Genomic DNA, 115,343 nt, shown 5'->3' on the forward strand with positions numbered 1-115,343 from the left:
TAGACAGGGTAACGTGGTAGCTCGTTTTGAGCCAACTGCTGATATGAAGGAAGTAGAGAAGTTCGTTGCATCCCTTATGTAAAATAGGTAAAATATTCTTCGGGAGTATTATGAACGGAGAATATATATGAATTTCGAATTTGTTTTTGATAAGTTGAATAATTATAAAGCCAGTCTTTCAAAGGAATGGCTTTTAACAAATGGCCTTGGAGGTTATGCAGGTAGCACCATTATCGGTGCCCACATGCGAACCCACCAGGGCTATTTGATTGCCAGCCTAAAGCCACCAGTGGACCGCTTCCTTGTTTTTTCTAAGACAAATGAGCGTCTTGTTTGTGGTAGCAGGATTTATGACCTAACCACAGCTCAGCACAAGGGGCCATACACCAGTGAGTTTAATCAGGGCAATATGCATCTTAAGTATTTTAAATATGATGGAACCATCACCTATGCTTACGAGGCAGGTGGAATGCGCCTTACCAAAACTATCTCATTAGTATATGGAAAGAATCAGTGTGTTGTTGATTACACACTAGAAAATAATGGACCTGCGGCAGGTGTGGTTATCACTCCTCTTATGAACTTCAGAGACCATGGTGAGCATATGACTGTTGATGATTTACGATGGGAGCTTCCTGAGGAAGTGTTCCACGAAATCAGAGATGAAAAGACAGGCAACACCGGTTTCTATTACAAGCCAGTTGGCCATTCAGATGTAAGAATATCCTTGATTTCTTCTGGATGCGAAATGGTAAAACGAAACAACATTTACGATGAAAACATGGAGCTTCAGTTTGAGCTTGATAACGAAGCAGATGGTTTGGATTGTCACCTAAAGCCATACGACTTTGTTATGGAAGTAGAATCCGGCGGAGTATCAAAGGCATCCTTTGTATGTACTGTGGATGTTCGCGAAAAAAAAGGAAAAAAGAAAGGCGGTTTTCCAGAGTTTCCTGTAGTGGAAAAGGATACAGCCTTTATCCAGATAGAAAAAGCAAAAAAGCGTGTGGCCGATTTAATCGAACAGGCTGAATTCCCAGAAGATGATGAGCTGGCAGGCATTCTTACTGTAGCAGCCGACCAGTTTATTGTTGATAGAAAATCTACAGGGGAAAAAACAATTATGGCAGGCTATCCTTGGTTTACAGACTGGGGGCGCGATACCATGATTGCCTTCACAGGCCTTTGTCTTGAGACAGGCAGATTTGAGGATGCTAAATCAATCCTCCTCTCCTTCTCAAAATATATCAAAAATGGTCTGGTGCCAAACATGTTCCCTGATGATGGCAAGGATCCACTTTACAACACAGCGGATGCTTCGCTCTGGTATTTCTATGCTGTATACAACTATCTTAAATATGTAGATACTGACGAAGCATGGAAGTTTGTGGAGGATGAAATCTTCCCTAGCCTTCAGGAAATCATGGGAGCTTACAGAAAGGGTACACTCTTCTCCATTGGAATGGATGATGATGCCCTTATGCGAGCAGGCTCTGGCCTTGATCAGGTTACTTGGATGGATGTCAGAATTGGGGATGAAGTGGTTACACCTCGTCACGGAAAACCAGTTGAAATAAACGCACTTTGGTACAACGCCCTTATGACCATGGAAGAAATCTCTCGTGGTATTGCAAGACGTACTCACAACAAACCAGAAAACTATCTTGCCTATGCAGGGGGCTGTTCTCAGCTTGCTATGTGGGTGAAGGAAGCCTTCAATGAGGAATTCTGGTATGAAGAAGGTGGATATCTTTACGATGTAGTTGGCGAGGAAGAAAAAGACGCTACTCTTCGTCCAAACCAGATTTTTGCAATCAGTCTTCCATTCACAATGCTTGATCCTGAAAAAGAAAAATCTATCCTTAGAGTGGTGAAAGACAGACTTTATGTTGGCGTTGGTCTTCGTTCCCTTGATGTAGACGACCCTCAATACAAGGGAATCTATCAGGGAGCTCTTGAAAAACGTGACCATGCATACCATCAGGGTACCGCTTGGGGCTTCCTTCTTGGAGCTTTCATTGAAGCTTACCTGAAAGTAGGCGGCGGAAGCGCTCAGTCAATCGAGGAAGCAAAAGCCTTCTTTGAGCCAATCGAGCAACACCTTGTCAGAAACTGCATCGGTCAGATTTGCGAAATCTTTGATGGCGACAAACCTCACAACGGCCGCGGCTGCTACGCTCAAGCCTGGTCTGTAGGTGAAGTTCTGCGCGCTTACGCATTGTTAAAGAATGAATAATGTATAATATAAGGAACCAGCAAATGCTGGTTCCATTAAAAATATATTTTTGGGGGAGGATTATTTTGAGGGGTAAATCTGTTAGAAAATTATTTAGAAATGTCTTTATTTCAATTTCTGTTTTAGGAGCTATAGCTCTAATATCACCAAATATTACAATTGAAGCTGAGGCTGCTGCCTACACTGTTTCTGATGAGGCAGGTGTGCTTTTGACCTGTAATGGCACTGAGGTGTTTTCAGATGCTGATGCAGCTACTTATGTGACAACACTTCCTGTTAATACACCTGTGCAGGTTACAGGACGAACTAGCAATGGATTCTGGCGAGTAGATATGGGTGGTACACCATATTATATTTCTCAGCTTGCATTATCAACTCAAGCCAATACCACAGCATACAAACTTACATCCTTTGATGTAAAAAGCGCTTTGGCTGTAAATTTACAAAATGGAAAGCCAATATATTCACAAGCTGCAACTGAGAAATGTGAACCAGCCAGCACCACAAAGATTATGACGGCACTACTTACCGTTGAAGCCATAGAAGCAGGTCAGATTTCACTAGACACACCTGTTATGGTATCAGCTACTGCGCTAGCATCTCTTCCATCTGATGCAAGCCACGTGGAGCCAAGACTTCAAGCTGGCGAGGTGTTCAATGTGGATCAGCTTCTTACTGCTGTAATGGTCAGCAGTGACTGCCATGCCTGCAACGTGCTTGCAGAATTAATTGCCGGCTCTGTTCCAAATTTTGTAAGCATGATGAACGCAAAGGCTGCTTCCTTAGGTTGCACCAACACAAACTTTACAAATCCATCTGGCTATCCAGACAAAAACATGTACACCAACGCCTTGAGCCTTTACATTATTACTGCAAATGCAATGAAGCATCCGCTATTTAATCAATACTTCGGAGTAGCCTCTAGCGTTCTACCAGCCACAAATATGTGCCCTACTCCAAGAGCATTGGTAAACACAGACGCCCTTATGACACCAGGAAGTGCATATTACAACCCTGCAGTCACTGGAGGAAAAACCGGAACCGCAAATCGAGCTGGACAGTGCCTAGTGTGTACCGCCAACAAAGATGGAAAAAGTATTCTCACTGTTGTTCTGGGTGGCCGCAATCGTAAAATGTTCGACGGCAACACCGTATCAATGCGGTACTATGAAACCAATCGCCTAATAAACCTAGGATTCTCAAACTAGATAACTAAAAATGGCTCCCAGATTTTTCTGAGAGCCATTTTCGCTTGTAAAAGAATTTAGAACACCTTTAAAGCAATGCTTTGAATTTTTCAAATTCCTCTGCCGGGATTTCTAAAACTTCCATTGCTTTTTCAGCTGTGAGTGATAGATTCTTCATCATCATCCTTATCGCCTCTACTAGGCCTTCCTCACGCATATCTTCTGCAAAAGCTTTTTCATCGAATTCTGTTAGTACCATGCCACATACCTCCGCTTTATGCTTCTCCAAAAACTCCTTTAGAATACCATCTTTTATGCAAGAATCAACTGCCATATCCACAGCTTTTTCAATGTCACAATCCATTGAATATTTTCTGATTCTATTGATCAATTCCATGTACTCTCTTAAAGGCTTGCAGTTTTCCAAAAGCAGATCATTTTTTCCTTTGTTGAGATTGTACACTGTAGTAGTCCACTCATATTCTCCACTCTTATCTTCATTAATAAAAGCATCAGAAAGTTTGAGCTTTTCCACTGAAGGTCTATCTGCCAGACCATTATAGAATACAACATACCTTGGAGTAGGAATCTTCTTTAACCCACTGGAATAGATGTTAATACCATTAGATTTTATGTACTTCTCATACAACATACCAAAATACATCAAACCTCTAACTGGCATATTAGGATTAAATGAGCTTTGCTGTTCCCACACAGATAAAAAACTATCAAACAAAAATGAAACATCATTCTTCATGCTGATATAAATAATATCATCAATAGTTGTAAGTTCTATGTCAGCAGTATTTTCATAGTGACTTCCATTCAGTGCATTATATAGTTGGAGGATATTTCCTTTCATCTCCTCTGTACCAAATAGTAATCTAAATAGTCTATCTTTGTACTCTCTGTTTACTTTCGTCATTTCTATTCTCCTTAATTATAACATGATTTGGGATTTCGGAAAGAAAAAAGACAAAAAACCTTTCCTATTGATTCGTTATAGAAATGAACAAGTATGAATATCTATAGCCAAAATATAATACAATATTATTATAAACCTGTCTAGAAGATTTTTTTCTGACAAAACTATAGATACCGTTTGAAGGCTCTATCTTGACTTAGAGAAGAACAATAAAATAGCGGCCCCTACTAGGTTGTAGGAACCGCCAAGAGTATTTTTTAGTTCTGTCCGTAGTAGGCGTTGGCGCCGTGCTTACGGTTGAAATGTTTGTCGCGGATGCAATCTGGGGCTGGCTGAACCTGTGGGTTTACCTGCTCTGTGAAGAGAGCCATCTTGGCAACCTCTTCGAGGACGACTGCATTGTATACGGCCTGGTCTGCATCCTTGCCCCATGTGAAAGGACCGTGGTTCTTGCAGATAACACCTGGCACGTACTTTGTGTTAATTCCTCTATCTTCGAAGGTTTCAATGATTACTTTTCCTGTGTTAACTTCGTATGCTTCATCGATTTCTTCTGGAGTAAGATTTCTTGTACATGGAATTGTTCCGCAGAAATAGTCTGCATGAGTGGTTCCATAAAGAGGAATGTCGCGGCCTGCCTGTGCCCATGCTACTGCATAAGTAGAATGGGTGTGAACAACGCCACCAATATTCTCATATTTCTTGTAAAGCTCACAGTGTGTAGCTGTATCTGAGCTTGGACGATATTTTCCTTCAACAACTTCACCATCAAGGTTTACAAGTACCATATCCTCTGGCTTTAAATCCTCATACTCCACACCAGATGGCTTGATTGCAAAGATTCCAGAGGCTCTATCAATTCCTGAAACATTGCCCCAAGTGTAAGTAACAAGACCACGCTTAGGAAGCTCCATGTTTGCTTCATAAACCTGCTTTTTTAATTCTTCTAACATTACGTATTCTCCTAAACATAAAAGGCATAAACTGAATGGTCTTGTAGGCATCAAGCTCTTAGGTTTCTCAAGTGAACCATTCTAAGGTGAACGGAGAAACACTAAGGCTTGTAGCCGTAACAAGACCTCTCAACCTATATTTATCTCCAATTTTCTACGGCTGCAGCTTCAGCTTTGAGAGCCTTTTTGTATTCTACGATCCACTCATCGTAACCCTTAACCATCTCTGGGTCTGGTTCCATTGTAGTAGATTCCTGACCTGCGAATACCTTGTCATCAAGATACTGCTGAAGCTTCATTCCCTTGTCATCACGGATACAGAAGTTTGCAAGAACTGCCATACCCCAAGCACCACCTTCACCAGCAGTTGCCATAACAGTAATTGGAGCATTAAGAGCTGCTGCAAGAACTGACTGACCTACACCCTTGGTCTTAAAGAAACCGCCGTGACCTGTGATAGATTTGATGTTGACCTTTTCCTGCTTTAAAAGAATATCGTTACCAATCTTGAGAACACCAAGTGCTCCGTAAAGATTTGAACGCATAAAGTTTGCAAGTGTAAACTTTGCATCTGGCTGACGAACAACCATTGGACGGCCTTCGTTGACACCCACAACAGGCTCGCCACCAAAGTAGTTGTATGAGAGAACTCCACCACAATTTGCATCCTCTGTAAGAGCTTTGCGATAAAGTGTTCCATAAATATCATTCATAGAAATATCTACGCCAAAGGCATCCGCAAATTCCTTGAAGATACCAATCCATGCATTTAAGTCTGATGTACAGTTGTTGCAGTGAACCATTGCAACTGCCTCACCTGTAGGAGTTGTAACCATATCGATTTCCTCGTATGGCTTTGAAAGTGGCTTGTCCATAACAACCATAGAGAAGACAGAAGTTCCGGCTGAAACATTACCAGTACCTACAGACACTGCATTTGTTGCAACCATACCTGTGCCCGCATCACCTTCAGGTGGAGCAAGTGGACAGCCTGGCTCAAGCTCGCCTGTTGGATCAAGAAGCTTTGCGCCCTCTGCTGTAAGTGTACCTGCATCATCACCTGCCACAAGTACTTCTGGAAGTAAGTCTTCCACCTTTGTTGTAATGCCATGAGCTGCTGCAAGCTTGTTGAACTTTTCAAGCATAGCAGTGTCATACTGACAAGTCTTTGAGTCGATTGGGAACATACCTGATGCTTCACCAACACCTGCCACCTTTTTGCCAGTCATCTTGTAATGTACATAGCAAGCAAGTGTCATGAAGTAAGCTACGTTCTTTACATGTGGCTCCTTGTTAAGAATGCACTGATAGTAATGTGAAATACTCCAGCGCTGAGGCATGTTGAAGTTAAGTTCTTTGCTAAGCTCTGCTGCTGCCTCACCTGTGATTGTGTTTCGCCAGGTTCTAAAAGGAACAAGAAGATTGTCATCCTTGTCAAAAGCAAGATAACCGTGCATCATTGCTGAAAAACCGATAGCACCAATCTTTGTAAGCTTTACATCATACTTACCAAAAACGTCTGCCTTAAGCTTTGCATAACAATCCTGAACACCTGCCCATACCTCCTCAAGAGGATATGTCCAAATGCCATTGTCGAGGTGGTTTTCCCACTCATGGTCGCCCTGGGCAAGAACCTTGTTGTCCTCGTCAACCAAAACAGCCTTAATACGTGTTGAACCAAACTCGATACCTAACGCGGTTCGCTTTCCTTCCGCGATAATCTCATTAATATTCATTCGTAAATTCCCCCATTTGTGAATTATAAAACTATAAATAGCCTGTAAGCATCAAGCTCATAGATGTCTTATGTGAAGCTTTCTTCAGCTGAACAGAAGATATCTATGGCTTGTAGCTGTAACAGGCGAGCCATAGACTTGATTATTCACCAAATACAGCGATATAGTCTTTCTGGAATTTCTCGATACCTGCAGTTGTAAGTGGATGATTAATCATTGTCTCGATTACTGCATATGGAACTGTTGCAATGTGAGCACCTGCAAGAGCACAGTCAGTAACGTGAATTGGGTTACGAACTGATGCTGCAATAATCTCTGTGTCATATCCATAAATATCAAAGATCTCAGCGATGTCACGGATAAGGTCGATACCAGCCATATTGATGTCATCAAGTCTGCCAAGGAATGGTGAAACATATGTAGCACCAGCGTTTGCAGCAAGAATAGCCTGGTTAGCTGAGAAGATAAGTGTAACGTTTGTCTTGATGCCTTCAGATGAAAGAACTTTTACAGCCTTAAGACCTTCAGCTGTCATAGGAATCTTTACAATCATGTTTGGATGCATAGCTGCGATTTCGCGGCCTTCCTTGATCATGCCTTCAGCGTCAACAGTTGTTGCCTTAACCTCACCTGAGATAGGGCCATCTACGATAGAAGCGATTTCCTTAAGGATTTCTTCCTGGCTACGTCCACCCTCTTTTGCAATAAGAGAAGGGTTTGTAGTAACACCACAAATTACTCCAAGGTCGTTAGCTTTCTTAATGTCTTCAATTTTTCCTGTGTCAACAAATAACTTCATTTTTTAATTCTCCTTTTCTACCCCGTGTGAATCGCCTCCACTCTTTGATGCCCTCGATGTATTTCTAATTTTTCCAATATCGTTTTCACTATATTCATTGAAAAAACAAGAAATACATTCTCGGGCAATCTAAGCTAAATTGATTCACACTAATTTAAAACTATTATTACAAATACAAGAGATATTTTATTTTTTTACGCTTGTATTCACAATCAATTAAATTACACTTTTATGTCACATATTTTACTTATGGAACATAATGACGTGTTTAACGGTATACGAGGCTTCCAAGGGCAAGGTCGCGTTTGAAGTCGCGAATCTTTGTATCCTTGTCGATATAGACTGCTTCAATACCCATAGCTGCAGCCCAATCTCCCATCTGCTCAGCAGTGAGATCGTAAGTGAAAGCTGTATGATGTGCACCGCCTGCAAGAAGCCATGCCTCTGTGCCTGTGTAGAAGTCAGGCTGTGGTGTCCAGAAGTTGATGGCTGTTGGAAGCTTTGGAAGAGGCTTCTCAACCTTCTTGCAATCAACATCCTGAATGATAAGACGGAAGCGATTTCCTAAATCAATAAGTGAAGTTGCAATACCCTTGCCTTCCTTTGACTGGAATACAAGACGAGCTGGATCCTCACGATTTCCCATTGAAAGTGGCTGACACTTAATCTGGATTGGACCATCTGAAATAGTAGGACAAATCTCAAGCATGTGAGCCTGAATGATTCCTTCTTTACCCTTTACAAGATTGTAGGTATAATCCTCAAGCATTGAAGTTCCCTTTGCATCCTTCATGCCTGTGGTCATAATCTTCATAAGACGAACCATAGCGGCAACCTTCCAGTCACCCTCTGCACCGAAGCCGTAGCCCTTTTCCATAAGTCTTTGAATTGCAAGACCTGGAAGCTGCTGCAATGCACCAAGGTCACCAAAGTGTGTTACGATTGCCTGGTAATTTTTCTCCTCAAGGAATCTTTCAAAACCAAGCTCAATCTGTGCCTGAACAGATACGTGTCTTCTAAATTCCTCTGGTTCTCTGCCTTCAAGACAAATATCGTATTTACCATAATATTCATCTACAAGTGCATTAACATCTGACTGTGATACTGCTGCAACTGCCTCTGCAATTTCGTTTACTGGATAAGCATCTACCTCCCAGCCAAACTTAAGCTGAGCCTCAACCTTGTCGCCTTCTGTAACTGCAACGTTGCGCATATTGTCAGCAATTCTCATTACACGGATGTGACTAGATTCAACAATACCAATTGCTGTACGCATCCAAGATGCAAGTCTTTCCTGAACCTCAGTATCCTGCCAATATCCAACTATTGTCTTTCTCTCAACCCCCATTCTTGAAAGGATGTGGGCATATTCTCTATCACCATGAGCTGCCTGATTCTCATTCATGAAATCCATATCCATTGTCTCGTATGGAATCTCACGATTGTACTGTGTGTGGAGATGGCAAAGTGGCTTTCTAAGTTCCTGATGTCCAAGAATCCATGACTTTGCTGGTGAGAAGGTGTGCATCCAGGTGATTACACCTGCACAAGTTGGATCATTGTTTGCCTCGTTAAAGGTGCGTCTGATTACTTCATTTGTAATCATGGTTGGCTTCCAAACAACTTCAAATGGAAGCTTACCTGACTTGTTTAAGCACTCAACAATTTCCTTTGAGTGAGCTGCTACGTGTGACAAACACTCGTCACCGTAGAGGTCCTGTGATCCTGTACAGAACCAAAACTTGTAGTTAAGCTGTGTTTTCATAAAAAACCTCCCTTTGACTGTAAATTAATCCCTAATAAAAAAATACAACTTGTACATATCGATGCACAAGTTGTATCTTATTTGTTACTATATATTGAATTTAAAGGGATTATTTACGATATACAAGTTCGTTTTAGTGTGTACAAGTATACCTCATCAGTCAGCTGCGCTGACAGCTTCCCCTCAAGGGGAAGCCTCTTGACTAATCCAATTGACTATAGAAACTATCAATGTTTTCTTCTGGAAGCTCTACTGGATCCCATCCGTAATCCTGATACTTTGTAATGCTAAGATTATTTGCAGCAACATAATTTGCAATAATCTGAGCTCGTACCTTTTCTCTGGTGTCAGAGTCACTGTATACCTTCATGAAATCATCGTAATGCTTTCCGAAATATTCTTTTGCTGTTGGTTCAAAGTCATTTCCATCTGCAACAGCATCAAAACCTGTTACTTCATATTCAGCATCAGTACTTTTAAGATGCATAACGCCAGGATGATTTCCACCTGACTGAGTCATGAGAGTGTCGCCCTCCAAGTTGTAGTTATATACCCAGAAATCTCCATAAAACTTAATATCTGATTTGTCGCTATCATCTAAATATACTTCGTGAACGCTAGGGATACAAACCTGCCCCTCAGAATACTGAGAACCAAACTCATCAACAATGTAGCTATATACTACAGTATAGAAATACTCTGGACCTGGATACTCGTATGCTGGTAATGCCTCTGATGAAGCCTCAACTTCTGTTGCATCGGCTTCACTACCACTATCAGTTGTTGCTTCTGTGGTCTCTTCAACTGCTGGCTCCTGAGCTTGAGGTTCCTCAGTCTTTCCACAACCAACAAAACCTGCACAAAGTGTACATATCAACAATCCTGCTAAAACATTTTTTCCTTTCATTAATCGTCTCCTCCAAAAACTAAACAAATGTTGAATACAATTATAGGATATCAGTTGAACTTGCACACTTGTATCACAGATTTTTAAGAAATCTTTATAAAGTACTCTTCCTCTCCACCAGCTCAGGTTTCAAAAGCACGTGGGCGTCCTTTCTTGACAGGCTGCCATTAATAAGTCCAATTAATGTCTCAGCAGCCGCTTTTCCAAGTTCCTCTTGTGGATGTGACACAGTGGTGATGCCGCGACTCTTTGCAAGCAATGAGTTGTCAAATCCAGTAACGGAGATATCGTGGGGTACACTTCTTCCAATATTGGTGAGCCCCTTTATTACATCCGCTGCTATCTCGTCGTTGTAGCAAACCACAGCATGGAATGACACACCGTTTTCTATAAGTCTGAGGATTCCCTCCATTGGTTTTGTACTTCTATCTTTTGTATGGAACCAGGTCACCATATCTGGGTCGTAGGAAATGCCTGCCTCCTGCAAAGCTTTTACATATCCCTTGTGTCTAAGAATTCCTTGGGTATCATCTGCTTTGAAAATACCAGCGATACGCTTGTGACCAAGCTTAATCAAATGCTCAGTGATGAGTCTGCCACCCTCCACATCATCAAGCATTACGTATGGTCTATCCATCATGGCTTCATAACAGCCTTGGATAAAAACATATGGTATTCCCATGGAATCCATCTGATCGTAAAGCACCTGATGCTGACAGCTGATGGCGCTTTGACTTGGCTCAATAATCATGCCATCAATATTTTTTGAAAGAAGCTCCTCCATACACCAAGCCTCTCCTTTTCGGGAGTTGTTGGTGGTCTTAAGCAAGATGCTATAACTATTATCTGAAAGCACCTGATTAATTCCCTGGATGACTCTTGGGAAAATATAGTCAGACATATATGTAGAAACAACAGCGATATTTTTGCTGTTGCCTCTTTTCACCAAAGGCTGCTTCACATAGGTGCCACTTCCATGACGGGAATACAGATACCCCTCATCAATCAGCTTCCCCAGAGCCTTTCGCACGGTCTGGCGGCTAACACCATATTGCTCCGCCAGTTGATTCTCCGAAGGGATCTTTTGGTTCACCTCATATTTACCAGCATTGATAGCCTTCTTTATATCTTTAATTATCAGTTCATTCTTTGAGTTAATCATATCTATATGATAGTAAATATTGGTAAAGGGGTAAACCTTATTATCCTCTTATTTTTGCAATTATTTGCCTTTAATTAGTTAATTATTGATAGGACTGAAACAACTCGTAGCTGTATAATTTACACACTGAGAAGTATTTTTCTATTGAGGAGGATAATAAGAAATGCAAATTTTAAAAGTAACAGATCCAGAGTTTACAAATTACGGAAGAATTATTGAGGGTTATGAAGCTGAAAAGAAGCAGATTATGGAGGCCCTTCGCGACAAGACCCCTATTCCAGAGGGAACAGATTATGTTGCAGAAGAGACGACTCTTCAGAGTTTAGCTGCTGCAGATAAAATTACAAATTCACTTTTTGGTGGTTCGCCAATGCAGTTTGGATGGTGCAACGGCCACAACACAAAGCTCAACTGTCTTGAGTATCATCGCTCTAGCGAAATTAACATGGGTGCTACAGACTTCATCCTTCTTCTTGCAAAGAGAGAAGAAATCGTTGACCACAAGCTTGATTCAAGCAAGGTAAAGGCTTTCTTCTGCCCAGCTGGTACAATGATTGAAGTTTATGCTACAGCTCTTCACTATGCTCCATGTCAGGCTCACAAGGATTCTGGTTTCCAGGTTCTCGTTGGTCTTCCAAAGGGCACAAATGTTGGATGTCCAGATTTCGAGAGAGTTAATCCAGAGGACAAGCTTCTTACAGCTACTAACAAGTGGCTCCTTGCTCACCCTGAATCATCAGAAGCAAAGGGTGGCGCAGTTGTTGGCATCACAGGTGTTAACATCGATATTGCAGATGACCTTAACTAATTAATCCCATATAAAAAACGACCTCGGAGAATATTCTCTCCGAGGTTCTTTTTATTTAAACACAACTTTGTTTCTACCAGTTTCTTTTGCCTCATACAGCGCTTCGTCTATACGTTTGAATACGCTTTCACTGGTGTCATCTGCTCTTATCATGGTAAGGCCCATACTTACAGTGATATGACCTACCACTTCAAATTCCATTTTCTCAACATTTTTTCTGAGAGTTTCACAGAAATCCATAGCTTCTTCCTGAGTGATATTTGGCTTAATGCCAACGAATTCTTCTCCGCCCCATCGGCCAATAATATCATTCTGATTGTAAACATATTTCACAGCTTCACAGCCAGTCTTCAAAACCAAATCACCCACATCATGACCATAGGTATCGTTTACATTTTTGAAGTGATCAATATCAATGATCATTACTGCGATACCATTGTATTGACCAAGTTGCTCGATGAATTTCTTCATGTAATGATCAAGGGCTCTTCGATTATATAGTCCTGTTAATGGGTCAACTGTGGCCTCCGCAAAAAGCTGATCCACAGCTGCTCTTAAATCCCTGGTAGTAGACTCCAGGAAGTTTACAAGGCGTACAGGAAGTGGAACAAAGCCAATCTGATAATTATCCAAATATTCCTTTAAGAACTTTTGATTTGGTGCCCTTCTTACACGATCCTTCTCATCAGGCCTTTCTCCCTCTCTCATTCCAATTACAACACAAGAGGCATTCAAAAATCCTCGCAATCCATCTGCATGAAGGATTTCACCATATCCATGGCCCCAAGTAGCAGTTGGGCAGACGTTCTCATAAAACTCAAACTCGAGCTCCGCAAGGTTATCACCCATAAGCATTCGTCTTGCCATACATACATAAATCAACACTGCCTCAGGAACAAAATCGTCTAAGCGCAATGCACAGGCTGACGCTTCATCCAGCATAATATCCGCAGTGGAATAGCTAAGGCTGACAGAACTACCTACAGGAATTTCTGTTGCAAATGCAAGGGCTCCATCCTCATGATAATCAAGGGCAACTCTGGCAAGTGGATTTCCATTTTCTTTAAGAAAAAGTGGGAAGGAACTAGTATTTTCAAAGAAATAATTGTTCATTCCAACACCTAAGTGTTCCCTGTAAATATCAAAAGCTGGCTTGTTGTCAATCTCGTATACGATTCCAGTATCATTGGAGTTTGTTACCACCAATTCTTTTCCCAAAGGTCTAAAGCCTAAATTGTAATGGTGGCTCAAATGCAAATCCTTACCACAGAAGGCTACAGCTAAAATGGCACGCTCGTAGATTTTGTTTCCTACGAAAATCTTCGACCGATCATCACCCATGGTTGGTGTTCCAGCAAGAGCTCCGAAAACCACAAGACTGCTATCGTACTCGTTTATCTTGTCGATAAATCTTTCTGGGCATAAGGCAAAATCCGATGACATCATAAGAATGCCTTTAATATCGGACATGGTTGCTAAAGCTTTTTTGTACTGGTCACCTGCCTCTAATGGGCTAACGTCGGTACAATCATACACATTTATATTAAAATCACTTTTATCAAAAAACAGAATCGTGCACACTCTATAAGGAATAGAATGTGTCTCTCTTGAAAGAGCTCCGTGGCCGGTCATACCAATAACCTTAAGCTTTGGCAAGGCTGAGGTCAGAAAATCCAAATCCTTCTGAATGGATTCTGTATCACAATCCGGCTCAAATATCTGAAGAATACCTTTTTTATCCGCATTGTATTCCTTCAGATGTCTGATGGACCCAATCATCTCTGTGAAGTTGCAATCGTAATCAACCACAAATCTATATTGTTTCATAGGTTAAATCCTTTGAATTTGCATACTACAGGAAGTTTATCATTTATGATTATCTCAAAAAAATGTTAAATATCTGTTATAGGTTGGTGTTTTTCGGTAGAAATTCATTCTCTGGATTTTTTTGGATTAGAAATTGCCTGTAAAACAAAAAAGAGATGCCCTTTCTTGGACATCTCATTTCTTTTATTATTTCATAGACTTAAACTCAAGCTTTGTATAATCAGCAGGATCAGCCATGCGAGTGTTGTAATCCTCCTCGGATACATTTTCCCACTCCTCATCTGAATAACCAATAAACCAAGGCTGTTTTTCATTCTCGTAACCATCATATTTTGTAGCCCACTGGAGCATCATTTCTGTTGTGTTTGGCTCCAAGCTGTAAACCGACTGAACGCTCTCAAGAGCCCCGCCTGAGGCTTCGTTTACTACAAAGGTGTGATATACATAGTAGCAATCTCTGGCGCTGCCTGAAACCACGTGAGCAGGCTGGCCATTTACCATGGTGTAGATATCATAAATAGCACCGCTGATTTCACTATCACTCATATCGCCCACAACAAGCTCATCGATCCCATTTAAATCAATATCAACATAATCATATCCAACCTTATCTAATCCGCTGTTTTTCACAATAGAAAAGATTTCTGGGCTCATGTCATTTTCTTCATACTTGCTAGCATCCCAATCTTCTTTGGCTGCAGTCTTATATTTATCAAGGATGTCACCGTATAAATCTTCACCCTTGCAACCTGCCTGATATGTGAAGGTACCGCCATCAACACCAGTTATATTCTTCACGATATTCTCAATGACATTGTAGAATTTATCATAGCCCTCTGGAGCCTCAGCCTCGTTTTCGATATCCCACTGTGCCTCTGATGGATAGCCAAGAGAAACCGCATATCCTTTACCGTCAGCAGTGGTAACTTCACCAATCTTTCTGGACATTCCACCGATTTCTGCGTTTGGAAGCTCAATGGTTCTAACGTAGAAAAGCAAGCCTCTGTCGATGGATTCCTTCAACTCCTTGTAATAGAAAGTAACCTGATCATCCTGAATTTCTGCAATATATTGATCAGCAAATTCATCAGGGATGTTTACTGTAAAGATTTTATTGGAAACATTTTTTCCTTCTGACTGTGTTGTTGCGCCAGATTTCTGTGTTATTGTTTCAGTTGCAGTTTCTGGATTTGTAAGATCCTCAAACTTATTTCCGCAGGCTGTCATAGCAAGCATTGAACAAATCAAAGCTAATACCAATGTCTTTTTCATTTCTCTCCTCCAAAATATGTGTGTTATTTTTCTTTACATGGACATAATAACGCCCTACGTGTCACAAAAGTATCACACTACATAAAGTTCAGCATTTCATCTATCCAGCCTTCAGCTGAGGTACCCTCTCCCGTGGCACAGCCATGACCACCAGTTGGATATGTGCCAAGCTTTGCTTCCACACCTGCTGCCTTAAGTGATTCGTATATACGTTTTGCGTTGCTAGGTGGAACCAGGTCATCATCGTCACAAGCCCACACAAAGGTCTTTGGATATTCTGCTGTGACATGTAAATCAATGGACAGCTTGTCTCTCAAGCTATCATGTCCACCGGTGAGGTTTACAAAGCTGTCGTTATGGTGTTCTGAAATACAATTGATTACAGGATAGCTGAGACAAACCTTGTCGGCTTTTGCTGAGAATGAGTGAAAGGTGTCGAAAATTGCTTTGTGGTTTGTTTTCAGGTCGTCTAACAGAGTTGTGTCTATCTCATTAGAATAGCAAGTTTCTGACGCCACAAGATGACCACCTGCTGAGTAACCTATCACAAGAAGGTCATCTACACAGCTATGCTGCTTTCCTAAAAATCTCATTGTCTTGATGGCAAGTGCCAAATCCTTCTGTGGCTCTGGATAACGATTTGGTGCAACTCTATAGTTCAGGATAGCTACGGCATACCCAGCCTTTTTTAGGGCGCTAGCAGTTTGTGTTCCCTCTCCGCCTATAGCCACATTGCAATATGCTCCTCCTGGTACGATAAGTGCCATTTTGTTTCCAGCCTTAAAAGTGTCAGCATATTTGATGAGGCATACTGTATCCTTTGTGCCATCAGCAATCGGAAAATAATCCTTTGGCGTTTCCTCACTCCAAAGCTTCACAAATTCATATGATGGTGACTCAGCAAATTCATGAATCAGATTTGCCGACTCGACCAAACCCTCTGACAAATATGGAATTCCCCAAGGCATGGTAAGCTTGTCGGTAAGTTCTTTCACTGGTACATCTTTTAATTCATCTGGTATAATAGCTACAAATTCCTCAGGAAATAAAAAACTAAGATGTTTTTTTACAAACTCATCTGCTAAAATTTCGGTCAAACTATTCTCTAGTGTAAACATAATATCCCCCTTGATATCTTCATTGGAAATCATTCTAGCAGATATCAAAAGGGGGACGTATGGATAAATTGACTTATATGGGTGTATTTTATTATCTATTGTGCCATAAACAAATAAATGCTATGATTTATCCAATTATTTCCATAATAAGGAGAATTGAAATTATGAAAGCATATTTTGCCGGTGGATGTTTTTGGTGCGTCACACCAATATATAAGATTTACGGAGTTGACGAAGTTGTTTGTGGCTACTCCGGTGGCAACGAAGTCAATCCTACATATGAGGATGTAAAGTCTCAAAAGACAGGACACAGAGAAACTATTGAATTGGAGTATGATCCTAAAAATGTTTCTTATGATAAACTGCTTGATATCTATCTTGCAAATGTAGATCCTTTTGATAGTGAGGGGCAATTCATAGATAAAGGATTCTCTTATACTCTTGCAATCTATTATCAAAATGAAGAAGAACTTACTTTGGCTCAAGAAAAAATAAAGGACCTAGAACAGTCTTCAGGAAAGAAAGCTCAGATTGCACTTGAGCCATTTAAATCATTTTACAAAGCTGAGGAAGAACACCAGGATTACTATTTGAAGAATCCTGAAGCTTTTGAAAAAGAAATGAAAGAAAGTGGAAGGGCCAAATAAGCCCTTCCACAATTTAATTTATTATATAAATACTATTAGGTGCCTACGAAAAGTAGCGTCGTAATTATTTACTTCCCATATTCCAGTTATTAATCAGCTCAACCAGCTGCTCTCCTGCATCAGGAATATCCTCGCAATAGATGCTTGCCCCTGGCACAACTTCTGCATTAGGACATAGCTCCTCAATCTCAGATATCGTATTTCCGTATCCGCTGCTTCCCTGAGTGATGATTAGATATATTGTCTTTCCATCAAAATCATTGTCCTCCAGGAAGGTAGCCACTGGCATCGGAATCGACCCCCACCATAGTGGATAGATAAGGATGATTGAATCGTATTCGGTAACATCTATTGGCTCCACCTCAGGTCTAGCCTGCTTTTTAAGCTCATCGCCAGCCACAACTATTGTGTCACTATAGGATGATGGATACTTTTCGCCTGTAAGAGTGATTGCCTTGGATTCAAAGCCAGTAATATCACAAACCATCTTAGCCAAAAGCTGATTGTTTCCCATCATTTCTCCATCTGACATAAGAAGGGATGCACCAGAAACAGCATCCACATCTGGCTCAAAATTAGTATTTCCAATTCTCGTGAAATAAACTACCAGCGTATTATTTCCCTGCCATTCTACAGTTTCTTCCGGTTGTTTATCTGCATATGAAATCTCCACACTTCTCTTCTGACGATTTATAAATGGAACCCCAAAAATTCCAATTGAAAAAGCTGCTATGCTGGCAATAACGATTCCAACAATGGCAAGTTTCTTTTTCTTAGCATGCCAATATCCATGCATTCCTCCATGGATTACAGAAAGTGTAAGTACAGCTGTGGCAAGATAGCGGTGCAAATCTGCGCTACCCATAAAGTGGAACCAAGTGAACAAGAATCTGGATACACCCATGCTGCTAAGCATGAGAATAATAATTGTTATCACCAGAAGAATAGTAATGACATCAAAAAATCTGCGAGATGCAGGCTTGTTCTTTTTCAAGATTGTCTTGGCCCACCAATTCTTCATGCTAAGATGAATAATAAGACATAGGAAAAATCCTATTCCAAGTAGCTCGTGTATGTTGTTGCCAATGAAAACATACAGCATCTGCACTAACAGAATTACATACATTATAATGTCTACAATCACGCCGATTTTCTTTTTCATATACTCCTCCAACTTATGGTGTCTTCTTCTCCGAACAGTGAAAACAATACATGCACCAATGGCTACTCCAAGCGTGTTTAAAATCAAATCATCAACATCGGTATGTCTTCCAAGACAAAATAGTTGACTCACTTCAATAAACAAAGTAAATCCTAACCCTGCCAAAATAGTCCTTTTAATAGTATCAAGCTGCTTAAAACAAATTGGCCATACAATGCCAACAGGTATAAACATTGCTATATTTCCGATAACATTCAACCTCCAACCATCATAGCGATCTACTAAGAAATATAAAGGTGTGATACTAATCATATCGTGGATATCTTCTCCAAATCCTATCTTTAGTGTAGGTATTTTTCCATTCTTAAGATGGAATCCAAAATATACAAGTCTAACAATAACTGCAATGCACACATAAACTAATAGTAGTCGAATTTCTCTCTTAATTGAAAAACCTTTCATTTTAATCGCGGCTACTATACGTGTAATAATCCATATTAACGTTATAAATATAATCAGCTGTAAGTACGTTATCTCAAACATAGTTCTACTTATCCTTTAAAAAATATTCTTCTCACGAAAGATTACTGATACGTGTGTAACCTTGTTGTCTGGATCAGGGTATTCCTTTTCAAAATGCATACCTATTGATTCTGCAGTTTTATAGGAACCAATATTTGTATATTTGCAATATGAATAGAGTGCTGGATAATCCGTGTTAGTAAATGCCCAGTCTCGTACAGCACTTGCCGCTTCCTTGGCATAACCTTTGCGCTGCAAATCTGCACGTATGTGATAACCAATCTCTGGGAGCATTTCTCCCTCAATATTCTGAAGTGTCAGCCCGCAGTCACCAATCATCTCGCCGGTATCTTTTAAGCATACCGCCCACAAGCCAAAACCATTATCGCGGTAACGGTTCATATTTCTTTCAATCCAATCTCTAACTCTCTTCTCATCAAAATCATATGGATAATGCTGCATGATATCTTTGTCAGCAAGTACTTTGTACAATGCATCAAAATCATCCATATTCATTTCCCGAAGAAACAACCTATCTGTTTCTAATATCATTCTTTGTTCCATTTTCATTTTATATTCACTAAGTAGCATTCTCATTTCTCCAATCCAAATGCTTTTTCTGCTAATGTAACAGTCTGTTCAATGGTCCTGTCTTCATCTCTATAAATCACATTAAAACCAGACTGTTCAAATTCATCATAATCCTCCTGTGAGCAAATTAATTTTAGACCCTGTAGGTAGTTTTCCATCGCCTTTTCAGAATCTGGTTCCTCCATAATCAACTGATATAAAAACTGTTTCTCTGGGTCTGGTCGATCAAAAAATCTGCGCAATGGTATTTCAGGATCAGCAAGCATAACAAGTGTATGATTCAAAGGCGCAATCTTTCTTAAAGTTTCATTGCTAATATTCGTATCTACGAATACTTTTTTCCCTTTCTCACTTATCTCTGGTAGCATTCTAAGCTCCAATATTTCGCATTCTTTTCTCACTCCATCAGACCAATCTTTATATTCCTGTGGTGTTCTTCTGATAAAGTCGTGCCAATCTTCAAGATCCCGTGTATATGTCAGACAAGGGAATTCTTTTGCATCAAGTTCTCCTTCATAATTGTCATGATAGTTTTCTTCGCATGCAATCCCATTGTATTTTTTAGCTAATTCCTTAACCATAGTAGATTTGCCTGCGTATGAAGTCCCTGTAATAAAGTATACATTTTCAAAAAACATATATTTCCTCTCCTGAGGTGTATAGATTACTTCTATTCATTTCATGCATGCAAATTTATTATTGCCTCTAATACTCCTCATCAAATATCTTATAAACTAATCGTCCCAAAAATCCATGTTCTCTTTTTTTATAGCTTGCAAACGCAGTATTACACTCATCACAATAGTAACCTTCGGCTTTTAAAGAAAGAGATACTGGTTTCTCCTCATCAATCGATTTATGTTTATAATTTTTAGGATACCAAATAACGTTAAGAGCTCGCACTGACTCAACAACTCCCGGTCTCATCTCTTTTCCACAATTAGGACAATTCATAATTATTCTTCCTCTCTATTCTTTTTTGTTGATGTCTAACAAAGAACTTTGAAATATCAAACTCCTACAAATCCCTATTCTTACTGTTCTTTTCCCCTATTTATTTTTTTCTTATGGGTGTTCTTGTTGTATTCACTGATATTGTAATTCTTTTTTATTTTTCGCATGCCATCGAAAACAACATGTTCCACTTTCTTTTTTCCCATTAAACTCCTCTTAGCAGCATCTATAGCCTGCTTACAAACCTAATTCAGATTTTGTATTCCTTTTCCAACTTATGATGTCTTAAAACCATAAATGGAAGAGGGAAAATAACTCCTCCCATCATAAATATCATCTCTAATATTTCAAATGGCATAACATATGCTAACCAAAAACCAAGCTCAATACATATTCCATATATGACCCAAATCATGCCATGTTTCCTGTTCCACTGTATTACATCAGATATTTCTTCTTTTTTTGGCGGATCTATGACATTATAAAATCCAACGGGGTTATCTTTTTTCCTCAACTGAAAAACACCAATAATAATCATGATTCCCGCCACAATCGATATAATAATTAAAGCTATAAACATTCCTGCGTTCACTTAATTCACCTCTTTATAATTTCCTTTCCTGGGGTGTATAGATTATCTCTATTCATTTCATGTCTCCAAATTTATTATTTCTTTGGCTTTATTCAATATAGGAAGTTCCCTGTTTGCTATAAGTCTTCCAAGCCTTGTATCCCTACGCTTCCCATATTCTGCAACAGCTTCTTCGTAGGTAAGTTTCAGTGTTGAAAGATGAAAGCTCTCTATCTCATCCTTTGTCATATGTTTATCCCCAAAAGATTTTACCTTACACAGAAAGTAATTGTTCACATTGTGTCTGTGAATCAAATTGTAATAGTCACTTACAACTCCTATCTTGCAGACAATCTCTACATCTGCCCCAAGCTCCTCTTTAAGTTCTCTCTTTATGGCAGAATTCAAATCTTCATCAGCTTCAACTCCGCCACCTGATGTCTCAATCAAGGTCGCTCTTCCAAAATCATCATTACGTTCTACTCGCACAAAATAAAAATACCCCGTATCATCATACACAATAGCCCTGGCTATCCTTCTATCATTATCAGTATATTCCAGTGGCCATTCTGTATCTTGAAGTTCTAACTGTATTTCGTTAATCATTATATATAACCTCTCCATGTATACTATGCATGTGTTACCATTTGCATCATGTATTCTTCGTTGACACTATCTTCGAAAAATTTCCCCTTTACAAAGAAAGTAGTATCCTCCTCGTGAAGTTCGCTTTTTTCAAAGCCACTGACATTTTTTGGTGTAAAACAAAGAACTACTTTTTTAACTTTAGAGCCAAAAGCTGCGATAACATCATCTATAGCTCCATCTCCTATAATGGTATGAAGAATTAATGTATCATCTTCAATTTCTGCAATAGCATAGCTGTCACAATCTGAAATGTAAAATAGATTCTCATTCATAAACTGAGACAGATAAAACATGTATAATCCAGTATTACCTACCATATACAGCTTCGCATTCTGACTTGTTTTATCTAGAATCTCAACAATTCTGTCAAAATCATTGTTATCCTTCAGCGGAACCTGCTCAGCCTTGCAATCACTAGATATTGTCACATCTTTTGTATACTGATATTCCATTGCTTCCTTAAAGCCAAATTTAGGATAAAACTCCAAAACAGAATCATTTGCAAAGAGATATATTCCGTCAACATTTCCTTCGTAGTCTTTCATAATCTCTTCCATCAGCATTCTGGCATATCCTTTTCCTCTGTGGTCTGCATCTGTCATAATTGTACCAAGCTGGATTAGTTTTACTGTCTTACCCTTATAATTCATATTGCAGGCATTGACTGAAACATTCGACACAACCTCACCATCTATTACAACAGAATAAGGTATGTAGTTATCCTTCCAAAAACCATTTTGATACCAATTTTCAAAGTTAAGACCAAATGTCTTTTCCGCCAGTCTATTGAATGAGGCTCTAAGCCTCTCATCATTTCTATAATTTTTTTCTATATAAAAACTCATATTACTTCTCCTTTTTTGTAGTTGGAACCATTTTGGGAGTAATTAGTTCTTTTAGGTGAATGGAACCCATTTGGGAGTAATTGGATTTTTTGGTAAATGGAATCTTTTTGGGAGTAATTGAATCCTTTTTTTGGTAAATGGAGCCCTTTTACGGAATTATTCCATTCATCATCCATTTTTTCCGTAGTCGTAATTGGTAGATTGGGCAATCTCCGACATTTTATTACTCAATAGAAGTATTTTAGAGTATTTATGTCCTCGATTATAACAGAAAAACCCGCTCAGTAGGGCATTTAATCTCTAAAATTCTCTTAAGACTACGGAACAAATAAACATATTCTTTATCTGTTCCGTAATCAACATCAATCTAAGAATTTAGTCTACGGAACAAGTCGCTATATCACTCTATTTTTCCGTAATATCGAGCTCCATACCACGCATCCCATGCATCCCACGTAATTCTTAGAATGTTAGAATAAATAAAAAACAATAATCCCCTACCACATATTCTTTTTAATTAATACTTAAAGGCAGTAACCCCCTCATCAACATTTTCTTATGACTTCTTGTGTGCTACTTAAGGAAAAAGCCCACAAGAACTCTGCTTTGCAGAGCAAAATTTTCTTTCAGAAAATATTGGTCCTTCTCCGGTTCTTGATTTTCTGATGAAAATCAAAAAACTATAATTATTTAGCAGCTACACTCGCCTCATTATCAATAACTTCACCATATACAGTTATCTGAGGTTGCTCCTGCTCAACCTCAGCACCCGCTACAGTAAGATTATTAAGCCAGCGTTCCTTCTTTAGCCAGAAATGGAAAATGGTAATCTTTACAATATCAAGTAGCTTTACGCTTAGATACATTTCAACTGGACCAATATCCGTAAACTTAGCAAGAGCAAAAAGCATAGGGAGCATAACAACTATTGTAAGGCTGGCGTCAGCGTAGGCGCCCATCTTTGTATCACCACCTGCTCTAGCAACAGCCTGCTGGGCATTAATAAGTACCCATGGTGGCATAAAGAATGACATCATAATAACCATGCTTCGAGAAATTGCTATTGCGTTTGAACTTAGCTTACCAAAGACGATAGGTATAATAGCTGTTGTGCCAAAGCCAACAAAAGTCATAGCTATTCCAAAGATAATAGAACCTGATAATAGCCAGGTCTTTTGCTTGCGAGCTTCTTCCAGGTTTCCTTCACCAAGGGTTCTACCAATAATAACGCTTGTAGCTGAGTAGATTCCTCCGAAGGCGATAAAGAAAAGATTTGCAATTGCAAAGCTTGATGCCATACCTGAAACAACATCAGCACCACCACGTCCATTGTAAATAGCAGTTGTAACTGTCTCCGAAAATACCCAAGTCATCTCACAGAAAAGCATTAATGCACCCTTCTTAAGAATCTCTTTAAAGAGTGCCACATCAATTCTGTATTTACTGCTAAAGTAAACTGCAAAGTCAGGGTTCTTTCGCACGTAAACAACAGCAAAGATTACAAACTCAACTGTTCTAGCTATAACTGTCGCGTAGGCTGCCCCCCTTACTCCAAGAGCAGGGAAGCCAAAATGTCCGTAGATAAGCAAGTAGTTAAAGGTTGTGTTGATAAGAGTTGCCACCACAGTTACATAAAGTGGAATTCTTACCTCTCCCATATCTCTTAATGAACTTGCAATACAAACTGAACAGGTAAAAGGGATTCCGATTAATGCCATGATACGAACGTAACTTACAGCTTCATTCAAAATCAAATTAGCCTCAGTATTTCCAATCAACATTAGTGAAAGTACTGGCCTTGGAAATACAACGCATACAAGCAAATATGGAACAAATGCCATAAGTCCAATTAACAGCTTAAACATAAATGCCTGCTGCATTCCTTTTTTATCCTGTGCACCGTAAAACTGTGTAAGGAATATTCCACCGGCCATGCAAATAGTGTTAGTGAAAACCATAAACACAAACATAACCTGTCCAGCTACATTTACCCCAGACATGGAAATATCTCCCAAGCCTGAAACCATAAAGTTATCTATCAGCGAAACCATACTCTGAATTAACTGCTGAAGCATAATTGGCACTGCAATAGCTAGCGCCTTCATGTAAAATTTTCCATTACCTAATATTTTATTTTTCTGTCTCATTTTTTCTAACTCCATAACATTTAAAACCTAATTAAACTCCTATACCTTGCCACCAATAATGATAGATTTCATCCAGGTCGACTAAAACATTATCTCCTTTGTAGCCAGCTTTTCTCTAAATCGCACATCATGTTCCACCAAAAGCATTGTTGGCTGATACTCCTCAATCAGCTTTTCTATCTGCATTCGTGAGAACACATCGATGTAATTTAAAGGCTCATCCCAAATGTATAAATGGGCTGATGTAAGCAGACTCCCAGCTATAAGCACCTTCTTCTTTTGCCCCTCAGAATAGTCCTCTATATTCTTTTCAAACTGAACTCTACTCATATCTAACTGGCTCAGTATGGAAAGAAACAGGCTATAATCCAAGCCATGCATTAGCGCATAATCCTTCAAGCTCCCTTTAAGCCAGGAAGTATCTTGATTGATATATGAGATGACCAGATTAGGCGCCATATTAAGGGTTCCTTCTATCGAAAGATTCGATATATCCCCCTGTCCACCAGCAGCCAAAATCGCCTTTATTAACGTTGATTTGCCACTGCCATTCTCACCACTTAGAAATACTCTCTCTCCTCGGAGCAAATCAAAGGACAAATCCTTAACCACAGGCTCAGCTCCATCGCAGTATCTCAGCGTCAAATCCTTGCAATCGACCAACACCTTCTTGTAATGTTCCATGGACATCACCTTCAAATCGATTGGTTCCTCTATATCCTGAAGCAATCCTTCTTTCTCGGCTATCTCACGGTCCATTCGCTTTTCGTAGGATTTTACCCTGGACTGCATTTTCTTGGTTTTGCCGCCAATGTAGGACCTTGAGGATATGCTTCTATCAGTCTCTTTAATGGGGTCGAATCCTATTTTTGTTGACTCGCTTTTGTCTGCCCATCTAGAAGACCTGTCTGCCGCAGCCTTCAATTTACCAATTTCCTTTAAATGCTTTTCATTTTCATGCTTAGAAAACGCGTCGGCCCGTGATTTATTTTCCCACCAGCTGGAAAAGTTTCCTGCCTGAACCTCTATGGTGGCTCTGTTCAAAACCAGCACATGATCAATGCAGGCATCCAACAAATCTCTGTCATGGGATACCAAGATAAATCCCTTTTTTGATGCCAGGTAATTCTTGATGATTTCTCTGGCCTCCATATCAAGATGATTTGTTGGCTCATCAATCAACAGAAAATCATTTTCCCCAGAAAACAAAACCGCCAGCATGACCTTTGTTCGTTCACCAAAGCTCAAAGTCTTAAAGGGTCTATAAAGTAACTCTGCATCTATAGAAAGCTTTGGCAATTCACACATGACTCTCCAGCTTTCCACAGATGGCTTCCATTTTTCCATCAGCTCATCTGCTGTCTTTTCCAAATCCGAACAGCTTACCTTATATGGAAAATAATCAAAAACAACATTTGTTGAAATACTGCCTTCGTAGTCATATCTTCCTAGAAGTAGATTTAAAAAAGTAGTTTTTCCTTTACCGTTTCTACCTATAAAGCCTAACTTCCAATTGGTATCTATAGAAAAGGAAACATTTTCAAAAATATAATCAAAGCTTCCTTCATATGCAAAGGTTAAATTCGTAACGTTTATTTGTGCCATAAAAACCTCCAAAAAAAATCATCAGCCCCATCAAGGGGAAGACTAAAAAAAGAGCCTGTCTTTGCATACGCAAAAACAGACTCGCTAAATAATCCTATATATTCACCTACTGGCGTGGATAAGGACAACTAAAGCGATAATCTAATTTAAGCGTACACAAATTAGCCTGTTTATCAGGCTCAATAAACCAAAGTTTGTTTTCTAAACTCCAGCTGAACAAGTGCATTTCTTTCAAGCACCCGTAACATAATATGTGATTACTTAAATTAAACTATCTAATTCTCATTTCCTCACCTTCGCACAAACGTGTAATTTCTTTATTTTGGTTCAGTATAAATCTTATAGGTTTAAAATGCAACAGATTTTTTTAACTCTTAACATATCTTTTCTTTAGAAAATCAAAAACCTATGACTTCCAGTTTTTCTGATGAATAGCAAAAATAATACTCAATTGTCCACAAATTTTGTAGCCTGTCACGAAAAGCAGGATTTTGGCAAGAACTACAACACTCTTCTACCCCTTTCCATGCTATAATTCATAACGTTCGCGATTATTTAGCACCAGGAGGTAGAATGATGTTCAAATACTTAGAAACCTTGGAACAGGAAAAACATGTTAATGCATTTCGATTCTTAGATGGAGAGAATTCGTACAACATAACATTTGAAACATACATACGCGATATAAAAGAATGTGCAACAAGACTTGAGAATCTCATGGGCCCATTAGAGGGCAAGCACATTGCTCTTATCGGCGGAAACAGCTATGAATATGTAATTATTGCAATTGCTCTCATGTTCAGCCGTGCTGTTTTTATTCCACTTAACTTCCATGAGTTAGAGGAAAATCTTAAGTTCGCAGTAAAGAATTCAGATGCTGAATATCTTATTGCTGACGATCTTGAAAAATTTAGTTTCTTATCAGAGGTAAAGACCTACAGCTTCGATATCGCTCTCAAGGGTGATGTTGAGCCAAAGGATCTTAAGGACTTCACTAAAGAAGAGGCTAACAACCTTATGATGATTGTTTACACCTCAGGCACAACTAGCCTTTCAAAGGGTGTAATGCTTTCTGTTGGAAACATTTTTGGCGGTGAAAAGATTGCACTTCCAAAGGGATACTCAAACGGTTTTGAGCCATATCCAGGAATGCCAATCTATACAAATTTCCCATTCTATCATATCGGAGGTCTCCTTGCTCTTATCACATGGTCTGAGCACGCTTGTACCTTCTATCAGAGCGTTCATCCGGAGAACATCCTCGATGATCTTGTTGATGAAGAAATCGATTACGCTTGCGTACTTCCTGGCACCTTAAAGCTTTGGCTTAAGGCTATCAGAAGAGGTCATATGGAGCGACTTGGCAAGGTCAAGATTCTTTGTACAGCCGGTGCCCCTGTAAGTGTTGAAGATGTTAAGGAAATCACTTCAAAGGGTATTGCCTTTGGACAGTACTACGGTATGACCGAAACAGGTGGAAATGCCACCTTCAACTTCGATATGGAACATCACATGGCTTCTGTAGGTCGTCCATATGATGATGCTGAGATTAAGATTATCGACGGCGAAATCGGTATCAACTATTGGGGCAACATGATGGGCTACTACAAGAACGAAGAAGCAACTGCTGAAATCTTACGAGATGGTATGATTTTCACAGGTGATCTTGGTTACCTTGATGAGGATGGATATCTTTACATCACAGGTCGTAAGAAGAATCTTATCATCCTTTCCAGTGGTGAAAATATTTGCCCTGAAGAGCTTGAGAAGTATATGTATGCTAACGAAAAAGTAAAAGAATGTATAGCCTACGGAAAAAATGACAGAATCCACGTTTCCGTTTTCAGTGAAAATGATGCTCAAGAAGAAATTAAGTCCTACGTAAAAGAACTAAACAAAAAGCTTCCTCTTTACAAAAGGATTTATGGCGTAGAATTCAGAGAGACAGAGTTCGAAAAAACAGGAACTGGAAAAATCAAAAGAACAGCTATAGCAATCTAATAAAATAGGTTTTACCTTTTGTAGAAGAATAAACGCAAAAAAACCACCTCATAAGAGGTGGTTTTTATAATGCGGATGACAGGACTTGAACCTGCACGTCGGGGACACTAGAACCTAAATCTAGCGCGTCTGCCAATTCCGCCACATCCGCAAAAACAAGGACAAACTGGCATTGATAATTGCCTTCGGCAAGGCCAGTTTTTGAGCATATTATTTTCCTTCACTCTGCTAGGAAAATAATATGCCAATGTCGGCTCATCGACTCGTCTAGTGTATCACATTATCGATGAGTAATGCAAGGAATTATTCTTCTATTTTAGCAATTCCATATACCGTGCAAATTGATTCTCTGGTATTTTCAAAATACTCATTGCTTCCTCTGCAGAAATCCCAAAACTTTCCATCACACTTCTTATATTACATGGACGTTCATTATCTGCCCCTTTCTGAAGCCCCAGCTGAAGTCCCTGCTGTTTACCGCGCTCTTCACCAATACTTTCTCTATAATCCCCGTAAGCCTGTTTGAGTTCCTCATCTGCGTAAATAACATTTGCAATCAAGTCCACCTTACCCTCTTCTCCTAAGAATTCATCCTTGAAGGATAGCACTGATGGCTTGTGTCCTTGTGGTCCTGCATAAATTACATATAACTCAGCTTTTGGAATTTTGATTTTAGCTTCCGAATAAAGTCTAGCCTTTAATTCTGACCTTGCATATATATAGTTTTGATATGTCTTGCCAAGATACATCAGCAGACGAATAAGGATATTTTCACTCCAGGTACTTTGGGCTTCTACCAAGATAACCAATCTGTCATTTACAGTGAACCCTAAGTCATTATAAATATCATTGGTTAACACATTCTCAATGCTAATCAAATCAAGATCTTCTACAGCTGCTTTGCTATCCTCTGGATGCAGCGCTTGATACAGCTGCAAAAGATACTCCTTACTGTCATCACCAAACATATGGGTAAACAAACTATCCTTAACATTTCTCTTTACAATATCCATTTAATCTTCCTTTCAAATTTATAGATTCTTGTAGGGGATTTCCTTATTTCCCCTGCAAAAAGTCATGAATTCAATTAATAACCTGATTTCTGTGTTTCTATTTGTTGACTATTAAACCGTCAAGAGAATTACCTCCTTTCATTTGAATGCACGAAAAAAAGACAGTTCAAAAACTGCCTAATCATAGTCAACAAAAGCCCAGAGACATCTCTGCCTCTGGGCTCATAAATCATTTAAACCGTTTTCTATTTCAATATCGCATTTGCGATATCATGTCTCATATACTTGTTCTCGAAGTCAATCCACTCTGTTGCTTCATAAGCCTTTGCTCTTGCTTCAACCAAATCTTTGCCGAGAGCTGTGATGCCAAGGACACGACCACCGTTTGTGACAATCTCACCCTTATCATTGAAGGCTGTGCCAGCGTGGAAGCAATAGTAATCCTTGTTGTTGAACTTGTCAAAGCCTGTGATAGGGAATCCCTTCTTGTAAGAAACAGGATATCCATCTGATGCAAGGACTACGCATACACATGCTTCATCAGAGAATTTCAAATCTACCTTGTCAAGAGTTCCGTCGATGCAGGCATTGAATACGTCGATGATATCATTCTCAAGACGAGGAAGAACTACCTGAGCCTCTGGGTCGCCGAAACGAGCGTTATACTCAAGTACCTTTGGACCATCCTCTGTAAGCATAAGACCAAAGAAGATAACACCCTTGAACTCTCTGCCCTCTGCCTTCATAGCATCAACAGTAGCCTGGAAGATATTCTTCTGGCAGAACTCCTCAATCTCCTTTGTGAAGAATGGAGATGGTGAGAAGTTACCCATACCACCTGTGTTAAGACCTGTGTCACCATCGCCAGCACGCTTGTGATCCTGGGCAGATGACATAATCTTTACAGTGTTTCCATCTACAAAAGAAAGAACAGAAACCTCGCGGCCTGTCATAAACTCTTCGATAACCATAGTGTTACCAGCATCACCAAACTTCTTGTCTGTCATGATTTCAGCAACACCAGCTACTGCCTGCTCGTGGTTCTCGCAAATAAGAACGCCCTTTCCAAGAGCAAGACCATCAGCCTTGAGAACAATTGGATACTTTGCTGTCTCAAGATACTTGAGGGCTTCCTCTGGATCTGTGAAGTTCTCATAACCTGCTGTTGGAATGTTGTACTTCTTCATTAAGTCCTTAGAGAATGCCTTTGAACCTTCAATGATAGCTGCATTCTTTCTAGGACCGAAGCAACGCAAACCAGCTTCCTCAAACTTATCTACAACACCACCTACAAGTGGGTCATCCATACCGATTACAGTAAGGTCAATTTCCTTTTCCTTTGCAAAAGCTACAAGCTTATCAAACTCCATAGCCTTGATATCTACGCACTCTGCAAGCTGTGAAATGCCCGCATTGCCTGGAGCGCAATATATTTTATCTACCTGAGGGCTTCGAGACACTGCCAAAGCAATTGCGTGCTCGCGGCCGCCACTACCTACAATAAGAACCTTCATAAACAAAATCCTCCACTAATCCGCTTGACTTCTCCAAGTACTTCATGCTCCCGCAAGCCATCTCCCATACCTTCGCATGGGAACCCTCCCGCCGGTGTAGGTCCTTCCCATGCTCAGCATGGGGCCTTCTTGCTCGCGCTTACCAACACTATGAAAGTCAAGCTCATCTAATAATCAACATTATTTAGTATTTTACTCAGTTATTATGACACGCCCATCTATAACACGTACGCATCCACGAGCAATCAAATCGATGGCGCGAGGCATGATAATCCACTCGGCTTGTTCCATGACACGACGCTGAAGAACCTCTGGTGTGTCATCCTGCTGAACTTCAACAGCCTTCTGTAGGATGATTGGACCTGTATCGGTACCTTCATCCACAAAGTGACAGGTTGCACCGGTGACTTTTACACCACGCTCAAGCACTCCCTCGTGAACCTTCAAGCCATAATAGCCTGTGCCACAGAAGCTTGGGATGAGCGATGGGTGGATGTTGATGATTTTATATTCGTATTTACGAATCATTTCTGGTGGGATTACAACAAGGAATCCTGCCAAAACAACTAAATCTACATTATACTCATCAAGCTTAGCAACAAAAGCCTTATTGAATTCATCACGGGATGCAAAATCCTTTGGGCTGATGCAAACACCTTCGATACCGGCCTTAGCAGCACGCTCTAGTGCATATGCGTTTTTATTGTTTGAGATTACAACGGCAATCTCTGTATTGTGAATTGTTCCATTATCAATGGCGTCGATAATTGCCTGAAGATTGGTACCTCCGCCTGATACACATACTGCAATTTTCATATTTACCTCTTTAAACCAAGTCTACACCCTTCTCACCGTCGATAATCTTACCAACTACGTATGGTGTATCACCAGCAGAGCGCATTGCTTCCATTGTCTTATCAACATCAGCTGGATCAACAGCAACAATCATTCCAAGACCCATGTTGTAAGTGTTGTACATCATCTGCTCAGATACATTACCCTTTGCAGCCATAAGCTTGAAGATTGCAGGCACCTCATAAGAATCCTTCTCTACGACAGCACGCTTTCCTTCTGGAAGCATACGTGGAATATTCTCGTAGAAGCCACCTCCTGTAATGTGTGAGCATGCCTTAACCTTAACACCTGCATCCTTTACAGCCTTGAGGGCCTTTACGTAAATACGTGTTGGAGCAATAAGTGCCTCACCAAGAGTGCAACCAAGCTCATCATAATATGTATCAAGACTTTCCTTTGTCATTTCGAAAATCTTACGAACAAGAGAGAAACCGTTTGAATGAACACCTGTAGATGCCATACCGATAAGCACGTCACCATCCTTAAGGTTCTCACCAGTGATGATGTCCTTCTTATCTACAATACCTACAGCAAAACCTGCAAGATCATACTCTTCCTCAGGCATAAGACCTGGGTGCTCTGCTGTCTCGCCACCTACAAGGGCGCAGCCTGACTGCTTACATCCCTCAGCAACACCACTTACGATTGTTGCAATCTTCTCAGGGATGTTCTTGCCGCAAGCAATATAATCAAGGAAGAAAAGTGGCTCGCCACCTGCGCAAGCAACATCGTTTACGCACATAGCAACTGCATCAATACCGATTGTGTCATGCTTGTCCATAAGGAAGGCAAGCTTAACCTTTGTGCCGCAGCCATCTGTACCAGATAAAAGTACTGGCTCATCCATGTTCTTGATAGCGCTAAGATCAAATGCGCCTGAGAAACCGCCAAGGCCACCAAGTACCTCTGGTCTCATAGTGCCCTTAACAAATTTCTTCATGAGCTCCACTGACTCATATCCTGCCTCAATATCTACTCCTGAACTCTTGTAATCCATGTTTCTCTCCTTTTTACAATTACTTTTTGTCCGCTAACACATCCAAGTTTTCATGCTCCCGCAGGCCACCTTCCATATCCAACATGGGCCCTCCCGCCAGCGTGGGCCCCACCCATGTTGATATGGAGCCTTCCTGCTCGCGCTCGCCAAGTTTTCTTTGTGTTAGCTCACATAATAAATATAAATAAAAGGAAGCCCTTGTATTACAAGAGTTTCCTTAAATTACGCTTACAAGAAGGCCTTGTAGCCTTCATTCTGAAGTTTTACATCCTTCGCCTCGACGCTGTTTTTCTGCTCTACGATAAAATCGTGGAGTTTGCCTGCTAAGGCAGAGTCATTCATTGCGAGCATCTTAACTGCGAGGATACCTGCATTGGCTCCTCCGTTTATGGCAACTGTAGCTACAGGTACACCTGTAGGCATCTGAACAATTGAATAGAGTGAATCTACTCCACCAAGGTCGCTGGTCTTCATAGGGATACCGATAACTGGTCCCTCGAAAATAGCTGCACACATTCCTGGAAGGTGAGCTGCCTTTCCTGCGCCAGCAATAATAACCTGAACACCTCTATCCTTTGCAGTCTTTGCATAGTCTACAAAGATATCAGGCTCGCGGTGAGCTGAGATTATACGAATCTCGTAATCCACGCCGAACTTCTCTAAGATTTCAACAGCTTTCGCCATTACAGGCATGTCGCTGTCGCTTCCCATAACTACACTAACTTTTGCCATAACACTACCTCCAAATTCTATAAATCCTACGCAGTTACGCTTACAAGCCTATGATTGAAAATTTTGGTATCGCTTTCGCTATACTCACCAAAATTTCCAACATAGAGCTTGTCTGCTACTGCTCACTTTACTTATTCAAAGACCTTATTGAGTTCTTGAGTACCGTCTACGACGAAGCGACCTTCGCGGATGATCGGAAGTTCTTCGCCTGACGCTGTAGTGACGGTGATGTCACCAAGCTCGTAATAAGGAATTGTTATATCTGTGTGGCAGTTAAAATATGCCTTAGAAATATCTGTCTTACGAAGGAGTGAGCATGAGTTATCACGTGCTATGCACTCCTTTCCATCTGGATTGTACATAGGTACATCCTCTGAGTGAGAATAGCAGGTGTCACCCACTGCAAAGTGAGGACCTGTCTTTTCTGCAATAAGGATTGGGAGCTTGTCGGCGATGCCGAACTTCTGTCCCATAACAAATGCTCTAGTGTTAGTTCCAATGGCAAACTCGCCAATTGGAAGTGTTTCATGTTTGAAAAGAACGTTATCGAAGATGTACTTCTTGTTCTCTTCCTCTGTATCGAAATTGCTGCAGTTGTAAGATACGATTTTGCCATCCTCGAACTTCATCTCAAGGTTCTTGTAGCAAAGCTCGTTTAAGTATACCTGTGTAACGTGAAGCACACCGTTTGTGCCTTCAAGCTCAGGTGAGGTGAACACCTCTCCCACAGGAATGTTAACGTCTGCAACGCAGTTCTCAAAGTTTGTCTGCTTTGAAGGATCATCAAGATGATGAAGCTTTACAGTGATGTCTGTATGGTTGTCGCCACGACCTGTAACATGAACTGTCTCGCCCTGGTCAAGCACATCGATAATGTGCTGCTGAATGTTCTTGTAAAGCTCATAATCCATTGTATTAACAGCAACAGTCTCGTTGAAAATCTCATTGAACTTGTCGCCGATTTCAGGGATTGGATATGCAATGATTGTGAAGCTGCGCTCCTCACCCTTAATATACTGATTTGTAATCTGACCATTCTGGCTCATGAAGTAAACATTGAGCTCGTTCTGCTTGTCAGAGTACTGTGCGTTTGCGTCGAAATTCTTTGGCTCAAAAGGAATATCACCAAAGGTCTCGATAACAGCTGGACCACCAAACACAGCTGCCAACTCCTTGTTCTTTTCGAAGGTATTCTTTGTCACCTCAAGAAGTCTGTCTGCAAGGCCCTTGTCCCAAACGTAGGCTCTGTCATCCTTGTGGTCGTACTCGCACTGCTTGTTTGGCACTGACGAATATAGGTTACGAGCAGAGGTGCCACCGAAACGAACTGTGGCAGCAAGACCTGCCTCGTTGAACATTCTGATTGCCTCGCGAGTCATAAGTTCGAAGCCTGCTGGTGTTTCCACACAAACGGATTCTTTAATAGAAATATCCTTGCCACAAACCTCAAAGCCCTTGATGTAGCCTTCCACATAAGTGCGTGCCATAGCTACCACATCCTCATGAGGCATGCTGCGAAGGTGCTCAGCCATCTTAAGCTCGTTATCACTAATGTACATACCATATCTATAAAGGTAGTTATCTTCTGAAAGGTCTGCCTTCATAATGATATTTGTATAGAAATCATATTCTGGATCAACCATTGAAATAAGGTTCTCGCCATTGAAAATCTGGGCATAGTCGTGATAGAAAGAATAAAGTGCAGAAAGAATATCTTCTCTGCGATATTTATCCTCGCTCTCCACCTGACAAACACCATATACCTGCATGAAAAGCTCGCAGTAAATAGTGAAGATATCAAGGCGTCCTGCAAAGGCAGCTCGAACCATATCTGTCACCTTATAAAAGATTGCTGAAAGAGGTCCACCAAGAAGCTCACCAAGCTCTGCCACTGCATATGTAGGGCAAAGGAAGCTATTCTCATAGGTGCCAGCCTTGTAGATTGCAAAAATTCTATCATGATCTGCCTTGCATTCCTCAAGGGAACGGTTTTCAAGCTCACCTGCTACAGCCTTGTCTAAAATTGGCTGAACAGCCAAAATGAACTGTGCCACCTGATTGAAATAGCTCTGAAGCTTTTCTGGCAAATCCTTATCTTCATTTATTGTAGCGATGCGCTCTGTAACAAGCTCGTAGCGCTCTAGCACATCATCATTTTCTATATAAAATGTCTTGCTCATTTTTATCTCCTGTTAGTTAAGAAGTCCAAGTATAAATGGGATAGCCCAAATAATCAAAACAACAATGCTGATTATCAGACATGCTATCCTGTATTTAAGCTCAGTGTTCGTCTTCATCTGGTTAAGGTTGTAAATGAAGGAACAAAGGGCGATAACAAAGCCAAGCATTCCCAAACCACCGATGAATTTTGGAGTCTCTCCTGACATATAAACAGAAACACCAATTACAACACCATATAAAATTAATGAAAGAATCGACACTCCAGCGGCATATACAGCCTCCATAGGCAGCGCCTTAAGCTGATTACCATAGGAGTTTCGTCTGTGAAAATGAGATCTTCTCATTACTGAACTCCATATTCCTTATAATATGCATCAATGCGGGCCTTCATTTCATCATCGATAACGACCTTACCCTGGCACTGACGATTGTAAAGGTGTTCTACCACCTCGTCCATTGAAACAATTGCGTTTGTTGGGAAACCATAAACCTCTGCAACCTCATCAAGGGCTGTCTTGCTTCTGTCTCCAGAAAGTCCAAACTCCTGACGGTTGAGAGAAACCATAAGACCAACGATTGTAACATCACCCTGGGCGCGAACGATAGGAACTGTCTCCTCCATGCTCTTGCCTGATGTGGTAACGTCTTCAATCATAACGACTCTGTCGCCATCCTGAATTTTATATCCAAGGATGCCGCCCTTATCAGCGCCGTGATCCTTTTCCTCTTTACGATTGCTGCAGTATTTAATCTCCTTGCCATAAAGCTTGTAAAAGGCCTCGCAAGTAATAACTGCAAGAGGGATTCCCTTGTAGGCAGGTCCGAAGAGAACATCAAAATCCTCACCGTATGCATCGTGGATAGCCTTTGCATAATACTCGCCTAAGCGCATAAGCTGGCTACCTGTAACATAAGCTCCTGCATTCATAAAAAAAGGAGACTTCCGCCCTGACTTCAGTGTAAAATCACCGAACTTCAGGACATCAGACTCCACCATAAACTCTATAAATTCTGACTTGTAGCTTTCCATAAACGATTCTCCTTCGTTACAACCAGATTGATTTTCAAAACCTCCCCGATTGTAACATAAGAGTGTTCGCTTTTCAATGATAAAGCACTACTATTTTCTCACTTTAAAATACTTAGCGCCCATAATTCCTAACGCAGCCAGAACAAGAATACATCCTACTAATATCAGGATTACGTTTGAAGAAGCTACTTCAGCATTTGATAGTTCTTCATCTGCTGCTGCAGGTACCTCTTCATCTGTTACTTCAAGCACTTCTTCCTCTTCTGATTCAGGTAACTTATCATCAGCTACTGAAGATTCTTCTAATGTGTCACTATTAGTTTCATTTTCTGTAATTCCTGCTTTCGCAGTACTATCATTACTCTTTGGGTTATTATTTACAGCTTTACTATCACTGCTATTATTTTCCACAGGATTAGTAACTCTTTTATCTGTATTATCTGTATTATCTCTATTATCTCTATTACCTGACAATGGAATGCTCTCATCAGAAATTTGTTTCCCTGTCAAATTACTAGCAGTACCACTACCGGTAACATTTGTATTATCACTACTTGATGAGCCTTCACTTGATGAGCCTTCACTTGATGAGGCTTCACTTGCAGAACTGCTTTGAGCACTTGGTTTGTTAACTGTGCTTTCCTGGTTTCCACTATTACCAGTACCAGAAAGTTTCCATGGCTTAATACTGGTTCTGCCAGCAACATCAAGTTCCCAGCTATCTTTCAAGAAAGCTAATACATTCTGATAATCCTCTTTCTCTGCTGCTCCATTCATTTTTTCTAAAAGAGCATCACTGTGGAAATTCTCCTTAGACATACCATAAAATTCTGTTGTTACCGCACCATCAACCACTGTGCCTACAGCTTTTGTTTCAACAGTCTCTCCGCCGCATACAACACTAGCTTCTTCATTGTAGTAATCATTTGAACCATAAGATATTCCAGTGTTTCTACCTGAAACCTGTCCAAGATCATTTGTATATCGCTCTGATGAAATAGTTACATCAGCAGCATTACTATAAGTAGCAGCCGCCATCATACCTGCAATACCACCTGCTGCAGCCTTATTAAGATTTGCTGAAACTGTAACTGTGCCACTTACTCTGTTATTAATAATTCCACTCCATGCTGTAAGTCCAGTTAATACTCCAGCGTAAACCCACGCTGCCTTAGAATTTGCTACTACGGATGCATCCACCTTACAATTAGCAATAACATTGTCCATATCATATCCGATAAGACCTGCCACATATGCTGCTCCTGAATTTGTAGAAAGATTTACGTATGCATTATCCACATAGACACTGTCAATATATCCATTTGTTCCCTCTGCCTCAGCCGCTGCACTAAGAACACCTGCATAGTATCTCTTATCATCATTGGTCTTGGAATAGATTTTTGCATCTGTGAATCTAACATCCTTAACAATAGCACCTAATAAATATGGGAAAAGACCCGCATATCTATAAGATGAAGGCTGCTCCTCTGAGCCTATTCTCAATCCTGAAATTGTATAACCTCTTCCATCAAATATACCGCTGAATGGATATGGTGTGTTTCCACCAGCTAATGTCCACTCTTTTGTAAGCTTTATGTCCGAACCAAGTGCTACATATGTGCCAGTATAATCCTCATCTTCATTTAAAGACTTATTGAAGTTAATAAGCTGCTCTTCTGAAGCAATGATATATGGATTTTCTTGTGTACCATCTCCAGATGCAAAAATAGTAGGGTCAACCTTTCCATATTCAGTATGGTCATTGTTTTCCATCTTTGTCATAGCAGAAGCATAGGCTTCCTTGTAGGCATTTGAATTCTCATCAGAATCGCCACTGACAACCTCAGTTACAAGCTTTTTATCCTCGTCATAATAAAGCTTTATTACTGTTGTCTTATCCTTGCTTCTTCCGAAAAATACTCCTGAAACTGCCTTAACTTCCTCCTCTTCTTTTTCTATAATTGGCTCCTTATAGATATATGAGGTTGCCTGTCCGTTTGGAAGAATAGTTTTTTGACCTACATTCCACTTTCTAAGTGAGACTTTAGAAGTGTAATCAGCAATATTTACAGGGTACTCATTAAATAAATCATTTAATCTCTTTGCAAATTCCTCAGAATTAATATCTGAGGATGTTACGCCGATAGCGCCACTATTTACCCCTCCAGAAAACTGTTCGTTTTCCTCTGTAGTACCTGGACCTACAAGCCAACCAACAGACTCAACTGGGTTTACATTTTTCCCTTCAATTATCTGGCTTGCATCGCGGTTGTAAAAGTTGTTATAAAGTACAGCAATGCCTGTTGCCCATCCTGCAAGCTCACCAACATACATAGAATAATCTGTTGAATCAATATCAGCATTAGCCACACAGCTAACCATTGTTCCTGCATGAACACCCATAATGCCGCCTAATGCAGCCATACCTTCTGCTTGTCTATCAGCTGCACCAGAAATTTTTCCATTACCAACGCAATTTGCAATTAGCGAACGATTATTGAGACCACCGATACCACCGGCCTCTGCCACACCACCTGTTGCCTGGGCGAAGACATCCGCATTATTAACACAGTTTAAAACGTTTGCTCTATACAGATAACCAACAAGACCACCACCAAAATGGTTTGCAGTTTCATTTGATAGACCGCTGCGACCCCAAATAACACCGTCTACTGTTACACTATCAATCGTTCCAGCTGCATAACCTGCAAGACCTGCAACGTAAAGATTTTCATCGCCTTCTACATAAATGTTTACATCAAGATTTAAATCCTTTACATAGGAATCTCCATCCAATGCTCCGAAGAAAGCATAGTATAGTGAACCATTATCATGATAATGATTATCAGCGTTACCAATTCTTAAACCGCTTACAGTATGACCATTACCATCAAAATTACCACTAAAGGCATACTCACCTTCACCTATTGGTGTCCAATCCCCATCTGTAAGCTCAATATCATTATCAAGTACGATGTATTTATCCTTATATGTGTTATCTTCGCTTAATGACTTTGCAAATGCTCTAAGCTGAGTTTCGCTTGCAATAATATATGGATTATTCTGACTTCCATCTCCAGCTTCAAAAATTGAGTCGTCCACGCTGTTTGATGTCTCAGCCCATATGTTCTCGGAGATTACCACATCAGAACCTACTAATTTCCAATCATGATAGTTCTCTACTCTTGCCTTATAGGAAGCAAAGTTAATCTTACCTTCCTTATCAACTAGTTCAGCGATTTTAGAGATTTCATCATTTGAAAGATTTGAATGCAATAAAGATTGAAAATCAGATGTAGACATGTCCCCTACAGCCATCTCTTTGACAGTGTCATCATCTATATTTCCAAGATTTGCTCCATATCCATTATCGGCACAATAGTAATCTGCTACCAACCATGTATTAGTTAACACATTACCAACTAAACCACCGCTCTTTGTTCCGCTTACAGTTCCTTTTGAATAATTATTAAAAATCAAGCAAGATGCAGCCTGTCCCACAAGACCTCCAGCTGTTGCATTTGAATGATTTGAAATAATTGTCACGTCTTTGATTGCTGCATTGTTAGCAATATAGCCGTATGTACTAGCCATAGCAACAATTCCACCAACAAATCCCATGACATCATTTGTATTGGCACTCACTGAAACAGCCGCTGTATTGTTTGAAATAGCTGCATACTGATTTGCCATTCCAACTAATCCACCTGTCATGGTTGATTTTGAATTGGTATGAACATTTACCTGACCATATGCGCTACAGTTATCAACAACAGACACCTGACTTCCATCGGTAACAGTATTATACATGCATGCCACCAAAGCTCCTGCATATACTATTCCCGACTTATCCTTTACATCTATCTTCACATTATCCAGCTTAATATTTGAAAAGTCTGCATAGCTTGTTGCATAACCAAATAAACCGGCATAATAACTATTTCCATCAGTTACAGCTGTATCACTGGTTACTGTAAGGTTTGAAATCTCATAGTTATTTCCATCATACATTCCAGAAAATGGCTTATCTTTTCCAATACCAATTGGAGTCCAAGCTTCTGTTAAAGCAATATCGCTTGTTTGCTTAATATACTGCCCCTGATAGCTCTCTCCTGAATTAACTGAATCTCTAAATATTTTTATTTCTTTTTCATTTGAAATTATAAATGGATCTTCCTTTGTTCCCTGACCTGAAAGTGAAGCATTTTCTTCTGTCTTCTGTTCTTCCTCATTTATTGGCTCACTTGCCAATGCATTTTCAATAGCTTCTTTAATACCTTTACTTGAGTAGGTTGCTCCACTTACTGTATCTACTTCTGTAGACTGATTGTTTATTATAGAATCAATAATTGCAACAGCCTTTTGCCAGAATCTCTCTGTATCATTCTGATTTACAACATTGATACTTTCAATCTTGCCATTAGAAACCTTTACTTCAACAGTTATATCACTCTTAAAACCTTTGGCAGTACCACGATATAAACCATCTTTTAACTCTTTTTTGTCACCTTCATCTTTCGATGCATCATCTTTAGAATCAGATTCTGATTTTTTCTCATCTAAGGTTTTCTCATCCTCATCTTCTGAAGCAGAATCTTTTTCTTCTTCTACTGATGCTTCTGCTTCCGCTTCTTCTGCTTCACCTACAGATTCCTGACTAGAACCTTCTTCTACTTCTTCATCTGCTGTTCCTAAGCTAGCGTCTTCATCAAGCTCTGAATCCAACTGCACCTCTTCTTCAGCTATCCCTTCCACTGCTGCAAAGGATTGAATAGAAGTTGATGAAACGGCTAATGTAGTTGCTGCTGCAACTGCTAAAGCTCTCTTCCATTTTTTCATACACGTTTCTCCTTATTAGTTGTATTTTGCTAACAATAGTTAGTGTATGCAAACCAAGAGGTAAAGTCAAATCTTTTTTATATTTTTCCCTTGCAATGAGAGAGGATGGCCACCAACTACTTACATTACAAAGGCAATTAGTACAAATAAAAAGGAGCCACCTGCTATTGGTGACCCCAAGTATTATTTTTTGCAAATCAGCCAGGCTGAAATTCCGGCGACGCATGGTACGGTTCCGATGATGCCCACGGAGCCTGCGATGGCGCGGATAAGCTCGATGGCTACGAAATCTGTGTTGATTAGCTGGGTGAAGGACACGCCGTAGGAATAGATGAGAACCATCATGTTGAGGGCGCCACCTACGTAGGCAAGAACAAGAGTGTTTGCCATGGTGCCCATGGCGTCACGTCCAATGTTCATGCCAGCCTTGAATAAATCTGAGAAGCCAAGCTTTGAGTTAGCTTCGTGTACCTCACTGATCGCAGAAGATATGGACATGGCTATATCCATCACTGCACCCATTGCCGCAATTAGGATGCCACAGATAAATAATCCTCGAAGCTGAATCGCATTTGTAGACTTAACTAAAAGCAACGCCTCTGCCTCATCCATCTGGAAGGTAGTAACTCCGCCAAGCTTTGCTGTAATCCCACCAAGCATGGCTGCAATAAGCACACCTGCCAAGGAACCAAGAGCAGCTGCAATGGTCTTCCTTTGCACTCCTCCAATCAATAGGAAGCAAACTGCTGATGTAACAAACACAATAGCAATTGTAAGTGGAATTGGAGCTACGCCCTTTAGTGTCAAAGGAAGAAGCACAAAGCATATTACAAGGACTGTGTATACCAGGCCAAGGAATGCCTTTAGGCCCTGCTTTCCGCCTAAAGCCACAAGCACTGCAAAGAACAACAGCACCAAAAAAATCATAAGTGGCTTACGATTGTAGTTGTAGATGCTTACGTTGTAAACTCCTACATCTGTGGTGTCGATTCGCACACTTACTTTGTCGCCCTTAGCTACATCTACATTATAAAGTGCACTGTAATAGTTGGTTACATGACAGACATCGCCCTTATAGCGGCCTGACAAAAGTTCAACCTCCAGCTCAGTGCTACCCTTTTTTACATTTTCAACTTCTGTATCTATTGTTGTATTGTCTTCTATTACAGAAAGAACTCTAGCGGTTTCATATTCCACGCCAGAGTCCTCTGTGATAGAGTAACTTGGCCTGTCAGTGTTGGCGTAGATAATTACACCAACACTAAGTGCCAAGAATACAACGACTGATACTATTTTAATTATCAGTTCGTTTTTCATCTTAAATCATAATCCTTTAAAGATTTCTACTGCTTTACCATCCAAAAAGCTCTCTAAAGAAGCCATCAAGTTTCTGAGCAATCTTCTGAATTTCTGGGCTCATTACCCACTCTCTGAACTCTGGATCATTCTCAAATCTTTCATTCATAGACTGTAACTGCTCAAGAACTGCCTCCTTAAAGGATGGAAGCATTTCCTCTGTAAGGAAGCCCTTCATCTGCTTGATTGCCTCATCTGCAATATCAAGTACGTCCTCACCATCAGCTGTCTTCACAAGAACAATGTCATCACAGTTACGTACTCTGAATACAGGAACAGAAACATCAGAATCTCCTTCTGGATGCATGTAAAGCACACCAGATGCATTTACTGTAGCACCAACCTCTACAAATTCACCAACTGTATTTTTACCAGTTGAAGCTGATGTAATGTAGCCATCGATGAAGATTGCTGCCTCTGAGCCTGAGCCATCGTCAAGCCAGAACTCAGATACTGTTCCGTCATCATTGTACTCAACTCTTGTAACCTTTCCTTCTGTCTGAAGGAACTGTCCACCAAGGTTATCGTAATCCATAGCTGTCTTTGTATCAACCTTCTTTGGAGCCCATACATAAGGATCCTCATCTAATACCTTAGCTGAAAGAACCTTAAGCTCAAGGTCGCCCTGATACTGTGCTAAGTAACCAACGATACGCATCTTTGTACCAATCTTAAGACCTGGTGTTGCGTATGGGAAGATGTCCATACCGCCTGTCTCATCCTGAATGTAGATGGTATCGAAGAAGGTTGTATTCTCGTTGTCTGTACCTGATGTTACATAGCCTTCTACAGCAAATACCTCGTTCATCTTGCCCTTACGAGCCTCAGCGATTGTAGTTGTAGGAAGCTCTACTGTAGCACCATCGAGAATGTTGTTTACGATTGTGTAGTTTGCGAAAGGAAGTGAATCATTGTTGTCGATTTCTGCCTTTACCTCAAAGTCTGAAAGGAATACACCACCTGCAACGAAGATGTTTCCACCAGCCTTTGTCTTCTGACGAGCAAGGAAAGTAACCTGTCCCTGATTGTCATTCTTCTTACCCTTTACTCCGTTTTCAAGAACGCCTTCCTGAGCTTTTCCGTTTGCATCCTTGCAATCAACTGAGTATGTGGTGTCATAACCATTTACAAGCCACTCTGCTGCATCAACAACATCGTTTGCGCCTGCCTTTGAAATATCAACAGAGCATCCAGAATACTGGCTGTACTTCTGTCCATCCTTAACGCCTGCAAGGAACTCTGAATCATAGTTGAAGGTTGTTGGGTACATTCTGTATACCTGACCACCATTGTTTGTATCATCACAAACCTCATCAGAACCCATGCGGATTGTAGCACCGATTGCTTCGAGAAGCTTGTTCTGCTCTGTAGCAGTCTGGCAATCTGTTGAATCTGAGTAGTCAGCAAGACCACAAATTGCAACAGAACCACCGTTTGCTACATAATCCTTAACCATAGCGATGAACTCGTCGCTGTAGTGGTGAACCTCATAGTCACCTGCACCAGCTGTACCAGACTTCTTTGCTGGAGCAGAGATAACAAATAACTTAACATCCTTAAGCTTCTCTGGTGTAATCTCTCCGATTTCTACTGTTGCACGGATATTCTTCTTTCCGCAAAGTGAAATGAAGGAGCTTACGTTTCCACCATAGTAGCCTGTTACATAATCGTTGCCATGTGTACCATCAATAAGGATGTTAGATACCATAGATGGAAGTGCATAGCTAACTGTAAGCTTATCTGTGTATGTCTTCTTTACACCATCAAGTGTAGCGTGAACTGTAACCTCATAGGTCACCTGTCCTGCTGCATCATAAGTGAATGCTGTGCTGTAAAGTGACTCGCTGTTTGTAGGAACAGGAGGCATCTTTCCATCCTCGCTTGCACCATTAACAACTTCTGTCTTGTTGCCATCAACATCGCTAAGAACGATATTGATATCATCAATAACTAATTCACTCTTCTCGTTGTTGTAGAACTGAACATTGATATCAAGTGGCTCTCCAGCAACTGGAAGAACTGTGTCTGTGTAAGTCTTGTTGATACCGCAAGCCTCAACCTCACCTACCCATACAGGAGCAGTAACAGCGATATCACCATCTGCCTCTGTAATCTTTAAATAGTAGTAAGAGTAGTTTGCAGGTACATTAAATGTAACTGTCTCTTCATTCGTATTTACGTTTTCAACAGCGATTGACTGGCCACCATTTACGATAACCTCAACCTTGCCAATCTGGCGGTCTGTTGGATCCTTGATGTCTGCCTTAAGCTCAACTGTGTCGCCTACTGCATCCTTCTCAAGGATTGAACCCATGATGTTGCCATCGAGTGTGTAGTATACGCTAAGGTCATTATCCTCTGTTGCGTAAATACGATAATTTCTCATTGCATCGTAAATAGCATTTTCATCGTTTGTATCAGCAAGCATAACTGTACGTGCTGTGTTGGCATCGCCCCACTTACCCTTGTGGTTATCCTGGTTGTTTGTAGGAGCTACGTGCCAGCCCTTATCAAGGGCACGAGTGTAATACTCGTATGATGGGAAGTAACCTGAAGAACCAATTGTTCCTTCACCGTTACCAACCTCAATCATTGTGATTAATGCATCATTCTCTTCTGAGTAGTATGCGAAATCCTGGAAGTCACCGAAGGTTGTACCTGGGTGGTTGAACTGGCTGATTGAATCAGGAACAGTTCTAAGGGCTGCATAGTAATTCTGAAGAGCTGTTGCATAAGTAGAAAACTCTGTCTGTGTACGGCTCTGGAAACCTGGTGTATTGAAGGTGTTCATATGACCAAGTCCATTAGACCATGTCATCTCATAACCGTATGCACAAGTAAACTTGTCTGTTGAGTACTGCTTTACAAGATTGTGAGCGTATGTCCACTCATCTGTGTCAGCCTTATCAACGTTCTCTGTAATCTTTGACTCCTTCTCATTGTCGATTGAGTTAGAGTGGTCTGTGATTACGATGTAATCAAGATTATCTACATGTGATGCATGCTCCAAAGCATCCTTAAGTGTACCAGCACCATCGGAAATACTTGTGTGGGCATGAACCTGACCGAAGTAGATGTTGTATTTGTCATTAAGCTTCTTTGTGAACTTGATTGTAGAAACGGCACTGTCTAAGTAGCCATCCTTTACTGCCTTTACCTGAAGCTGAGCTGGAAGCTCCTTGAGCTCGAAGGAACCTGTATATGTAATCCAGTCATCATGCTCTACCACTTCCTCTGAAGTAGCTTCCTCAGCTTTTTCCTCTGTCTTTGAATCAGAAGATTCTTCTGTTTTCTCTTCTGAAGCATCTTCCTTTGCAACCTCTTCCTCTGTTGCATATCTGTAGAGGATTGTTGCGCCTTCTGTCTTAGTCTTGAGAGTTACACGCTGTCCTTCAAATACTGCACCGCCGTTTGGAGCTGCCTTTACAGCTGCCACCTGAGCCTGTGAATACTTGTAGTTAACAGTGATGCTCTTGTTTAAGCCATCCTTTGTTGCATAAGCTGAAAGTGTAGCTGGAAGAGTTTTTAACTCAACCTTTTCCTCTGCATCATACTTAGTGAACTTGCCACCATTTACTGAGTAGAAGATTTCTGCATCCTCTGTATCAGAGGTAAGTGTAATCTTGTCACCTACTGCAACATCACCGCTTGTTGGATTCGCCTTTACGTATCCGCAAAGCTTATCAGAAACAACAGGGTTACCTGTAACTTCAACTGAATCCATTCTGATGACGCCACCCTTTGCAGGCGCCTTGTCACCCTTTGCTGAAAGACCGCCTGTAGGAACGAATCTTACATAAAGCTTTTCAGCATTGTTTGCTGCAGCTGGAATATCAAACTTGAAGGTTACATAGTAGGTTGGGGCAAGAGATGTCTTTGCAATACCATCAAGGATATCGCCAGAGCCAGAAACCTCAAATGGCTCCTGAACTGTCTTGCCATTCTCGTCTACCTTGTCTGTTGACTTGTAAGCTGTGTACTTGTATGAGTAAGTACCCTTCTTGAAGTTCTTGAAGCTTTCTCCGTCAGTAGAATACTGAAGCTGGAAAGCACCTGCTGCTGTGTTTGAAGCTCTCATTCTAAGGCCAAGTGACATATTGCCATAACCTACTGTTGAGAACTGAAGCTGCATATAATCAGATTCTGAAGCTACACCAGTTGAACCCATGTAGTAGTTTATAGAACCTGTATTGCTGCTCTTTGCTGAAGTCCATGGCTGTGAAGCATTTCCGCCAACAACAGCTGTAAACTTAGCATCCTTATCAAGCATATCGTTGGTTGAATATAAATCACCAGCGATGTATTCCTTTGAGGTCTCAACCTCGTCATAGTGTGCGTTACCTGCCCACTGTGCAATTGCAAGAGATGCTGACTTATCAAAATCAACCTTCTCAATCTTCTCGCCCTCTGTAAGAGCATAGAAGCTAAACTCATAAGCGCTAGCTTCCTTGAAGCCGTAAAGTGAGAATCCACTGTAGTATTCAAGGGCCTGAGCACTGGAACCAACCTTTGCATAAGCATTCTTTAAATAATACTTGCCTGAGTCGCTGGCTGCCTGCTGGCTCCAAAGTGCGTTATCGCTCTTTTCATCAGCAAGAATAAGATTTGCATAAGTCTTTTTCTTACCATCTACTTCCTTTTCCTCAACATTTCCTGTAAGGAACTTTCCGTCTGATGTCTGGAAAGAATAGTTGCCATTGTCGTCTGTTGCAACTGTAAGAACTGCTGCGTTTGTATCCTTTGTCTCAACTGTTCCATCCTCTGAAACTTCTACTGCAACATCCTTGAGCTTACCATTGTTAGTAGCCTCTGTTGTCATAAGCTTCTTTCCAGCTGGATAGTAAATAACCACCTGATCACCATCGTAAAGCTCTCTTGTAAGAAGCTTTGCAACAGTGTTCTTTGGCTCCTCTGGTGTTGGCTCTTCTGCCTCTACAGATGGTGCTGTGTAAGCATTAAGAAGGAAAGCATCCTTCTTGTCTGTACCAGCCACATAGCTGTAAGTTGTGAAAAGCTTGTTGTAGAACTCAATGTACTGTGGCTTATCAATGTCCTTCTTCTTGTCATGATATACCGCATTTACGTTTTTAACTAAGAAGGAACCATCCTCCTCAGCCTCTACAGACCAAAGACTATAGTCATTCTTTTCAGCCTCAAGTGTAAGGCTGTTTCCTGTTGATCCTGTTGTAAGGTACTTTGTAGTAACCTGTCCGTCAGTCAAGATGTCTGATGTAAGGTAGAACTGATCTTTCTCCTCAGCCTTTACAAGCTTGAGTTTTGCAACAGCAACCTGCTCATCAGAAATTGTAAGGTGATTATCGTCGTTGACGCTAACCTCAACTCCCTCAAGCTTGCTCTTTGAAGCTGTTGTTGAAAGAGCTGCGTCCTTGCCGAAGGTAAGAACAAATTCCTGATCCTCAGCAAGCTTTGTAATATCTGTAACCTTTGAACCTGCAGCAACTTTGTAATCGAAAGAAACCTGCTGGCTCTTTTCCTCGTCCACTACTGCATAGGCGTAAATTGTAGAATCCTTTGTGATTTCAATTGGACCATCGTACTTAGAGAAGTTCTCTGTTCCGTTAAGGTTGTAATAAATCTTTGCATCCTCTGTAGAGCATGAAAGCTCAACCTCTGTTCCAAAATCAACTGTCTCACCACTTTCGATAGAAGCTTTTGGAGCTACTACCTTAGCATCACCTGCTGTTTTGCTAGTGAGCTTGTAGAAGGCAAGTGACTGGTCTGCAATGTTCTGTGGGAAGGCACCTGTCTTTCCAAGAGTGTATGCTCTCCAATCCTGCTTGTTGTAGACACCAAGGAAACGAACTGCCTCCTTAGAATCCTTTGCTGAAAGATAACCTTCTGAAAGCTCCCACTGAGCGCCTACCTGCTCCTTTGGCATATCTCCAACTCTCACGCCGTTGTTAGCAGCTGTGGTGTAGAGATAGTCTGAACCATTAGAGATTGTGTAGTAGGTTCTTGTGACAGTTTCCTCTTCTTCTTTTTCTTTTTCAGCTTTTTCTTTTTCGGCCTTCTCTTTTTCTTCCTTTTCCTTCAAGGCCTTTTCAGCTTCCTCTTCCTCTGAAAGCTTCTTTTCGTCTACTTCTTCTTTAGATTCCTCTTCATCCTTCTTTGAAGTGTCATCCTTTGAATCATCCTTTGAAGCTTCCTTCTTAGATGAATCCTCTGTAGACTTAACTTCCTCTTCAGATTTCTTTTCCTCAGTAGCTTTTTCTTCTACCTTTTCAGAAGCTGGCTTTTCTTCTGAAACTGTTTCCTCTGAAGAATCCTTGGTAGCCTCCTCTGATGAGTCACTTTCCAATTTTTCTGCTGAAGCAACCTCCGCTTCGGTGTTGTTTTCAGTGTTGTTAACCACTTTTTCTTCAACAGTGTGTTTTGTAATTGACCATGCATAATCCTTATCGCTTCCATCTGCGATAGTAAGTGACGAACCGTCAACTGTTCCAAGAACAGCGGCTGGTGCTTTACTTGTGGATGTTGCTGGTAATACATAGGTTTCGCCATCGGATGTTGTCATAGTGATGGCAATAGAATCACCTGAGGTGATGTCAGACAGACTAACTCTAGTCCAGATGTGATTAGCTTCTTCGGCATAAGATACGAAAGAAAGATCTGTGAATGCCAGTGAAAAAACCATAAATAATGAAAGTACCAGAGATAGCCCTCTGCGAGCCATTTTTTTCATTACCTATCCTCTCCTCCTTTATTAGACTCTTGACACACCGAAAAGGACGATCTCAAGCTAAAATCATTTCCAATATTACCCCAATGATTTGCTTTCAAAGATCGTCCTTTCAAATCGTTATGTCATGTAATGTAAGACTATCATTTTGTCATTTCGTTTTCAATAAAGAAATCACACAATGTTCACATTTCATCACATTATACAAAAAACTCAAAATCTTCTGTATATTTTAGTTCTATTCAGTTTTTAAATCTTATTTTAATGCGCTATACACATCGCTAGGAGATAGGTTCAGCTGGAAATCCTGGAAGATTTGCTGATCCAACTCTGATATCTTTTCCTGAGAAGCTACGTGGTCATCCTCTCTGCTGACATCATCCTTATACGATGATGCGTAGCTTGGGTTGTCGGCTGTCTCTTCATTCCACTCTTTATAGTAGATTTCGTACTCTTCATCGCCTTCTAAGATAACGTACTCATTCTCGTAGCCGCCATTTCTTTCATGATAATTTGTGAAGAGAACAAAATTAGCCTTTTCCACAAACTCTTTTATAATACAGCTATCAAATAAGTAGTAGTCACAAAGAAGTGTTTCAACATGACCATCCTTGAAAGTAAAGATGTTCAAAAGGTTGTTAGGTGAAAGCTGTACAAGCTCAGGCTCATCGTCATCATTAATAAGTGCGAGCTCAAACTTGTAATCGTCCTCTGTAAGCTCTGCAAGATGTGCAATATGAGCGTATGCTTCTTTATAATCTGCAAACTTGCATTCCTTGTTGTCACCAAGAAGGAATTCCTTAGCACAATCGATAGAATAATCATTTTTGGCCTTTGCATTTGCAGAGGTTTTATTTGCAAGATCAGTCATTTTTGAGAAGCCATCGTTGTCATATTTATAAAGACCAACGTATGGCTTTCCATCTTTCTTTCCAGTGATTACTGCATCAGCCTTATTATCACCAGTGAAATCGAATAACTGAATGTCATCAACTTCAGTCCATAATCTTTCGTCTTTGTCAGCGTAGGTATAGTCTGGAAGCTTTGCAACTAACAAATCATCTTCGATTACCCTAAACTCAATTCCCTTGTTGGCATTGCCCTCTGCTGGATTATACTGTACAAGCTTGCATGTGCCTGTGCACTGAGGAATTGAAATCTCTCCTGTATGAGCAGGATTTGCATCTGTCTCCCACAAGGTAAGATTTGAAACTACCTGATAATTATCATCAACCTTCTTAACAACAACCTGCTTTGGAAGGATTCTCTCCTCATCTTCACCTTCAGCCTCGCCTGTAGACTTGTAGGTTAAGGTGTAGGTATCTCCATCCTTTGTTCCCTCTGTAAATTCATAGGTTCTGTAAAGTGAATCTACGTGATAAAAAGCATATGCATCAAAATCTTCAAGGAAGGCTTCCTTTAAAGGCTTTGTTGCTGCTGAGTAATCTACGCCTGTGTTAACCTTAGCAAACTCCTCAAGGTCATTCTTTGGAACGATGATAATTGGCTTTCCAAAATCGTATCCACTGAACTGACAGTAAGCATCATACTCAGATGCGCCATCTTCAACCTTGTAACCAATTCCACCAGAATAAACTACAAGTTCCCATTCCATGTCTTCCGGCTTATGGTAATCTGTAGCAAGAAGTCCGTTGAACTCCTCCTGATTGAAGTGATCCTGGAATTCCTTCAGCTCTTCCGCACTGAGCTGACCGTTTTCTTCAGGAACCTCCTCCTCTAAGGTTTCTAAATACTCCTGAGCTTCCTCAAGCTCCACATCAAGGTCAAGCATATCCTTGATTAAATCCCAAAGGGATTCTAAAATTGTGTCTTCTAGCTTCTCATCAAGTGAAGACACGGTTATTGCTTTACATCCCACGGTGGTACACGCCAAAGCCCCCACCATTGCAAGCAAAGCAATTCTCTTTGCATTTTTCATTAATATTATTCTCCTTGGATAAAAATTCTCACCCAAAAATAATATCATATTTCAATTATGCTGTCGCGTTTATGACTTCGGGGCAGTCATACAAATCACCTCAGTGGTTCAATTTTATAAATATTCTAGCATTTTGACATTACTAAATGCTACTATATTGAATAATAAAGGAGAAACTCATGCGAAAAAAAGAATTAGCCTTAATTGTAATAGACAGATTAAAAAAGGAATATCCCTACAGCGACTGCACCTTGGATTATGATGATGCCTGGAAGCTGCTGGTTTCAGTTCGCCTGGCCGCCCAGTGCACCGATGCAAGGGTAAATGAAATTGTTCCTTTATTATATGAAAAGTTTCCAACTATCAGTGCTATTGCAGATGCAGATGTGGCCGAGGTGGAGGCTATTGTGCGCCCTTGTGGATTAGGAAAATCAAAGGCTAAGGATATAGTGGCTTGCATGAGAATGCTTAGAGATGTGTATGATTGTAAGGTTCCTGACACCATGGAGGATTTGTTGAAGCTTCCTGGAGTTGGCCGAAAGTCTGCTAATCTTATTTTAGGGGATGTTTATGGCAAGCCTGCCATTGTCACTGACACCCATGCTATCCGTCTCTCTAATAGAATTGGTCTAGTGGACAACATCAAGGAGCCAACCAAGGTTGAGATGGCCTTGCGAAAAATTATTCCTCCAGAAGAAGGCAATGATTTATGTCATCGCCTGGTGGATCACGGACGAGCTGTTTGCACAGCAAGAACTGCTCCTTTCTGTGATAAATGCTGCCTTGAGGATGTTTGCAAGAAGAGAATCTAGCTGCAGTTTTTAACCTGTAATTTTATAATTTGTTATCACTTTGCGGTCTAATTTACGATTAGGCCGCTTTTTTAATGTTTTATCCTTTAAGTTATGTTATGATAGTAAGTGTGTTGTATTCTCAACATGATATTAGGGGTAATTTGCCTAATAATTTTTGGAGGATAATGTGAATAGTTTTAAAGATTTTGATAGCGAACAGAAAGTAGCCCTTGGCGAGAAGCGTCGTAAAATGCGGGTAATAAAACGAAGACTTCTTATTGGCTGCGCTGTCGTTATGGTTATTTCTCTTGCTGGCGGTGGCGTTGTTGTCGCCAAAAAGCTTACCAGCGATAACATGCAAGAGGAAAAGATTGTCGCTTATGAGCAGCCCGAGCCTGTTGTAGAAACACAGCCTGAATCTGAACCAGCAGAGGTTGAAGACTTCAGCGACGTAAAAATAGAAGTTGTTGTTAATGAACCTGATGAAGACGAAGAAAAAGCTAAAGAGTTAGAAGCTCAAAAACAAGCTGAAGAAGCTAAAAAAGCGGAGGCAGCAAAGAAGGCTGAAGAAGCTAAAAAGGCTGAAGAAAACAAAACGGCTGAGGAAGAACAGCCAGCAGAAAAAACTGACAAAGACGAAGAACTAAAGAAGGCTGAGGAAGCTAAAAAAGCCGAAGAAGAAAAGAAGGCCGAGGAAGAAAAAAAGAAAGCCGAGCAAGAAGCTCTTGAAAAAGAAAAAGCCGAGCAGGAAAAAGCTGCTGCAGCTGAACAAAGCTCAAATGGTAATAAAATTATAGACGTATCTGTATACCAGGGTTCCATCGACTGGGCACAGGTTGCAGCCTCTGGTGTAAACAGTGCCATTATTCGTGTTGGACTTAGAAAGTCTACTACTGGTGAAATCCTAGCAGACGCAAATGCCAAAGCCAATTTACAGGGTGCCGCTAACAACGGCATAAAGATTGGAGCATATTTCTTCTCAACCGCTACAACTGCAGAGGAAGCCGTTGAGGAAGCTAACTGGGTTGCAGATTTCATTTCTGGCTACTCTATCTCACTTCCAGTTGCCTTCAACTGTGAAAACTTTGATAGACCTAGCAGTAGACAATACAATCTTTCAAAAGATGAGCGTACTGATATTGCCATGGCATTCCTGGCACAGATTCAAAGCAGAGGCTACACACCAATGTTTTATGCCAACAGATACGAAATGGTAAACAACACAAAGTGGAACGCCTCTCAGATCGAGCAAAGCTACAAGGTATGGATTGCATGGTACACAAAAGACCAATCAAACCTTGGTGCCGGCCCTAATTACAGCGGCAAATGCTCTATGTGGCAATACACCGACAAAGCTTCAGTCCCAGGCATACCAAAAGGTGTGGATATGTCAATTGCTTACTTTTAAATGAATATGAATTAGAAAAGAGATAAACCTTGGATGTTAATCCGCTGGTTTATCTCTTTTTTAATCTCTATTAATTAGCTACATCAATCCACCACTGTTCATAGTTGCTGTTAGCATCTTTGTATTGCTCCACATTTGCATTGGCGCTATTGCTACCGTAGGAAATGTTGAGACATTTTCCGCTGTTGTGATTGATGATTTTGTAGGTGTTGTTTGCTGCAGGATAGATTTCCCATTTTTGGCTGTTGGCACCGTAATAATCCCATTGATGTACATTTGCGCCGTCCCAACTTGCGGAATCCTGAACAGTAAGAACCTTGCCTGTTGATGCAGACTTGATTACATAATAATCTCCATCCTTTACAAAATACCATTTCTGATTAGGATTGCCCTTGTAGTTATACTGCAAAATGTTAGTGCCATTAGCAGATCTGTTACCTTGAACATCGAGTGATAAGGTGCTGCCATAGTTGATTATTTTGTATGCCTTAGAGCTATCAAACATTGCACCAGTGTTATTCTGAACAGGCTGGTTTGACTGATTGCCTCCCTGATTTTGATTGTTTCCTTGATTTGAACCATTTCCCTGTGAAGGCGACTGATTAGAGTTACTTCCTCCTGTAGATTTATCATAAGAAGCCCAATCATAGTATGCGCTAATTCCTGTTCTTCCATCATAAGGCTTAAGCCAGCTATCAACGCCAGTTCCAGGCCATACATTCATCATGATTTTTCCAGGTGTATCTGGAATGTTTGAAGTAGCAGTGTATACAGCCTTTCCATCAACATACCAAGTTATGCTTCCAGCCTGCCAATCAAATCCATATGTATGGAAGCTTTGTGAAGCATCAAATCCTAAATCATAAAGATATTCGTGGTCGCCATGACCGTTAGTGTAGTAATTAAATTGTACCTTTGTAGTATCGTAGCCAAGAAACTCGATATCAATCTCATCCCATTTTGTTCCATCGCTTTCTCCTGTGTAGGTGAAGAATGAAGAAACAACACCAGGATTCTTAATTGGCTTCATGTTAACTTGGAATAAGCCATATCCATAGTACTTTCTTGTGCGGTACTCTCCGCCGGTGTAGCCAGAACCATCTCTGTCGATGGTCAGCTTCATCTGACCATTCTGGAATGCAACATTGTTTGGCGACCATGTACAGTTAAACATTCCGCCATTTGGCCAGCTAGACATTTCGAACTGGCTGCTGTCATGCCTGTCGAAGGCCATTCCATCGTGAGTGCCACCCCAGGCACTTGCTGCGTTTGCCATGGATGCATTCATAAAAATCCCACCAATAGTAAGAACGGTCCCCATGAGTAATGAAATTAGTTTTCTTTTCATTATATAATTCCTCCTTTTGGAAGATAATACTCGAATTGTAGAGATTTGGATATTAAATGTATATAGAAAATGTCAAATTAATGAAGTAAAAATATGAGAAATTATTATATAATAAACAATATGACTAGGTTTTATGTAGACCTATGCGCGCTGAAGATTATAGCAAAGGAGATGAATGTATGAAAAAGGTTTTACAATTAGTAAGCGACGACTTTGAAGACCTTGAGCTATGGGTACCTGTAATGAGAATGCGTGAAGCAGGAGTTCAGGTAGATTTAGTAGCTGAAAAACCAGGTGTATATCATGGAAAATATGGGGTTCCATGTGAGGTGACAATGTCATTTTATGATGTAAAAGCTGAAGACTATGATGGAATCTTAGTTCCAGGAGGTTGGGCACCAGACAAGCTAAGAAGATTTCCTGAAGTGTTGGATATAGTTAGAAAGTTAAATTCAGAGGGAAAACTTATTGGCCAGATTTGTCATGCAGGATGGGTGCTGGCATCAGCTGAAATATTGGAAGGAAGAACTGTAACAAGCACACCAGGAATCAAGGATGACATGACTCATGCTGGAGCCAAGTGGGTGGATCAAGCTTGTGTTGTAGATGGAAATATAATCTCAGCTCGTCGCCCACCTGATATCCCTGAATACTGCAAAGAGCTTGTAAAGTTCATAGAAAAATAAATAAGACTGGATGAATAACATGACACAAATACCTACACTTACTAGAAATTTAGATAGCAAAACATTTAGAAGTTATTATTACTTGAAGGAAGAATTAGTTGAGTTCTGCAGAAATAATGGACTCCCTACATCAGGAGGAAAGGAAGAGCTTACAGATAGAATTGCTTATTATCTTGATACCGGAAGTGTTAAAAAGGTAGCCAAGAGAAAAGCTCATACTGTAGATGTAGGTGTGATTACTGAAGACACCCTCATAGAACCTAATATAGTTTGCTCGGAAAAACACAGAGCCTTTTTCAAAGAAAAAATCGGCAAAACTTTTTCTTTTAATGTGCAATTTCAAAAATGGTTAAAAGCAAATGCTGGAAAAACCTATGGTGATGCAATAGATGCCTATTACATGATTTTGGAAGAAAAGAAAAAAGGCAAAACAAAGATTGATAAGCAATTTGAATATAATACCTATATTCGAGATTTCTTTGAAGCTAACCAGGGCAGAAGTTTGCAAGATGCAATTACATGTTGGAAATACAAAAAGAGCCTCCAAGGTCATAATAGATATGAGATTGCAGATTTAGAGGCACTAGAAAATTAATCTGCCATTTGGATTTATCGCGGCATGTCTACAAATCCTATTTTCTCGTTGGCTCATTGATAAAATTTCATTAAAAATAGCATTTTTTTATCAACGAACACCTCAGGAAGCCGCATATGTTCGTTTAGCCGCGATAAATAATCTTCAAAAATAGTGATTTTTTATCAATGGCACCACTGGGAACATGCATGCATTCGTTTAGCCGCGATAAAAACTTTTCCAAACTACCTACTTTTCCTCTGGCTTGAGTTCGTCTCCGTATGAATAAATCTCATCCGTTAATCCAATAGCTCTCCTTTTTTCAGTAATCATTTTTTCTGCTTCTTCAGGAGAAATCACATTATATCCCTGCTCGTTAATTAAGATATCTCTTACAATATCATATGGATTATCTGGATTTGTTGGATCATCTTCAATCTCATTATAATCCGAGTCTGTAAGATGAATATAGTAGTAATCATTTTTTTCATCTGAAGAACTAACGAAATTAATTCTTAGTATATCGAGTAAATCAGCACCATTAATTGTGTGGTCTACGTCATAAAAATAGTGAAGCTGATTGTCATTATCCCTGTCTCCATAGCCCTCATCCCATTCTGAATACCAGAAATTATATTTTCCTAATGCATCAATATAACCATACTCGCCACCATGATAAGTCGCTCCACCAGAACCAAAGGAGCAAACTTCTCCGGTGTAATATACAGACGTCTCACATCTACTCCATGAAGTTCCAGTAAAGCAAATGTTAAGTTTCCCATCGATATTCTTTATTACCAAACTTGGCGTAAATTCATCATCAAACAAAAGGGAAACAATCATTTCAATATTGCCATCTAATCCACAGTCAATATAGGTATCTGTACTACTTTCATAAGTCCATCCCTCACCATACTGCCCCTCTTCAGTAATTTTAGAAACTATATCATTTAAGCTATAACTGTGGCCGTCTTTGAGGAATTCTGAAAACTCCACATACTGACTTATATCTCCATTACTATGAAAAGTCGCAGTTACAGTGTTATTTAAAAATCCGTCATATAGTGATGCAGATTCATCGTCTAATTCTACGCTATCTCTTTGTTTAGGTCCTATGTAAGCATAGTATTTTTCCATCGCATCCCAATAATCTTTATCATATGAATTATCTTCGCTCTCATCTGCGATATTCTCTTCTGCGCTACTCTCCTCTGTGCTCACAGCCTCTGTTTCTTTTTGTTCTTTCTTATCATCAACAGACGTACTCTGCCTTGGTGAACACCCTGTGATAAAGATTGATGCTGCTAAAATTTCAGCTAATATAATTCTTTTTACATATACTTTTTTCATCTCGTTTATTTCCCTTAATTTATTGTAATATCGCCTGGACCTGGTCGCGTTTTTCAAACAGGACGCAGCCACCAACGTGGTCATCCTTGAGGATATCGCCATCTTGAAGCGCCTTAAAAAGCTTTGAGGAAATGGCCTGCTTCAAGGATGTTTCTTTAACGTTGATATCTGAGAATGGTGAGAATGGACATGGTTCTGCTCCACCCTGTGAGTTGATATGGAAGAAGCCTCGGCCTGCTGCAACACAGCCGCCTGAGGATTTCTCATCTCCTGGGAAGGAAATGAAAACCATCTCCTGATACTTTTCTCGTAGCTCTGCAATGCGAACTCTAAGAATCTCTTCCTGGGCCTCTGATAAAGCTAAATCCTTGCTTTCATCAGACACTGGAACGTACTCTACAAATATAACAGCCTTACTACCGTAACCACCTAACATCTGAATAAAATCATCTGATAAAACATCTTCAAAATTCTCAGTAGTCACAGTAACAGAATTTCCAAATATCAAATCCTTCTTTTTAAAGATTTCCATATTTGAAATCAACTTGTCATAAATGCCTTCACCACGTCTTTTATCGGTGGATTCCTTGTGACCCTCGATACTCATAATTGGCACAAGATTTCTGTGTTTATCAAACATATCAAAGTATTCTTCACTTATGAACACTCCGTTAGTGAATATTGGGAACAGAATATTTGACTTTCCTCCTGCGGCCTTAATGACACCCTTTCTAAGAAGTGGCTCTCCGCCAGCTAAAAGAATAAAGCTGATTCCCAATTCATCTGCCTCTGTAAAGATCTGTGACCACTCATCATCTGTAAGCTGATTAACAGGAGCACAATCCTTTGTAGCCTCGTTCTGACGCGAATAACAGCCAGCACAATGAAGATTACAGCTACTTGTGATAGATGCAATCAAAAATGGAGGCACATTCATTCCCTCATTTTTATGTTTCAATCTGATGCTAGATGCCTTCTTTGAAGCCATGGCAAACTTGGCCATAAAGATGCTCTCAGCAGGATTCTTGAGAGTCGCCCTTACTGCATCCTTAACAACACGCTCCACTCCTTTTGTCATATAGGATTGAATGTCAAAATTCTCATTACTCATTACTTTATAACCTCATTATATATTTTACGCAATTAAATTTTGTAAAATACATTATACTAGCTATTCTATAATTGTCAACCACACATCAGCGCTACAGTTTATTAACATCCAAAATCAAGTCAGCCTTTTTTGATTCATTAATACAGGTTCTAACATTTACCATATCACTGTAATCAACAAAGGCTGTGGCATCCTCAATAGTGTTTCCACTTAAAGCCTTGCGTTCAATAAGTCTATTGCGAAGCAAAGTCTCGTCAGCCTTCAAGGATATTGTGTAGTCAGCATATGACAAAAGCTCATCCCAGCCAGGTCTATCCAGCAACAAATAATTTCCTTCCAAAAGAACTATATTCGTATTTACGATAATCTGATTATCAACAGGATTGTGTAGGGTTCTATCGTAGATTGGCCATCCACAGTCTTCTCCACTTGCCACACGTTCAATTCGTTCCTTCAAGCCCTTTAAATCAAAGGTCTCTGGCGCCCCTTTAATCTTTACCATTAGTACTTCTTCCCCATCACGAATTGTGGTGTGAGTTGTAAGATACTCCTGGCGCATATGAAACCCATCCATTCCTATAGATTGAATAGGTTCAAGCTCTAGATTCTCTCTAGAAAGCTTTTCAAGAAAACTAACCAGGGTACTTTTGCCTGCCCCTGGAGGTGCCGCAAGCATTACCAGGACTCTTCCACCCTTTTCCTTCTGCAATTTTGTAAGCTTTTTCAACAGAGGTAGCAAAATCTCATCAATCGTCTCAGACCTATAGCTGGCTTCTATGTCTAATCCATTAATATTAACTTTATATTCCATTGTCTTCTCCTCGCATGATTTGACTTTAGATGATTTATAAAACTTTCGCAACATTTTTTCTATAATAAAAAGGACCCTGGCTTTATGCCAAGGTCCTATATAAATTGGGAGGATTAAGTCTATTTTCTCTTTACATATATTACTCCTGCACCAGCAACAGCTGCTATAACAATAATTCCAAGTATTACAAACAGAAATCCTGAGTTTGTGTTATCTTCTATTGCTGTTGTTGCAACCTCTTCATCCTGAATTGTCTTCTCAGAAGATTCATCTTTAGAATTATCTGCAACTGTTACAGATTCCTCTACTGTGCTCTCCTCTGTAACTTCTTCAGTTATAGCATCTTCCATAACTTCTGACTCATCTGAAGCCTCTGAATCAGCTGTTGTTTTTACTGTATCACTGTTTGCCTTCTTACTCTTTGTGTTACTTGCTGTCTTTGTTGTATCTCCAGCAAGTGGCACCTGTGTGTCAGCTATAGTTGCAGCTGGTTTTGTCACAACATTTTCAACTGTGTTTGTTGACTGCGTTGTAGTTCCAGCTGAAGATGATGTCTGAGTCTGTGTACTAGCTGATGACTCACTTGAAGAGCTGCTACTTGAAGCGCTGCTGTTTGAAGAGCCGCTACCTGATGAGCTACCTGAAGAACCACTGCCTGATGAGCCACCCTGGGAAGGACTTGGTGTCACTGGATCTGTCTTTCCCGTGTCTTCCTGCTTTGTCTCCTCTTGCTTTAGTTCATCATCTGAAGGACGCTCAAGAACAAACAATGTAGTAACTATTTCTTCACTTGCAACTGAACCATTATTTACAGAAACTCGAATTCCCTCTTTGAAGATGTTGTGCTCCTCAGCATTTACTGTCATAGGCTTGAAGGCTTCCTCTACCTTTTCCACCAAGTTGCTGATTACATCAATCACCTTGTCAACAAGTGATTCTTCCTCTGAATCATAGGTGTCAGTATTCTCAGAGCCTTTTAATACTTCCTGTTCATCAGCTTCTGTATTATTAGAATCTGCATCACTTTCAGAAGATTTTACTGTGTCAGATTTTTCTAATTCATCTTCTATCTTGCCTACCTCTGACTTTTTAGAAACTTCTGAATTCTGTTTTTCAACATCCTTAGTCTCTAGTTTCTCTTTGTCTTCTTCTAACTCCTCAAGTTCTTCTTTCTCCAGTTCTTCCAACTCATCAAGCTTATCTTCATCCTCAAGCTCATTCTCTTTATCCTCATTAAAAGAAGCAAGGATTTCATTTGGCATATTTACTGAATACCAACCATTACCAATGTGAGCCATTCCCTTGCCTGGGAATTCTCCGAAGATTTCATTGCCATCCTCATCTACTGCATATACATTTGCCGCCTCAAAGAACTTTTCATTATCAAGCTTTACATAAGCTTTAGTCATGCCCTCTTCATCAGGCTCTTCCTCTTGGATTGGCTTAATATCTTTTTCAGGATTCTCAGGCTCCTCTGTTTTGCCTGGCTCATCCTTAGTATCCTTATAAGTTGCGTCATATACATCTCTTACCTCTGAGGCTGTTAAAGCTGTATCGTATATACGAATATCATCAAATAATACATTTCTGCAATCCTCATCGCCCCAGATATCTCCAGCGCCAACCATTACATGATTTGCAAACTGAATAGCTGCACTTTTTCCTGAGAAGCAGTTTGAAATATCCTTTTTATCATATACAATCTCGCTACCATTAAGGAACACCTTAATACCATTTGTGTTCACTGTGTAAGTAACCTGCTGCCATTTTCCTGTAATCTCACTATAGGCAAGACTTGGGAAGGCATCTGAATAATCATTTGCATTGATTCTTCCGATTAGGTTAGCACCAATTCTTGTCATTGGATAATTACCAACAGTAGCACCATCTGCCAGCCAGTCTGCTTCAAACAAAGCACTGTGGTCCCAGGTACTTCCATCAATGTTTACCCACATACTTACCGTGTAGCCAGACTCATCAACATTCTTGAATATGTCATTTGGCAAAGATAAATAATTAACCTGCTTATCCCCAACACTGTTCTCAACTTTTAATACCTCACCTCTTGTTTCATCTTCAACAACTGCTGCATCCCCCATCAACTTGGCTGATTCTCTATTTAGTGCAGACTCCATTGCCGTAACATTTGTACCGTCTACACTATCAAAATCGTAACCTGCGATAATGCTTGGTCCATCATAAACTGTAACAACATATTCCTTGGAAATTGAAGCACTTCCATAAGTTATAGTTGCAGTTAGTGTAACCTCAGTATCCTGCTTTGGAGAGCTAACTTTTCCAGAATTTGATAGCACTGACTTATTATCAGATTCCCAGCTAATCTCAGCTCCTGAAAGAGATGTTGGCAACTCCACATCTTCTCTTGTAGCCTTTGGAAGAATTCCTTCAATCTGATCTGCCACCTTTGATGCAAGCACATCATCACTAGCATCAAACTTGCTACCCCAAACAGAAAGATTGTTATTTCCAATTGCTGTAAAGGTCATTGTCTTTGCACCATTGTCATTGGTCTGTTCAAAGAACACTCCCTTATAGGTTGCCCCATCAATATCAAGAGTCACATATGTATAGTCATCTCCATCAGACATTGTCCAAGAACCTGTCTTATCTCCAGTAATAGTTCCATCTTCATTAAGAACCACCGTCTCTGTAGAAAGCATGCTGCCATCTTTTTCAGCATTTCCATGATTTATATATTCGTAGGTTCCTACAACATCCTCTTCGCTATATTTTTGAATCTGCTCGTTTCTGTTTTCATATACAGCAGTTACAAGCCAATCATCCTCGTTCAAGAACTGCTGACGAACACGAACCTCATGACCTTCTCCGCGAGATGAGTCCAAGAATCTCTGATGATAGAACAGATAATACTTACCATCATCTGTAACCATAGCTGAGTTGTGTCCTGCTGCTCTATAACCAGGCTGATTAAAGAACTGGTAATTACCGATGAGCTTTGCCCCGTACTTGTAGCAGTTAACACCGCTGTTACCAGCCTCATTTCCAGCTGGGTCAACATATGGACCATACACATTCTTTGAACGGAAAAGTCTCATATTATAGCCGCCAGTAGTTGTCAATCCGCCGTAGGTTTCATACATGTAATAATAGCCAGTGTTCTTGTCATATTCTATGTATGGACCTTCGCCAGACTGATGATTTCCACCAGCAATGTGAACACCAAAGTATCTATCCACATAGTTGCCACTTGTTGACTCTACGCCATCCTCACCGGGGTAAATAGCCCTTCCTGTTTCCTTATCAATCTCTAGAATGAAAAGTCCACCAGACCAAGAACCATAAACCATATAAAGATGCTTTCCACTCTCATCAAAGAAAAGAGTTGGATCAATTGCATTAGGTGCATAATTGTTGTTCCAACTACCATCAGCATTGAAGCACTTCCAGGTGCTGGCATCACCATCTATCTTTCCTTCTTTAATCAAGTCGTTAAATGGAAGATAATCCTTTGTCCATGTGGTGTCTCTGGTGCTATTTCCGTCATAATTTAACTTGCCTGTGTTGGTAAAACCTGAATATACCACTGTATTTCCATATTCATATCCTCCATCAGGAGTTTTTGAAACCATATAGCCGATGCAAGAACGTCTCCATGTAGAAGATGCACTGTAATAGAGCATGTAGGCACCCTTGCTGCCATCTTCCCACTTGTAATACGGATTGTAGATTACATCTGGTGCCCAAACCGCATAGCCTCCAGTGCAATCCCCATCATCATAACCTGCCCATTTAAAGGATTCCTTAAGATTCTCTTTTACATTTCCATAAATTACATTGTTGTCCACATCCTGATAATCTGTGGATACCTGAGTCCAATTAACTAAGTCTGTTGACGATGCTGTAGCTATGTGAGAACCAAACACATAGTACTTTCCATTGTCTGCAAAAATAGATGGGTCATGGACGCAAACCCTTGAAATATCTGGTGCTGCCTTGGCTTCAATCGCCCCAAAGCCTGTCAGCTGAACCCCAGATGTGGCCATAGCTGTTGCCATAGCCAGTGCTAACATTCTTTTTGCTTTTTTCATTGTTCCCCCTTCATTCTCCTTTTCTTTTAGTAATTATTAAACTATTTTAGTTTAACTATTGCTTATTTATTTATATACATTATAAATTTCTATTTTTCAACCTAATTAGGATAATTTTCTGCCATCAAATCTATTTTTGTTAAATTATTTTAATTTATATTGAAAATTTTTATCTAATTTTACGACAAAAAAATAACCCCTGGTGTGAATCACACCAAGGGCTCTTTCATCAAATATTATTTCACTGGGACGCAGTGCTTATCATTGATGTCGCAAACCTTCTGAACACGGCGACGATATTTCTCTTCCATAAGAGGATCTGTGTTAAGCCAAGTCTTTACAACCTCCATAGCCATAAGGCCGCCGATGATTTTTGCGCCTAAGCAAAGGATGTTTGAATCCGTATGCTGTCTTGCAAGAGTAGCACAAAGAGGATCCTGGCACACTGCTGCATAACAGCCATTAATCTTGTTTGCGATAAGTGCGCTACCGTAGCCTACACCATCGCAGAAGATTCCTCTGTCGCATTCACCCTTTGCAACTGCTAAAGCTGCAGGATAAACAAAATCTGAAAGGTCGCAACTGTCGTTATCGTAAGTTCCAAAATCTACAACCTCATATCCTTCACTCTCAAGATAAGCCTTTATTTCATTTTTCATTTCTGTTCCAGCATGATCATTTGCCATTGCTATTTTCATAATGGAAGTCCTCCTTCTTAAAACTAACTCTAACATACCACAAAAATGTGAATTCTTAATAGAATTTTTATACTTTTTTCATTGCTTTTACCCCATTTATTTGACATAGTAAATATAGAAGTTTTGATGTCGCCCGCTTAAAGTGAGCTACAAAACCTCAAAATAAATGAATAAATAATTGGAGGTCCACATGAAAGGTTTAAAAGACAAACCCTGGTACTCTCTTACCATATCAATATGTATAGGGGTTATTCTTTACGTCACTCTTGTAAATATACACAGTGTGCTTAGTGGTATTAACAACTTTTTAAGCTTCTTCTCCACAGTTTTTCTTGGAGCAATTATCGCTTATATCATTAACCCACTAGCTATGTTTTACAGGAATCACTTGTTCCATAAGTTAAAAAGCGAGAAGCTTCGTGCTACCCTTGGAAACACCTTAGCCTTTGTGACTGTAATCATTTTCCTTGTATTTATTGGATTTATGGTTATCCCACAGCTAATCGATAGTGTTAAAACCTTCGCAGCAAACTTTAATGGTTATGTGAGAGGCTTACAGCGCACCTTGGCTATAATTGGTGTATCCAGCTCAATGGTGGATTTAAGCGAGTTTGTGCATTCATCAAACGATTTGTTGAATCAGTTGCAAAAGCTAGCCTCTGAAAACATGGATACCATCATGTCAAAAACAGCTGATCTTGGAAAAGCTTTAGGACAGTTTTTTATTGCATTCCTTTTAGCCATCTATTTCCTAGCTGGAAAGGATAAGCTCAAGTCCAGCGGAAAACGCTTTTTAAAAGCTGTCTTCAAGAGCCAGTATATAAAGGTTGCCTATGTTATAGGCCGAAGCGATGTAATCCTTAACAAATATATCGTTTACAACCTGATTGACGCCACAATAGTCGGTGCAATTAATGCCATCTTCATGACCATAGCAGGATTACCATATGTAGGTCTTGTCTCTGTATTGGTTGGCCTTACAAACATTATTCCAACCTTTGGTCCTGTTGTTGGTGCTGTTATCGGTGGTTTCCTACTTCTTTTGGTAGAGCCAAGATACGCAGTGATATTCCTTATTTTCACAGCAGTGCTTCAGACAATAGACGGCTATGTTTTAAAGCCAAAGCTCTTCGGGGATTCCCTTGGAGTTTCCAGTCTTTGGATTTTAGTTGGAATCGTAGCAGGCGGCAAGATGTTTGGTGTAATCGGAATCCTTCTTGCAATTCCAATGGTTGCCATCATCGATATGCTTTATCATGAATTCCTGCTTCCATTCTTGGAAAAGAAAAAATAAAGACAAACTTAAAGGCTTGCCCTAGACTATGGGGCAAGCCTTTTTCGTATATACGATATTCGTTTATACGTTACTCGTATCTTAATGCATCAATTGGATTTAACTTTGCTGCCTTGTTGGCTGGATAGTATCCAAAGAAGATACCGATTGCCATTGAAAAGACCACTGCAACTATTATTGCCACCACTGACACAGAAGCTGAATAGCCCATATATGTAGCTGCCACTGCACCAAGTCCAATACCAAGGATAATACCGATTAGTCCACCCATGATACAGATTACTACCGACTCAGTAATAAACTGAAGGCGGATTGAACCATTTGTAGCACCAAGAGCCTTTCTAGTTCCAATCTCTTTTGTTCGCTCTGTAATGGATACAAGCATGATGTTCATTACACCAATACCACCAACCACAAGAGAAATTCCAGCAATAATTGCAAGTGCAACTTCAATTGTACCAATCATAGATGTCATAGACTCTATCATGGATGACATGCTGGTTACAGACACCTCATAATCCTCATTATTTGAATAAAACATTGAGTTGAAGTAGGCCTCAACTGTGTCTGCAAAGGTCTCTGAATCAGTATCTATAGTGGTTACCAGTGTGATACTCTCATATCCCTCGTTATTTGTGTGAAGCTGATTTCTAGCTGTTGTAAATGGAATGTACATATCTGTCACAGTATCTTCTGTGGAAGAACTTGACCAGGTACTGTCATCGTATTCATAGACACCTACTATGTAATAGGTATAGTACTTTCCATTGATACTAACCTCTATCTCAGATCCAAGTGCCGCCTGATTATCTCCATCAAACATGTTGTTAACAAAATAGTTTGATACGATACAAACCTTCTGAGCATTATCATAATCCTTATCAATAAAGGTACGTCCTGCCAGCAAATCAAGATCAGTATATTCCATGTAATCCTGGTTATAACCAGTGATATTTACATTGGCATAAAGACTTCCATCTGTAGCTGTTCCATTTCCAACAGAGGTGGAAAGCATAGTGTACTGAACGTTGTCACCGTACTCTTCCAAAAAGGAATCAAGCATTTCATCTGTAAGATAATCGTCGGAATCCATTGTTCGACGGTTGCCAGGACCAAAATGAAGTCCAGAGGATGTGGTTTCCTCTGAGGTACTCTTTTGTGATACCCCTACCGTCAGGTTGTTAGCACCCATTTCCTGCATGGAGGTATTTACCATTACGGTAATAGAATTACCAACAGTCATAATGGCTATAACAGAAGCTATACCAATTATGATACCAAGCATTGTAAGGAGAGAGCGCATGATGTTGGATTTTAAACCAGCCAGAGCAAGTAGGATGTTTTCTGTAATTAACATGCTGTATCCCCCTTTATATCCCCGTCTCTTAAAGTAATTATTCTTTCTGTCTCAAGTGATAGCTCTGGAGAATGAGTGATTAACACTATAGTCTTCCCCTGTTCCTCGTGAAGCTTATGGAAGATATCCATAATGAGGCGACCAGTTGCTGAGTCAAGAGCTCCTGTTGGCTCATCTGCCAAAATGATTGCTGGGTCATTTGCCATGGCTCTTGCAATTGCCACACGTTGCTTTTGTCCACCTGAAAGCTCGTCAGGATTATGATGCATACGATTTGTCATTCCCACCTGTTCCAAAAGCATTTTTGCTCTCTCGTTTCTTTCGCTTCTGCCAACACCTGCGTACATCATAGGAAGCTCCACGTTTTTGATTGCGTTTGTTCTTGCAATCAAGTTGTAGGTCTGAAAAACAAACCCGATTTTTTTATTTCTTAAAATAGATAATTCATGGTCCTTTGCCTTTTCAATATCTATTCCGTCCAAAGTATATTCACCGCTGGTAGGTCGGTCTAAGGCGCCAATTATATTCATCAAGGTTGACTTACCCGAACCTGACTGACCAACGATTGAAACAAATTCACCCTCGCGGACCGTAAAGTTTACACCATGCAAAACTTCAAATTCATTTGGTGTTCCTATAAAAAAGCTTTTATGAATGTCCCGAAGATCAAGCATTATATCTCCTGCTGCCATACTCTTGTCCTCCTACATTCCACCTGGGCCGCCGCCACTTGGACCACCGCCGCTAGGACCGCCACTTGGTGCGCCACCACTTGGTGCACCGCCGCCACCAAGATTAAATAAAGAACCGCCACCTTGTTCAGGGGCTTCTGAGCTCGTATTTCCGCTTGCGGCAGTTGCCTTTACAAGCATGCCTTCTGAAAGCTCATCACTAATAATCTGCTCGTAGTAATCGCTCTGTAAACCAAGGGTAACTGTAATCTTTGTTTCGTTTCCTTCTGAATCCACGGCTGTTACATAGCTGTTGCCATCCTTGTCAGTCTCTACACAATCATAAGGTACTGCAAATACCTGCTCTGCTGACTCCAGAATTACAGAAGCCTTGGCTGTCATGCCAACACGAAGTCTATCATCTGTTGAGTCGAGAGTGATTTTCACCTCGTAGCTTGCAGAGCTTGAGGATGAACCACCGTTTGACGTTGCTGAAGATGTAGATGAATCTGCTGTAACTGCAACATAAGAAACTGTACCAGTAAACTCCTCATCATCTGTAGCATCAAACTTAACCACTGCCGACTGGCCCTGCTGGATAGATGCGATATCATATTCATCTACAGTTGCCTCCACTACAAAGGAATCAGTATTTGATATCGTAAATACGGTATTACCCTGTGTATAGTTATTTCCCTCTGATACATTTATAGCTGTGATATAGCCTGAGAATGGAGCAACAACCTGACGACCAGACTGACTCTCTGTAATCTCATCATATTCTTCAGACTTTGTGTAAGTAGAATCATATTCCTGCTCAAGCTGAGCCAACTCATAATTGTACTGAGCCTCTTCAATCTTATCCTGAAGCTCCTCTATCTCATCCTGCTTATTCTCGTAGTCATCCATTGTAAAATTGTAACGACTCTTAACAGCATCCACCTGCTCATCGTATCTTGTTTTTGTATCTGTAGTTGGATTTGCCACATAACACTCGTAGGCATCCTTTACATCCAGATAATAAATCTCATATTTATCCAACCACTCCTGGATTTCAGCAATCTCTTTCTTGTAATCTTCTATCTCATCAAGATATCCCTGAAGAGTCTTTGCATTTTTTGTCTCAGAAATATTGTACTTGGCATTGAGCTGTGCAAGCTTCTCTGAATAATCATCAGAATCAAACTCCACCACAACTGCACCTGCCTCAACATAGTCACCTACAGAATAGTTGACCTTCTCAACCTGAGTACCTGTGGACATAGTTGAGGTAACACTCTGTGACTGCCCCGCCTCCAAAGTACCTGTTACGCTCACCGAAGACTGCAAATCCATCACCTGCACTTCTGTGGTGATGACCCCCGATGGCTTCTCCTCCTTTGCCTTTGAATTCAAAAGGAACTTATTTCCAAAAATTGCACCACCAGAAATAAGAGCCACAAATACCACAGCCAGCACCTTATGACCGTTAATAAAGGCTCCAATCCTTTTGACGCCCCCTGTTATCTTTCCTGAACTTTTCGGATTTTTCGATCCGTCCTTCGACATGATTTTCTTTCCTCCTACGTGAATTTTTTAACTCTACATTTGCATAATAAACACAAAAAAATCCCTAGTAAATGGACTTCACCTAGGATTCAGAAAACTTCAGACAGCCATCACATTTCGCGTATTTAAGGTTACTATTCACAGTCTTTTTTATGAAAAAAGTGGCCTAGGGACGAACGCCCCTAGGCCAAGATGATAGAGAATAGAATGAAGATAATAAACTTATTTGATTACTTTACTGCCTTCTTCTTGTTGTTGAGAATTTCGAATACTACGGCACCAAGAAGAACGACACCCTTTACAACCTTCTGCCAGTTTGCATCGATACCCATAAGGGACATACCAAGGTTGATTACACCGATAAGTGTTGCACCGATGATCATTCCGAATACTGTACCAGATCCACCGTAGGCAGAAACACCACCTACTACGCAGGCTGAAATTGCATCCATCTCGTAGTTTGTACCAGCTGTAGAGTTTGCAGCCTGGAAACGAGACATTGTGAGCCATGCAGATACAACTGTAAGTATTGCCATGTTAAGGTATGCGATAAACATGATACGCTTTGTATCGATACCAGAAAGTCTTGTAGCCTCAGCGTTACCACCGATTGTGTAGAAGTAACGTCCGATATCTGTCTTAGAAGTAATGAAGCTGTAGATAATAACGATTACAGCTACCCATACAAGTGCAAATGGAACACCACCTGCAAGTGCAAACTTGTATGCGAAAAGCATGATTGCAAAGCAGATAAGTACTGACTTAACAATAACCTTTGCCATGCTGTCGTGGTCGTAGCCCTTCTTAATCTTTGTTGCACGCTCTCTTACGAGAAGGAATACAACGATTACAGAAGCAATAAGTCCGATTACAATACTTGTCATATTGTACTGAACCCCACCAATTCTTGGTCCCCCAAAAAGATCGTTCATCTTACCTGTAAAGAGTCCACAGAAGTTTTCTGGAAGTGGACTGATGTTTGAAGCACCGTGCATTAATGCAACACCCCAGCCTCTTAATGCAAGGAAGCCTGCTAAGGTAGCAATCCATGGTGGAATGTTCATGTACGCAATTACGAATCCAAGAACACATCCGTAGATAACGCCAATTGCAAGCATTGCTATCATACCAACTGGTGTAGGAGCACCCTTTTCAACCATAAGCTTTGCTCCAAGAACACCAACTAAACAAACAAATGAACCGCAGGAAAGATCGATGTTACCACCGGTCAACATACACATCAACATACCAGTTGCAAGAACATATACGTATGCATTCTGTGTGATAAGCGCATTGAACTGGCTTGGCAAAAGCATTGTTCCGTGAGTTGTAATATTAAAGAAGATAACAACGAGGACCAGTACAATGAGCATTGTGTTTTCTTTTACTATTTTTAAAATCTTGTCTTTCACTTTTTGCTCCTCCCTTTCTACTTCTTTTCTCTCTTAGACATTACATCAAAGATTACCGCAGCGAGAAGTACTAATCCCTTAACTACCTTCTGATAGTTGGCATCAACACCCATGATTAACATACCCTGGTTGATAACACCTGTAAGAAGAGCACCGATGATTGCTCCGAATACTGAACCTGTTCCACCGTATGCAGAAGCACCACCAATGAAGCAGGCACCGATAGCATCCATCTCGTAGAACTGACCATATGTAGGCTGAGCTGAAGCAGCTCTTGCTACAGTGAGGATACCAGCAAAGGCTGCCAAGAATCCCATATTCGTATATGCGAAGAAGTAAACCTTCTTTGTATTGATACCAGAAAGCTGTGTTGCTTTCTCGTTACCACCAACCGCATAGAGGTAACGACCAATTGTTGTCTTTGTTGTAACATAATGATAAGCAAGTACGATAAGGATAATCCAAAGAAGTGATGTAGGAACACCCTTATATCCTGCAAGCTTGTATGCAAGGAAAAGAATTACTAATGAGATAACAGCAATCTTTGCATAGAATGGAGCTGCGCCTGTTTTAGCATATCCCTTGCGTGTAGCTGCAATTCTATTTCTAAATGAAACGATAACTAAAATTGCTACTGCAATCACACCTGCAACAATACATGTGATATTAAGATCTTCACCGTGGAAGAAATCTGGAATGTAGCAATCAGCACCACCACCAAATACATTAAGGAATGTTGTATTTGAAATTGATACTGCATAACCGTTAAGAACGACGTTTGCAAGTCCTCTAAAAGCGTACATACCAGCAAGTGTTACGATGAATGGTGGCACGTTTATATATGCTACCCAGAAGGCCTGCCAAGCACCAACTGCAATACCGCAAAGAAGCATAATGATTACAGTGAGCCAAACATTCAAGCCCTTGCTTAAGAGCACTGCACCAATACCACCGATGAAAGCGATAACCGAACCAACAGAAAGATCGATGTTACCACCAGTTAAGATACAAAGTAACATACCAGTTCCAAGAACGAATACATATGCGTTCTGTGAAAGAAGGTTGTTAACGTTCTGAGACAAAAGAATTGTTCCACCTGTACCAACGTAGAAAATTCCAATGATTACCACCAGGGCGATTACCATGGTGTATTTCTTTAATGCATTTCCAATGTTATTTGAAACCATGATTCCTCTCCCTTCTATGACTTCAAGATGCAAGACATAATGCTTTCCTGTGAAGCCTCAGCTCCTGACATTTCACCAACCATCTTGCCCTCGTTCATAACATAAATTCTATCTGACATACCAAGAACCTCTGGAAGCTCTGATGAAATCATGATTACTGACTTTCCAGCAGCAACAAGATCATTGATAATACAGTAAATCTCATACTTAGCACCAACGTCGATACCACGTGTTGGCTCATCAAGAATGAGTACATCAGGGTTTGCAAACATCCACTTAGCAAGAAGAACCTTCTGCTGGTTACCACCTGAAAGGTTACCAACGTTCTGCTCAACTGTTGGACACTTTGTCTTAAGCTTTTCTCTGTAATCCTCAGCTACCTGATATTCCTTATCCTGGTCGATTACACGCTTACTACAAAGATCTGAAAGATTAGAAAGTGTTGTGTTAATCTTGATAGGATTTGTAAGGACAAGTCCATTACCCTTTCTATCCTCAGTAACATATGCAATCTTATGCTTGATAGCATCCTTGATGTTCTTAAGGTGAACCTCCTGTCCGTTAAGAAAGAGCTGACCAGAGATGTTTGTTCCGTAAGACTTACCAAAGATTGACATTGCAAGCTCTGTACGACCTGCACCCATAAGTCCTGCGATACCAACAACCTCGCCCTTACGAACGTTCATTGATACACCGTCAACAACCTTACGATCTGCAAACTGTGGATGGAAAACTGTCCAATCCCTAACTTCCATAGCAATCTCGCCAATTTTTACATCATGACGCTTTGGGAAACGGTCTGTCATTTCACGACCAACCATGCCCTTGATAATTCTATCTTCTGTAATTTCATCTGTTCTCTTATCAAGAGTTTCAATTGTCGAACCATCACGGATAACAGTGATTTTATCTGCTACGTAAGAAACTTCGTTAAGCTTGTGAGAAATGATGATTGATGTCATTCCTTCCTGCTTGAATTTAAGAAGTAAATCAAGAAGTGCCCTTGAATCTGTCTCATTAAGAGATGATGTAGGCTCATCAAGAATAAGTAACTTTGCGTGTTTAGCAAGTGCCTTTGCAATTTCAACAAGCTGCTGCTTACCAACACCAATATCTTTGATTAATGTTCGGCTGCTCTCTGAAAGACCTACCATCTTCAAATACTTGTCAGCCTCAGCATAAGTTTTATCCCAATCGATAGCCGCTTTAGAACCCTGCTCATTTCCCAAGAACATGTTCTCTCCGATTGACATATAAGGAATAAGGGCTAACTCCTGATGGATAATTACGATTCCCTTTTCCTCTGAATCCTTGATTTTCTGGAACTTACATACTTCTCCGTTGTATACAATATCACCTGTGTAAGAACCATATGGATAAATACCACTTAATACGTTCATCAAGGTAGATTTACCAGCACCGTTTTCCCCAACAAGTGCGTGGATTTCTCCTTCCTCTACCTTAAGATTTACGTTATCAAGGGCCTTTACACCTGGGAATTCTTTGGTGATATTATTCATCTCAAGTAATATTTTTCCCACTTGCTTGTCCTCCCTATTATATAAACCTCTAAAAATACCAAGAATAAATGCTTTATTCTCTCCAAATTATTCTCTTTTTTCCTTTAAAATAGGGCAGGTTCCCCTGCCCTATCAAATTACCCTTTAGTTTTTATCTTTCTAACGGGAAGAACCACCTATTGTATACCTCGCTCCGCTCGGTGGAGGTGGTTCGTGGCAGCAGTTTTTCTTACTGCCAAGCAGTAGAAAAACTACTGCAATTGATCCTCTGTGTAGTATCCAGAATCGATAAGAAGCTCCTTGTAGTTGTCCTTGTCAGCGAATACTGGCTCGCAAAGGTATGAAGGAACAACACCCTTACCATTGTCGTATGTCTCTGTATCGTTAACATCAACTGTCTCACCCTTAAGGATCTGACCTACCATCTTAACAACCTGTGAAGCAAGTGTACGTGTATCCTTGAATACTGACATTGACTGCTTTCCAGCGATCATGTTCTTTGTATTCTCAATATCACAGTCCTGTCCAGTTACGATTGGATATTCACCCTTGTAGTTTGCTGCAAGTGCGTTCTCAACACCAAGTGCTGTAGAGTCGTTTGAGCAGAGGCAGATGTTAAGGTCATCCTTAGCGTAGTTAGAAGAAAGGATTGTCTCCATTCTTGACTGAGCTGTCTCTGTTGCCCATGCTGGAGTAGCTACTTCTGCGAATTCTACCTGACCAGACTTAACAACAAGTGTTCCTTTTTCGATGTATTCCTTAAGAAGATCCATAGCACCGTTGTAGAAGAAACCAGCGTTGTTATCACCTGGATCACCAGCTGTGATTTCCATTGTGTATGTCTGATCTGTATTCTTAAGATCAAGCTGATCAATGATGTACTGACCCTGAACCTGACCTACTTTGTAGTTATCAAATGTAGCGTAGTATGAAACTGCATCTGAGTTCATGATAAGACGGTCATAAGCGATAACTGGGATTTTCTTCTCAGCTGCCATATCCATAGCCTCACCAAGTGAAGAACCCTCGATAGCTGCAACTACAAGAACGTTACATCCTGAGTTAATCATGTTCTCAATCTGAGAAACCTGTGTCTGTACATCGTTTGAAGCATACTGAAGATCTACTTCGTATCCAGCTGCCTCAAGCTCCTTCTGCATGTTGGCACCATCCTGGTTCCATCTCTGAAGGTCCTTAGTAGGCATTGCTACACCAACCTTTGTGCCGCCAGCTGCACCACCTGCTGTGTCAGATGACTCTGTAGCTGCACCTGCATCAGCTGCACCTGTGTCTGTTGTCTCTGTGCTTGTTCCACAGCCTACAAACATTGAAGCTGCCATAGCACCTGTTAAGAGCACGCTTAATAATTTCTTTTTCATTCTAGAAATAACCTCCCTTTCAATTAATAGGTTCTTTTTGGAAAACATCTTCGGTTTTCCGTTTCTGATGATACTTTAACAAATACGTGTCTAAAAATGGTTGTCACTTTCTTCACATTTTTGTCCAAATCATTTTAACATAAAAAATAGGACTAGCACATTTTTGTGCTAATCCTATTAAATAATTGCAATATTTTGCTAAAAGAGTTTTCTACTCCGCATTTAGATACACATCTTCTTTAGTATGGAAGCCGCCATCGATTATGACTTCATCAAGATTTTCCTTGTTGACGGCAACTGGCTCTACGGCTACATAAGGGATGTCATAAGTGCCATCGTTTATGGTTGCATCTATTGAAATGTCTTCACCCTTTGCCAATGCAACTGTAAGCTTAGCTGCCTGCTCAGCCAGCTTGCCTACAGGCTTGTAAACTGTCATTAGCTGAGTGCCCTGAACAATATGCTGACAAGCTGGTAAATCAGCATCCTGTCCTACCACTGGAATCTGGCCTGCAAGCTGTGCAACAGCAAGGGCTTTTACAACTGAGGTGGCAATGTCATCGTTACCACACATGATGGCATCTGCTTGCTTTACTAAATCCATATGATCGTAAACATAAGCGCTACCATACTCTGCTTTCCATCCCTCACAGTTGTAAACATCCAGCACCTCTATACCATTATCATTCATCTGCTTGTTAAAGCCCTCTGTAACCATAGGTACATTGTTATCAGTGAGAGGGCCACATATCATAATGACATCCTTAGCCCCTTGATTAACAATAGCCTCTCCAAGCATTTCCCCAACCTCTTCATTATCAAAGGATATATAAAGATCTGTGTTAACATTTCCTATAAGACGGTCATAGCTGACCACTGGAATGTTTGCTCGTTTAGCTTCACCAATTACTTCCTTTAAACTTTCTCCATCAATAGGAATAATAACAAGGCAATCTACCTTCTTATCTATGAGATATTGAATCTGCTCAATCTGCTTTTCAATGTTTCCGTTTGCATTTTGAACATTGACAGTAGCCCCCATAGCTGTGGCAGTGGCCACAAACACATCTCTATCTTTTTCCCAACGCTCAATAACAAATGAATCAAAGCACATTCCAATCTCAAGAGTATCTTCATCAGATTCTCCTGTGCTAGCATTGCCTTCGCCTGCCCCGCCGCAGGCCATTAACGTTGATGGAATCACCACCAACATCAGAACACCTATAAGTGTTTTTTTGATAAACCCCTTCATTACATATATCCTCCCAGTAAAACAATTAGGATTATCCTTCTATATTATAGAACTATCCTCAACTAGCAATTCTGCCAGTTCATTTTCCACCTGCTAATTGCACCTAGCATAGTCAGTAGGCGTTTTCCCTGTATATTTTTTGAAATTTCGTGAGAAGTAATTTGGATCAGAATATCCAACCTCTGCCGAAATTTCTTTCATAGACTTGTTTGTAGTCTTAAGAAGCTTCTTTGCTGCTTCTATTCTAAGCTTTGTAAGATAATCGATGAAGTTCTCGCCAGTCTCCTCCTTGAAAACCTTTGAGAAATAATAGGAACTAATATTAACCACTCGAGATACATCATCAAGAGTAAGCTCCTTCATATAGTTTTCATCAATATATTGCTTTGCCTTGTTAACAGCACTCATAGATTGTTCTTCATGCTTGTTAGAAACCCAGAAGGCAGTAGCCTTTATCTTTTCAATAAACCAAACCTTAACCTCCCCAAGGCCGGTGAAGCTCATAAGCTCTGAAAGATAGTTTGCCCTGCTTTTGAATTCGTACATACGACCAGTCTTTTCATAGGCAAGATGCTCTGCCCATAATACGAATTCCAAACACTTAAGGCGTACACTGTCATGGTCTGTTCCATAGTTTTCTTCCATCCATTCAAAAAAGCCCTGGGCAATTGAAATGGATTCTGAAATATTTCCAAGTGTGATTTCATCAAACAAACGCTTTTCCATATCCATAGGATAGTTCGACTCGTATTGGCATGCCACAGGCATATCATCCACATGAGCCACGTGGTTGGTATTAGATATCAACACCGAATTAGCTTCCTCATAGGATTCGCTCATTCTCTCCAGCGGTTTAACCGAACCGAAGCCCACTCTAAAGTCCATATCAAAGCGGTCTGCCAGCTTGCGGCACAGTGCTCTGGCGTTTTCCACAATGTCGTTTCTTTCATTATAGGAAAGAGTATCCTTTTCACATGGAATGAGAATAGGAATCTTGTTGGACATAACATTTCCCATTATTCCCTTAATATAATCATCCGTAATGGTGTGGATTTCTTTGTAGGATTTCTGGGCCTGGATAGAGGCTGCAACAGCCCCCTTCATATAATTACCAACAAGCTCTCGACCAAAGACCATACATGCCATATAGCCGTATTCGCAATCAATGCCAAGAAGAGTCTTGTAGTTATCAATGTCTTCTTTAAAGTATTCCTTGAAAAGCAGATCCTGAATCAAACCATTTTCTATAATAGGAACAACTATCTCCAGCTTTTCCCTAACTCTAAGGTCATCACTTCGCTTGGTTCGCTCTCCATCAATACGTCCCATGGCTTTCTTAAGAATACTAAGGATGGCATCTCTGCTGACAGGCTTGTTAAGATAATCCAACACACCAAGGGAGATTGCCTCCTTGGCGTAGTCAAACTTGTCATAAGCAGTCATTACAATAAACACCACGTGATTATTGGTGCGACGGATTTCACGCATAGCTTCAATGCCATTGATACCTGGCATTTGAATATCCATAAAGGCAATGTCTGGCTGAAACTCCTCTGCAAGCTCAATAACCTGACGACCAGTTTTGGCTACACGAATGTCGCACTGACTTCCGTATTCCTTTTCTATTATAAATTTGAGTGAATCGATAACGATGCCTTCGTCATCAGCTAACATAATTTTGTACATAAACACACCTCATCAGTCAGCTAAAGCTGACAGCTTGTCTCGCCTCCCGGCTCGGTCGTTGCTTAACAGGCTCCACTGGAGCCTAGCAACCTCAAGGAGAAGCCTATTTTGTTAAATAAAGAATAGTTTCTGTGCCCTTATTGATTCCCTCTGAAATCATATCAAGTACATCATCTCTCTCATAGAAAATATTCAAGCGTTCTATGCAGTTGGCAAGGCCAACACCGTTGGAATCTGCTTTTTGAGGATTGCCCTCGAAGCTACCCTCTAAAATCTTTGTGATTGTCTCGGAGGTCATGCCAATTCCATTGTCTTTTATGCTGACACAGATATAATCTCCCAGTTCATAAACCGATAAAGATATCTTTTTAGCCCATTCTATATTGCGAACACCATAGTTGATACTATTTTCAACTATAGGTTGAAGAATCATACTAGGGATTTGTACATTTAACAGGCTTTCATCCACGTTCTTTACAAACTGAATTTCACCGGCAAAACGTACATTGATTATGTAGATATAAATATCAACCAGCTCAATCTCTTCTTTTAGGGTAACAACATCCTTATTTTTCTTAATATTGTATCTAAAGAAGTTGGCTACGTTGTGCATATACTCACTGGTTCGGTCTGCCCCCTCCATCATAGCCAGCTGTGCACCAGCATTAAGGGTATTAAACAGAAAGTGGGGATTAATCTGAGACTGAAGATACTTTAGCTCTGCATCCTTAATGTGGTTTGCCATAATAAGCTCATTTTCCTTCAGCTTTCGTTCTATCTCCATGGACTCCGTCAGCTTGTTGATGTATTCCTTTAAGGAAACAACCATCTTGTTGAAGGCCATGGTCACAACACCAATCTCGTCATTGTTTTTGACTGCCGGAAGAGATACATCGAAATCACCATTAGAAACTCTATTGGCAGCTGAAGAAAGCTTAATCAATGGTTCTGTAATAGTGGAAGCAATCAATACAACGAAAGAAAGGTTTGCAAGACCAATAAGAACAAGAGTGAAAATGTTCAACTCTTCTATGGTCTGCAAGGCTGACATCATTGTGCTATATGATTTTGAGTTGTTTACAAACTGCTGATTGTTAAGGCTGGTGATGTTGGCCTCTATATAATTGTAAAGCCTTGTGGCCTTGTCATAATAGGTTTTGTATTTTTCAACGTTACCACCACGCTTGCTTTCAACCGCCTGGTTGGTATACATTACGTAGCTTCCAGAAAGCTTTTTTATATTTCGCTCAAGAACTCGATTATCATTATCATCAGTGTTATCTTCTAGTAAATCTACATTGTCTCTATAATCCTGCTCTGCGATATAGTACGCTTCCAAGGCATCACTGGTTTTGGTGCTTAAGTATCCAGTTGTAGCTGTGTGAAGCTCATCCAAAGACTGACTCATCTGATTCAGGGAATTGTTGCTGGCGTAGACTTCATTCAGACTGGCCAGCATTCTGCTGGTACCAAGATAAAGAGTCATGTTTACCATAAATAAAAGAATGGTTGGTAAACAGAAAATAATAATCATCTTTTTTCGGAGGGAGAGGGACTTGATAGCTTTTTTACTCATTGTCATTCTCCTTCTTCAAAAAGTCTTCTACGTTTTTGGAGTTGATTAGTCTTGGCTCTACGTTTATATAATCAGAAACGTAGCCTGAGTCACGATATTCCTCAAAGGCTTTTACTGCAGTCTTACCCATGCTGTCTGCATCAAGAGTAACGGTGCTCTTTATAACCCCCTGCTGAATACCGGTGTATATAGCCTGAGACTCGTAGTTTCCAAACAAAAGCACCTGACCAACCTTATTGTAATCAATCATTGATTGATAGAAGCTCTCTGTAGAAGTGGCATCCAAACATATTACAACTGGAGCCAGCTCATTCTTCATAAATAAATTCTGAATGTATTCTTCTGCTGCGAAAGCATTATTATCCTCAATTATTCTAATGTCAAACTCCAAAGGAGCATTTACAATATCCTCACCAGATAAGGCTTCCTGCATATTGTTAACAAAGTTTCCCGCAACAGTCTCATTTATGGTGTTGTCCCCAATAACCATTACATGCTTTTGCTTTGTAATGTTGTCCATAAGAGATTTTGCGTAAAGCTGTGCAATAGTATAGTTGTTTACACCAACAAAGCTGACACGTCTGCTGCCTGTTACATCATTTTCCAAAGTAATCACAGCTATTCCTTTTGAGGCTGCTGAGTTAATGAGCTCCATAGTCTGAGGATTGTCATCCCCCTCCAAGAGAATGGCGTCACAACCAGACTCTATTGCCATCTCAAGAAGCTCTTCTTTGCTGTAGTTTACGTCCACATTATCTGAGAGCAAATCCACATAGATGCCGTGGCTCTTTCCATATTCGTTGGCAGAATTGTAGACTCTCTGCCAGAAATCTGAATCGTCATCTGATGAAATCATCACTACATAGGATTCGTACTGAGAATACTTAGCCTCACGAAGTAGATTGTTAGCCTCATTCATTCTTTGTCTAAAAAAGATAAAGCTAATACATGTAGTTAAAAACATAAAAGCAACAGTGCATCCTGCTGCCACAACAAGAGCACTGCTGCTTTTTATTTTAATTTTATGCCCACCTAATTTCATTTTAACATTATCTCCCAATTACATTAGGTTAATTATATTAGAATTAGGTGGCGAAATCAACGTGTTGAACCCCTCCTGCATGACCATCTTTCTCATGAAGGAAGATTCCGGATTTACGAATTTCCGCTGAGAGCTTTTGATCATCTCCTCGCTTCATCATATCAGTATCAATTCGTCCCAGGAAAATAGCTCCTACATCAGATTCCTTCAAGCCAAAGAGCTGACGTTCACCGTTTTCTGTAACTGTCATTATTCGGAGCTTTGCAAATACAGGATCGTTCTCATCAATCCATCCATTGCCGTCTGAATCATACTCTGCCAGCTCTCCAAAACCATCTCCAGTTTTAGCTCCAAAGAGTTCCATGCCATCGTTAATCTCTCCATCTTCGTTTTTATCCAGAGCAAGGAAACCAGAGCCTTTTCCAATATTATGAATATCATCCAGCTCTCCATCTCCATCTAAATCAAACAGGAAGGTCTGATCTGCAATTGAGGTTGGACAATCATCCAGATTAATCACCAGCGGGTCAATACAATGAATGTATTTTAGGCCCTCATATTCTTCACTAAACTCTTGGGTAAAGGATTCTGACATAGCAAAGCTGTAGTTAAAGCTTAGTCGCCTGCCATCAGCGGTTATGGCAGTACCTGTTGATGAAAACTCCACTGTTTGCTCCTCATGATAAAAGTATTCTGACCTTACAGTTTGCATGTAAGTAGTGTTGGAGCCTAGTCCTCCTATAGTCTCTCCTTCACCACTATAATCCTCGCTACCATAGCCGAAGGTTTCCCTAAGCATTTGTCCCAGGGGGCTGTCCTCATCAATGTACCTACCTAGAAAAAACATTTTCAGCAGGTATTCCATGGTATGAAGTCTTACTTTTCTGTTTGCTGCAGCATTTAAGAGCGGATTTTCAGTGTCAACCTCCTTTACCTTTCCATTAGACCCTAAGGCATAATTTAGGGAAGATAGAAAGCCTTCTTCACCTATAGTGTTCTCCTTCTGGTCACCTTCTGCCCCAGCATCTTCTGCTTTTTCAATTTTGCTTCCATCCCCTAGAACCTGGATGTTTTCTAAATTGATAGCTGGTTTTGTTTCTGACTGAACAGTCAGCTTCATTTCTCTAGCGATGCTAGATTTCGAGGTCATAGAAACCTCAGAGTTTTGAATTACCATGTGCTTTCCTCCTTTGAAAAACTAATAAAACATAATGGAAGAAAGTCCTTTTTCAAGCCATCATAGAAAAAACCAGGAAAACCCGCGGGCCTTCCTGGTCTCTATGATAATCATCCGTGTAATTATATATCGGAAAAAAACTGGCCATCCTTAACCACTGAAGAGCTGTTTCTCAATAAAATAATTGAGATGTAAGCTACCACAAGTGATGCAAGGCTGCACAAGAAAAATGTGATTAGATTGTCGCCTCCTGCCGGCAAGTCCATAACTCCAATCATGTTGTAAGCCATATGAATGACTATGGTAACAATCAGATTGTCATATAGATACATTATATATCCCAAGCCAAGGCCAAGAACAAAGGCATATACCCCCTGAAGCTTGTTCATATGGAAAGCTCCAAACAAAATGGCTTGAACAAGGATTGCAAAATGTATTGGCATTACCTTTCTTGCGGCGAAGAAGGTAACACCTCTGAAGATAAACTCCTCACAGATTGGTCCAAGCAACACCGCATAAGCAATCATAATTGGTGAAATATGTTCAGCATCAAGTCCTGCTGCTTCTGTAAGGGCTTGATACTCCTCCAACCAAGCAGGAAAAGCTGAAGCTAAGGCATTCATAAGATATACAGTCACATACTGCATAGAAACAATGAAAAGCACCATACCAAGTATCATTATTCCCCAGTTGTTCACCTGCATCTTCAAGCCTGCCAGCTTGCCATCTCTGTAGGTGTTTCGAAAGATTACAAGCATAAGTATGGCAGTAACCAAAGCATACATAAGTGATACCACCGCTATGCAATCTGCACTACTGTATTTGTGAACTACATCAAGCATAAAATCAGCATAGTCAGACTTTGTGGTAATAGAAAACTCTCTAACCATTACTAACTGCATCACAATAATAGCAACAGCAGTTTGAATTACCATCGCTAGAACTGTTGGAAGAAAAATCCATGGAATATGCTTGCGTCTATCTGTGTTTGTTTGATTCATCTTGTGTCCTATCTTAATACCAGCTTATCTAAGTGCCAAATATCATCTACATATTCCTGAATAGTTCTGTCTGATGAGAACTTACCAACGTGAGCCACATTGTTAAGAGACATCTTAGCCCACTTCATCTTATCCTTGTAAGCCTCCTGAATCTTTTCATGAGTCTCACAATAAGAAGCAAAGTCCTTAAGAACGAAATATGTATCAGCTCTATCTGTACACTGAGTATTTAATAATGAGTTGTAGATTGGTCTAAACAACTCTGGGTTGTCGATGCTATAGTAGCCATTAACCAGCTGAGAAAGCACCTTCTGAATGTGGTGATTGCTGTTCATGATGTCAACAGGGTTGTAGTCTCTGTTTCTCTCATGAGCAATAACCTCATCAGAACTCATGCCAAAGATAAAGATATCCTTGCCATCCAGCTCTTGGTACATCTCCACATTGGCACCATCCATAGTTCCAATGGTAACAGCACCGTTAAGCATAAATTTCATGTTACCTGTTCCTGATGCTTCCTTTGAAGCGGTAGAAATCTGTTCAGATACATCTGCTGCTGCAAAAATCCACTCAGCATTAGAAACACGGTAATCTTCAATAAAGACAACCTTCAGCTTGTTATCAATTGACTTGTCATTGTTGATAACAGCAGAAACGTTATTTATAAGCTTAATAATAAGCTTTGCATTTTCATATCCAGCAGAAGCCTTTGCACCAAAGATGAAGGTTGTTGGATAGAAATCCTTCTCTGGATGCTCTTTTATCTCGTTGTACAGATACATAACATGAAGGATGTTAAGTAACTGACGCTTGTACTCGTGCAAACGCTTTACCTGCACATCAAAGATAGAAGAAGGATCTACATTTACGTGGTTGTGCTCCCAAATGTATTTAGCCAAACGCTTTTTATTCTCGTGCTTGATTTCCATAAATTCCTTTAATGACTTTTCATCATCAAGGTATCTTTCAAGCTTTTTCATCTGGGAAAGATCTGTAATCCATCCACGTCCAATTCTTGAAATTACCCAGTCTGAAAGTCTGTAATTTCCGTGCATCAAGAATCGACGCTGAGTAATACCATTTGTCTTGTTGTTGAACTTTTCAGGATACATCTCGTAGAAATCGTGAAGGGAAACGTTCTTCAGGATTTCAGTATGAAGAGCCGCAACACCGTTTACACTATAGCTGGCTGCGATTGCCATATGAGCCATCTTAACCTGACCATCAGCAAGGATTGCCATACGATGAACTCTCTCATCATCTCCAGGGAACTTAGCCTTGATTTCCTCACAGAAGCGACGATTAATCTCTTCAACAATCATGTATACACGTGGAAGAAGACCTTTGAAAATCTCCTCTGGCCACTTTTCAAGAGCCTCGGCCATGATTGTATGGTTGGTGTAAGCAACACAGTGAGTAGTAACCTCCCAAGCCTCGTCCCAACCAAGTCCATGCTCATCCATAAGAAGGCGCATAAGCTCAGCAACCGTAAGAGTTGGGTGCGTATCGTTCATCTGGAATACAACCTTTTCAGGCAAACGCATAATATCACTGTGATAGCGCAGATACTTTGCAATAGCACGCTGTAATGAAGCGGATACAAAGAAGTACTGCTGCTTTAAACGCAATTCCTTACCTTGAACATGATTATCATTAGGATAAAGAACCTCTGTAAGGTTACGAGCCAGGTTCATATCCTCAACTGCCTTGTCATAGTCACCACGCTCAAAGGACGCAAGTCTAAAGACTTCCTTTGGCTTAGCATCCCAAATCATAAGGGTGTTAACCATACCATTATCGAAGCCTGTAATTGGCATATCGTATGGTGTAGCAATTACAGAATTGTAGCCCTCGTGAATATATTTAGTAGAGCCATCTGGCTGATTCTCATAACGAACCCAGCCTCCAAACTTTACTTCAAATTCATACTCTGAACGCTCAAGCTCGAAAGGATAACGAGTCTGAAGCCAATCATCAGGAACCTCTTCCTGGAAGCCGTCGTTAATCTTTTGCTTGAACATACCATAGTGATAACGAATGCCACATCCATAAGCTGGATATTGCAGGGTTGCCAAAGAATCCAAGAAGCAAGCCGCCAATCGTCCCAAACCACCATTACCAAGGGCTGGGTCAGGCTCCTGATCCTCGATGAGATTAATATCTACATCAAGATCAGCAAGCGCATCCATGACCTCAGTGTAACCACGCATGTTGATCATGTTGTTGCCTAACATACGTCCAATCAAAAACTCCATGGACATATAGTAAACGCACTTTGGATCCTGCTTCGTAAACTCCTTTTGAGTTGTAAGCCAGTTGTCAATAACCACGTCATTAACAACTTCGGAGCAAGCTCGATAAATCTCCTCCTCTGTGGCTTCCTCAAATTCCTTTCGGAACATGCTCTTCACACGGTCCTTAATTTCACGCTCAATTTCTTTAGTGCTTGGCATCTGCCTCTTCATATCTCGTCCCCCTCCGTCTCGTTCACTCGCTGGTTACGTTCACAAGCCTTAGTGTCTCTCCGTTCAGCGTAGAATGCTTCACTTGAGAGACCTAAGAGCTTGTTACCTACCAGCTATTGTTAATCTGTTTAGATAGGCCGTAGTGGACAACCTCTGAGTGTTAGTTTTTGCAGAATATAGCGAAAGCGATTGCAAAAACTAATATCTCAGGATTGTACACGTAACGGCCGAGATAATACCTACGCATTACGGTTAGCCGTGACTAGCGAGATATTACCTACGTGTTACGGTTAACGTAACGGCCGAGCTATTACTTACGTGTTACCGATAACGTTACTTTCTCGCCGTTGATGTTCCACTCTTTTACGTGGTCACCAGAAGTGCCCTCGAGGATTTCATCAGCAAGAACCTCGCCTGCGATTGCATCGCGGTTCTTAGCGAAGATTCCGTTGGCTTTCTCAGTTCCTGAGTAAGCTACGACGATGCGATCCATAACTTCGAAGTCTGCTTCCTTACGCATTGTCTGAATCTTAGATACGATTTCACGTACGAAGCCTTCCTCAAGAAGCTCTTCTGAAAGATTTGTATCGAGAACTACTGTTACGTAGTTGTCTCCATCTGCTACGAAGCCCTCTGTCTGAGCCATAGAGATAAGTAAGTCTTCCTCTGCAAGCTCGATAGATGCGTCAACCTCAGGCAATTTTAATACCCCATTTGCCTTAAGTTCTGCGTAAGCTGCATTGCCATCAAGAGATGAAAGTGCCTTTTGAATTCCACCGAGGAACTTGCCATACTTAGGACCTACAGTACGAAGCTGTGGCTTAAATGAGTATGATGTGAATGATGAAACATCATCTGTAAAGGTAGCCTTCTTAACGTTAAGCTCATCCTCGATGATTGAAACATACATCTCATCAAGCTCATGCTCAGCCTTGATGTACATCTGTCCGATTGGCTGACGGTTCTTGATGTTTGCTGTGTTACGGCATGCACGTCCGTGAACAACAATCTTGAGAAGCTCATCCATGTCTTCCTCAAGCTTCTTGTCAATGAACTGCTCATTTACAACTGGGAAGTCGCAAAGATGGATAGACTCTGGTGCTGTCTTATCTACTGAGCGAACCATGTTCTGGTAGATTTCCTCTGTCATGAATGGAATCATTGGTGCTGCTGCAAGAGCGATATCCTTAAGGCATGTATAAAGAGTCATGTAAGCATTAATCTTGTCCTGCTCCATTCCCTTTGCCCAGAATCTGTCACGGCAACGACGAACATACCAGTTTGACATGTCATCTACGAACTCATCAAGAGCACGTGCTGCCTCTGGGATCTTGTATGAACCAAGGTTCTCATCAACTGCCTTGATTGCTGAATTAAGACGAGAAAGAATCCACTTGTCCATAACTGCAAGCTTGCTAAAGTCAAGCTCGTACTTTGTAGAATCAAACTCATCAATATTTGCATATAAGATATAGAAAGCGTATGTATTCCAAAGTGTTCCAAGGAACTTTCTCTGGCCTTCCATAACTGCATTCTCACCAAATCTCTTTGGAATCCATGGTGCTGAAGATGTGTAGAAGTACCATCTGATAGCATCTGCGCCCATCTTCTCAAGTGCGTCGAATGGATCTACAGCGTTACCCTTAGACTTAGACATCTTCTGACCGTTCTCATCCTGAACGTGACCAAGTACGATAACGTTCTCATAAGGAGCCTTGTTGAAGAGAAGTGTTGACTCTGCCATAAGTGAGTAGAACCAACCACGAGTCTGGTCAACAGCCTCTGAAATGAACTTAGCAGGGAACTGCTGCTCAAAGACTTCCTTATTCTCGAATGGATAGTGATGCTGAGCGAATGGCATTGCACCTGAATCGAACCAGCAGTCAATAACCTCAGGTACACGCTTCATTGTGCCATTACACTCAGGACATGTACATGTAACCTCGTCGATATATGGACGGTGAAGCTCGATAGATTCTGCATCAGCGCGGCCTGAAAGCTCTGCAAGCTCCTTGCGGCTTCCGATTGAAATCTGCTTGCCACAGTCTGGGCACTCCCAAATGTTAAGTGGAGTTCCCCAATATCTGTTACGTGAGATACCCCAATCCTGAACGTTCTCAAGCCAATCTCCGAAACGTCCCTTACCGATAGAATCAGGAATCCAGTTTACAGTGTTGTTATTTTTAATCAGGTCATCCTTAACCTCTGTCATCTTGATGAACCATGATTCTCTAGCGTAGTAGATAAGTGGAGTATCGCATCTCCAGCAGTGTGGATACTCATGCTCAAACTTAGGTGCTTCGAAGAGCTGTCCCTTAGCATCCAAATCCTTAAGTACGTTTGGATCAGCATCCTTAACGAACTGACCAGCATAAGGTGTCTCTTCTGTAAGCTCACCCTTGCCATCTACGAACTGAACGAATGGAAGGTCATATTTACGTCCAACCTTTGCATCGTCCTCACCAAATGCAGGAGCGATATGTACGATACCAGTACCATCTGACATTGTTACGTAGTCATCACATACTACGAAGTGTGCCTTCTTGTGCTGCTTTTCTGCTGCAACGCCTGCGCACTCGAAAAGTGGCTCATATTCCTTGTACTCAAGGTCTGTACCCTTGTAAGTCTCAAGAACTTCGTAAGCCTTAGCACCCTCTTCCTCAGCAAGCTTGCCAAGTACCTTGTCAGCAAGTGCCTCTGCAAGGATGTATGTGTAGCCATCAGCTGCCTTAACTCTGATATATGTCTCAACAGGGTTTACGCAAAGTGCAAGGTTTGATGGAAGTGTCCATGGTGTAGTTGTCCAAGCAAGGAAGTAAGCATCCTCTCCCTTGATTTTGAAACGAGCGATTGCTGAGCGCTCCTTAACTGTCTTGTAGCCCTGAGCAACCTCCTGTGCTGAAAGTGGAGTACCACAACGAGGACAATATGGAACGATTTTAAAGCCCTTGTAAAGAAGCTTCTTATCCCAGATTGTCTTAAGTGCCCACCACTCAGACTCGATGAAATTGTCATCGTAGGTAATGTAAGGATTGTCCATGTCTGCCCAGAAACCAACTGTGCCAGAGAAGTCCTCCCACATTCCCTTGTATTTCCATACGGATTCCTTACATTGCTTAATGAAAGGCTCCATACCGTATTCTTCAATCTGTTCTTTTCCATTAAGACCAAGAAGCTTTTCAACCTCAAGCTCTACTGGAAGACCATGTGTATCCCAACCAGCCTTACGAGGAACGAACTTGCCCTTCATTGTCTGGTATCTAGGAATCATGTCCTTAATGGCACGAGTCTCAACATGACCAATGTGAGGCTTGCCGTTTGCTGTTGGAGGGCCATCATAGAATGTGTAGGTCTCTCCCTCTTTTCTAGAATCCATTGACTTCTGGAAGATATCGTTTTCCTCCCAGAACTTGAGCACTTGCTTTTCGCGCTCAACGAAATTTAAACTTGCGTCTACTTTGTTGTACATATAAAGTAATTCCTTTCTATGAGGATATGCTTTCTCGTCACATATCCCTTCTCTTATTTTATATTGTAAAAACTCTGAAGCTGGTTAGACTTCAGATTTCTAACCTAGATTAAAGTGTTTCATCCTCCTGAAGAGATGGTTCTGTCTCTAACAAGTTTTCATACTCATTATAGAGCTCATCCAAATCTTCATAATCTTCGCCATAGTTGTACTCATATTGATAATAAAGATTTGGATCATCCATGTATTCATCAAACATGTTTACAACGTTATTTACATTGCTGATTATGAGCACCCAAGAAATGGCAAAGAGCACAATGGATAAGATAGATGTGACAATACCAACAATAGCCAAGCCACGTCCCTTCTTGTTAGGTCTTCCTGCATTTGATGTCAGAAAGATAATGCCAAGTACTATAGAAACAATTGATGTAATAATATTTAAACCAAAAAGAAAAAATACTAATGAAAGAAGGCCCAAAACCAAGGCAGTTACTGCCAAACCATAATTAATTGGCTGATTGCTATCATCTGTCTGCTGATAGACTGGCCCCTGATAATAATATCCAGAATTTCCGTATTCTTCGTACATGTTTTCTCCTATAAAATATACTTCACCTAATCTTAAATATTCTAACCTTTATTCAAGACAATTACAAGAGAACTGTCCCTAATTTACAGCTATTCTGTCTACTAAAAAAGGCCTAGGGGAATCCCTAGACCTTTAAACTATAAATTTGATTTAATAGAACCAGCACATATGTCTGTTATATACCAATTTCTTTTGATCTGAACCATCAGAATAGAAGTAGTTGCGCATACCCTCTCTTGCGAACACACCATGAGGAAGATCAAGCATTTCTATATCCCTTTCATCCTCCAATGGATAATAACCCTTCATTTCTCCGTCCTTTCCGTAAAGCATATAGTTTACGAAAGGATCACAAGCAATGTTTGCGCCATACTCCTCGTTGTATTCAACATCAGTGTCGATAAGTATGTATTCTTCTTTGTCTCTATTGTAGTAATAGAGACTAGCATCTCCTGTATATATAAATAAATCACGTCCGTCAGCACTTACGCAGTAATCAACTACTCGATTTGCATCATATACAACATATGTCTCTACATTAGTCAAGTTGATTTTATCCATTAGAAGCACGCCATTTTCAATGTACAATAGTCTGCAGCTAGAAAAATAATCAGTGCCTGGCTCTGTTGTTTTATGGGTAAGCTCTACAGCTTCAACGTATGTTCCACTTACAATGATGAAATATTGGTTGCCCTTTTTATCATTAATAACAACAGATTGTATATCATCATAGGATTGATAACCATCTGCAAATCCTCGCTTAGTAATACATCCTTTGTGTGAAATGCTATCAAGTCCAGTATCTAATACAAGGGTAGCTTCATCTATATTGTAACTGTCTGCAAAATAATATAATTCATCACCACTAACAATAAGTATTTTATTTCTACCAAATGTATAGTACTCATCGTAATCACCCTGATAGATTGACTTTACCTCGTCCTTATTCTGGAATTTTATTGTTTGGGTATCCTTGTCAAGATAAAAGAGACCATCATCAATTATACCATCGGCAAGTGGTACACAGTTTCCCTCCACTAATACATGCTCCTCGGCAGTATAATCATTACCAGTACGGTAAGCATCTTCTGGCACCGTAGATTCGCATAGAGCAAGTTTACCATCTACATTTTTCTGATAATAGAAATGAACTTCTTTTCCACATCCTCCATCAAAGGTAAAACCTATAGATGATGCTACAACGTTAGTTGCAATTTCTGTAACCTTATCCCGAAGGGAGTCTTCACAATAAAGTGTGCCAACATTAGGATCCTCTTCTGATGCAATTACATAGATTGTATTGTATTCATCAATGGCTGTTGGGCAACATGCTTTATCATCCAGCTGGTGGAAGCCCTCTGAAAACTGATTAAAGATATAGCATTTACCGTCACAGATAATTGCATTATTTTGGTTTTCATAGGTCTGAAAATACTCGAATTCCTTATCGCTAAGAGGATTTTCCTCAAAGGATTTCCCCTCTAATTCCATAGTATCCTCACGGCAATATGCAGCGAATTTGCTTCCTTCAAAAATTATGAAATCATCACCACCAGGCCATTCACTCTGAGTGTCCATGAAATCATATCTTTCAAGATCTTCATAGTATTCTGGATGGAACTCTCCCTCAGGGATTTTCACTTTACCTGAATGGCCTTCAGAAGACTTGTCATCCTTTTCCTGCTGAACAGTTTCAATACCGATGTCATCCTTGTGGGCTCCGAAGAACTTTCCTACTAATTTAAAGCCAATAACACAGGCTGAAATAAGAGCTATAACAGCAATTACTATTATAATTACAAGAGCAACTGGGAACCCTTTTTTAGCAGGTTTGACAGTTGCTGTTGTCTGATTTACAGGCATTGAAGCAGCCTGCTGTGGTGCTGCAGGTTGTGTCTCCGCAGCTTTTGGTTCAGTTGGAATTGAAGTGGCAGGTACTTTTGCTCCGCAGTTTTCGCAGAACATATCCCCCGGCTTTAATTCCTTTCCGCAATTTTCACAAAACATTTTTTCATTATTCTCCTAAATTATATAAAAAAAGCCTCCCCTCACGGGGAGGCATAAAAGCTTTTTAGAAATCTGTAAGGTTTGCAGCACGTCTCTCAAGGAATGCGCCCATGCCCTCTGCCTTATCGTGTGTAGAGCATGTGATTCCGAAGAGGTTAGCCTCCATCTCAACAGCGTTCTTGATATCCATATCGTAACCGTTGTTGATAGCAGCCTTTGCGATAGATACTGCATAGCTTCCCTTTGAAGCAATCTTCTTAGCCATAGCCTTAGCTGTGTCCATAAGCTCCTCAGCTGGAACTACCTTGTTTACAAGGCCAATTCTGTATGCCTCGTTAGCATCGATAGAATCGCATGTGAAGATAAGCTCCTTAGCGCGTCCCATACCAACAAGACGAGCAAGTCTCTGTGTACCACCGAAACCTGGGATGATACCAAGACCACACTCTGGCTGACCAAATGTTGCATTCTCAGAAGCGATGCGGATATCACAAGCCATAGAAATCTCACATCCACCACCAAGAGCAAATCCGTTAACTGCACAGATTGTAACCTGTCTCATGTTCATGAGCTTGAAGAATGGAACTGAAGCTCTCATACCAAATGCACGTGCCTCTGCTGCTGTAAAGTTAACCATCTCTGAAATATCAGCACCAGCAACAAATGACTTGAATGCGTTATCCTTCTTATCAGGACCACCTGTAAGAATAAGTACCTTTACATCATCTCTAGCCTCGATCTCTGTAAGTGCAACGTTTAACTCATCAAGAGTCTCGCTGTTAAGTGCATTAAGTGCTGCTGGACGTGAAATTGTAAGAACGGCAATCTCATCAGCAACCTCAAGCTTTAAATTGTTGAATTCGCTCATCGTAATCCTCCTCTTTTGGGTTCTCCCCAATTTTTTTCTCATGTATAATATAATAAATTATTGTTAAATCTTTGTCAAACCTAATAATAATCTATCATACCTCTTAATGATGCTTCTTCATCTTTTCTTTATTTTTGTACATATTTGCATCTGCACGCTGGAAAACATCCGCAACAAATCTATCATTTTCATTTATAGAAAAACCTGTTGCAATGGTAACCTTACCCTTCTTTTCATTAATAGAATTAATGGAGTTGATGTTGTCGATAATAGCATCCATGTTAGCGTAATCTCTCCCCTGAACAATGGCACAAAACTCATCTCCACCAATACGATATACAGGGCTGTGAGCAAAAGCCGTACATATAATAGAACAGCCTTCTTTAATATAAGCATCACCAGCCTGATGTCCCATTGTATCGTTGACGTGCTTCAAGCCGTTAAGGTCAAATACAACAATTGCAAAGGCTAGCGGATTGCCTTCTTTAATAAGATCGTTCAAAGCAATTTCTGCATCCACATAGGCATGCTTATTCTTAACTCCTGTAAGCTCATCCCTTGAGGCTCTATCCTCGGCGGCAAGCAGATTCTCTGCATACTCCAGTTCTTTTTTTACCTGCTTATCCACATTCAATAGACCAATAATTAAGCGTGGTCCATCAAGCTCCTCTACCAAAGCAGCCTTCATACATACATATTTAGGCATTCCGTTTAAAATCAATCTATAGTTTAATACAAACAAACCTGAATTTGATATCCGTTCAAGAATAGTCTTCTTGTCAAAATTCTTAATATACGCCTCCAAATCCTCAGCGTATACTGCATCCTTACTCTTCTTTCTTGCGGTCTCAAAGAAATTTTCGCCAGCGTCCTCTAAATCAAGTTTTTCAAATTCTTGACTGGTCTTATATTTGATATAGTTGTCTGTATTAGGATCAATTGCATATATGCACAAGAAATCTCCTGAAAGAGCGGAAATACGAGAGAAAGTGATACGCTCTTCCTTGATTCGTTCCATTGTTTCTTTGTTCTTCATCTGTGCATCTACATTGTTGATTCCAATGATGATTTTATTTGCACCAGTTCTGATTTTTACAGCCTTTAGCATTACATAAGTAGGCTTTTCATCATTTATTATTCTATAGGTTAGTGAATATGTGCCACATTCTTTAATCTGCTGGATAACGGCCTCTTTACTAAAAGATGCATTGAATAATTCCAGGTCATCCCTATAAAGCATTTTTTGAGCATCATTTTTTGATATATCGAAGAAATCTGTTCCTTTTCTTTCAACGGTCACATCCCTATTAGAACCATCTGGACTGTATTGAACATATTCATCAGTATCCAAATCTACAAAAAACAGAGTAATATAATCCTCTGAAAGAGCTCTAGCAATATAGTTGTAAGTAAGTGTATCATTTGCAGGCTGTTGTTCTGTAACTGAAAGTATAACTATCGCTACAGCATTCATACCAGTTTCTGGATTTTGAGCAATCTTTTGAATGAAGAGCTGTACCATTTTTCCGTCCTTGGTACGGTCTTCAACGATTTTTCTACCACCTTCCATAGCACAATGTCGAACAGAATTTAGCGCATAATAACCTACTGAACGTTCATGTCCTTCAAAATAATAGGTTTCAAAAACTGCATTCGTAAAGAAGTTACCTTCCAAAAATATTCTGAACTGTTTATTACCACGAACAAAGGAAAGTTTTTCGTTATTTACCTCAACTATAGCCATTGGCAAGGTGTCAAAATAGTCATCCAGACTATCATCAGTAGCTCTAGCAAAGGACAAGTCATAAAGACTGATTTTGCCAACAGTAGAGTAATAATCTGTTTCCTTAGGATTCTCAAAACCTATAGCCTTACCCTCTCTATATCTGGCAAAAATCTGCTCTCTGGTAACTGGCTTACAATAATGGAAGCCCTGAAGCTTTGAACAGCCAACATCCTTCAGGAATCGAACCTGCGCCTCATCTTCAACACCCTCAGCGACAGTGTCAACGCCTATTGCCATGGCCATCCTTACCATTTCAGTAACAACGACTTTTATGGAATCCTCATTGAGCCGATTAATAATTCCAATATTAATCTTAACAAGGTCAAAATCCATAGCTTGCATAAGAAGTGGAGCTGAATCTCCGCAACCATAGTCATCCATCCATATCTTAAAACCTAATCGAGCAAACTCCTTGAGCTGACCAATAACATATTCATTATTTCTGCCGATAGCACTTTCCGCTATCCCAATTGCAATCATTTCAGGCGCAATATTACTAGCCTGAACGCGTTTATAAACTTCGTCAACTATATCGCAGGCATAGAAATCTATTTGAGAAAGATTAATAGCATTAGGAACAACATAAAGACCACCTTCAGTTTGAGCCTGCAACTTATCAAGAACTTGTTCTAAAACATACAAATCAAGTTTATGCACCAAGTTCACAGCCTCTAAAACAGGGATAAACTCCATAGGATTTAAACAGCCCATAATTGGATCATCCCATCGAACCAAAGCTTCCTCATCACAAACCCTTCCATTAGAAGATCTTATGATAGGCTGGTAATAAACCTCAATCCACCCCTCCTCCAAAGCTCGGTCAAAGTTTTCAATTAAATACTTACTCTTGTCAAATGTTGTTTCCTTAGATATCATCCGCCAAATGCCCCCATTATCTAGCTAATATTAAAGAACAAAATACATTAAACACTTAATCTTCTTTGAATCTCGTATACTACCTCTCGACCTCTAAAAATAATTGCTCCTACAAAGAGCATAAAACTAACAAGCAGACACACTATCCATTCAACAGGACAGTTTTTCTTTAAAATGTAGAATGCAATGTATGGCAAAATTCCAATAAGCACGTTTGTCAAAAGATATGCCATAGCATTTCCACTTTTATCAATCATTGAAAAAACAAAGTTTGCAATCATGGTAGCCATAACAACGTTTGGCATTACCCAATAAATAGCAATCTTTAAAAATCCGAAATAATAAGCCGTGATGCACAACATTATCATTACAATTACAACGTTAATTGATAAAACTCTGGCTGCATCCATTCCCTTTTTAAACACTCTTTTAACAGCAAACTCAAAGGCTAATATCCACATAAGCACCAACAAGCTCCAGTGAAAATCACCATAAGGCTTAAGTGTAAGGTTGAATAAATAATCTAATCCCAAGGATGCAATGATTATTATCCACGCTATAAAAAGCTGCAGCTTATAAAACAACGATTGAAACTTAAGTATTGTCTGAGTAGGGAAATACTGTTCCTCTGGCTCACCCATCAGTCGGCTTTGGCACAAAGGACACTTTTTTAAATCCCCACCAACTTCTATTTTACAATATGGACAATTCTTCATTATCGAATCACCTCCGTAGCATATGCTCTAACCTTCATGCCATCTTCAGTGAGCCCACGCACAAAGCTTTTAATAACTCTGGTGTTTGAATATGGTGAAGTGACGCCTAATGTAAGAACCCCGTTGTAACTACTCATAACCATAAATAAATTTGCAGAGCTGCAGAAGCCACTGTAATTACTAATCATAGGCACCAGCTCTTCTGGCGGTCTTTGTACTCCCAGGTTGGAAAGAACCACCGATACCTTCTTATCTGTAACCTTTGAACCATAACGTACAACCATCTGCTTTATAAACAGTGGAACTGCACGTATTGGAATAAAATATTCCATGGTTTCAAAGTTGTCCATCTGCTTTTTAATGTTTTCTTCTGCAAGATTTTCCTTCAGCTTCTCATCAAATTCCTTTGCCAAATCCTCGAAGGAAATATCCTCTGTAAACACATGGGATACATTAACGTTGTTGAAGAAATTTCGAGAAGTTCTACTTGGATAGTAGTTTCTCAAATTAACAGGCATAGAAACATTTATCGGAAGTTTTTTCTTTCTAGGAGGCATGTCATCCTTTATAGCCATCATAAGTCTCGCTCCGATGTAGCTGGTAAGGCCGACGCCCACTTCCTTAGCCTTTGGCAGGATATCTGCTGTAGGCACCTGTAGCTCAAAAAACTGAAGCTGATCATATGGAAGTTTTAAACCACTAGGCTGGTATGCTCTTTTAAGAGTGGAAGCCTTTAAAGATATGTTTCCAAAAAACTGCTTGTAACTATCTTGATTTAATTCGTCAACAGACGCACCTGAATGCACCGCCACATCTCCAAGCTTGTCTGGATATTTAAGCTTTAAATAATCCACCACAAGTATGTTCAAAAACTCCAAAGCACCTGTTCCATCTGATATTGCATGGAACAAATCAAGATTAATTCGGTTGCGATGATAGGTAACCTTATAGTGAAGCATCATATGACCTGGCACATAAAGCCTTGGACATACTCTACCATGCTCCTCCTCAACCACTGGAACCAAATCTGTATCTTCCATGTAATGCCAAAAAATCCCGCGACGAATTCTCACTTGGAACTGAGGTCTTTCCTGGAGTGCTGAAAGCAGAGCCTCATTCAGAAGCTCTGGATCTATATCTTCCCAAAGGGTGCAGCTGACCCTGAGGGTTCTAGTGTCTCTTTTTGCTGCTGTAGCTAAGAATACCTTCGCTACATTATCAACTTTATACCAATTCTCTCTACTCATCTAATATCCTTAGTCCGCTAGTTACGGCTACAAGCCTCCTTTAAGTACAGTAAATTTCGTGGGATACGAAGTCGGCAACACGCTTCATGGCGCGGCCGGCTACAGGTAGCGGCATCTGTTGGTACACGTGCCAACCATCCTTCTCCACATCAAGTTTTGCTTTGCCACCTGCCTTGTTAATCTTTTTCACAAGGGCTGCGCTATCTTCATAAAGAATTTCAGTTTTGCCCACCTGAACAAGAGCTGGTGGGAAATGCTGAAAGTCTCCATTTATTGGACTATATATTGGATCAGCCGGCTCTACATCTGTTCCAATAACAACATCACGAACCGACTCCACATAATTCTTTGTAAGAATTGGATCCTTTCCATCATACTGCTGGTAGGATTTTGAAGTGGCAGTCATGTCAGTCCATGGACTGAACAAAAGCAACATTCTAGGAGGATTTTTCCCTTCTAGAAGGACCTGCTGTGTCAAACACACCACCAAATTGCCTCCTGCAGAATCTCCAGCCATAATAATATGATTATTATCATAGCCATTGTTAAGAAGATAGTTCCATACAGCTGTACCATCTTCTAAGGCTGCAGGATATTTGTGTTCTGGAGCAAGCCTATATTCAAAGGATACCACTGTAAAACCTGTGGACACAGCAAGCTTTGAAGCAATAATTCTAGCGTAAGCTAAACCACCACAGGTGTACCCTCCACCATGGGCGTATAAAATAACATACTGAGGATTATGAGCCAACTCTGGTTTGATTCGTTCACACTTAAGGTCACCTACAAGAAAATCTTCCATACTAACACCAGAGGTAGGAGCCGCAAGCTTACCTGCCAATTCCATGGCGGCTCGCTGCTTTTTCAAATCCTCCTCCGTAAGAGATTTTCCAGCTATTGAATTGACGGCTTTAAGCGCTTTCATCAGTGGATCACTGAAGTTTATATTAAGTATGGCCATAGTCTCTCCATCAAATCATATTTGTTTTTATTATACTTATTTTCATTGTGTTTTTCTATTCTTTCTGTGAAATCTGTCCATGAAAAAGATGTTAAATAATTCACATATACATAATACTCAAAATATTTGCAGAGTTCACAGTTTATTCACATTTTACACACAATTTGGCACCATTTGTGAACAAACAAATGGTATAATTTACAGGAGTTAAGAAAAAAGCATAGTCTTTTTTAGGGGAGGCGCCTATGGATATTGCTCAGCTTTCCATGAATTTAAGTCAAAGTCAATTGCTTAGTGCAGTGGGGACTGCCATGCTTGGCAAGAGCTTAGATGTCATGGAGGGACAAGTCGAGGCAATGACAGAGGGGATGAATATGAATTCTCCATCTCTTGAAAGCCTGGTCTATCCTACTTCGGGAACATCCATAGATTTGCGCATTTGAGTATGAAATGTATTTGGGTTAAAATACGTGGAAAGAGCCTACTGCATGGGCTCTTTTTTCATGGCAAAATTACTTTATTTAACATGTAAACACACCGGAAAACCAAGTGGTAAGCAATTCACAAATAATCTTTTTCTTTTACTTTTTTATTCACAGATTTTCCATTATTCGTTCAAACTAACTTTGTATTATAATTACATCGCAAGACAGAAGCGATGAACCATTTTTTTCATAACATTATTCTCCCTTTTGAAGAGGACGCCCCGCCGGCGTCCTCTTTACTTTGTACATATTTTTTCTGGACCCTCGGCTTGATGCAAACCTAGCTTACAGGAACATAAAAAATGGAGCCTCTTACTTACGTAAGAAACTCCATTATTTCCGTGACTTTTATAGGAAAGCTAAATACTAACCAAATTTTATAACTCTTCTCCGTTGGTAGCGATTACCTGCTTGTACCAGTCGAAAGACTTCTTCTTGCGACGTGCAAGTGTACCAGTTCCATCATCATACTTTTCTACATAAATGAAACCATAACGTTTTGCCATCTCACCAGTGGAAGCGCTAACCAAATCAATACATCCCCATGGTGTGTAACCCATAAGATCAACACCATCTTTAACAGCCTCTCTCATCTCTGCAATATGCTTTCTGAGATAATCGATTCTGTAATCATCATTAATTGAACCATCAGCCTCGATCTCATCCTTTGCACCAAGACCATTTTCAACAACCATAAGTGGAATACGATATCTATCATAAATCTCATTAAGAACATATCTAAGTCCCTGAGGATCAATTTGCCATCCCCAATCTGAAGACTCAAGATATGGATTCTTTCCACCTGCAATAAGGTTGCCTTCACCAAGGTCAGCATTAGGATCACCACTGATTACATTTGACATGTAATAGCTGAAGGTATAGAAATCAACAGTACCCTGCTTAAGAATTTCCTCATCCCCGGGCTCCATCTTGATGGTAACCCCAAGTCTATCCCAGATACTCTTTGAATATGCAGGGTATTCACCACGAACCTGAACATCTGAACAGTACCAGTTAACCTCACGCATATGCTCCTGATTTGCAATAATATCTGCAGGATTGCATGTAGCTGGATAAGATGTTACAAAACAAATCATGTTACCAAGCTTGTACTCTGGATAATTGTCATGTGCATACTTTACAGCAAGTGCTGATGCAACAAACTGATGATGAAGTGCCTGGAATCTCTCCTGTGGCTTGTCAGGAACCTGGTTTATAGGACCAGAATATCCCTTAACAGTACCAGTTGAAAGAACTGCACCAAGTGGCATTGTACCGGCATTAATTTCGTTGAAGGTGAGCCAATACTTAACTTTTCCCTGATATCTTGCAAAAATTGCCTTGCAATAATTCATGAAATATTCAATAAGCTCGCGTCCCTCCCAGCCGTTATACTTTTCAACAAGGGCATAAGGCAACTCATAATGAGAGATTGTAACAAGTGGTTCGATGTCATACTTCTTACAGCAATCAAACACCTTGTCATAGAAAGCAAGACCAGCCTCGTTTGGCTCAGACTCCATTCCTGTAGGGAAGATTCTTGTCCAGTTGATAGATGTTCTGAACACCTTGAATCCCATCTCAGCAAAAAGCTTGATATCTTCCTCATAGTGATGATAGAAATCAATTGCTTCATGAGAAGGATAAAGAGTGCCCTCTTCTATAGTAGTTGTAATTCTCTTTGGAGTTGTATGACTACCATTTGTACACATATCTGAAACTGATGGACCCTTACCATCCACATTCCATGCACCCTCAAACTGATTAGCAGCAACTGCGCCGCCCCATAAGAAATCTTTTCTAAATGTTCCCATTATTATTGCCTCTCTTTCATTGCGTATATCTGTATTGTTATTCTGGTGGGGCCATTTGAGCCCCGCCCCAAAATTAAAGTAATGTGATTAAATCGTTTCCGTTTACGACTTTCTTTGCGTCTGTAGGAATGATATCAATGTACTTGTCTGAGTTTGTAATTACAACAGGTGTTTCTACTGAGTAGCCTGAACCCTTGATGAAATCAATATCGAATTCAAGAAGTAAGTCGCCTCTCTTGACTGTATCACCCTGCTTAACCTTTGGAGTAAATCCCTTACCCTCAAGCTGAACTGTATCCATACCAACGTGGATGATAACCTCTGCGCCATTAGCTGTTGTAATGCCGATAGCGTGACCTGTGTTAAAGAATGCTGAAATTGTTCCATCTGCTGGAGCGTATACCTTTCCTTCTTCAGGAACGATAGCAACACCCTTGCCCATTGCCTCTGATGAGAATACCTTATCCTCTACTGCTGTTAAAGCCTTAATTTCACCCTTGATAGGAGCAACAAGTACTTCACCGTTTGCTGAAGCATCTGAAGAAATTGTCTTCTTTGCTGCTGGAGCCTCGTCCTTGTATGTAACCATAGTAAGAACGAATGCTACTGCTACTGCAACAAGAATTGAGATGATTACCCAAATCATACTGTAAAGGCTGTTTGTGTTTGGATCAATATAGCATGGAAGTCCGAATAAACCAAGACCACCCATTGTGTATGACTTAACGCCTGCAATTGCTGTGATAATACCACCTGCTGCACCACCGATACATGAGATAACAAATGGTGTCTTCTTTGGAAGTGTAATACCATAGATACATGGCTCTGTTACACCGAATAAACCAGAGATAAATGCTGGGATTGCAATATCCTTAAGCTTCTTATCCTTTGTCTTAAGAATCATAGCAAGTACAACTGCTGACTGTGCAAAAGATACACAGAAGTATGGAGAAAGGATAAAGTCATATCCAAGTGTTCCATAGTTGATCATTGCAAGTGGAACAAGACCCCAATGTAATCCGAAGATTACAAGTACCTGCCACATAGCACCAATAAGAGCACCTGCGATGATTGCACCAACAACTGGGATGTTGTATAAACCGCCAAATACAAGTGTAAGAACGTTACATACTACTGTAGCAACTGGACCAATTACAAGGTATGTAAGTGGCATCATAATTCCGAGTACGCAAAGTGGTACGATGAATGTCTTGATTACATCTGGAATGCGCTTCTTGAAGAACTTCTCAAGCTTAGCTGCTATGTAAACTGCTAAAACAACTGGAACTACTGACTGTGTGTAACCAGATGCTGGCATGATTACAGGAATTCCGAAGAAGTCTGTCATATAATCCATAGCAAAAGATGTACCAGCAAATACTGTTCCAAGAACCTCGGCACTCTTAAGAGCAACCATGTTTGGATAAGTAAGACCTACACCAATTGCCATACCAATGAATTCGTTACATTTAAATTTCTTAGCTGAAGTGTAACCTAAGATGATTGGAAGGAAATAGAAGAATCCATCACCAACTGCGTTCCAAATCTCATAAGCACCACTTGTTGTTACATCAATTCCAAATGAGCTGCTAGCTACAAATGACCAAACTGCAAGTAAACCTTTGATGATACCAGCTGCACATAATACTGAAAGAAGTGGCTGGAATACACCAGAAATAATATCAATAAGAGCTGCACCTGGGCTCATCTTTTCCTTTGGGCCATCATCATCTGATACTGGAGCTGCTCCAGAGATGCCTGCATGCTCACAAACTACATCATATACATCCGGTACATGGTTACCAATTACTACCTGATACTGTCCACCAGACTGGATAACAGTAACGATTCCGTCTGTGTTCTTTAATATATCTGTATTAGCCTTGCTTTCATCCTTAAGTTTGAAGCGAAGACGTGTGATACAGTGTGTAATACTTTTAATGTTGCTCTTGCCACCAACATTCTGGATGATGATTCGAGCTAAGCCATCATATTTGCTTGCCATTTTATTATTCCTCTCCTTTTTTAATCCCTATAATTTTTACTTAAAATTTATCTTTTTCAGGCCCTGCGCACTGACCTGCAAAATTCTTATTGTGAAAATGAAAATAAAAAAACCTGTACACAATCATAGAGACATAATTCGACTCTATATTTGATGTACAGGTTTAGCCGACTCTATCGCCGTAACTATCCTACAACTAATTCTTTTCTTTCTGTGATTCGAGAAATATGTACTACCAGGTAGAGCATTTCCTCATCTGTAATTTCCTCGTTTGGATACTTTGATTCCATGTAGCTTTTAATGCGATTTGCACATTTAAGAGCATCAGGAAACTTTTTCTTAACCATCCCAAACAAATCCCCATTATCAACCGGATAATACTCGTGCTTTTCAGCCCTCTGTAAAAAGTATTTCAAATGGGTAATGAATCTTTCATAAGACAAAGTGTTTTCATTTAACTCTGAATTGAAAGTAAACTTAACAATGCTGACTATATCATTAATCATCTCTGATGTTTCAAGAGTATGATGCATGTTACCATCTAATTCCGCATTTACGATATGAAGTGCGAAGAAACCAGCTTCGTCTTCTGGCAGCTCAACGCCAAGCTCTTTCTGAATAATCTCAAGTGCGTGACATCCAATTTCAAATTCCACCTTGTAGAAATTCTTAATTTCCCAAAGAAGCTTATTTCGTAAATACGTACCAGTCTTTGCTCGCTCTATAGCGTATCCCAAATGATCTGTCAGGGTGATGTAGATGTTGTTGCAAAGACGTTTATTAATAACTGACTCTGCATATTTGATAATCTCATCTGCCACCTGAATCTGTTCATAGGGCATTTCCGAAACCAGCTGCTTAAACTGCTCGCTTGGTTTGTCCATGACAAAAGTCTTTTCAATTTTGCTTTCGTCTATCTCATCTCCATTTTTCTTCTGGAAACAAAGACCGCAACCTGTATAAACTATTTCGTTCCCCTTGTCGTCTGTGGCCAAGGCTGCATTATTATTTAAAATCTTTTTAATCTTCATTCTAGTGATTCTTTCTAAAAATTTCTCATAAAATAAAAAACGACCAAATCGCTCCCATACATAATAACACATCCACTGATAGCGGATAAAGGGCGATTCAGTCTTGCCTGCCTTGCAGTAACAATCCGAACTTGTTTTGTTTATGGGAATACTTTAACGGTAATTCGTCCACTTGTAAATAGCCTAAAAGCATTTTTTACGTTATCTACAAATTACAAAGCTCACAATTTGTTCACATTTCACAAAGATAATTAAATCCAAAATAAAGGACCCAGACTAAGCTGGGCCCATGTGAAATCAATTACATTAGTTTTTTAATCTCATCATATACAAACTGAACTTTTGGTCCTACCACAACCTGAACGGTAGTCTTTGATGGACGAATAACTCCAGGAATTCCTGTCGACTTAATCTTCTTTTCATCCACCTTGGTATAGTCCTCAACCTCTACACGAACTCGTGTAGCACAGTAATCGTATTCTTTAATGTTTTCCTTTCCACCTAATCCCTCAAGGATTGTGCTTGCCATAATTGCAAAATCAACATTTCCTAGCTCAACATTTTCATCCTCTATCTCGTCATCCTCACGGCCAGGAGTCTTAAGATCAAACTTCGTAATTACGAATCTGAAAACCACATAATATACAACACCAACAACAATACCGATTGGAATTAAAAGCCAAGGTTTCACTGCCATAGGTGCCTTAAAGCTCAGAACCCAGTCTACCAATCCTGCCGAGAAGTTGAAGCCAAGTCTAAATGGAAGAACGCTACAAACAGCGGCAACAATACCAGAAAGAATAGCATGTACCAAGTAAAGACCTGGTGCCATAAACATGAATGAAAACTCAAGCGGCTCTGTAATACCTGTAAAGAAGGATGCGATTGCGCCTGCTACCATAAGTGAATAAACTACCTTCTTCTTTGAGTCCTTGGCTGTATGGTACATTGCAAGAGCACCTGCTGGAAGACCGAACATCATTACAGGGAAGAAGCCTGTCATGTACTGTCCAGTTACGCCCTTTACAGCACCGTCTGCACCTGACCAGAAAAGGCCAAGGTCATTAATGCCTGCAGTATCAAACCAGAATACTGCATTCAACGCATGATGCAAACCTAGAGGAATAAGAGCTCTGTTAAGCATGACATAGATACCTGTACCTACAGGTCCAATATTTACAATTGCCATACCAAAGGCAACTAATGCTGCGAAGATTGCAGGCCATATGAAATAAAGAACCGCAGAAACTGCACAAGAAATAATGGCAGTGACAATGGCAACGCATCGTTTACCACTAAAGAAGGCCAGCCAGTCTGGAAGCTGGGTATTTCTGAAACGATTGTAGCAGGTGGAACCGATAATACCTGCTAAGATACCAATAAAGGCATTGCTAATCTTTCCAAAAGCCGCTGGAACTTCAGAAGGATCAACACCTCGATACATTGCAACCGCATCTGCACTAAGAAGTGTTGTAATCATAAGGAACGAAACGATACCAGATAAGGCACTTGTTCCATCATGATCCTTAGCCATACCAACTGCAACACCTACAGCAAACAAAATAGGAATCTGGTCGATAATAGCTGATGCCGCCTTAATTAAGAAGGCTGCAATCATGCTGTTTGCGCCCCACCCAGATGGGTCCATCCAATAACCAATTCCGTACAGAATACCTGCTGCCGGAAGTACAGCTACTGGAAGCATCAAGGATTTACCAATTTTTTGCAAATACTTCATCATAATCTTTTTCCCCCTTCTAATAAATGATAAGATAATTATAACATTACAGCTTTATTTTTAGAATATTCTCACTATTTAATTTATGATTAATTTGCAACTTATGTTCATAACTAAAGAATAAACCTCAGTTGTTATGTTAAATTTAAACTAGTTCTAAACAAATAAATCTGGGAGGTGCCAACTATGCGAGTTTACAAAGCAAAGGATTACAACGATCTTAGCAGAAAAGCTGCTAATATCATCTCAGCTCAAATCATTATGAAGCCCGATGCAGTTTTAGGGCTAGCCACAGGTGAATCTCCCATCGGCACCTACAAGCAACTGATTGAGTGGTACAATAAAGGAGATTTGGATTTTTCGGAAATACGAACTGTAAATCTGGATGAATATAAGGGATTAGCCGCAGACAATCCACAAAGCTACGCATACTATATGCATACCAATCTGTTTGATTCCGTAAACATACCTGCAGTAAATATAAATATTCCGAATGGACTTGAGGATGATTCTGTAAAAGAATGCATGCGCTACGACAATGTCATTCATCAATTAGGTGGTATTGATTTACAGCTGCTTGGTATTGGTGGAAATGGGCACATTGGCTTTAACGAACCTGGCAACAATTTCAATAAAGAAACTCACTGTGTCACTCTCACTGATAATACAATAGATGCAAACGCCAGATTCTTTGCCTCAAGAGATGAGGTTCCAAGGTACGCATATACCATGGGAATAAAAAATATTATGCAAGCAAAGAGCATTCTTTTGATTGCCTCTGGAGAGGCTAAAGCCCAAGCAATGTATGATTCCTTCTATGGACCAATCACTCCAAACGTTCCAGGCTCAATCCTTCAGCTTCACAATAATGTTACCGTGGTTGCAGATGAAGCAGCACTAGCGCTAATATTAAAGGAACACGAAATTACATCAGGAGGTCTTATCAAGTGATAATAAAGAACGGAAAAATATTTAGAGATGATAAAGGTTTTGTTGAAGAGGACCTTCTTATATATGATGGAAAAATCACTGATGATGTTGCAAAAGCATCCTTGGACGGAAAGATAATTGATGCATCCGGAAAGTATGTGATACCTGGACTTGTGGACATTCACTCTCATGGAGCTGTTGGACATGATTTTTGTGACGCCTCTGCTGAGGGCTTAAAGGAAATTCTTCGATATGAAAAGTCTGTAGGAGTTACTAGCTACTGCCCTACTTCTATGACGCTTTCTAAAGAGATGTTACTCGATATTTTTAAATCGGCCAAAGAGATTTCACCTGACGCTGAATTGGCATCTATAGTTGGAATAAACATGGAGGGACCTTTTATTTCTGATGCGAAGAAAGGTGCTCAGAATGGAAAGTACATACACAAACCAGATGCCACATTTTTTGATGAATGCAACGATGCCACTGGGAGATTAATCAAGCTTGTTACCTTAGCTCCAGAAGAAGATGGAGCACTTGAATTTATTGAAGCTTGTAAAGATAAAGTTGCAATTTCTGTTGGTCACACAGCTGCTACCTTTGATCAAGCTGACATAGCTTTCAAGGCTGGAGCCAATCATGTCACCCATCTTTGCAATGGCATGCCACCTTTCAACCACAGAGAGCCTGGTGTCTTTGGGGCAGCTATTGAAAATGAAAATGTTATTGTGGAATTAATTTGCGACGGCATACATATTCATCCTGCCATGATTCGTACAATTTTTAAGCTATTTGGATGTGACAGAGTTGCCATTATTAGTGACTCTATGGAAGCTACCGGAATGCCTGATGGTGATTATGAACTTGGAAAACAGCACGTGATTAAAAAGGGAAATCTTGCAACACTAGAGGATGGCACCATCGCCGGTTCAGCCACCAATCTTTTTGAGGGCATGAAGTGCGCCATAGAATTTGGAATACCGGCTGAAGATGCCATAAAATCTGCCACGACAACCCCAGCCAAAAGTATTGGACTGTACCCAGAAATAGGATGTCTTGAAGTTGGTTCAAAAGCAGATGTGTTGCTCTTAGATGAAAAATTCAACTTAATACAAGTAATTTAGATGAAAAAATCCAGGCCATCTAGACCTGGATTTAATATTTCATTCTTATTCTGACTTTGCATTAATAAGCTTCTCAAGGTATGCGATTCTAGCACATACTGTAAAGATGTTTGCTGCCTGCTCAAGCTCTTCGATTGGAGGAAGAGATGGCGCAAAACGAATGATAGAATCGTTAGGGTCCATGTGATATGGGAATGGAGCACCTGCTGGTGTAAGCTTAACACCTGCTTCAGCTGCTAAATCTACGATACGAGTAGCTGTTCCCCTAGGAGCATCAAAGGTGATGAAGTATCCACCCTTTGGTGAAATCCAGCTACCACATCCTGGCTCAGCCAAATCTCTTTCCATTGTCTTAATAACAAGTTCAAACTTAGGACGAAGAATCTTAGCATGCTTTTCCATGTGTTTGCTAATAGGCTCAACATCTGCAAAATATCTTGCGTGACGAAGCATGTTAATCTTGTCGAAACCAATTGTCTGAACTGTAAGTGTCTTCTTAATCTCCTCACGATTCTTGTGATTACATGCAATAGCGGCGATACCACCACCTGCGAAAGTAATCTTTGATGTAGAAGCAAACTCAAATACAAGATTTGGATTGTCTGCTTCCTCACACTCGTGAAGGATATTTAAAATCTTGCTCTTTTCTTTATATAAATGATGTACAGCATAAGCATTATCCCAGAATACTCTGAAGTCCTTTGCTGCTGGCTTAAGATTTGCCATACGGCGAACAACCTCATCAGAATATACAATACCCTGAGGATTAGAATACTTTGGAACACACCAGATACCCTTGATGGTGTCATCTGCAGCCACAAGTCCTTCGATAACATCCATATCAGGACCATCTTCCTTCATTGGGACATTAATCATCTCAAATCCGAAGTGCTGTGTAATTGCGAAATGTCTGTCGTAACCTGGAACTGGACAAAGCCACTTAACACGTTCAAGCTTGCACCATGGTGTGCAGCCATCGAAACCAAACATATAACCGCGAGCAACTGCATCAAACATCATATTAAGTGATGAGTTTCCGCCAACAATTACCTGCTCTGGCTGGCAGTCCATAATCTCTGCAAAAAGATGCTGTGCCTCAACGATACCCTCAAGCTGTCCGTAGTTTCTTGTCTCTACACCATTCATGCACTTCATAAGTGACTTTCCATCGAGAATATCGAAAAGTGGCATAGAAAGATCAAGCTGCTCTACAGATGGCTTTCCTCGGCTCATATCCAGCTTAAGGCCCTTTGCCTGCCATTGCTTGTACTGGCTGGTAAGAAGCTCCTTCTCTGCTGCTAATTCATCTAGTGACATTTCGCTGTACTTTTTCATTGGGTAAACCTTCCTTTTGTTTATTTATCATTACGTACCTTATCTAAGTACTCATTGATAACTTGTTCATAGCCTAGATTTCCTGGGCGATAGAAATCTCCGATTTCCAAACCTTCAGGTAGGTATCTTTGATGTGAAAAATGATTTGGAAAATCGTGAGCATATTCGTAGCCGATGCCGTGGCCCAGCTTTCCAGCTGATTTGTAGTGGGCATCCTGCAGGTGAGTTGGTATTTGTCGCGTGGTGTTGTTTTTCACCTCAGCCAAGGCCAAATCTATGGCTCCGTAGGCCGAATTTGACTTTGGTGCGCAAGCTACGTATGTGGCTGCATGGGAAAGGATAATTCGCGACTCCGGCATACCGATTCGCTCCACTGCAAGGAATGCATTTGTTGCAACAACCAGTGCCATAGGATCTGCATTTCCAACATCCTCTGAAGCACAGATGCAAATACGTCTGGCGATGAACTTTGGATCCTCCCCAGCATAAAGCATTCTGGCTAAATAGTAAACTGCTGCATCTGGATCCGAGCCTCTCATACTCTTAATAAATGCAGAGATGGTGTCATAATGATTATCGCCATCTTTGTCGTATTTTATAACACGACGCTGAATACATTCACTGGCCACATCTATTGTAATATGTATTTTTCCATCTTCAGCTCTGTCTGTTGTGAGCACACCAAGCTCGATAGCTGTAAGAGCGCTTCTGGCATCTCCATTTGCTATATCAGCAAGGAAATCGAGAGCTTCATCATCAATGATTGCCTCGTAGCTGCCAAGGCCCTTTTCCTTATCAGTAAGTGCGCGCATAATCAAAGTCTTTATGTCTGATGCCTCAAGTGGCTTCAGCTCAAAAATGATAGACCTTGAAAGAAGAGCTCCATTAACCTCAAAATAAGGGTTTTCTGTGGTGGCACCAATCAAAATGATTGTACCATCTTCAACAAATGGAAGCAGGTAATCCTGCTGTCCCTTGTTGAATCTATGAATCTCATCTATAAACAAGATAGTCTTTTTGCCGTAAGCCCCGAGCGTTTGCTTAGCGGCTTCCACCACGGCCTCCATGTCCTTCTTTCCCGATGTGGTGGCATTTATAGATGTAAATTCCGCTGATGTGGTATGAGCAATAACCTGAGCAAGAGTGGTCTTGCCTGTACCAGGTGGCCCATAAAATATAATAGAAGAAAGCTTATCTGCCTTTATGGCACGATATAGGAGCTTGTCCTTACCGATAATGTGCTGCTGCCCAACCACCTCATCAAGAGTGGTAGGACGAAGGCGCGCTGCAAGAGGTGACTCTTTTTTCTTTGCTTCCTGTCTCATGTAATCGAATAGATCCATGTGATACCTTCCTATTTCTCCGAATTATTAGCACAAACATTATAGCACAAACGTTCGTTCTTTAAAATAAAAATAGTATCAAAAAGCTTTCACTTTAGCTTGCTAAAGTAATCACTTTTGATACTATACTATAGTTTTTTTCAGATTACAATAAAAAATTTGTCTATGGCGGACATTTGTCCGTAGTACACAAAATCAATCCTCATATACTGCTTCTTATATAAAAAGTTCACAAGAACCTTTTCCTATGAATTAACAAGGATTTCAGCAGATATTGGTGGTACAAAAAGGCTATCCTCTTCCTCAGGTAATGAAATATTCACTGAAGTGGCATTTGGATTAAAGGCTATGTAGATTTCCTTGGCATCATCAATTACAACCTCTCCATCCTTGTTTTCAAAATGGAAGGCTAATACATTTTTGGGAAGATTCTTTAATGGCTTCACATTTTTTGAAACCTCTTCACCACTTTCCAAGCGAAGAAGACCGTGTTTTTTTCTGAATGCGATTAATTTCTTATAATATTCAATATTCCTTCTATACTCTTCCTTATCTACATTGGACCATTTAATTGCATTGACTGCATCTGAGGATTTGTAGCTGTTTGACTCAAAGCTACCATCCTCCTTTACTTTACTTCGAAGCATCTCCTCTCCTGCCTGCATCAATGGCATTCCTGCTGCAAGCATATAGAAGGCAGCACAAAGATTGTTCATTTTAATAAGTGTCTTTCTGTCTACATCAGGTCTGGATATAGCAATTCTATCTATAAGAGTGTTGTTATCATGGCATGAGGTATACTGAACTATCTGAGATGGATTGCAACTCCAAGGCTCCTTTGCCATAAAGGAATTTGCCATCTGCTTTTCCATCTTCTTGGCGCCAGTAGCCCAGCCAATTTCATCCTTTTCAAATACACTACCCTTAAGGCCGTCTCGCATATTGTCATTGAAGTATCCAAAACCTGGTGTAAGTCCCGCCGCTTCCTGGGTCGCAAGGGTAACATTCTTTTTTGTTACCTCTGTAGACATAGTCCAGCCTTCACCATAAAAGATTACGTCTGGATGATTTTTATGCACCTCGCTTACAATCTCATTGATTGTATCCACATCAAGAAGTCCCACCAAATCAAATCTAAAACCATCAATGTGATATTCATCTGCCCAGTAGCAAACAGAATCCACTATAAACTTTCTTACCATCGGACGCTCTGAGGCTGTATCATTGCCACACTCTGAACCATTGGAATAAACTCCCTTGGAGTTAATTCTAGAGAAATATCCAGATGTTAACTTGTTAAAGCAAAAATCATCCCCAGAATAAACATGGTTGTAAACCACATCCATTACAACTGATAAACCAGCATCGTGAAGAGCCTTAATCATCTCCTTTGCTTCTCTTACTCTAACTGCTCCATCATAAGGATTAGAGGAGTAAGAGCCCTCTGGCACATTATAGTTTACAGGGTCGTATCCCCAGTTATACTGACTGTCAGTGTCATCCCTTTCATCCACTGAGCCATAATCATATATTGGCATAAGCTGAACGTGAGTAACCCCAAGGTCTTTTATATAATCAATTCCTGTAGGATTCCCCTTGTCTGTTTTTGTACCTGTATGACAAAAGGCAGTATATCTTCCTTTGTCAGGTATATTTCCTGATTCATCTATAGAGAAATCTCTAACATGCAACTCATATACCACCGCATCTGTAATTCTATCTCCTGCATGAGGATTTTTGTCCTGGCTCCAGCCTTCTGGATTTGTGGAAGCTAAATCAATAACCATAGCGCGCTGTCCGTTGACGCCAACAGCCTTTGCGTATGGGTCGCAAGCCTCTATAGACTTACCATTTATTACAACTGTATATGTATAGTAGACTCCCGCAAGATTTTCTTCTACCTCAAGGGACCATACACCATCCTCTTCTGATTTCATAGGAAGAGACTTAATCAAGTCCTTCTTCCAATAATCCCCCGTAGAATAAAGATTTACAAAAGCCTCATTAACTGTTGGTGACCAAAGAGAAAAAGTAGTCACCGATTCACCGTATATTGCTCCAAATTCTTTTTTCATACACACCTCCATCACTAATGTTTATTTTTAGCTTAAAAGTGAGATGAATGCAATAGGTTATTCGCGTAACTACTTTTACATTTTTTCTATTTTATTAAATTGTAATACTACACTTTGCTTTTAGACTCATTCGTGACTTTTATAATATATCTACAAAGTCATACTTTCTAAGATTCATCTTGACCAATTTATCACTCTGGAAAGTAATAGCATCTGCACTGACTTCAGTATCTATCTTCATTGATGCAGCATACTTACCACCATTAAAGAAAAGTTCCATACTCCAACGATCAAGAACAACTCTCAAATCAATCTTTCCATTTTCAAAATCCACTGGAAATTCTCTTGTAGAAAGAGCAGATATTTTATATCCGCTTCCACTTCTATCTAATTTACAAATTCCCTTTCTGGCATCAAGCTCGATAAAGGTCTGATGCTTTTCATCCTTAGCAACACAGATTTTGAATATATAATCCTCATTTCCTTGCTCTGGTTTAAGATCAATTTTCATGTCTAAAACTCTACCATAGACACCATCAAGAGACATTTCCTCAGAAATTCTAACATCTGAATAAGCAATCTGATTGTTATAATAAGTTTCCAGCTCTTTTACAGGTTGTTGATACACGTATCCACCAACATCCCAAAGCTCTCTAGGCAGAGTCATCATACCAAAGAATCCATGGTTATCATTGCCATAATCCTTGGTTTCCCAGTTTTGCATCCAAGCAATCATGATGCGTCTGCCATCCTTCGACTCAAGGGTCTGAGCAGCATAAAAATCTGTGCCAAAATCTATTGGTTGAATCTTGTTTCTATTGAATTCAAATGGTGCAGTTTCCTTTCCAACCAAGAAAAAGTTGTTAAAACCAGGCAAAATTTCATATCCATCACCCTCTGTCTCCTGAGGGCTGACGATGAGTACCTGGCTATCACCAAGAGCAAAATAATCAGGACACTCCCATACACGACCTACTTCCCATTTACTCTCATCCAACTGCTTCAAAAAATCCCAATGAAGCATATCTTCACTTTCAAAGACAAGAACGTTACCACAATCTTCTCCATCCATATTTACGGCGATTGTATAGTACTTGCCATCACGGTAAAGAATCTTTGGATCTCTAAATTCATATTTATTATTGCCCTCTGGAATCAGTTCCTTCGGAATTACAGGATTGCAATCCACCTTTTCGTAGTCAACTCCATCTCCAATGGCAACACACTGCTGCTGATAGCACTTTTCCTGACCATTTACGACACCAGCCTTTGTAATACCTGTATAAACAAGCAGGTGCTTTCCATCAGGTGTTTCAATGGCACTTCCAGAGAAGCATCCCTCTGCGTCTTCATCACTATCAGGAGCAATTGCGCATGGCAATAAATCCCACTTTATAAAATCCGAAGTCTTAGAATGACCCCAGTGCATAGGTCCCCAGTGATTATCATAAGGATAATACTGGTAAAAAAGATGATATTCACCTTTATAAATTGAAAAACCATTTGGATCGTTAATCCAACCTACTGTTCCTGTAGCATGAAAAGCTGGACGGTCCGTCACCTTTCCCTGCTCTGTTGATTCTTTTTCATATTGACGTGCCATAGCCAACTTTTCTGTAATCATAATCACACCTAACCCCTCTAAATTTGTGCAAATGTAAAATTAATGAATGTAGTTATTTCACATATGCACTTTATTATAGCTAGTATACTTACATATACCATCTTCGTCAATACAAATTTACATTTGCACAATTTTTATTATATTTTACACTGTATACCCTATGATTTTTTTACATTTGACACATTATTTTTGGTCTTTTATAATACAATCAAATAATAATGATACTTTTAAGGGGTTTATAAATGTCAGATAAAGTTACAATCCAAGACATTGCAGATGCTCTTGGATTATCTAGAAATACCGTTTCAAAGGCTATTAATAACACTGGTGTCCTTGCTGATTCAACTAGAGAAAAGGTTTTGAAGAAAGCAGTAGAAATGGGTTATAAGCAATTTTCTTACATTGCATCAATGCCAAACTCTGCACTTATGGGACAATATTCTTCAAAAAAAGCTGGTGAAATTGCAGTTATGCTAGGTGGTGTGGTAGATGGTTCTCATTTTGCCACCACCATGTTAGATAAATTTCAGATGGAAATATCCTCTTTAGGTTACACCATGACCATCCACAGAATTTCAGATGAAAACCGTAGCAAGAAAGAGCTTCCCGTCACCTTTATTCCTGATAACACAAAGGGAATCCTATGTGTAGAGCTCTTTGACTATGAATATTGCAAGATGCTGACAGCGCTGGGTATTCCAATGCTTATGGCAGATGGGCCAATAGAGTCCTTTGCGAAGGGCTTAGATGTTGATATGCTTCTTATGAACAACACAAATTGTATCTTTGAGATTATAGCTAAGCTAAAGCTCCAAGGCATTACTAAGATTGGTTTCGTGGGAGAGATGAATCATTGTCGTTCCTTCTTTGAAAGATATGCTGCATTTAGAGATGCCATGTACCTCTGCGGTTTATCCATAAATGAAGATTATAATTTGACTCAGGTGCATGCTCACGGCCCAGAGTACCCAGAACACTTATTTAAGGCCTTATCTAAAATGAAAGAACTACCAGAACTGTTTATTTGCGCCAACGATTTTGTTGCTATAGATTTATTACAAGGTCTAAAAAAAATGAATAAGAGCTGCCCTGATGATGTGCTAATATGTGGCTTTGATGATTCGCCGGAGTCTCGTTTTATTACACCTGCACTTACCACCTGCCACATCCACTCACAGATTCTTGGTTTCTCGGCAGCACAGCTTTTAATATCAAGAATCAATCAACCTGATTTAAATTACAGAACACTTTATGCTGAGACCGATTTGATTATCCGCGAGTCTACAGCTATTAAATAGCAAATAAATGACCCTCATCTAATATTTTGATGAGGGTCTACTATTATCATTTTATACAATTAAACCTACTCTAGATGGATTCTTTAATTCTCACACCAGTAGGTGTAGCAGCAACTCCACCATTACCTGTTTCTTTGATATCTGGATTCATGCTCTTTCCGATGGCACTCATAGCGTCAAACACTTCGTCCGCTGGAATTCTGCTTTCAATGCCCGCCATTGTGAGCTCCGCTGATGTAACTGCATTCATAGCACCACATACATTTCGCTTCACGCAAGGCACCTCCACAAGTCCTGCTACAGGGTCACAAGCAAGTCCAAGAAGGTTCTTAAGAGCCAAAGCTGCAGCATTAGCACTCTGCTTTCCATTACCGCCTTTAAGATATACAAGGCCTGCCGCCGCCATTGAGCTAGCTGAACCAATCTCTGCCTGACAGCCTCCTTCTGCTCCTGCAAGGGATGCACGCTTTGCAATCACAGCACCCACTCCTGCTGCCACATACAAAGCTTCTGTCATCTTGTCATCAGAAAGTCCAAGCTTTTCCTGAGTAGCAATAAACACTGCTGGAACCACACCACAAGAGCCTGCTGTTGGAGCAGCAACAATTCGCTTCATACATGCATTACCTTCTGCTACTCTAAGGGCAAGCTCCATAACTCGTCCTGCGAACTCTCCCACAAGTGGCTGGCCCTCATCTAAATACTTTCTGAGAAGACCTGCTTCGCCACCTACCAGACCACTATTACTTCGTATATGCGAATCATAGTTTAAAGCCGACTCCTTCATAGCTATATACATTTTTTTCATTGTTTCGAAGGATTCTTCCTTAGATACTGCACGCTCTCTGCAATCATCCTCCTGGACTATTTCCCAAAAAGGAGTTCCAGTCTCCTGCTCCTTCAAATATATTTCTTCTATAGAATCAAACATAACATACCTCTATCTTGGTGAATAATATGAGACTTTCATAATGCCTTCCTGTCTTTCAAGTTCCTGTCTCGTCTCCACCGGAACCTCATCATCACACTCAATTACCATTACTGCCTCTCCACCACGA

At 40.3% G+C, this 115,343-nt stretch carries 85 protein-coding genes and 1 tRNA gene (2 of these 86 running past the window's edge); 15 read left to right on the top strand and 71 right to left on the bottom strand.

Annotation, left to right across the window (positions count from 1 at the left end; translation table 11 throughout):
- The 3 genes from BLR54_RS05265 to BLR54_RS05275 form a co-directional block, all read left to right on the top strand.
- Window positions 1–82, top strand: the 3' end of a protein-coding gene (locus BLR54_RS05265) for a glutathione peroxidase (protein WP_090417737.1). Its footprint begins 461 nt before the window's first position; 82 of the gene's 543 nt are visible here — the last part of the coding sequence; its start codon lies beyond the left edge, outside the window; its stop codon occupies window positions 80–82.
- 45 nt (window positions 83–127) lie between these two features.
- On the top strand, window positions 128–2,236 hold the full coding sequence (locus BLR54_RS05270; RefSeq protein WP_090417738.1) for an amylo-alpha-1,6-glucosidase: 2,109 nt from the start codon (window positions 128–130) through the stop codon (window positions 2,234–2,236).
- 65 nt (window positions 2,237–2,301) lie between these two features.
- Window positions 2,302–3,444, top strand: a complete 1,143-nt coding sequence (locus BLR54_RS05275; protein ID WP_176761855.1) for a D-alanyl-D-alanine carboxypeptidase family protein — start codon at window positions 2,302–2,304, stop codon at window positions 3,442–3,444.
- A gap of 67 nt (window positions 3,445–3,511) precedes the next feature.
- Here BLR54_RS05275 and BLR54_RS05280 read toward each other — a convergent pair whose 3' ends face one another.
- From BLR54_RS05280 to BLR54_RS05310, 7 genes are all read right to left on the bottom strand, one after another.
- Window positions 3,512–4,348: a hypothetical protein gene (locus BLR54_RS05280; protein WP_090417740.1), complete on the bottom strand. Its 837-nt coding sequence runs from the start codon at window positions 4,346–4,348 to the stop codon at window positions 3,512–3,514.
- A 257-nt stretch (window positions 4,349–4,605) separates the two neighbouring features.
- Entirely contained in the window at window positions 4,606–5,301 is a 696-nt protein-coding gene (locus BLR54_RS05285) for an L-ribulose-5-phosphate 4-epimerase (protein WP_090417741.1), read from the bottom strand.
- Between the two features lie 140 nt (window positions 5,302–5,441).
- Window positions 5,442–7,037, bottom strand: a complete 1,596-nt coding sequence (locus tag BLR54_RS05290; protein ID WP_090417742.1) for a xylulokinase — start codon at window positions 7,035–7,037, stop codon at window positions 5,442–5,444.
- 142 nt (window positions 7,038–7,179) lie between these two features.
- A complete protein-coding gene (gene fsa, locus BLR54_RS05295) occupies window positions 7,180–7,836 on the bottom strand; it encodes a fructose-6-phosphate aldolase (protein ID WP_090417743.1) in 657 nt (218 codons plus the stop codon).
- A gap of 268 nt (window positions 7,837–8,104) precedes the next feature.
- Window positions 8,105–9,601 carry an L-arabinose isomerase gene (araA, locus tag BLR54_RS05300; RefSeq protein WP_090417744.1) on the bottom strand — a complete coding sequence of 499 codons (1,497 nt, stop codon included), beginning with the start codon at window positions 9,599–9,601 and terminating at the stop codon, window positions 8,105–8,107.
- Between the two features lie 202 nt (window positions 9,602–9,803).
- Window positions 9,804–10,508 carry a hypothetical protein gene (locus BLR54_RS05305; protein ID WP_090417745.1) on the bottom strand — a complete coding sequence of 235 codons (705 nt, stop codon included), beginning with the start codon at window positions 10,506–10,508 and terminating at the stop codon, window positions 9,804–9,806.
- Window positions 10,509–10,602: 94 nt separating this feature from the next.
- Window positions 10,603–11,688 (bottom strand): GntR family transcriptional regulator, encoded by a 1,086-nt coding sequence (locus tag BLR54_RS05310; protein WP_255396681.1) that lies wholly within the window; start codon window positions 11,686–11,688, stop codon window positions 10,603–10,605.
- A 145-nt stretch (window positions 11,689–11,833) separates the two neighbouring features.
- Here BLR54_RS05310 and BLR54_RS05315 point away from each other — a divergent pair, with 145 nt between their 5' ends.
- Window positions 11,834–12,478, top strand: coding sequence for a DUF4867 family protein (locus BLR54_RS05315; protein ID WP_090417747.1), 645 nt, complete (start codon window positions 11,834–11,836; stop codon window positions 12,476–12,478).
- Between the two features lie 51 nt (window positions 12,479–12,529).
- Here the strand turns inward: BLR54_RS05315 and BLR54_RS05320 are convergent, their stop codons facing one another.
- The 3 genes from BLR54_RS05320 to BLR54_RS05330 all read right to left on the bottom strand — a co-directional run bounded on the left by BLR54_RS05320 (window position 12,530) and on the right by BLR54_RS05330 (window position 16,695).
- A complete protein-coding gene (locus tag BLR54_RS05320) occupies window positions 12,530–14,305 on the bottom strand; it encodes a sensor domain-containing diguanylate cyclase (RefSeq protein ID WP_090417751.1) in 1,776 nt (591 codons plus the stop codon).
- A gap of 186 nt (window positions 14,306–14,491) precedes the next feature.
- Window positions 14,492–15,577 (bottom strand): hypothetical protein, encoded by a 1,086-nt coding sequence (locus BLR54_RS05325; RefSeq protein WP_090417757.1) that lies wholly within the window; start codon window positions 15,575–15,577, stop codon window positions 14,492–14,494.
- A gap of 77 nt (window positions 15,578–15,654) precedes the next feature.
- Window positions 15,655–16,695, bottom strand: coding sequence for an alpha/beta hydrolase (locus BLR54_RS05330; protein ID WP_176761856.1), 1,041 nt, complete (start codon window positions 16,693–16,695; stop codon window positions 15,655–15,657).
- A 164-nt stretch (window positions 16,696–16,859) separates the two neighbouring features.
- Here BLR54_RS05330 and msrA point away from each other — a divergent pair, with 164 nt between their 5' ends.
- Window positions 16,860–17,342 (top strand): peptide-methionine (S)-S-oxide reductase MsrA, encoded by a 483-nt coding sequence (msrA, locus tag BLR54_RS05335; RefSeq protein ID WP_090417760.1) that lies wholly within the window; start codon window positions 16,860–16,862, stop codon window positions 17,340–17,342.
- 64 nt (window positions 17,343–17,406) lie between these two features.
- Here the strand turns inward: msrA and BLR54_RS05340 are convergent, their stop codons facing one another.
- The 10 genes from BLR54_RS05340 to abc-f form a co-directional block, all read right to left on the bottom strand.
- Complete coding sequence (locus BLR54_RS05340; RefSeq protein ID WP_242871203.1) at window positions 17,407–18,966, bottom strand: flavodoxin; 1,560 nt, start codon at window positions 18,964–18,966, stop codon at window positions 17,407–17,409.
- 96 nt (window positions 18,967–19,062) lie between these two features.
- Window positions 19,063–19,623: a GNAT family N-acetyltransferase gene (locus BLR54_RS05345; protein WP_330388142.1), complete on the bottom strand. Its 561-nt coding sequence runs from the start codon at window positions 19,621–19,623 to the stop codon at window positions 19,063–19,065.
- Entirely contained in the window at window positions 19,620–20,255 is a 636-nt protein-coding gene (locus BLR54_RS05350) for an AAA family ATPase (protein WP_090417764.1), read from the bottom strand. Before BLR54_RS05350 ends, BLR54_RS05345 begins: the two co-directional genes overlap by 4 nt.
- A gap of 67 nt (window positions 20,256–20,322) precedes the next feature.
- Window positions 20,323–20,571, bottom strand: coding sequence for a PF20097 family protein (locus BLR54_RS05355; protein WP_090417769.1), 249 nt, complete (start codon window positions 20,569–20,571; stop codon window positions 20,323–20,325).
- Window positions 20,572–20,651: 80 nt separating this feature from the next.
- Window positions 20,652–20,777: a hypothetical protein gene (locus BLR54_RS15155; RefSeq protein WP_255396676.1), complete on the bottom strand. Its 126-nt coding sequence runs from the start codon at window positions 20,775–20,777 to the stop codon at window positions 20,652–20,654.
- A gap of 44 nt (window positions 20,778–20,821) precedes the next feature.
- A complete protein-coding gene (locus BLR54_RS05360; protein ID WP_090417772.1) occupies window positions 20,822–21,163 on the bottom strand; it encodes a hypothetical protein in 342 nt (113 codons plus the stop codon).
- A gap of 57 nt (window positions 21,164–21,220) precedes the next feature.
- The gene (locus BLR54_RS05365; RefSeq protein ID WP_090417774.1) at window positions 21,221–21,748 is read right to left on the bottom strand and encodes an NUDIX domain-containing protein; all 528 of its coding nucleotides are present in this window, start codon (window positions 21,746–21,748) and stop codon (window positions 21,221–21,223) included.
- A gap of 23 nt (window positions 21,749–21,771) precedes the next feature.
- Window positions 21,772–22,635 carry a GNAT family N-acetyltransferase gene (locus tag BLR54_RS05370; protein ID WP_090417777.1) on the bottom strand — a complete coding sequence of 288 codons (864 nt, stop codon included), beginning with the start codon at window positions 22,633–22,635 and terminating at the stop codon, window positions 21,772–21,774.
- 686 nt (window positions 22,636–23,321) lie between these two features.
- Window positions 23,322–24,782, bottom strand: a complete 1,461-nt coding sequence (locus BLR54_RS05380) for an MATE family efflux transporter (RefSeq protein WP_176761857.1) — start codon at window positions 24,780–24,782, stop codon at window positions 23,322–23,324.
- 81 nt (window positions 24,783–24,863) lie between these two features.
- Complete coding sequence (abc-f, locus tag BLR54_RS05385; protein WP_090417785.1) at window positions 24,864–26,387, bottom strand: ribosomal protection-like ABC-F family protein; 1,524 nt, start codon at window positions 26,385–26,387, stop codon at window positions 24,864–24,866.
- A gap of 573 nt (window positions 26,388–26,960) precedes the next feature.
- Here abc-f and BLR54_RS05390 point away from each other — a divergent pair.
- Entirely contained in the window at window positions 26,961–28,388 is a 1,428-nt protein-coding gene (locus BLR54_RS05390; protein WP_090417788.1) for a class I adenylate-forming enzyme family protein, read from the top strand.
- A 70-nt stretch (window positions 28,389–28,458) separates the two neighbouring features.
- Here BLR54_RS05390 and BLR54_RS05395 read toward each other — a convergent pair.
- From BLR54_RS05395 to BLR54_RS05455, 13 genes are all read right to left on the bottom strand, one after another.
- A tRNA-Leu gene (locus tag BLR54_RS05395) sits at window positions 28,459–28,539 on the bottom strand.
- Window positions 28,540–28,699: 160 nt separating this feature from the next.
- Window positions 28,700–29,401, bottom strand: a complete 702-nt coding sequence (locus tag BLR54_RS05400) for a hypothetical protein (protein WP_090417791.1) — start codon at window positions 29,399–29,401, stop codon at window positions 28,700–28,702.
- A 245-nt stretch (window positions 29,402–29,646) separates the two neighbouring features.
- Complete coding sequence (gene purD / locus BLR54_RS05405; protein WP_090417794.1) at window positions 29,647–30,915, bottom strand: phosphoribosylamine--glycine ligase; 1,269 nt, start codon at window positions 30,913–30,915, stop codon at window positions 29,647–29,649.
- Between the two features lie 192 nt (window positions 30,916–31,107).
- A complete protein-coding gene (purN, locus tag BLR54_RS05410) occupies window positions 31,108–31,731 on the bottom strand; it encodes a phosphoribosylglycinamide formyltransferase (protein ID WP_090417797.1) in 624 nt (207 codons plus the stop codon).
- A 10-nt stretch (window positions 31,732–31,741) separates the two neighbouring features.
- Window positions 31,742–32,767 carry a phosphoribosylformylglycinamidine cyclo-ligase gene (gene purM / locus BLR54_RS05415; protein WP_090417800.1) on the bottom strand — a complete coding sequence of 342 codons (1,026 nt, stop codon included), beginning with the start codon at window positions 32,765–32,767 and terminating at the stop codon, window positions 31,742–31,744.
- Window positions 32,768–32,995: 228 nt separating this feature from the next.
- Window positions 32,996–33,499 carry a 5-(carboxyamino)imidazole ribonucleotide mutase gene (gene purE, locus BLR54_RS05420; RefSeq protein ID WP_090417803.1) on the bottom strand — a complete coding sequence of 168 codons (504 nt, stop codon included), beginning with the start codon at window positions 33,497–33,499 and terminating at the stop codon, window positions 32,996–32,998.
- A 131-nt stretch (window positions 33,500–33,630) separates the two neighbouring features.
- On the bottom strand, window positions 33,631–35,679 hold the full coding sequence (locus BLR54_RS05425) for an aminopeptidase (protein WP_090417805.1): 2,049 nt from the start codon (window positions 35,677–35,679) through the stop codon (window positions 33,631–33,633).
- Window positions 35,680–35,691: 12 nt separating this feature from the next.
- Window positions 35,692–36,024 carry a hypothetical protein gene (locus tag BLR54_RS05430; RefSeq protein ID WP_090417808.1) on the bottom strand — a complete coding sequence of 111 codons (333 nt, stop codon included), beginning with the start codon at window positions 36,022–36,024 and terminating at the stop codon, window positions 35,692–35,694.
- Window positions 36,024–36,710 (bottom strand): orotate phosphoribosyltransferase, encoded by a 687-nt coding sequence (pyrE, locus tag BLR54_RS05435; RefSeq protein WP_090417812.1) that lies wholly within the window; start codon window positions 36,708–36,710, stop codon window positions 36,024–36,026. Before pyrE ends, BLR54_RS05430 begins: the two co-directional genes overlap by 1 nt.
- 90 nt (window positions 36,711–36,800) lie before the next feature.
- Window positions 36,801–41,549: an FMN-binding protein gene (locus BLR54_RS05440; RefSeq protein WP_090417815.1), complete on the bottom strand. Its 4,749-nt coding sequence runs from the start codon at window positions 41,547–41,549 to the stop codon at window positions 36,801–36,803.
- A 183-nt stretch (window positions 41,550–41,732) separates the two neighbouring features.
- Window positions 41,733–42,866, bottom strand: coding sequence for a YibE/F family protein (locus tag BLR54_RS05445; RefSeq protein ID WP_090417818.1), 1,134 nt, complete (start codon window positions 42,864–42,866; stop codon window positions 41,733–41,735).
- Between the two features lie 34 nt (window positions 42,867–42,900).
- The gene (locus BLR54_RS05450; protein WP_090417821.1) at window positions 42,901–49,608 is read right to left on the bottom strand and encodes a CehA/McbA family metallohydrolase; all 6,708 of its coding nucleotides are present in this window, start codon (window positions 49,606–49,608) and stop codon (window positions 42,901–42,903) included.
- A 253-nt stretch (window positions 49,609–49,861) separates the two neighbouring features.
- Window positions 49,862–51,544: a hypothetical protein gene (locus BLR54_RS05455; protein WP_090417824.1), complete on the bottom strand. Its 1,683-nt coding sequence runs from the start codon at window positions 51,542–51,544 to the stop codon at window positions 49,862–49,864.
- Window positions 51,545–51,723: 179 nt separating this feature from the next.
- On the opposite strand from BLR54_RS05455, the gene BLR54_RS05460 reads away from it, so the two are divergent.
- Window positions 51,724–52,356, top strand: a complete 633-nt coding sequence (locus tag BLR54_RS05460; protein ID WP_090417827.1) for an endonuclease III domain-containing protein — start codon at window positions 51,724–51,726, stop codon at window positions 52,354–52,356.
- Between the two features lie 169 nt (window positions 52,357–52,525).
- Complete coding sequence (locus tag BLR54_RS05465) at window positions 52,526–53,746, top strand: glycoside hydrolase family 25 protein (RefSeq protein WP_090417830.1); 1,221 nt, start codon at window positions 52,526–52,528, stop codon at window positions 53,744–53,746.
- A 70-nt stretch (window positions 53,747–53,816) separates the two neighbouring features.
- On the opposite strand, the gene bglS is transcribed toward BLR54_RS05465, so the two are convergent.
- Window positions 53,817–55,094 (bottom strand): beta-glucanase, encoded by a 1,278-nt coding sequence (gene bglS / locus BLR54_RS15190; RefSeq protein WP_090417833.1) that lies wholly within the window; start codon window positions 55,092–55,094, stop codon window positions 53,817–53,819.
- Between the two features lie 179 nt (window positions 55,095–55,273).
- Between bglS and BLR54_RS05475 the strand changes: the two genes are divergently transcribed.
- Both BLR54_RS05475 and BLR54_RS05480 read left to right on the top strand, forming a co-directional pair.
- Window positions 55,274–55,780 carry a type 1 glutamine amidotransferase domain-containing protein gene (locus BLR54_RS05475; RefSeq protein WP_090417836.1) on the top strand — a complete coding sequence of 169 codons (507 nt, stop codon included), beginning with the start codon at window positions 55,274–55,276 and terminating at the stop codon, window positions 55,778–55,780.
- A gap of 19 nt (window positions 55,781–55,799) precedes the next feature.
- Window positions 55,800–56,375, top strand: a complete 576-nt coding sequence (locus BLR54_RS05480; RefSeq protein WP_090417842.1) for a DUF6434 domain-containing protein — start codon at window positions 55,800–55,802, stop codon at window positions 56,373–56,375.
- 228 nt (window positions 56,376–56,603) lie between these two features.
- Here BLR54_RS05480 and BLR54_RS05485 read toward each other — a convergent pair whose 3' ends face one another.
- The 5 genes from BLR54_RS05485 to BLR54_RS05505 all read right to left on the bottom strand — a co-directional run bounded on the left by BLR54_RS05485 (window position 56,604) and on the right by BLR54_RS05505 (window position 64,394).
- Window positions 56,604–57,704: a hypothetical protein gene (locus BLR54_RS05485; RefSeq protein ID WP_090417845.1), complete on the bottom strand. Its 1,101-nt coding sequence runs from the start codon at window positions 57,702–57,704 to the stop codon at window positions 56,604–56,606.
- Window positions 57,705–57,723: 19 nt separating this feature from the next.
- Window positions 57,724–58,815 (bottom strand): radical SAM/SPASM domain-containing protein, encoded by a 1,092-nt coding sequence (locus BLR54_RS05490; protein ID WP_090417848.1) that lies wholly within the window; start codon window positions 58,813–58,815, stop codon window positions 57,724–57,726.
- Window positions 58,816–58,906: 91 nt separating this feature from the next.
- The gene (locus BLR54_RS05495) at window positions 58,907–59,626 is read right to left on the bottom strand and encodes a nucleoside/nucleotide kinase family protein (protein ID WP_090417851.1); all 720 of its coding nucleotides are present in this window, start codon (window positions 59,624–59,626) and stop codon (window positions 58,907–58,909) included.
- Window positions 59,627–59,745: 119 nt separating this feature from the next.
- Window positions 59,746–63,696, bottom strand: a complete 3,951-nt coding sequence (locus tag BLR54_RS05500) for a lipocalin-like domain-containing protein (protein WP_090417854.1) — start codon at window positions 63,694–63,696, stop codon at window positions 59,746–59,748.
- A 236-nt stretch (window positions 63,697–63,932) separates the two neighbouring features.
- Entirely contained in the window at window positions 63,933–64,394 is a 462-nt protein-coding gene (locus BLR54_RS05505) for an RpiB/LacA/LacB family sugar-phosphate isomerase (protein ID WP_090417857.1), read from the bottom strand.
- A 190-nt stretch (window positions 64,395–64,584) separates the two neighbouring features.
- Here BLR54_RS05505 and BLR54_RS05510 point away from each other — a divergent pair, with 190 nt between their 5' ends.
- Entirely contained in the window at window positions 64,585–65,688 is a 1,104-nt protein-coding gene (locus BLR54_RS05510; protein ID WP_090417860.1) for an AI-2E family transporter, read from the top strand.
- A gap of 70 nt (window positions 65,689–65,758) precedes the next feature.
- Here BLR54_RS05510 and BLR54_RS05515 read toward each other — a convergent pair whose 3' ends face one another.
- The 22 genes from BLR54_RS05515 to BLR54_RS05620 all read right to left on the bottom strand — a co-directional run bounded on the left by BLR54_RS05515 (window position 65,759) and on the right by BLR54_RS05620 (window position 97,483).
- A complete protein-coding gene (locus tag BLR54_RS05515; protein WP_090417863.1) occupies window positions 65,759–67,045 on the bottom strand; it encodes an ABC transporter permease in 1,287 nt (428 codons plus the stop codon).
- Entirely contained in the window at window positions 67,039–67,737 is a 699-nt protein-coding gene (locus BLR54_RS05520) for an ABC transporter ATP-binding protein (protein WP_090417865.1), read from the bottom strand. The genes BLR54_RS05515 and BLR54_RS05520 overlap by 7 nt, the downstream gene beginning before the upstream one ends.
- 12 nt (window positions 67,738–67,749) lie before the next feature.
- The gene (locus BLR54_RS05525) at window positions 67,750–69,264 is read right to left on the bottom strand and encodes an efflux RND transporter periplasmic adaptor subunit (RefSeq protein ID WP_090417868.1); all 1,515 of its coding nucleotides are present in this window, start codon (window positions 69,262–69,264) and stop codon (window positions 67,750–67,752) included.
- Between the two features lie 230 nt (window positions 69,265–69,494).
- Complete coding sequence (locus BLR54_RS05530; RefSeq protein ID WP_255396678.1) at window positions 69,495–70,676, bottom strand: ABC transporter permease subunit; 1,182 nt, start codon at window positions 70,674–70,676, stop codon at window positions 69,495–69,497.
- 17 nt (window positions 70,677–70,693) lie between these two features.
- A complete protein-coding gene (mmsB, locus tag BLR54_RS05535) occupies window positions 70,694–71,863 on the bottom strand; it encodes a multiple monosaccharide ABC transporter permease (protein ID WP_090417870.1) in 1,170 nt (389 codons plus the stop codon).
- Between the two features lie 14 nt (window positions 71,864–71,877).
- Entirely contained in the window at window positions 71,878–73,404 is a 1,527-nt protein-coding gene (mmsA, locus tag BLR54_RS05540) for a multiple monosaccharide ABC transporter ATP-binding protein (RefSeq protein WP_090417873.1), read from the bottom strand.
- A 230-nt stretch (window positions 73,405–73,634) separates the two neighbouring features.
- On the bottom strand, window positions 73,635–74,762 hold the full coding sequence (chvE, locus tag BLR54_RS05545; RefSeq protein WP_090417876.1) for a multiple monosaccharide ABC transporter substrate-binding protein: 1,128 nt from the start codon (window positions 74,760–74,762) through the stop codon (window positions 73,635–73,637).
- Window positions 74,763–74,973: 211 nt separating this feature from the next.
- Window positions 74,974–76,014 (bottom strand): sugar ABC transporter substrate-binding protein, encoded by a 1,041-nt coding sequence (locus BLR54_RS05550; RefSeq protein ID WP_090417879.1) that lies wholly within the window; start codon window positions 76,012–76,014, stop codon window positions 74,974–74,976.
- Between the two features lie 93 nt (window positions 76,015–76,107).
- A complete protein-coding gene (locus BLR54_RS05555) occupies window positions 76,108–77,700 on the bottom strand; it encodes a response regulator (RefSeq protein ID WP_090417882.1) in 1,593 nt (530 codons plus the stop codon).
- A gap of 103 nt (window positions 77,701–77,803) precedes the next feature.
- The gene (locus BLR54_RS05560) at window positions 77,804–79,276 is read right to left on the bottom strand and encodes a sensor histidine kinase (protein WP_242871204.1); all 1,473 of its coding nucleotides are present in this window, start codon (window positions 79,274–79,276) and stop codon (window positions 77,804–77,806) included.
- Entirely contained in the window at window positions 79,269–80,318 is a 1,050-nt protein-coding gene (locus tag BLR54_RS05565; RefSeq protein WP_090417885.1) for a sugar ABC transporter substrate-binding protein, read from the bottom strand. Before BLR54_RS05565 ends, BLR54_RS05560 begins: the two co-directional genes overlap by 8 nt.
- A gap of 43 nt (window positions 80,319–80,361) precedes the next feature.
- Window positions 80,362–81,495 carry a hypothetical protein gene (locus BLR54_RS05570; protein ID WP_090417888.1) on the bottom strand — a complete coding sequence of 378 codons (1,134 nt, stop codon included), beginning with the start codon at window positions 81,493–81,495 and terminating at the stop codon, window positions 80,362–80,364.
- 122 nt (window positions 81,496–81,617) lie between these two features.
- Window positions 81,618–82,496, bottom strand: a complete 879-nt coding sequence (locus BLR54_RS05575; RefSeq protein WP_090417891.1) for a CPBP family intramembrane glutamic endopeptidase — start codon at window positions 82,494–82,496, stop codon at window positions 81,618–81,620.
- Window positions 82,497–82,504: 8 nt separating this feature from the next.
- Window positions 82,505–84,961, bottom strand: a complete 2,457-nt coding sequence (locus BLR54_RS05580; protein ID WP_090417894.1) for a glycogen/starch/alpha-glucan phosphorylase — start codon at window positions 84,959–84,961, stop codon at window positions 82,505–82,507.
- A gap of 310 nt (window positions 84,962–85,271) precedes the next feature.
- Complete coding sequence (ileS, locus tag BLR54_RS05585; RefSeq protein WP_090417897.1) at window positions 85,272–88,430, bottom strand: isoleucine--tRNA ligase; 3,159 nt, start codon at window positions 88,428–88,430, stop codon at window positions 85,272–85,274.
- A gap of 109 nt (window positions 88,431–88,539) precedes the next feature.
- Entirely contained in the window at window positions 88,540–89,022 is a 483-nt protein-coding gene (locus BLR54_RS05590) for a DUF4190 domain-containing protein (RefSeq protein WP_090417900.1), read from the bottom strand.
- A 150-nt stretch (window positions 89,023–89,172) separates the two neighbouring features.
- On the bottom strand, window positions 89,173–91,029 hold the full coding sequence (locus BLR54_RS05595; protein ID WP_090417903.1) for a zinc ribbon domain-containing protein: 1,857 nt from the start codon (window positions 91,027–91,029) through the stop codon (window positions 89,173–89,175).
- A 64-nt stretch (window positions 91,030–91,093) separates the two neighbouring features.
- Window positions 91,094–91,897 (bottom strand): enoyl-CoA hydratase-related protein, encoded by an 804-nt coding sequence (locus BLR54_RS05600; RefSeq protein WP_090417906.1) that lies wholly within the window; start codon window positions 91,895–91,897, stop codon window positions 91,094–91,096.
- 103 nt (window positions 91,898–92,000) lie between these two features.
- Window positions 92,001–94,559: a bifunctional diguanylate cyclase/phosphodiesterase gene (locus tag BLR54_RS05605; RefSeq protein WP_090417908.1), complete on the bottom strand. Its 2,559-nt coding sequence runs from the start codon at window positions 94,557–94,559 to the stop codon at window positions 92,001–92,003.
- Between the two features lie 47 nt (window positions 94,560–94,606).
- A complete protein-coding gene (locus tag BLR54_RS05610) occupies window positions 94,607–95,275 on the bottom strand; it encodes a DUF6320 domain-containing protein (RefSeq protein WP_090417910.1) in 669 nt (222 codons plus the stop codon).
- Entirely contained in the window at window positions 95,275–96,522 is a 1,248-nt protein-coding gene (locus BLR54_RS05615; protein ID WP_090417913.1) for a hypothetical protein, read from the bottom strand. Before BLR54_RS05615 ends, BLR54_RS05610 begins: the two co-directional genes overlap by 1 nt.
- A gap of 40 nt (window positions 96,523–96,562) precedes the next feature.
- The gene (locus tag BLR54_RS05620) at window positions 96,563–97,483 is read right to left on the bottom strand and encodes an alpha/beta hydrolase (protein WP_242871205.1); all 921 of its coding nucleotides are present in this window, start codon (window positions 97,481–97,483) and stop codon (window positions 96,563–96,565) included.
- A 245-nt stretch (window positions 97,484–97,728) separates the two neighbouring features.
- Here BLR54_RS05620 and BLR54_RS05625 point away from each other — a divergent pair, with 245 nt between their 5' ends.
- On the top strand, window positions 97,729–97,926 hold the full coding sequence (locus BLR54_RS05625; protein ID WP_090417916.1) for a YjfB family protein: 198 nt from the start codon (window positions 97,729–97,731) through the stop codon (window positions 97,924–97,926).
- Window positions 97,927–98,345: 419 nt separating this feature from the next.
- Here BLR54_RS05625 and BLR54_RS05630 read toward each other — a convergent pair whose 3' ends face one another.
- The 4 genes from BLR54_RS05630 to nagE all read right to left on the bottom strand — a co-directional run bounded on the left by BLR54_RS05630 (window position 98,346) and on the right by nagE (window position 104,559).
- Window positions 98,346–99,782, bottom strand: coding sequence for a glycoside hydrolase family 1 protein (locus BLR54_RS05630; RefSeq protein ID WP_090417919.1), 1,437 nt, complete (start codon window positions 99,780–99,782; stop codon window positions 98,346–98,348).
- A 73-nt stretch (window positions 99,783–99,855) separates the two neighbouring features.
- On the bottom strand, window positions 99,856–101,787 hold the full coding sequence (locus tag BLR54_RS05635; RefSeq protein WP_090417922.1) for a beta-glucoside-specific PTS transporter subunit IIABC: 1,932 nt from the start codon (window positions 101,785–101,787) through the stop codon (window positions 99,856–99,858).
- A gap of 185 nt (window positions 101,788–101,972) precedes the next feature.
- Complete coding sequence (licT, locus tag BLR54_RS05640; protein ID WP_176761858.1) at window positions 101,973–102,818, bottom strand: BglG family transcription antiterminator LicT; 846 nt, start codon at window positions 102,816–102,818, stop codon at window positions 101,973–101,975.
- Window positions 102,819–103,119: 301 nt separating this feature from the next.
- Window positions 103,120–104,559 (bottom strand): N-acetylglucosamine-specific PTS transporter subunit IIBC, encoded by a 1,440-nt coding sequence (nagE, locus tag BLR54_RS05645; RefSeq protein ID WP_176761859.1) that lies wholly within the window; start codon window positions 104,557–104,559, stop codon window positions 103,120–103,122.
- Between the two features lie 183 nt (window positions 104,560–104,742).
- Between nagE and nagB the strand changes: the two genes are divergently transcribed.
- Entirely contained in the window at window positions 104,743–105,507 is a 765-nt protein-coding gene (gene nagB / locus BLR54_RS05650) for a glucosamine-6-phosphate deaminase (RefSeq protein WP_090417928.1), read from the top strand.
- Window positions 105,504–106,610 (top strand): N-acetylglucosamine-6-phosphate deacetylase, encoded by a 1,107-nt coding sequence (gene nagA, locus BLR54_RS05655; RefSeq protein WP_090417931.1) that lies wholly within the window; start codon window positions 105,504–105,506, stop codon window positions 106,608–106,610. The genes nagB and nagA overlap by 4 nt, the downstream gene beginning before the upstream one ends.
- 45 nt (window positions 106,611–106,655) lie before the next feature.
- On the opposite strand, the gene BLR54_RS05660 is transcribed toward nagA, so the two are convergent.
- From BLR54_RS05660 to BLR54_RS05675, 4 genes are all read right to left on the bottom strand, one after another.
- Window positions 106,656–107,945: an aspartate aminotransferase type Ic gene (locus BLR54_RS05660; protein ID WP_090417934.1), complete on the bottom strand. Its 1,290-nt coding sequence runs from the start codon at window positions 107,943–107,945 to the stop codon at window positions 106,656–106,658.
- 20 nt (window positions 107,946–107,965) lie between these two features.
- Complete coding sequence (locus tag BLR54_RS05665) at window positions 107,966–109,288, bottom strand: replication-associated recombination protein A (protein WP_090417936.1); 1,323 nt, start codon at window positions 109,286–109,288, stop codon at window positions 107,966–107,968.
- A gap of 245 nt (window positions 109,289–109,533) precedes the next feature.
- Window positions 109,534–111,363 carry a type I pullulanase gene (gene pulA / locus BLR54_RS05670; protein WP_176761860.1) on the bottom strand — a complete coding sequence of 610 codons (1,830 nt, stop codon included), beginning with the start codon at window positions 111,361–111,363 and terminating at the stop codon, window positions 109,534–109,536.
- Between the two features lie 139 nt (window positions 111,364–111,502).
- Window positions 111,503–112,987, bottom strand: a complete 1,485-nt coding sequence (locus BLR54_RS05675; protein WP_090417943.1) for a glycoside hydrolase family 32 protein — start codon at window positions 112,985–112,987, stop codon at window positions 111,503–111,505.
- Between the two features lie 242 nt (window positions 112,988–113,229).
- Between BLR54_RS05675 and BLR54_RS05680 the strand changes: the two genes are divergently transcribed.
- The gene (locus BLR54_RS05680) at window positions 113,230–114,285 is read left to right on the top strand and encodes a LacI family DNA-binding transcriptional regulator (protein WP_090417945.1); all 1,056 of its coding nucleotides are present in this window, start codon (window positions 113,230–113,232) and stop codon (window positions 114,283–114,285) included.
- A 70-nt stretch (window positions 114,286–114,355) separates the two neighbouring features.
- Here the strand turns inward: BLR54_RS05680 and sdaAA are convergent, their stop codons facing one another.
- Both sdaAA and sdaAB read right to left on the bottom strand, forming a co-directional pair.
- Window positions 114,356–115,216 (bottom strand): L-serine ammonia-lyase, iron-sulfur-dependent, subunit alpha, encoded by an 861-nt coding sequence (gene sdaAA, locus BLR54_RS05685; RefSeq protein ID WP_090417948.1) that lies wholly within the window; start codon window positions 115,214–115,216, stop codon window positions 114,356–114,358.
- 9 nt (window positions 115,217–115,225) lie between these two features.
- On the bottom strand, window positions 115,226–115,343 hold the final stretch of the coding sequence (sdaAB, locus tag BLR54_RS05690; RefSeq protein WP_090417951.1) for an L-serine ammonia-lyase, iron-sulfur-dependent subunit beta. The gene runs 542 nt beyond the window's last position; 118 of the gene's 660 nt are visible here — the last part of the coding sequence; its start codon lies beyond the right edge, outside the window — the gene reads right to left on this strand; its stop codon occupies window positions 115,226–115,228.

This window comes from Pseudobutyrivibrio sp. YE44, from assembly GCF_900104335.1.
GTDB lineage: Bacteria > Bacillota > Clostridia > Lachnospirales > Lachnospiraceae > Pseudobutyrivibrio.

Excerpts from the sequence above, each read along its gene's own strand:
- araA (WP_090417744.1), bottom strand. The coding sequence starts at position 9,601 with ATGAAAACACAGCTTAACTACAAGTTTTGGTTCTGTACAGGATCACAG.
- BLR54_RS05340 (WP_242871203.1), bottom strand. The coding sequence starts at position 18,966 with ATGAAAGGTTTTTCAATTAAGAGAGAAATTCGACTACTATTAGTTTAT.
- BLR54_RS05610 (WP_090417910.1), bottom strand. The coding sequence starts at position 95,275 with ATGAAGAATTGTCCATATTGTAAAATAGAAGTTGGTGGGGATTTAAAA.
- BLR54_RS05510 (WP_090417860.1), top strand. The coding sequence starts at position 64,585 with ATGAAAGGTTTAAAAGACAAACCCTGGTACTCTCTTACCATATCAATA.
- BLR54_RS05350 (WP_090417764.1), bottom strand. The coding sequence starts at position 20,255 with ATGTTTTTTGAAAATGTATACTTTATTACAGGGACTTCATACGCAGGC.
- chvE (WP_090417876.1), bottom strand. The coding sequence starts at position 74,762 with ATGAAAAAGAAATTATTAAGCGTGCTCTTAACAGGTGCTATGGCAGCT.
- BLR54_RS05520 (WP_090417865.1), bottom strand. The coding sequence starts at position 67,737 with ATGGCAGCAGGAGATATAATGCTTGATCTTCGGGACATTCATAAAAGC.
- BLR54_RS05450 (WP_090417821.1), bottom strand. The coding sequence starts at position 49,608 with ATGAAAAAAATGGCTCGCAGAGGGCTATCTCTGGTACTTTCATTATTT.
- nagB (WP_090417928.1), top strand. The coding sequence starts at position 104,743 with ATGCGAGTTTACAAAGCAAAGGATTACAACGATCTTAGCAGAAAAGCT.
- BLR54_RS05620 (WP_242871205.1), bottom strand. The coding sequence starts at position 97,483 with ATGGCCATACTTAATATAAACTTCAGTGATCCACTGATGAAAGCGCTT.
- BLR54_RS05285 (WP_090417741.1), bottom strand. The coding sequence starts at position 5,301 with ATGTTAGAAGAATTAAAAAAGCAGGTTTATGAAGCAAACATGGAGCTT.
- nagE (WP_176761859.1), bottom strand. The coding sequence starts at position 104,559 with ATGATGAAGTATTTGCAAAAAATTGGTAAATCCTTGATGCTTCCAGTA.
- BLR54_RS05600 (WP_090417906.1), bottom strand. The coding sequence starts at position 91,897 with ATGAGCGAATTCAACAATTTAAAGCTTGAGGTTGCTGATGAGATTGCC.
- BLR54_RS05490 (WP_090417848.1), bottom strand. The coding sequence starts at position 58,815 with ATGAGTAATGAGAATTTTGACATTCAATCCTATATGACAAAAGGAGTG.
- purN (WP_090417797.1), bottom strand. The coding sequence starts at position 31,731 with ATGAAAATTGCAGTATGTGTATCAGGCGGAGGTACCAATCTTCAGGCA.
- BLR54_RS05370 (WP_090417777.1), bottom strand. The coding sequence starts at position 22,635 with ATGAGTTTTTATATAGAAAAAAATTATAGAAATGATGAGAGGCTTAGA.
- BLR54_RS05615 (WP_090417913.1), bottom strand. The coding sequence starts at position 96,522 with ATGAGTAGAGAGAATTGGTATAAAGTTGATAATGTAGCGAAGGTATTC.
- BLR54_RS05345 (WP_330388142.1), bottom strand. The coding sequence starts at position 19,623 with ATGAGAATGCTACTTAGTGAATATAAAATGAAAATGGAACAAAGAATG.
- BLR54_RS05325 (WP_090417757.1), bottom strand. The coding sequence starts at position 15,577 with ATGAAAAAGACATTGGTATTAGCTTTGATTTGTTCAATGCTTGCTATG.
- BLR54_RS05680 (WP_090417945.1), top strand. The coding sequence starts at position 113,230 with ATGTCAGATAAAGTTACAATCCAAGACATTGCAGATGCTCTTGGATTA.
- BLR54_RS05430 (WP_090417808.1), bottom strand. The coding sequence starts at position 36,024 with ATGAGAAGATCTCATTTTCACAGACGAAACTCCTATGGTAATCAGCTT.
- BLR54_RS05440 (WP_090417815.1), bottom strand. The coding sequence starts at position 41,549 with ATGAAAAAATGGAAGAGAGCTTTAGCAGTTGCAGCAGCAACTACATTA.
- BLR54_RS05580 (WP_090417894.1), bottom strand. The coding sequence starts at position 84,961 with ATGAAGAGGCAGATGCCAAGCACTAAAGAAATTGAGCGTGAAATTAAG.
- BLR54_RS05495 (WP_090417851.1), bottom strand. The coding sequence starts at position 59,626 with ATGGAATATAAAGTTAATATTAATGGATTAGACATAGAAGCCAGCTAT.
- BLR54_RS05445 (WP_090417818.1), bottom strand. The coding sequence starts at position 42,866 with ATGAAAAACGAACTGATAATTAAAATAGTATCAGTCGTTGTATTCTTG.
- BLR54_RS05555 (WP_090417882.1), bottom strand. The coding sequence starts at position 77,700 with ATGTACAAAATTATGTTAGCTGATGACGAAGGCATCGTTATCGATTCA.
- BLR54_RS05380 (WP_176761857.1), bottom strand. The coding sequence starts at position 24,782 with ATGAGACAGAAAAATAAAATATTAGGTAATGGAAAATTTTACATGAAG.
- BLR54_RS05425 (WP_090417805.1), bottom strand. The coding sequence starts at position 35,679 with ATGAGCAAGACATTTTATATAGAAAATGATGATGTGCTAGAGCGCTAC.
- BLR54_RS05365 (WP_090417774.1), bottom strand. The coding sequence starts at position 21,748 with ATGATTAACGAAATACAGTTAGAACTTCAAGATACAGAATGGCCACTG.
- BLR54_RS05475 (WP_090417836.1), top strand. The coding sequence starts at position 55,274 with ATGAAAAAGGTTTTACAATTAGTAAGCGACGACTTTGAAGACCTTGAG.
- BLR54_RS05595 (WP_090417903.1), bottom strand. The coding sequence starts at position 91,029 with ATGTTTTGTGAAAATTGCGGAAAGGAATTAAAGCCGGGGGATATGTTC.
- pulA (WP_176761860.1), bottom strand. The coding sequence starts at position 111,363 with ATGAAAAAAGAATTTGGAGCAATATACGGTGAATCGGTGACTACTTTT.
- BLR54_RS05625 (WP_090417916.1), top strand. The coding sequence starts at position 97,729 with ATGGATATTGCTCAGCTTTCCATGAATTTAAGTCAAAGTCAATTGCTT.
- BLR54_RS05455 (WP_090417824.1), bottom strand. The coding sequence starts at position 51,544 with ATGAAAAATGCAAAGAGAATTGCTTTGCTTGCAATGGTGGGGGCTTTG.
- BLR54_RS05315 (WP_090417747.1), top strand. The coding sequence starts at position 11,834 with ATGCAAATTTTAAAAGTAACAGATCCAGAGTTTACAAATTACGGAAGA.
- BLR54_RS05500 (WP_090417854.1), bottom strand. The coding sequence starts at position 63,696 with ATGAAAAAAGCAAAAAGAATGTTAGCACTGGCTATGGCAACAGCTATG.
- BLR54_RS05400 (WP_090417791.1), bottom strand. The coding sequence starts at position 29,401 with ATGGATATTGTAAAGAGAAATGTTAAGGATAGTTTGTTTACCCATATG.
- purE (WP_090417803.1), bottom strand. The coding sequence starts at position 33,499 with ATGGCAAAAGTTAGTGTAGTTATGGGAAGCGACAGCGACATGCCTGTA.
- BLR54_RS05665 (WP_090417936.1), bottom strand. The coding sequence starts at position 109,288 with ATGGATCTATTCGATTACATGAGACAGGAAGCAAAGAAAAAAGAGTCA.
- BLR54_RS05660 (WP_090417934.1), bottom strand. The coding sequence starts at position 107,945 with ATGAAAAAGTACAGCGAAATGTCACTAGATGAATTAGCAGCAGAGAAG.
- BLR54_RS05290 (WP_090417742.1), bottom strand. The coding sequence starts at position 7,037 with ATGAATATTAATGAGATTATCGCGGAAGGAAAGCGAACCGCGTTAGGT.
- pyrE (WP_090417812.1), bottom strand. The coding sequence starts at position 36,710 with ATGGAAAGCTACAAGTCAGAATTTATAGAGTTTATGGTGGAGTCTGAT.
- BLR54_RS15155 (WP_255396676.1), bottom strand. The coding sequence starts at position 20,777 with ATGGGAAAAAAGAAAGTGGAACATGTTGTTTTCGATGGCATGCGAAAA.
- licT (WP_176761858.1), bottom strand. The coding sequence starts at position 102,818 with ATGAAGATTAAAAAGATTTTAAATAATAATGCAGCCTTGGCCACAGAC.
- BLR54_RS05560 (WP_242871204.1), bottom strand. The coding sequence starts at position 79,276 with ATGAGTAAAAAAGCTATCAAGTCCCTCTCCCTCCGAAAAAAGATGATT.
- sdaAA (WP_090417948.1), bottom strand. The coding sequence starts at position 115,216 with ATGTTTGATTCTATAGAAGAAATATATTTGAAGGAGCAGGAGACTGGA.
- BLR54_RS05280 (WP_090417740.1), bottom strand. The coding sequence starts at position 4,348 with ATGACGAAAGTAAACAGAGAGTACAAAGATAGACTATTTAGATTACTA.
- purM (WP_090417800.1), bottom strand. The coding sequence starts at position 32,767 with ATGGATTACAAGAGTTCAGGAGTAGATATTGAGGCAGGATATGAGTCA.
- BLR54_RS05605 (WP_090417908.1), bottom strand. The coding sequence starts at position 94,559 with ATGATATCTAAGGAAACAACATTTGACAAGAGTAAGTATTTAATTGAA.
- BLR54_RS05305 (WP_090417745.1), bottom strand. The coding sequence starts at position 10,508 with ATGAAAGGAAAAAATGTTTTAGCAGGATTGTTGATATGTACACTTTGT.
- BLR54_RS05485 (WP_090417845.1), bottom strand. The coding sequence starts at position 57,704 with ATGAAAAAAGTATATGTAAAAAGAATTATATTAGCTGAAATTTTAGCA.
- BLR54_RS05505 (WP_090417857.1), bottom strand. The coding sequence starts at position 64,394 with ATGAAAATAGCAATGGCAAATGATCATGCTGGAACAGAAATGAAAAAT.
- BLR54_RS05550 (WP_090417879.1), bottom strand. The coding sequence starts at position 76,014 with ATGAAGGGGTTTATCAAAAAAACACTTATAGGTGTTCTGATGTTGGTG.
- BLR54_RS05590 (WP_090417900.1), bottom strand. The coding sequence starts at position 89,022 with ATGTACGAAGAATACGGAAATTCTGGATATTATTATCAGGGGCCAGTC.
- purD (WP_090417794.1), bottom strand. The coding sequence starts at position 30,915 with ATGAAGGTTCTTATTGTAGGTAGTGGCGGCCGCGAGCACGCAATTGCT.
- BLR54_RS05515 (WP_090417863.1), bottom strand. The coding sequence starts at position 67,045 with ATGTTAATTACAGAAAACATCCTACTTGCTCTGGCTGGTTTAAAATCC.
- BLR54_RS05565 (WP_090417885.1), bottom strand. The coding sequence starts at position 80,318 with ATGAAATTAGGTGGGCATAAAATTAAAATAAAAAGCAGCAGTGCTCTT.
- BLR54_RS05390 (WP_090417788.1), top strand. The coding sequence starts at position 26,961 with ATGATGTTCAAATACTTAGAAACCTTGGAACAGGAAAAACATGTTAAT.
- BLR54_RS05460 (WP_090417827.1), top strand. The coding sequence starts at position 51,724 with ATGCGAAAAAAAGAATTAGCCTTAATTGTAATAGACAGATTAAAAAAG.
- BLR54_RS05570 (WP_090417888.1), bottom strand. The coding sequence starts at position 81,495 with ATGGTAATTCAAAACTCTGAGGTTTCTATGACCTCGAAATCTAGCATC.
- BLR54_RS05675 (WP_090417943.1), bottom strand. The coding sequence starts at position 112,987 with ATGATTACAGAAAAGTTGGCTATGGCACGTCAATATGAAAAAGAATCA.
- fsa (WP_090417743.1), bottom strand. The coding sequence starts at position 7,836 with ATGAAGTTATTTGTTGACACAGGAAAAATTGAAGACATTAAGAAAGCT.
- mmsB (WP_090417870.1), bottom strand. The coding sequence starts at position 71,863 with ATGGTTTCAAATAACATTGGAAATGCATTAAAGAAATACACCATGGTA.
- msrA (WP_090417760.1), top strand. The coding sequence starts at position 16,860 with ATGAAAGCATATTTTGCCGGTGGATGTTTTTGGTGCGTCACACCAATA.
- abc-f (WP_090417785.1), bottom strand. The coding sequence starts at position 26,387 with ATGGCACAAATAAACGTTACGAATTTAACCTTTGCATATGAAGGAAGC.
- ileS (WP_090417897.1), bottom strand. The coding sequence starts at position 88,430 with ATGTACAACAAAGTAGACGCAAGTTTAAATTTCGTTGAGCGCGAAAAG.
- bglS (WP_090417833.1), bottom strand. The coding sequence starts at position 55,094 with ATGAAAAGAAAACTAATTTCATTACTCATGGGGACCGTTCTTACTATT.
- BLR54_RS05635 (WP_090417922.1), bottom strand. The coding sequence starts at position 101,787 with ATGGCAAGCAAATATGATGGCTTAGCTCGAATCATCATCCAGAATGTT.
- BLR54_RS05270 (WP_090417738.1), top strand. The coding sequence starts at position 128 with ATGAATTTCGAATTTGTTTTTGATAAGTTGAATAATTATAAAGCCAGT.
- BLR54_RS05330 (WP_176761856.1), bottom strand. The coding sequence starts at position 16,695 with ATGTTTACACTAGAGAATAGTTTGACCGAAATTTTAGCAGATGAGTTT.
- BLR54_RS05480 (WP_090417842.1), top strand. The coding sequence starts at position 55,800 with ATGACACAAATACCTACACTTACTAGAAATTTAGATAGCAAAACATTT.
- BLR54_RS05355 (WP_090417769.1), bottom strand. The coding sequence starts at position 20,571 with ATGAATTGTCCTAATTGTGGAAAAGAGATGAGACCGGGAGTTGTTGAG.
- BLR54_RS05575 (WP_090417891.1), bottom strand. The coding sequence starts at position 82,496 with ATGAATCAAACAAACACAGATAGACGCAAGCATATTCCATGGATTTTT.
- BLR54_RS05630 (WP_090417919.1), bottom strand. The coding sequence starts at position 99,782 with ATGGGAACATTTAGAAAAGATTTCTTATGGGGCGGCGCAGTTGCTGCT.
- BLR54_RS05320 (WP_090417751.1), bottom strand. The coding sequence starts at position 14,305 with ATGAAACAATATAGATTTGTGGTTGATTACGATTGCAACTTCACAGAG.
- BLR54_RS05525 (WP_090417868.1), bottom strand. The coding sequence starts at position 69,264 with ATGTCGAAGGACGGATCGAAAAATCCGAAAAGTTCAGGAAAGATAACA.